The sequence below is a fragment of the Pararhizobium capsulatum DSM 1112 genome (genome assembly GCF_030814475.1).
GTDB lineage: Bacteria > Pseudomonadota > Alphaproteobacteria > Rhizobiales > Rhizobiaceae > Pararhizobium > Pararhizobium capsulatum.
On sequence record NZ_JAUSVF010000001.1, the window covers coordinates 1474279 to 1589621 of the forward strand.

Sequence of the window (115343 nt, forward strand, 5' to 3'; positions counted from 1 at the left end):
GAAGTGCGATGCCTCTTCCGTAAAGGTGACCTTTTCCAGATCTCTGTCGAGCGTTGGCTTTTCGAGACTGGGCGGTGATTTTGCCACAGACGCTTCTCCGTTCGGGCTGCAGGCGTAAAGACTGCTTTGTATCAGGCAGGGCACGTAACCAGCCCTCTGCCCCCAAACGCATTCTAGTCGCTTTCGAATGATTCTTTATGAAACGCACGCGCGTTATGCAAGCGTGTGCATCCGATTTTCGCCTTTGCCGCTAAGGTGTTAGGCGCATTCGATGAGGAGGCGAAATTAATTAGCCGGCAGCTGATTTCCGTTCAGGGCGCATGGTGCCCAGCAGTTCCTGTTCGAAGCGCCGGATAAGCTCCTTCAGCTCCGGTTCGGCGACACGGTCTGCTGCTTCGGGAAAGCTCACCCATTCAAGTTTGCGGGTGCCCTTTTCCTTGAAGCTCTTTGCCATGTCGAACACGACCACAGGGTAAACCTGCACACGGCAAGGCACTTTCATGCCGTGGTCCAGTCCCTTCTGATAGCCGTAATAGCCGATGCTCTGTTCGCTTGCCTCACCCTTCACGCCCGCTTCTTCCCAGGCCTCGCGGGCAGCGACCTCATGGGAGCGCTTGCCATCCATCGGCCAGCCCTTGGGAATGACCCAACGGCCGGTGTCACGGCTGGTGATGACAAGCATTTCCGGCTGGGCACTCTTCTTCTTGAACCGATAACACAACGCAGCACACTGCACGCGCACGGGGCGACGAAACATCAGGCGTACTTCATTGGCGATGCGGTCGAAAAAGTTCAATGTCAGGGCGTCCTTTCCGGATTTTCCCGGGAATCAGTTTCTCTGGTTCTTTTCACGAGTATGCCCTGTTTGCAGGGCCTGTAAACGCGCAGATCTGGTGATCTCTCATATAGTGTTTTAGGGGAGCGCAATGAAGGATAGAAATGGCAAAAACATGCCCATAACCTGCCCTTGCATTCGTTTCTCGTCAGAAAGCGATGCCGCGCGGCATCTGCGCGACATCTCTGCCGACGACTGCACGTTGAGGCAATAGAAGGGGCGGTTCAGGTGGTGGTCGCGGGACTGTTCGCCTTGCCGCGTTGCTGCATCCGCATCTGCGAAATCCGTGCCCATTCGCCGCTGCGCTCGGCATCCTGCGTGGCGGCGGCGATAAAATCGATATGGGTGTGGGCCGCGTCGCGCGCAGCGTCCGGGTCGCCAGCCATGATCGCCGCGTAGATCGCTTCATGCTGGGCAAGCAGCCGATCGCCGGCGCCGGGCGCGTCAAAGAGGACGGCGCGGTTGAAGAAGATGCCTTCGCTCAGAAGCCGATAGCAGGCGCGCAGCGTGTGCAGCAGGATGATATTGTGGGCGCTCTCGCCAATGGCGTTGTGCAGATCGACGTCAGCTTTCAGTCCGCCTTCGGCCGATCCGTCGCGATGGGCCGCCCGCATGTCTTCCATGATGCGAGTCAACATTTCCCGGTCGAAGCGGGTGGCGCGGTGGGCGGCGAGCGCAGCGGTCATTCCCTCGAGCTCCCGGCGATATTCGAGATAATCCAGCGTCGCCTTCTGGTGACGGGCGATGAGGTCGATCACAGGCCTGGAAAAGATCTGGCCGATGACATCGCCCACGAACGTACCGCCGCCATGATGGCTGACGAGCAGGCCGCGCGCCTCAAGCTCCTTCAACGCCTCGCGCAGGATCGGCCGGGATACATCGAAACGGCCCGAAAGGTCGCGTTCGCTCGGCAGCCTTTCGCCGTCCCGTAGCACACCCTCAAGGATCAGGCGCTCGATCTGTTGGACGATTTCGTCGGCTGTGCGACTGGGCTGGATGCGGGCATAAGTGTCGATGGGGACGTCTGTCACGGGATGCTCCTTGCACGCAAATCTAGCTGCAGCGCTAAAAGTGGTCAATTTCTTTGGCCACTTTGTAACTGCTAAATCCGTGTGATGCGTCAAACTGCCCTTTCCCTTTTCATGGCTCCATTGTTAAAGACGTTACTGATGAAGGCGTCAGAGGGGAAAACGCTTCGTGGGAAATTTTGCATTTCCGGCTGCACCTGCAAGGGCGCAAGCCCTTGGCGAGATCCATGCGCGCCCTTATGCGCTGGTCAGTGCTCCGCGCGTTATCTTTCAGCTTGCCTTCATGACGGATGGCGGGGCGTCGGTTGATCATGCCGTGCTCTGCGAACTGTCGCGGGGACGGGGTGTCGCGCCACCCGGGCGCGAAGCCAACCATCACGCAATGCCCTGGGGGCAGGGGACGCTGCGCTGGGAGCGCCACACCGAATTCTCGACCTATTTCTGGGATTGTCCGGCGCCCGAGAATTTCGACGATCCGGTGACGTTGCATCCGTTCGGCGATGGTTTCCTGCCGCCGGGTACGCTGATCTCGGGCATTCGGCTGGAAATCCGACCCGATACGCCTGACGCGCGCAAAGCCATGGCCGCCTTCGATCCAACAAGCCTGTGTTACGGCGACGTGAAGGGCGGGCAGGGCGCGGTGATCACCGATTTTCGCCAGAATGGCGATGGGCTTACACGCATCCTCGTGCTGGATAGCGGTATGACCGAGGCCGGCACAGGCGCGCTTGTCCAGCGTCTGCTCGATATCGAGACCTATAGAACGCTTGCCATGATCGGGCTTCCCATGGCGCAATCCCTATCTCCCGATTTGCGTCGCATCGAGGATGGGCTTACCGGCATCACCCAGCAGATGCGCAACGATGCTCGTGAGCATGCCGATGCCATGCTGGGCGAGATCACCCGGCTTGCTGCCGAACTGGAGGCGAGCGCGGCACTGAGCCTTTATCGTTTCGGCGCGAGCCGCGCCTATTACGGCATCGTCCAGGAGCGCATTCGCGCATTGGGCGAGACCGGCGTTTCCGGATACGAGACAATCGGCAGTTTCCTCGAGCGGCGTCTGGCGCCGGCGATGCGTACCTGCCAATCGGTAGAGGAAAGGCAGGCAAACCTTTCGCGCAAGCTCGCGCGTGCCACAGCCCTTCTCAGAAGCTGGGTGGATCTTGAGCTCGAACGCCAGAATAGTGCCATCCTGAATTCCATGGACAAGCGCGCCAAGGTGCAGTTGCGTCTCCAGCAGACCGTCGAAGGCCTGTCGGTCGCAGCCATTTCCTATTATGTGGTCGGGCTGTTCGGCTATCTGGCCAAGGCGCTGGAGAGCGAAGGTCTGCCGATAAAGTCAGGCGTGCTGACCGGCCTGTTCGTACCGATCGCCATTGTTGCCATGTGGCTCGTGGTCCGCCGCATCCGCCGCCACCACGCGGAGGAAGATCGCCACTGAGCTGCGATTGTCACCGCTCCCAATAGGGCGTCGGCCCATAAAGCCCGGCCAGGAAATCGACAAACAGGCGCACCTTGGCCGGCAGGAACTGGCGACTGGGATAAAGCGCGGAAACCGCGAGGTGTTTCGAGCCTTCCCACTGCGGCAGCACCTGCACCAGCTTTCCGCTCCGCAGCTCCGGCCCGATATCCCAGGTCGAGCGCAAGGCGATGCCGGCACCGGAAATCACCGCCTCGCGGATCACTTCGGAGGAATTGGTGATCAGCGGCCCCTCCGCGCGATAGATGATCTGGCCTTCCGGTCCATCCAGCCGCCAGCTTTCATGGTTGTGAGCCGGCAGGCAGATATGGTGCGCAAGGTCGGCAATGCCTTCCGGTGCGCCGTGGCGCGTAATGTAGCCGGGGGCCGCGCAAAGAACGCGACGCACGGGAGCGAGTCGGCGGGCAACGAGACTTGTATCGACCAGTTCGCCGATACGGATCGCGAGGTCGAAACCATCCGCCACGATATCCGTGAACTCGTCGGTCAAGACGATATCAAGCACGAGAGCCGGATGCGTCTCCATGAAGCGTGGCAGATAGGGCGCAATATGCATGCGCCCGAACGAGGTCGGGGCGGTGATGCGCAACCGGCCCTGCGCCAGCTGTGAGCGCCCGGCGGCGAAGGCTTCGGCTTCCTCTATGCCTGCCAGCACACCGAGGATGCGATCGTGAAAACCCTGGCCAGCTTCGGTCAGCGAGATCTGTCGTGTCGTGCGTTGAAAGAGCCGCGTGCCCAGCCGGTCCTCAAGCCGCTTGATGCGCTTCGAGATCACGGCCGGTGATAAGCCGAGCACTCGCCCTGCCGCCGACATGCTTCCGGTCGCCACGACGCGGGTGAAAATTTCGAGATCGCCCAGATTTGTCATGAATGGAGTTCATTGTTTCGAAAATGGAAAAGATGCAATACCATTTGTCGGGTTGCTTCGATAGTGGTAAAGAAAATAGACCAATTGCAAAAGTGGTAGAAAGGCCCAAGCGTGTCCGATCAGATCGCATTCATGGCACCCAAACGATCCGTCCTGGATCGCCGCGAGGCGATTGTCGCCGATCTGGCCGATCTTCTGCCGCCAGGCTGTCTGGTCAGCGATGCAAGAGGTCTCGTGCCGTTCGAGACGGATGCCTTCATCGCCTATCGTCGCATCCCTCTTGCTGTCGCGCTTCCTGAAACGACGGCGCAGGTGGCGGCGGTTCTCAAATATTGCAGCCGCTACGGCATCCCCGTCGTGCCTCGGGGCGCCGGCACCTCGCTCTCCGGTGGCGCGATACCGCAGGAAGACGCGGTCGTCATCGGTCTCTCGAAGATGAGCCGCATTCTCGATATCGATTTTGCCAACCGCACCGCGACCGTCGAGGCGGGCGTCACCAATATCAACATTTCCGAAGCCGTCCTGCCGGACGGTTTCTTCTACGCGCCGGACCCGAGCTCGCAGCTTGCCTGCACCATCGGCGGCAATATCGGCATGAATTCCGGCGGCGCGCACTGTCTGAAATACGGCGTGACGACCAACAACCTGCTCGGCGTAAAGATGGTGCTTTTCGACGGCACCGTCATCGAGCTGGGCGGCAAGGCGCTGGATGCACCGGGTTATGATTTGCTCGGCCTCGTCTGCGGCTCGGAAGGTCAGCTCGGCATTGTCACCGAGGCAACCGTGCGGCTGCTGGCGCGTCCGGAAGGTGCACGTCCAGTGCTGTTCGGCTTCGCCTCGTCGGAGGCGGCGGGAGCCTGCGTTGCCGAAGTCATCGGCGCCGGCATCATCCCTGTCGCCATCGAGTTCATGGACAGGCCGGCAATCGGCATTTGCGAGGCCTTTGCCAAGGCCGGTTATCCCATGGATGTCGAGGCGTTGCTGATCGTCGAGGTCGAGGGTTCGGATGCCGAGATGGATGCAACGCTCGCCCGCATCATCGAGATTGCCCGCCGTCACGGCGTGACGACCATCCGCGAAAGCCAGTCGGCAACGGAGGCGGCACTGATCTGGAAGGGCCGCAAATCCGCCTTTGGCGCGACCGGCCGCATCGCCGACTATATCTGCATGGATGGCACCGTGCCGCTCTCGCAGCTTTCAGAGGTCCTGCGCAAGACCGGAGAGATCGCTGCAAGCTACGGCCTGCGCGTCGCCAATGTCTTCCATGCCGGCGATGGCAACATGCACCCGCTCATCCTCTACAACATCAACGATCCGGAAGATGCTGCCCGCGCCGAAGCGGCCGGCAACGATATCCTGAAGCTCTGCGTCGATGCCGGCGGCTGCCTGACCGGCGAGCATGGCGTCGGCATCGAGAAGCGTGACCTGATGCTGCATCAGTTCAGCCAGATCGATCTCGACCAGCAGATGGCCGCCCGCGCCGCCTTCGATCCGCAATGGATCATGAACCCCTCCAAGGTGTTTCCGCTCGAAGGGCGCCCGGCCGCATGACCATCGATTTCGAACCTGAAAACGAGGACGAGGTCGCCTCAATCATCCGCGCTGCTGCGGAAAGGTCCGCCCGGCTCGCCATTCTCGGCGGCGGCACGCGGGGTTTCGGCATTGCTGGGGCGGATGCGGTGCTTTCCACCCGGCGCCTGTCCGGCATCGTCACCTACAATCCGGCCGAGATGACCATGAGTGCCCTGGCTGGCACATCCGTCGCCGAGATCGAGGCGACGCTTGCCGAACGCCCCCAGATGCTTGCCTTCGAGCCGATGGACCCGCGAGCGCTGCTTGGCTCCACTGGCGAACCCACCATTGGCGGCGTCTTCGCCGCCAATGTCTCCGGCCCGCGCCGTCTTTCCGCTGGGGCTGCCCGCGATCACCTGCTCGGCATCCGCTTCGTCAATGGCGAGGGCGTGGCGATCAAATCGGGCGGCCGGGTGATGAAAAATGTCACCGGCCTCGATCTCGTCAAGTTCCTGGCCGGATCGCACGGCACGCTCGGGCTGTTGACGGAAGTCACGTTCAAGGTGCTGCCACTGCCACCTTCCGCGGCGACGATCGTGCTTTCGGGCTTGAACGATGCCGAGGCAGCCGGCGCGATGGCGCGGGTCATGGCAATGCCCTACGAGGTCTCGTCGGCTGCCCATCTGCCTGAAAGCGTGCGCGGCCGGTTTCTCGGCGGCAATCTGCCGGAGGGGCCGGCGACGGTGCTCCGGCTCGAAGGCCTTTCGGCGACGGTTTCTGCCCGTGCGGAAAAGCTGGCGCAGGCCTGTTCGGTCGCCGGTCCTGTCACAGTGCTGGGGGATGAGGATACGCGGATGCTCTGGCGCGAGATCCGCGATGTGAAGCCTTATGCGGATGGCACGGATCGACCGATCTGGAACGTCTCCGTGGCGCCGACTACGGGCCACCAGCTCGTTGCCGCGCTTCGCCTGGAAACCGGTGTCGACGCGTTCTATGACTGGCAGGGCGGTCGCGTCTGGCTGCGCATGGAAGCCGATCCCGAGGCGGGGCTTCTCCGCCGCTTCATCAAGGCGCTGGGCGGGGGGCATGCAAGGCTTGTGCGGGCTTCCGCTTCCGTGCGCGCGGCAACGCCGGTGTTCGAACCGGAAGCACCGGCCGTTGCTGCTCTTTCTCAGCGGTTGCGCGAAAAATTCGATCCCCAGGGTATCTTCAATCCGGGGCTGATGGGGTGATGGAGATGATTTCAGAGTTTGCTGCTGGCACCCTCCTCTGTCCCTTCGAGACATCTCCCCCTCAAGGGGGGAGATCGGAAAGAGGCGAGCCGCTTGCTCCCTCTTCTCCCCAGCGGGGAGAAGGTGGCGCGCAGCGCCGGATGAGGGGGCGGATTGCTCCGAGTTTGCAGCGAAGACCCCCTCATCTGCCCTTCGGGCATCTTCTCCCCACCGGGGAGAAGGGGGAGACTGCCGCAGCAATCCCGCCACATCCGATCATGGGGGCCATTGCCTGATGCAGACCTCCTTCACATCAGCCCAGCTTGCCGACCCCCATGTCGCAACCTCCGAGCAGATCCTGCGCAAATGCGTGCATTGCGGCTTCTGCACGGCCACCTGCCCGACCTACGTGACCCTCGGCAATGAGCTCGACAGCCCGCGCGGCCGCATCTACCTCATCAAGGACATGCTGGAAAACGACCGGCCGGCGGATGAGGAGGTCGTCACCCATATCGATCGCTGTCTTTCCTGTCTCGCCTGCATGACGACCTGTCCTTCCGGCGTGAACTACATGCACCTCGTGGATCATGCCCGCGTCCATATCGAGAAGACCTATAAACGGCCGCTTGGCGATCGCCTTGTGCGCGCCGTGCTCGCAGCAGTGCTGCCCTATCCGGGCCGGTTTCGGCTGGCGCTGAAGGCTGTCGCCCTGGGACACCCCTTTGCGGGTCTGCTGAAGCGTATTCCGCAACTTAAGGCCTTCGGTACCATGCTCGATCTCGCGCCATCAAAGGTCGCCGCGGCGTCGCCTGCCGATAGGCCGGGTGTGCGCACCGTCGAGGGCACAAGGCGCGGCCGCGTGGCGATCCTGTCCGGCTGCGCCCAGCCGGTATTGCGGCCGGAGATCAACGAGGCGACGCTGAGGCTGCTCGCGCGCCTTGGCATCGAGGTCGTTGTGCCGGAGGATGCCGGTTGCTGCGGCGCGCTCGTTCATCACATGGGCCGCGAGGAACAGGCGCTCGATGCCGCCCGTCGCATGGTTGATGCCTGGCTGAAGGTGAAAGCGCAAGGCGGGCTCGATGCCGTGATCATCACCGCCTCCGGCTGCGGCACGACGATCAAGGACTACGGCCACATGCTGCGGCTCGATCCGGCCTATGCGGAAAAGGCGGCTGAAGTTTCGGCGCTTGCCAGGGACATCACCGAATATCTGGCAGGCCTCGATCTGCCGGTGCTGGAAAAAAAGGGGCTGACCGTTGCCTATCATTCCGCCTGCTCGATGCAGCATGGCCAGAAGATCACGATGGCGCCGAAGGTGCTGTTGCGCAATGCCGGCTTTGCCGTGCGCGATCCGGGCGAAGGGCACCTCTGCTGCGGTTCGGCCGGGACCTACAACATCCTGCAGCCGGAAATCTCGGCCAAGCTCAAGGCCCGCAAGGTCCGCAACATCGAGGCAACGAAAGCCGATATCATCGCCACCGGCAATATCGGCTGCATTACCCAGATATCAACCGGAACGGCAATGCCGATCCTGCATACGGTTGAACTGCTCGACTGGGCCTATGGCGGTCCGAAGCCGGCGATACTGGCGGACCGAGCGGGGTAAAACACTGCGCGCCGCCCGGCGCACAGTGTCAAGATGATCGCGGCTCTTAGCCGCCGAAGATCGTGCGCAGGATATCCACGCCGCGGTCGTCGTAGGAGACTTCGCCCTGCTTGTTGCCGGGGCCGACGACGATTACCTTGGTGCCGATAGAGGCGCGGTCATAGAGATGCTCGACATCCTGGTTCATCATGCGGATGCAGCCGGACGACATGTTCTGGCCGATCGTCCAGGGCTGGTTGGTGCCGTGGATGCGGAAGCCGCTGTCGGACTTGCCCTTATAGAGATAGAGCGCGCGGGCGCCGAGCGGGTTATCGATACCGCCTTCCTGGAAGGCCGGAAGGATGTGCCCCTTCTTGCGTTCGCGAACGATCATTTCCGGCGGCGGCGTCCATCCTGGCCATTCTGCCTTGCGCTGCACCTTGACGACGCCCGACCAGCCAAAGCCTTCGCGTCCGACACCGATGCCGTAGCGGGTCGCCTTGTTGCGGCCTTCGACGTAATAGAGATACTTGTTGTTGGTATCGACGATGATCGTGCCGGGGGCCTCGTCTGTCTGCAATTTCACCTTGGTGCGCCAGAATTGCTTCGGCGGCTTCTTCTGCTGCATCGCGACCACCGTCACGTCGTTCTGCGCCGCGGCGGCCTTCGTGGCCTGGCCCGGCGAAAAGGCGGCGGCGTTCGAAGCGGTCAGAAGCAGCGCAGCGGTGAAGGCGGCTGCGAGCGATGCACGTCCAGCATGTTTCATGAAATCTCCCCTCTCAATCCATCAATCGGTCAGGCAGCGTACTCAGACAAACGGCCGGTCCTTGGTCGAACGACGCTAACCAATATCCCTCGCCACGCAAGGCTGCCGCTCCGGGGATAGAACGAATGTGATCATGCTGGATGTATCGCCGGGAACATCTGTTGCAAAAACGACACGGGCGGCCGGTGCAAAAGCCTGAAGCTCAGCAACCGCCGCCCGTCTGTTGGACAGTCTTGGCGTCAGATCACGACAACCTTGGTGCCGACCGGAACGCGCTCGTAGAGATCGACGACGTCCTCATTGCGCATGCGGATGCAGCCGGAGGAGACGGCATAGCCTATCGTCCAGGGCGCATTGGTGCCGTGGATGCGATAGAGCGTCGAGCCGAGATACATGGCGCGGGCGCCGAGCGGGTTTTCCGGGCCGCCCTGCATCGAGGCCGGCAGGTAATGGCCCCTGGCGGCCTCACGGGAGATCATTTCGGATGGCGGTGTCCAGGTCGGCCATTCCGACTTGCGGGTAATCTTGTGGGAGCCCGCCCATTCGAAGCCCGGCTTGCCGACGCCGACGCCGTAGCGACGAGCTTCGCCGTTTCCGGTCACGAGATAGAGGAAGCGGTTGTTGGTATCGATCACGATCGTGCCGGCCCTTTCCGGCGTATCGTATGCCACCATCTGCGGCAGGTATTGCGGGTCCATCTGGCGGCTGACGGGCTTTTGCGGCCGGGTCATCGCGACGGGCTGGACGCGTGGATCGGTGGAAACGCCGGGAAGCTGCTGGGCTGGGTCGCGCACGCGCAGGTTTCGGGTGGCGCCTCTCGCGTCAGGCGCTATGGCTTGCTGCTGGCGATAGACGCCCGGATCGACCTGCACGCCAAGCTGCATCACCCAGGGGGCGGTGAGATCGGGGCTGACGATCACCGGCGGGCGGTTGCCGTAGCGATCCTGCGCCTCTGCAAGACTTGCAAAGACGACGAACAGGGCAGTGGAAAGAACAAGGCTTTTCTTCATCATGGCGGACACTCTACCTTTCGCCGGACGGGCTCGACTGTGCCGGCGGCCACGCCAAAGGAAGCGGTCGTCGACGTTTGGATGCGCCAGGGCATGGCGTTATGGGCCGGATCGTGGCATCGCAAGGAAAGCGAATGGTAAACGCGGGACGCTTAAAAGGCCTCCGGTTCTGGAAAGCTTTCGGTAGGGTTATCGCCGGCTTTAGGACTATGGTTGGCGATTGGTAAAACAGTGAATCAGAGGTTAATTCGTGACGAACCAGGCAATACCGCGCGGCATCATGACCGGCAGCGATGGTGGGGATCGTTGCGCCTGGCACGGCGGGCTGGAAGATTACCAGCTCTACCACGACGAGGAATGGGGTCTTCCGATGGCGAACGACATCCGCCTGTTTGAGAAGATCTGCCTTGAGGGTTTCCAGTCCGGCCTTTCCTGGCTCACCATTTTGAGGAAAAGGGAAGCCTTCTGCGCCGCCTTCGCCGGCTTCGATTTTGATGTCGTCGCAGGCTTTGGCGACGCCGATATCGAGCGCTGCCTTGCCGACAAGGGCATCGTGCGTCATCGCGGCAAGATCGTCTCGACCATCAACAATGCCCGCCGTGCTCAGGAGCTGAAGGCGGAATTCGGCTCGCTCGCCCGTTATTTCTGGAGCCACGAACCGTCGGCATCGGAACGTCCCGCCATCGTCACCTCGGAAGCTATCGCGGCCAATCCGACAACGCCGGTTTCCGTGCGTATTTCAAAGGACCTGAAGAAGCGCGGCTGGACCTTTGTCGGTCCGACCACGGTCTATGCCTTCATGCAGGCCATGGGGCTGGTCAACGACCATATCGAAGGCTGCATGTGTCGCGGGCGCATCGAGGACATGCGGCGGAATTTCGTGAGACCTTGAGGGGTATGCCGCACCCCCCCCTCTGCCCTGTCGGGCATCTCCCCTCAAGGGGGGAGATTGGCTGGGGTTAGCCTCTCGCTCCCGATCTCCCCCCTTGAGGGGGAGATCGGGAGCGTAGCTGACAGAGGGGGTGATGCGGGAAGGCCATAAGCCAATGGCTTCAGTTTTTGAAAAAATCACCCGCCGTTCTTGGCGAGCCATTCCTTCATCATTTTGATCTCGCCTTCCTGCGCGGCGATGATCTCTTGCGCCAGTTTGCGCAGCGTCTCGTCCTTGCCGTATTGCAACTCGATCTTGGCCATGTCGATCGCGCCCTGGTGGTGGGCGATCATGCCGCGGACGAAATCGGCATCGGCATTGCCGCTATAGGCGATGTCCATGCCTTCATGCATGCGCGCATTGGCTTTCGCGAAGGCGGTACTGGAAGGGCCGGAATCGCCCTTGGGCGTTGCCATGTCCTCCATAGCACCGTGACCCATGCTGCCATGATCCATTGTGCTGTGATCCTGCGCGAAGGCAGCGCTGGAGAAGGCCAGGGCGAGAGCCGAGGCGACGATCTTTTGTTTCAGGGACATTGTTGTTCCTCTTGTCCTGATGAGAAAATGCGGGCGACGAGCCCGCGGGCACTACAGGAAAAGAGGGGACTTGGGCGGCGGGAACCGCGGCTTCACCGGGGTTTCGCGCAGGCTTGCCTGAAGCGCAGGGGCGATGCGCCGGTTTTCTACCGTTGGGCGTTGCAGAAGCGGATCTTCGACCGAGATCGCATAGCAGGCGGCGCAGAGAAGCGGATGGGTGGCGTGGTCGGTTTTCTTGTCGCATGACCGGCTGCTGTCGTCACACTGCGCCATGTTTTGCGAGAGGCCGTGGCCGTCATGCCCGCCTTGCGCATGCATCGCCTGTGCGTGCCCGGCGCTTCGCAAGCCCAGATCCTGCGTCTGGCCAAGCGCCGATGTCCACCCGCTCAGGATGGCGCAGAGGACGGAAAGGACAAGAACGGCAGAGCGCATGGGGCGAACATAGGCATGTTGCAGGGCGAATAAAAGATGTCCTCGCCGTTGCCTTGCTCAGAGATCGGCGCGCTTGTAGGCAAAGACACCCTGCATGCGGTCGCCAGTGGTCTCGTTGCCCAGCGTCGATGTTCCAACGCACCAGACCGGATGTGTCGAGCCGCCGTCCAGTTCCACAAGTGTGCAGAAGCAGAAGCAGGAAGCCGAGGCCGTCGCCTCTTCGAGGATCGCCAGGGCGATTTTTCTGCTTTCCGGATCGTAGACGCGCAGGATGTCGAGCAGACCGCAATTGCTGTCATCCAGCGCATGGCGGCTGCGGGTGATTTCACCGACGGAGAACATCCCGGTCTTGAGATCGCAATGCCACCCCTCGATCACGTGGTCGGCCGTCATCAGGTCGCTCAACCATTGCTCATGTGCCCAGCTTTCCTCCGGCTGGATGGTGCCGAAGCCGGGTTGGGGGATCCTAAACATGCGGACAGGCGCTCCTGTGGGCGAGAATTTTAAATGTGAGACAGTTTGACATCCCTTCGCGCCCGCACTGAAGAGAATGCGCTTTACCCGAAGAGCAAAGAGACCTGAAATTGCGTGCCGGCCGCCCCACCGGCCTCGCGAAAGGCCTTCCCCTTGATTTTAGAGAATAATCGACGTCGAGCAGCTTCGGAATGGCATGGATTGATCATTTGCTTTTCCTATGGTCGAGTGATGTGCAATGATTCGTCTTTTGGTTGCGGTGATGTTGCATGCTGATCGGAGACATAAGCGAGCTGGTTCGCCAGCTGCAGGACTACCGGCAGAAGGCTGGCCTCAGCCAGGGCGACATCGCCTGGAAGCTCGGCTTTGCGCTTCCGACCGTTTCGCGCTGGGAGCGGGGCATCTGCACGCCGGATCTGCGTGCCGTCGGCGCGATCGTCGATTTCCTGCGCCGCGCCGATAGTCATGATGAAAAGGCCCTGATCCGGGGCGGTGCTGATGGCGCGTGACAGCCGCAATCTCTGGGAGGGCGAGCAGGTGCGCTATCTCGCCGGCTCGCGGCAGGAATATATCGATACGCCGCAGATGCGCGCCGTCGTCGGCACCAGTATCCGCCATCATCTGACAGGCCTCTATCAGGATTTCATCGAGGATAACGCGATGATTGCCAGCCTTCGGGCGAGGGAATTGTCCAGCGTCGAGGTTTATGGCGGCGCGGCACTGGCGACGACCAGTATTCCCGAGGGCTTCGTGCAGCTGAAGCGAATGACCTTTCAGTCGCAGCTGAAGGGCGTGATCCGCGCCGAATCCCAGTCGGTGCTGATCCCGCTCGCGCAGGCGCCGATGATGGAAGGCTCGCGTCTCTATAGCTGGGACGTGCTTTCGCGGCCGCTGTAAGCGCCTCAAAGACTTGCCGCTTCGGGTGCGATCGTTTAGGGAAAGCCCAACAGCGCAAAAGCCCGGACGTGACCCCCATGAACGACAAGAAGAAAAAGCCTCAGAAGCTCAGAGCCCGCCTGCCGCGCGGCTTCGTCGACCGGTCCGCCGCCGATATCCGCGCCGTCGATGAAATGACCGCCAAGATCCGCGAAGTCTACGAGCGCTACGGCTTCGATCCCGTCGAGACGCCGCTGTTCGAATATACCGATGCGCTCGGTAAATTCCTCCCCGACAGCGACCGCCCGAACGAGGGTGTGTTCTCGCTGCAGGATGATGACGAGCAGTGGATGAGCGCGCGCTACGACCTGACCGCGCCGCTCGCCCGCCATGTTGCGGAAAATTTCAACGACATCCAGCTGCCCTACCGCACCTACCGCGCCGGCTACGTCTTCCGCAACGAAAAGCCAGGCCCGGGCCGCTTCCGCCAGTTCATGCAGTTCGATGCCGATACGGTCGGTGCCGCCGGCGTCCAGGCGGATGCCGAAATGTGCATGATGATGGCCGATACGATGGAAGCGCTGGGTATTGCGCGCGGAGATTATGTGATCCGCGTCAACAACCGCAAGGTTTTGGATGGCGTCCTCGAAGCCATCGGTCTTGGTGGGGATGATAATGCCGGTGCGCGGCTGACCGTGCTGCGCGCCATCGACAAGCTCGACAAGTTCGGCCCGGAAGGTGTGAAACTGCTGCTCGGCCCCGGCCGCAAGGATGAAAGCGGCGACTTCACCAAGGGTGCCGGTTTGAACGAAGCGCAGATCGCGAGACTGCTGGATTTCGTCAGCCTGCTGCAAACGGCAGAAGCCGCACTAGATTCTCACCCGCTGACCCAAAGTCCGATGCCGGGTATTTCCATTGATGGCCCTAAGGCTATTCGTGGAGCTATCTTCGATACTCTGCACAATAATTTTAAGGACTCTCCGACTGGGGTCGAAGGCGTGTTCGAACTGAAACAAATTTGGCAGCTAGTTGAAGCTGCAGGCTATGGCCCCGACCGCATCAAGATCGACCCCTCCGTTGTGCGTGGCCTCGAATACTACACCGGCCCGGTCTTCGAAGCCGAGTTGCAGTTCGCTGTCACCAACGAGAAGGGCGAAAAGGTCGTCTTCGGTTCGGTCGGCGGTGGTGGCCGTTATGATGGTCTCGTCTCGCGCTTCATGGGCCAGCCGGTTCCGGCCACGGGCTTCTCCATCGGCGTGTCGCGCCTGATGACGGCGCTGAAGAACCTCGGCAAGCTCGGCACGGAAGAAGTCGTCGCGCCGGTCGTCGTCTGTGTCATGGACCGCGATATCGAAAGCCTCGGCAAGTACCAGCACTTCACCCAGACGCTCCGCCATCACGGCATCCGCGCCGAGATGTACCAGGGCAACAAGAAGAACTTTGGCGACCAGCTGAAATATGCCGACCGCCGCAACGCCCCGCTCGCCATCATCCAGGGCGGCGATGAGCGTGCTCACGGGCTGGTGCAGATCAAGGACCTGATCGAGGGCAAGCGCCTCTCCGGCGAGATCGAGGACAATGCGGCGTGGCGCGAAGCCCGCGTAGCGCAGGTCTCGGTGCCGGAAGCCGAACTGGTCGAGAAGGTGCGCGAGATGCTGGCGGCGCAGGCTGAAGATCGGGCGCAAACAAGGGGTCTCTGAGCGTGATGGGAGCCTACCCCCCTCTGTCGGCCTTGCCGACATCATCCCCTCAAGGCGGGAGATCGGCCCGGAGCATGCGGCTTGCTCCCTCTTCTCCCCGGCGGGGAGAAGGTGGCGCGCAGCGCTGGATGAGGAGGATGAATGGCTCTGAGTTTGCCGCGAAGACCCCCTCATCGCCTCGCATGCGCTCGGCACTTCCCCTCGCTGGGGAGAAGAGGGAGCAAGCGGCAGACATCTCTATCTTTCAAGAATTTTCTGCGCGCAAGACGCGCATAATTGCATTATTCCAGAGCGGCATTCTCCCGATCTCCCCGCTTGAGGAGGAGATGCCCCGAAGGGACAGAGATGCCCGCCCGACATTCGGACACCGCCCATGACCCTCATCAACCTGCCGGATTTCGCCGGCGATCTCATCGCTGATTTTGAGCGGCTCGGCACCGAGCGGGTCGATACGCCGGTGATCCAGCCGGCCGAACCGTTCCTCGACATGGCCGGCGAGGACCTGCGCCGCCGTATCTTCCTCACCCAGAGCGAGACCGGTGAAAACCTGTGCCTCAGGCCCGAATTCACCATCCCCGTCTGCATGCGCCATATCGAGACCGCGACCGGAACGCCGAAGCGCTATTCCTATCTCGGTGAAGTCTTCCGCCAGCGCCGCGAAGGCGGCAGCGAATTCTATCAGGCCGGGATCGAAGACCTCGGCACCCGTGATTTTGCGCTCGCCGATGCCCGCACGGTGGCCGATGCAGTCGCAATACTCGGCAGGCTGGTGCCGGAACGTCCGCTTGCCGTCACCATGGGCGATCAGGCGATGTTCGAGGCCGTCGTCGCGGCTCTCGGCCTGCCCGTCGGCTGGCAAAAGCGCCTGATCCGCGCTTTCGGTGAACATGCCCAGCTCGAAGCGCTGATGCAGCGTCTGGCAAAGCCGGAGCAGGTTGCAGGTCTTGGCGCCGATGTAGAGGCGTTGTTGGCAAGGGACGATGAAGAAGGCCTGATCGCCCATATCGACGGCGTGATGGAAGCGACCGGCTACCTCACCAATGCCAGCCGTGCACCAAAGGAGATTGCCCGCCGGCTGAAGGAAAAGCTGGCGCTGGCCGGTACCTCGCTCGATCCCGGCAAGCTCGACGTCTTGCGCGAATTCCTGTCGCTGAACGTCAGCCTGCGCTATGCGCCGGGCGTGCTTGCCGATTTCGCTCACAGTACCGGCCTGCCGCTGCAGGCTGCTGTCGATCGTTTTGACGCGCGCGTTGCCGCTTTCGCCAATGCCGGCGTCAAGCTTGCCGATATCACCTGGCGCGCCGCCTTCGGCCGTCCGCTCGATTATTACACCGGCCTCGTCTTCGAGGTCACCTTGCGCAACGATCATCGGGTTCTGGCCGGCGGCGGACGCTACGATGGCATGCTGACGCTGCTCGGGGCGGCTGAAACCATCCCGGCCGTCGGCTTCTCGCTGTGGCTGGACCGGATCGAAGCGGTGAGGGGAGAGCGCTGATGATTACCATAGCCTTGCCCTCCAAAGGCCGCATGAAGGAAGATGCCTCCGCGATCTTCGAAAAGGCCGGCCTCAAGGTCGCCGCCGTCGGCAACGAGCGTTCCTATCGCGGCCGTATCGAAGGCATCGACGATGTCGAGATCGCCTTCCTCTCGGCATCCGAAATCTCGCGCGAGATCGGCAATGGCTCGATCGATTTCGGCGTCACCGGCGAAGACCTGATCCGCGAAGGGCTGGCGGAAGCAGATAGCCGCGTCGAGTTCTGCGCCCGCCTCGGCTTCGGCCATGCCGATGTCGTCGTCGCCGTGCCGGACATCTGGCTCGATGTCAACACCATGGCCGATCTGGGCGATGTCGCCGCCGATTTCCGCGCCCGCCACGGCCGCCGGCTGGCGATCGCCACCAAATACTGGCGCCTGACCCAGCAGTTCTTTTCCAGACAGCACGGCATCCAGCTTTACCGTATCGTCGAAAGCCTCGGCGCAACGGAAGGGGCGCCGGCATCCGGCTCCGCCGATATCATCGTCGACATCACCTCCACAGGCTCGACGCTGAAGGCCAATCATCTGAAAATTTTGTCGGATGGCGTGATGCTGAAATCTGAAGCCTGCCTCGTGCGTGCCCGCAAACCGGAGCATGATGCCGACCCGAAGGTAGCCGAAATCATCGCCCGCATTCAGGCGGTCGTCTGAGATTGCCATGGGAGAGGGGAGCGCCGACGACATTCCCTCTCTTTATACTCGCCATGCCGATGCTTTCGATCGCCTGCCCTTGCAGCCCCCGGCGCGGCGCTGATGTTTACCTCCGGCCCGTCCCATGGCGTGGCGGCCGGAAGCTTCAAAGGTGAGCCGCTGCATCACGCCAGTCTCGCACCGGAGGAATATCGCGCGCTTCTGGCCGACAACGGTTTTTCGGTCGTGCGTCACCAGATCGAAGATCCGGATTGTGGCGGCGCGACGATCTGGCTGGCGCGAAAAGACAGCTGACCGATCACCGGGAAAAAGACTGCGGGCAAGGTCCTGACAATAGCGCAACGGCTGCCTATGTAGAAGCTCCCACCTCAAGGAGATCTTCATGGCCGATCTGTCCGCTTTCCCGATCACCACCCGCTGGCCCGCCGCCAACCCGGATATCATCCAGCTCTATTCCCTGCCGACGCCGAACGGCGTGAAGGTATCCATTGCGCTGGAAGAGCTTGGCCTGCCCTATGAGCCACACCTGATCTCCTTTGGCACCAACGACCAGAAGTCCCCCGAATTCGTCTCCCTGAACCCCAATGGCCGCATCCCCGCGATCATCGACCCCAACGGCCCGGATGGAAAGCCGATTGGCCTGTTCGAATCGGGCGCTATCCTGCTCTATCTCGCGGAAAAGACCGGCAAGCTGCTGCCGAAGGATGCGGCCGGGCGTTACGAGACGATCGCCTGGGTCATGTTCCAGATGGGCGGCGTCGGGCCGATGGTTGGCCAGTTCGGTCATTTCTTCAAATTCGCAGCCGACAAGGTCGCCAACAATTCCTATCCGATGGAGCGCTACCGCGACGAGACCAAGCGGCTGTTGGGTGTGCTGGAAGCCCGGCTCGAAGGACGCGAATGGCTGATGGGCGATGAATATACGATCGCCGATATCACCACCTTTCCGTGGATCGAGGGTGCCCGCAAATTCTATGGCGGCGCGGATGTGCTCGAATATTCCAGTTTCCCCAATGTCATGGCCTGGGTAGATCGCGGCCTTGCACGGCCTGCCGTGCAGAAGGGCATGGATATCCCGAAGCGCGATTAGGCCATTCACAGTCGCCGGTCCGAGTTGACGACGCTCGGGCCGGCAGGCTACGTCTGGACAAAAGCATATCCATAAGGGTGGAGCAGACGTGGCAGGAAGACTTGTTGTAGCGGGGGGCGGCCAGGCCGCCTTTGCCCTGGTTGCCAAATTGAGAGCGCTGAAGGACGAGCGTCCGATCACGATCGTCGCGGGCGAGGCAAGTTTCCCCTACCAGCGACCGCCGCTTTCGAAGAAATACCTGCTGCGCGAGATGGATCTGGAGCGGCTGCTCTATCGGCCGGCCGCCTGGTATGGCGAGCACGATATCGATATCCGTCTCTCGACCACCGTTACCGCTATCGACCGCGCCGCTCGTACGGTCAGCTTGAGCGATGGCTCGATTCTCGACTATGAGACGCTGGCGATCGCCACCGGATCGACGCCGCGCCGCCTGCCGGATGCCGTCGGCGGTAATCTGGAAGGCGTCTATGTCGTCCGTGATTTCATCGATGCCGACAAGTTGGCCGACGAAATGAAGCCCGGTCGCCGCGCGCTGATCATTGGTGGTGGTTACATCGGCCTTGAGGCGGCGGCTGTTGCCCGCAACCTCGGTCTGGACGTTACCGTCATCGAGATGGCTGACCGCATCCTGCAACGTGTTGCGTCTGCAGCGACGTCCTCGATCGTGCGTGAGATACACACTACGCGGGGAGTCGATATCCGCGAAGGCGCCGGCCTCGTCAGACTTGTCGGTATTGATGGCCGCGTCACGGCCGCTGAACTGACCGATGGCACGACGCTCCCCGTCGATCTCGTCATCGTCGGCATCGGTGTCGTCGCGAACGACACAATTGCCCACGATGCCGGTCTGGCCGTTGCCAACGGCATTCTCGTGGATGAATTCGGGCGCACGGAAGATCCCGCCATCCATGCCATGGGCGACTGTGCGGTCCTGCCTTTCAAGGGGCTGAACATCCGCCTGGAATCGGTACAGAATGCGGTTGATCAGGCCGAGGCCGTCGCCGCTCTTCTCGCTGGCGGTTCTGCACCGTATGAGCCCAAGCCCTGGTTCTGGTCTGATCAGTATGACGTGAAGCTGCAGATCGCCGGATTCGGACTCGGCCATGACGAAACGATCGTTCGCGCCGGCCAACGGGAAGGCAGCGTCTCCGTCTGGTATTTCCGCCAGGGCAAATTTATCGCCGTCGATGCGATCAACGACGCCAAGGCCTATGTCACGGGAAAGAAGCTTCTGGATCTCGGCGTGACGCCGGAGCGCGCCGCTCTGGAAGATCCGGCTACGGATCTGAAAACCCTGCTGCAATAAGGCGCTCGGCTCTTACTGATGGCTCGCGAAGTAGCTGCGGGTTTCGAGCTGGAAGCGCGGGAAGAAGAACATGCCGAGCAGCGCGCCGGAATAGCGCTGCTCAAGGCCGGATGATTCTCCAACGCAGAACACCGGCTGCTTGCGGCCCGAAAGTGTCACGATCGTCGTTGAGTAGCAGAAGGACGAAGAGGTGGTGGCCGCCTGCTCGAAAAGCTCGAGCACATGGTTACGGTCGCCCTGGTCGTAGCACCGCACCAGATTGAGCAAGCCACATTCCGTCTGGTCGAGGCCGTGCAGGGATGCGGCGTTTTCACCGATGCGAAACAGGCCGTTCGACAGGTCGCCAGACCACGCTTCCGAAATACAGAACTGCCCAAGCATCTCCTGGCTGCTTTCCGCAAGAGAAAGCGCGCCGGGAATCGGGAACTGCGAAAGACCCGCTCGGGCAATTTTAAACACGATCTGCTCTCGAATAGGCGGAAAGTCTGGACGTCATGCGTCGGTCTCATCGGTATGTTCGGCAAGAAGTTCCAGATGTTGTAAAATATCCAGAAAGCTTACAGGTATTCTATACATCGTATTTCTTGCGTAACTGTCTAAATGCAATGCCCGTAAAATTTCCGATGAATGGCCAAAGGAAAGAGGCGTGCTCTATGCGAGAAGGACTATACGATATGTGCTGTCGAATCAAAGTGATGTTCGCTGCACAGTTAATACGAAAAAATTGACTGATATTGTTTTCGAATCTTTCGTATTTTTACTCCCCGTGAAACTTTCGTTCACTTGGGGCGTCTTTATAATTGCTTTTTCTTTCGCATCAATGGGGTTTCTGCAAATATTTCACAGCCTTGGTTATATTAGCTAACACTCCATGTTTGCACTCTTGAGAATACGCCATGAGCTGTTGGTCGCAATGGGGCATTTGCCGTATGTGGCAACCAATCTTGGGGCAATGACAAGGGTATTTATACGGTTGAATAGCAAAAAGGGCGGCCCGAAGACCCGCCCTTTCGAATTCGCCAACAAGGCATTTATTACATCATGCCGCCCATGCCGCCATTTCAGCGCGCTTGACGCGCTGAAACACTTTTGAACATGGGCGAAGCTTGATGATCGTCATTCAGTAATAAGGCGGACGCCTTATTACATCATGCCGCCCATACCGCCCATGCCGCCCATGTCAGGCATGCCGCCGCCGGCCGAATCCTTCTTCGGCAGTTCGGCAATCATGGCTTCCGTGGTGATCAGCAGCGAAGCAACCGAAGCTGCGTTCTGCAGAGCCGTACGGACAACCTTGACCGGATCGACGATACCCATGGCGATCATGTCGCCGAATTCGCCGGTCTGGGCGTTGTAGCCGAAGTTGTCGGTGTTGCTTTCGAGGATCTTGCCAACGATGATCGAGCCTTCGTCGCCTGCGTTTTCAGCGATCTGGCGAACCAGCGACTGAAGTGCCTTGCGGATGATCGAGATACCGGCGGTCTGATCGTCGTTTGCGCCCTTGAGGTCGAGAACGATCGAGGCGCGGAGCAGAGCCGTACCACCACCAGGAACGATACCTTCCTGAACGGCAGCGCGCGTTGCGTTCAGCGCGTCGTCGATACGGTCCTTCTTTTCCTTCACTTCGATTTCGGTCGCACCGCCAACGCGGATGACGGCAACGCCGCCAGCGAGCTTGGCAAGGCGTTCCTGCAGCTTTTCGCGGTCGTAATCGGAAGTGGTTTCTTCGATCTGGCCCTTGATCTGGGCAACGCGGCCTTCGATTTCGGCCTTCTTGCCAGCGCCATCGACGATGGTGGTGTTTTCCTTGGAGATCGAAACCTTCTTCGCACGGCCGAGCATTTCGAGCGTGACGTTTTCCAGCTTGATGCCGATGTCTTCGGAGATGACCTGGCCACCGGTCAGGATAGCGATGTCTTCGAGCATGGCCTTGCGGCGATCGCCGAAGCCCGGAGCCTTGACGGCAGCGATCTTCAGGCCGCCACGCAGCTTGTTGACGACGAGGGTCGCAAGAGCTTCGCCTTCGACGTCTTCCGAGATGATGAGGAGCGGCTTGCCGGTCTGAACGACGGCTTCGAGAACCGGAAGCATTGCCTGCAGGTTGGAAAGCTTCTTCTCATGGAGAAGGATGTAAGCGTCTTCCAGTTCGGCAACCATCTTTTCAGGGTTGGTCACGAAGTAGGGCGACAGGTAGCCGCGGTCGAACTGCATGCCTTCGACGACTTCGAGTTCGGTTTCGGCGGTCTTGGCTTCTTCAACCGTGATGACGCCTTCATTGCCGACCTTCTGCATCGCTTCAGCGATGTACTGGCCGATTTCCTTTTCGCCGTTGGCGGAGATCGTGCCGACCTGGGCCACTTCTTCCGAAGTGTTGATCTTCTTTGCCTTGGCAACGAGGTCCTTGACGATGGCTGCGACTGCAAGGTCGATGCCGCGCTTCAGGTCCATCGGGTTCATCCCGGCTGCAACGGCCTTGCCGCCTTCGCGAACGATAGCCTGGGCGAGAACGGTCGCGGTCGTGGTGCCGTCACCGGCGATGTCGTTGGTCTTCGAAGCAACTTCGCGAACCATCTGGGCGCCCATGTTCTCGAACTTGTCTTCCAGTTCGATTTCCTTGGCGACCGATACGCCGTCCTTGGTGATGCGCGGAGCGCCGAAGGACTTGTCGATGATGACGTTGCGACCCTTCGGGCCGAGCGTTACCTTCACTGCGTCAGCGAGGATATCGACGCCGCGCAGCATCTTTTCGCGCGCGGTACGGCCGAACTTAATTTCTTTGGCTGCCATGATAAAAACTCCCGGGCTGATGCCCAATTGGTTTTTGGAATGTGGAAAGTGATAACCGGCTCAGATCAGCCGATAACGCCCATGATGTCGGCTTCCTTCATGATCAGAAGGTCTTCGCCGTTGAGCTTGACTTCGGTGCCCGACCACTTGCCGAACAGAACGCGGTCGCCAGCCTTGACGTCGAGCGCGATGAGCGTGCCCTTGTCGTCACGGGTGCCGGTGCCGACCGCGACGATTTCGCCTTCCTGCGGCTTTTCCTTGGCGGTATCAGGAATGATGATGCCGCCCTTGGTCTTTGCTTCAGACTCGACGCGACGTACAACGACGCGGTCATGCAGCGGGCGGAAATTGGTGCTTGTCATTGTCTAATCCCTCGATCAAATGACTTCACGGATCGCATCGTGGATCCGATGGATGATATTAGCACTCTCCAGAAGTGAGTGCTAGCGGCTCCGAGATAGGGATGGCCGACGATTGAGTCAAGAATGGGTCGGTAAAATTCTTTTCCGGCGAAAATAGTTGACTTGTTTTGGGCTTTTTTGTCTAGTTTGCGCATGGGGTCTGCGAATGCCCCACGAGGCGTCACGCCATCATTTCGCGTCCAATCCCACGAAGGACGTAAATCATGGCTTCCTACAACGCTATCTCCACAGAAAAACTCGTCCGCCTGATCGGCACCCCCAAGGGGCCGGTTGTTATCGATGTGCGCGACGATGAGGATTTCGCCGCCCGGCCGCTTCTCCTGCCCGCTTCCTTCCGGCGTCGATATGAAGACGTGCGGCAATGGGGTGCGGATTATCGCAGCCGCTGGGTCGTCGTGGTCTGCCAGAAGGGCAAGAAACTCAGCGAGGGCGCCGCAGCCTGGCTGCGAAATGCCGGGGCTGTGGCGGAAACGCTGGAAGGCGGGTTCGAAGCCTGGCAGTCCGCCCAGCTGCCGCTTGTTCCGGTCGCTGTCCTGCCGGATGAAAATGCCGGCGGCGGCACGGTCTGGGTCACGCGCTCCCGTCCAAAGATCGACCGCATTGCCTGCCCCTGGCTGATCCGCCGCTTCATCGATCCGGCCGCAACGTTTCTCTTCGTCGCTGCCCCGGAAGTCGAAGCCGTCGCAGATCGGTTCGGCGCCACGCCATTCGACGTGGAAAATGCGTTCTGGAGCCACAGGGGCGAGGACTGTACCTTTGACACGATGGTCAAGGAGTTCGGTCTCTCATTTCCGGCACTTCAGCATCTGTCTTTGATTGTGCGCGCCGCCGATACCGACCGGCTCGATCTGGTTCCAGAAGCGGCCGGTTTGCTCGCGGCATCGCTCGGCCTTTCCCGTATGTTCGCCGACGATCTGGAGCAACTGGAAGCGGGGATGGCGCTCTATGATGCCTTTTATCGCTGGGCGCGTGACGCCACACAGGAAAAGCACGAATGGGTCCAGCACGTCGCGAAAAGGGCCAAAACCAATGAATGAGGCGGTGCAGGTTGAGGCTCCTCCTGCGCATCCGACATTCGCCGAGGCCGCCGGGGTCTGGGCGAAGATCGGGCTCCTCAGCTTTGGCGGGCCTGCGGGACAGATTGCCCTGATGCACAAGGAACTGGTGGAAGAGCGCCGCTGGATTTCCGAAAGCCGGTTTCTGCACGCGCTGAATTTCTGCATGCTTTTGCCAGGCCCGGAGGCCCAGCAGCTTGCCACCTATATCGGCTGGTTGCTGCATGGCGGGCGTGGCGGCATTGTTGCGGGAATGCTGTTCGTGCTGCCGGGCTTTTTCGTCATCCTCGGCCTGTCTTCGGCCTATGCGCTGTTTCAGCAAACCGACTGGTTGACGAGCCTGTTCTTCGGGTTGAAGGCAGCGGTGCTGGCCATCGTCATCGAGGCGGTCATCCGCGTCGGCCGCCGGGCGCTGAAAACCCGGTTTGCGGTGATCACCGCGGCACTCGCCTTCGCGGCGCTGTTCTTCTTCGATTTACCGTTTCCGCTTGTCGTTCTCGCGGCGGGCTTGGCCGGTTACACCGCCACCCGCGTGCAGTCGGTGAAGAAGATAACTGCAGCGGTGGTGAAAGGGGCGCTGTCCGACCAGCGCTCGGTCATCGACAGCGATTTCCCGGACATCGTTTCGTCCTGGAGCAGGGCGGTGAAAGTCCTCGGCATATGGGTTGCGCTTTGGATCGCGCCGTTCATAGCGATCGGCGCGATGATCGGCTTCGACAATGTCTACACCGCCATCGGCCTGTTCTTCTCGAAGATGGCGGTGGTGACCTTCGGTGGCGCCTATGCGGTGCTTGCCTACGTCGCGCAGCAGGCAGTAGCCACCTATCATTGGCTGAAGCCTGGGGAGATGCTGGACGGCCTGGCGCTGGCTGAGACGACGCCGGGGCCACTGGTGCTTGTGCTCTCTTTTGTCGGGTTCATGGCCGCCTTTCGCACGCCGCTCGGGCTCGATCAGCTCTGGGCCGGCGTGCTGGGGGCGACGCTTGCCACCTGGGTCACCTTCATTCCCTGCTTCCTTTGGATTTTCCTCGGCGCTCCATATGTTGAGACGCTGCGCAACAACAGGGCGTTGACGGGCGCGCTGGCAGCGATCTCGGCAGCCGTCACCGGCGTCATTCTCAATCTGGCGGTCTGGTTCGGTCTGCATGTCCTTTTTGCAGAGGTAGACCGCTATGCGATCGGGCCGCTTTCGATGCCGCTGCCCGCCTGGCAGACGTTCCAGCCGGCCGCATTTTTCCTGACGATTCTGGCCGCTCTGCTGATCTTCAGGCTGAAGCGCGGCATCGTCACCACGCTTGCAGTCTGCGCCGCCGCTGGCTGGGTGATCCGCATTTTTTGAAAAAATCCACCGCATGGAAAGCCCAAATCCTTGGGATTCGGACTTCATTTTCCGGATCGTGTCTTGTGTTTTCGGCGCTTGCCTGCGATGTCACCTCCAATAATTTTTTCTGCAGGAAGCCAGCATGGCCGCTCGGATCAACAGTTTTCGCGACATTGCCAGCCGCTATGATGTGGTTCTGTGCGACGTCTGGGGCGTGCTGCACAATGGCATCGCGGCTTTCAAGGAAGCCTGCGAGGCGTTGATCGAGGCGCGTTCGCGCGGGTTGACCGTCGTTCTCATCACCAATTCCCCCCGTCCGCATCCCGGCGTCATCGTTCAGATCCGTGGTCTTGGCGTGCCGGATACGGCCTATGATCGCATCGTGACGTCAGGTGATGTCACCCGAGCGCTGATCTCGGCCGGACAAAAAAAGATCTATTTCATCGGCGCCGAGAAGGATTTCCCCCTGCTCGACGGGCTCGATGTCGACATGGTTTCCTCCGAAAGTGCCGAAATCATCGTTTGCGCCGGTTTCTTCGACGACGAAACGGAAACGCCGGATGATTACCGCGCCACGCTCGCCGGGCTTGCCCGCCGCAAGATCCCCTTCATCTGCGCCAATCCGGACCTGGTGGTCGAGCGCGGCCACCGGCTGATCCCCTGCGCCGGCGCTATTGCCAAGGTCTATGAAGATCTCGGCGGCGAGACACGCATTTCCGGCAAGCCCTATGTGCCGATGTACCGGGCGTCGCTCTCGGAAGCCAAGGCGATCCGGGGCGGCATCGATCTGTCGCGGGTGATCGCCATCGGCGACGGCATGCCGACGGACGTCAAGGGCGCACAGGATTTCGGCCTTGACGTTCTCTATATCAGTGCCGGCATCCACGCGCGCGAATACATGAACGAGGAAAAGACCGACGAGACGAAGCTCAACGCTTTCCTCAAGAGTGAAGGGGCGACGCCGAAATGGTGGATGCCCCGTTTGGCCTGACGAGTTGGCGCTGTGACGATGACCGTATTCCATCGCAATGAGGCCCGACAGCCACTTCCCGAAGCACTGAGAGGCGGTGTGATCGCCATCGGCAATTTCGACGGCGTGCATCGTGGCCATCAATCCGTGCTGAACCGCGCGCTGGAGGAAGCCCGCGAACGGGGCGTGCCGGCGCTGGTGCTGACGTTCGAGCCGCATCCGCGCACCGTGTTCCGGCCTGATATCCCCGTGTTTCGCCTGACGCCGGCGCCGCTGAAAGCCCGTATCCTCGAAGGCATGGGTTTCTCCGCCGTCATGGAGTTTCCCTTCGATCGCACCTTCGCCGAGCTTTCGGCCTCCGCCTTCATCAAGACGATCCTGCTCGACTGGCTGCACGCCAGCCACGTCGTCACCGGCTTCGATTTCCATTTCGGTAACGGTAGGGAAGGTGGCCCGGCCTTCCTGATGGCCGCCGGTGGCGAGCATGGTTTTGGCGTGACGCTGGTCGACGCCTTCCGCGATGAAAACGCGTCGGTCATCTCCTCAAGCCATATCCGTGCACTGCTTGCCGAGGGCGATGTTGCGCAGGCAGCCGGTCTGCTTGGCTATCGTTACACGGTGGAAGCTGAAGTGATCGATGGCAAGAAGCTCGGCCGCACGCTGGGCTACCCCACCGCCAACATGCAGCTTCCGCCCGAAGTCGAGCTGCGCAACGGCATCTACGCCGTCAAGTTCCGCCGCCCCGACGGCAGCGTGCACAACGGCGTCGCCAGTTTTGGCAAGCGCCCGACCGTCGACAGCGACGGCCACGCGTTGCTCGAAACCTTCGTCTTCGATTTCAATGACAGCCTCTACGGCGAGGTCTGTTCCGTCTCCTTCTTCGGCCATCTGCGCGATGAGCTGAAGTTCGACGGACTCGATCCGCTGGTCGTGCAGATGAAGAAGGATGACGAGGAGGCGCGCGCCTTGTTATCCGGCGTCAAGCCGCTCAGTATTATCGACAGCAAGGTCGCCTTTGCGGCTGATTCAATTCCCGAAGGATAATCCCGATGGCCACCACGCCCCGCCGTCCCGTCAGCGCCATGGATGCCGCAGAAGCACTGTTCAAGCCGGTCAAGAAGCCGGCGGCTCCAGCCGTTGAGAAGCGTGCGCTGCCGGAGGTGAAGGAGCTCGTATCCCTGAAGCTCGACAGCGCCATCGTGGAGTTTTTCCAGGAGGGCGGCCCGGGCTGGCAGGATCGCATCAATGATGCCCTGCGCGCGGTGATGCAGAACGAGCGCGGCGCATAACCTTCCGGCGCGAGCCAAAGGCCATCTTGGTCGCCGCAAGCCTCTTCCTTTTCACGCGAAAACCGCTTAAACAACCGCCACCATGACCCGATATCGTCGATTGATACGTGATCAGCGAATTATTGGCCCGGCCTTCCCAGCGCTTTGATAGCCGCCGGAAGGTCCGGGTTTTAGGCGTTCCACCGGACGCCACCGTTATCCCCTTGAAGACATCCCCTTCGCATGCGCGGCGACACGCGCTTACAAGTGATTGCAAAAACCATGACCGATACCGTTGAAACGATCGACTATTCGAAAACCCTCTATCTGCCCGAGACCGATTTCCCGATGCGCGCCGGCCTGCCGCAGAAGGAGCCGGAAACCGTTGCCCGCTGGCAGCAGATGGACCTTTACAAGAAGCTCCGCGCCTCCGCCGCCGGCCGTGAAAAATTCGTGCTGCATGACGGCCCTCCCTATGCCAACGGCAACATCCACATCGGCCACGCGCTGAACAAGATCCTCAAGGATGTCATCACCCGCTCGTTCCAGATGCGCGGTTTTGACTCGAACTACGTTCCGGGCTGGGATTGCCACGGCCTGCCGATCGAGTGGAAGATCGAGGAAGAGAATTACCGCGCCAAGGGCAAGGCCAAGCCTGATCTGAAGCAGCCCGACGCGATGATCGAGTTCCGCAAGGAATGCCGCGCCTACGCCGAAAAGTGGATCAAGATCCAGGGCGACGAATTCAAGCGCCTCGGCATCGTCGGCGATTTCGACAATCCGTACCTGACGATGAACTTCCACGCGGAAAGCCGCATCGCCGGCGAACTCTTGAAGATCGCCATGAGCGGCCAGCTCTATCGCGGCTCCAAGCCGATCATGTGGTCGGTCGTCGAGCGCACGGCGCTGGCGGAAGCGGAAGTCGAGTATCATGACTACGAGAGCGACACGATCTGGGTGAAGTTCCCGATCGAGAGTGTTGTGACAATTGGCGACCCTGTACAGGCTGCGTCCTATATGGATGATCTCCGTGGAGCCCACGTTGTCATCTGGACCACCACGCCTTGGACCATCCCGGGCAACCGCGCCATCGCCTATTCGCCGAAGGTTGCTTATGGTCTCTACGAGGTCACTGCTGCTGAGAACGATTTTGGCCCGCGCCCAGGCGAAAAGCTCATCTTTGCTGATGCGCTTGCTGAAGAATCTGCGGCCAAGTCCAAGTTGACCTTCAAGCGCCTTCGCAACGTATCTGCTGACGATCTCGCGGCGATCACCGCCGCGCACCCCCTCAAGGGCATCGGTGGCGGCTACGAATATACCGTCCCGCTGCTCGCCGGCGATCACGTCACCGACGACGCCGGTACCGGTTTCGTGCACACCGCTCCCTCTCACGGCCGCGAAGACTTCGAGGCCTGGATGTCCAGCATCAAGGAACTCGAAGCGCGCGGCATCGACCCCCGTATCCCGTTCCCGGTCGATGACAGCGGCACTTACACCGCTGATGCCCCCGGCTTCGAGGGCGCGCGCGTCATGGACGACAACGGCAAGAAGGGCGATGCCAACGACCGCGTCATCAAGGCGTTGATCGAGCGCAACGCGCTCTTTGCCCGCGGCCGCCTGAAGCATTCCTATCCGCACTCGTGGCGCTCCAAGAAGCCGATCATCTTTCGCAACACGCCGCAGTGGTTCGTCTATATGGACAAGGACCTCAAGGACGGCACGACGCTGCGCACCCGCGCGCTGACCGCGATCGACGACACCCGCTTCGTGCCGTCAGCCGGCCAGAACCGTTTGCGCGCCATGATCGAGCAGCGTCCGGACTGGGTGCTGTCGCGCCAGAGGGCGTGGGGCGTGCCGATCTGCGTATTCGTCGATGAAGAGGGCAATGTTCTGCAGGACGAGGGCGTCAACGCCCGCATCCTCGAAGCCTTTGACGCCGAAGGTGCCGACGCCTGGTTCGCAGCCGGTGCCAAGGAACGTTTCCTCGGCAACGGTCACGATCCGGAAAAGTGGACCCAGGTCATGGACATCCTCGATGTCTGGTTTGACTCTGGCTCGACCCACACCTTCACGCTGGAGGATCGCCCGGACCTGAAATGGCCGGCCGACGTCTATCTCGAAGGCTCCGACCAGCATCGCGGCTGGTTCCATTCCTCGCTGCTGGAATCTGCCGCCACCCGCGGCCGCGCGCCCTATGACACGGTCATCACCCATGGCTTCACCATGGATGAGAAGGGCCAGAAGATGTCGAAATCGCTCGGCAACGTCGTCTCGCCGCAGGATGTGATGAAGGACTCGGGCGCCGATATTCTGCGCCTCTGGGTCATGACCACCGACTACTGGGAAGATCAGCGCCTCGGCAAGACGATCATCCAGACGAATGTCGATGCCTATCGCAAGCTCAGGAACACCATCCGCTGGATGCTCGGCACGCTGGCCCACGACAAGGGCGAGGAGATCGCCCGTGACGAGATGCCGGAACTCGAGCGCCTGATGCTGCACCGTCTGGCCGAACTCGATGTCGTCGTGCGCGAAGGCTACGACGCCTTCGATTTCAAGAAGATCGCGCGCGCGCTCATCGATTTCTCGAATGTCGAGCTGTCGGCCTTCTATTTCGACGTGCGCAAGGACACGCTCTATTGCGACGCCCCGTCGAGCCCGCGCCGTCTTGCAAGCCTTGCGGTCATCCGCAAGCTGTTCGAATGCCTCGTCACCTGGCTTGCCCCGATGCTGCCCTTCACCACCGAAGAAGCATGGCTGTCGCTGAAGCCTGATGCCGTCTCTGTGCATCTGGAGCAGTTCCCGCATGTGCCGGCCGAGTGGCTGGACCCAGCATTGGCGGAGAAGTGGAAGAAGATCCGCACCGTGCGCAAGGTCGTGACCGGCGCACTGGAAGTCGAGCGCCGCGAAAAGCGCATCGGCTCCTCGCTGGAAGCGGCTCCTGTCGTGCACGTCGCTGACGCCGAACTGCGCACCGCCCTCGAAGGTCAGGATTTCTCGGAAATCTGCATCACCTCCGATATCCGCATTGTCGCGGATGGCGGCCCGGCCGATGCCTTCCGTCTGGATGATGTCGCAGATGTCAGCGTCGAGGCGACGCTTGCCGAAGGTCGCAAATGCGCCCGCTCCTGGCGCATAACTGCGGATGTCGGTTCCGATCCGGCCTTCCCGGACGTGTCGGCGCGCGACGCCGCGGCCTTGCGGGAGCTCGGCTTCGCATCCTGAGCCATAAGCCCAAAAGATCGGAACGCGGAAAACCTTTCACAGTTTTCCGCATTCCGTTTTACGGTTTGTTAACCGTTTGAATTGCTCTTTTAGGGAGGCTCCGGTAAAACCTGCCTGAAATTTGGCGGATTTTCACGCCATGGGGCGCGGGGCGGTCTCCAATTTGGTGTCGAGCCGGCTTTGCTGGAAGGGTTTTGATGGGAATGACACGAGAGTTTCGAGTGTATGCCGCCGTTGCAGGCATTGTTGCCGGCAGTGCGATCCTGACCGGTTGCCTGGGCGATCCCACCTATGGCACCAACAAATCGTCCGGTGAGCACCTGCTTGATGACCTGGGCAGCGCCGTCAGCCTTGAGACGCCCGATGCCAAGGATGCTGCCAAGGTGAAATACCAACCGCGTGGCGCCCTCGTGCTGCCGGCGGAGCAGGAAAAGACCGCGCTCGTCCAGCCGCAGGAATCGGCCACCAAGGACAATCCGCAATGGCTGGAATCGCCGGAGGACACCCGCCAGCGCCTGCGCGAAGAGGCAGACGCCAATGCCGACGATCCGACCTACGTCTCGCCGCTCGCCAAGTCCAACGCAAACGGCCGCGCCCTGACTGCCAAGGAGCAGCAGGACGCCTATCGCGAAGCCCGCAAGGTGCAGATGGGCGCCTATGCCGACAAGCGCCGCTTCCTCAGCGATCCACCGCTCGAATATCGCAAGCTGCCGGAAGAAGCGACCGCCGATCTCGGCGAGCCCGAGAAGGACAAGGAACGCCGCCGCAAGAAGGATGCCCAGATTCAGGGCACCGGCAAGAAGTGGTGGCAGGTCTTCTGATAATACTGGCCCGAAGCTCGCTTCGGGCCTTTTGCTTTCCGTGGTGGTTTCCCTCTTCTCCCCAGCGGGGAAAAGATGCCCAAAGGGCAGATGAGGAGAGCTCCGCCGAGAATTCCGAGCCAGCCGCCTTTACCCCCCTCTGTCGGCTCTGCCGACATCTCCCCCTCAAGGGGGGAGATTGGGTCGAGAGGCCGCCTCCTGCCAATCTCCCGCTTGAGGGGGAGACGCCCGACAGGGCAGAGCGGGGGGGGGAGGGCGGCAAACTCAGCTCGCCGATAAACCCTTGTCCTGCTTCGCATAATCTTCCACTCCTGATCGGGTTCCCTCCATGACGCTTTCCATCCGCCAAGCCATGCGCGCCGACGTGCCGGTAATCCTCAACTTCATCCGCGAACTTGCCGTCTACGAAAAGGCGGGTCATGAAGTCGAGGCTACCGAGGCTACCGAGGCTTCGCTGGAAGAAGCATTGTTCGGCCCGGATTCGGTCACGAAAGCCGCTATCTGCGAGAGGGATGGCGTGGCTGCTGGATTTGCCTGCTGGTTCCTGAGCTTCTCCACCTGGCAGGCAAGGAACGGCCTTTATCTCGAAGACCTCTATGTGACGACCGAACACCGCGGTTCCGGCGCCGGCAAGGCGCTGCTGCGCCATCTGGCCAAGATCGCGATCGACACCGGCTGCGGCCGCTTCGAATGGAGCGTGCTCGACTGGAACGAGCCCGCCATCCGCATCTACGAGGCGATCGGTGCCGAGCCGATGAGCGAATGGACGCGCTACCGCCTGTCCGGACAGGCCCTCGCGACCTTCGCGGCGGGCTGAACAGCTTCAAAAAAATCTCAAGAAAATTTCGTCTGGCTGTCGATCTGCCCGATGCTTGTTCGTCGTATGCTCAGGAGAGCCGCAGTGGCTTCCAAGACCAGAGGAGTAAGACGATGCGTGTGATGGTGATCGTAAAGGCGACCGAGGATAGCGAAGCGGGCATCATGCCCACGACCGAACTCCTGGAAGCCATGGGCAACTACAATGAAGAGCTGGTCAATGCCGGCATCATGCTGGCCGGCGATGGCCTTCATCCCTCGGTCAAGGGCAAGCGGATTGCATTCGATGGCCCAAGCCGCACCGTCAGCGACGGCCCCTTCGCAGAAACGCGCGAACTGATCGCCGGGTTCTGGCTGTGGGAAGTCAAGGACATGGCCGAAGCGGTCGAATGGGCGAAACGCTGCCCCAACCCCATGCTCGGTCCAAGCGAACTCGAAATCCGTCAGGTTTTCGAAGCTTCCGATTTCGGCGCGGAGCTGACGCCCGAAATCGCAGAGCAGGAAGAGCGGCTGCGCGAGAAGCTCACGAAGGCCTGAGCCTGATTGCTGTCGTCTTGTCGGGCGCCATGTTCTTCCCATAAGCTCGCGGCGTGACGACGAGAGAGATACATCAGGCAATTGAAACGGTATTCCGCATCGAGCGGGCAAGGCTGATCGGCGGCCTCGCCCGGATGGTGAGGGACATCGGTCTAGCCGAGGAGCTGGCGCAGGATGCCCTCGTGATCGCGCTTTCCGAATGGCCGAAGACCGGGGTTCCGGCAAATCCGGGGGCTTGGCTGACGGCCGCCGCCAAGAGGCGGGCAATCGATGGTTTCCGCCGTCGCGAAATGCAGGCGCGAAAGCATGCCGAGATCGGCCGTGACATCGAGAGCGAGCAGGCATCGGGTGTCGAGCACATCGAGGCCGCCATGGACGACGATATCGGCGACGAACTCTTAAGCCTGATCTTCACTGCCTGCCATCCGGTGTTGTCGCCAGAGGCGCGTGCAGCCCTGACGTTGCGGTTGATCGGCGGGCTGACGGCGCAAGAGATCGCCCGCGCCTTCCTCTCCAGCGAAGCCACCATCGCTCAGCGCATCGTCCGCGCCAAGAAGACCATTGCCAAGGCGGATCTCGTCTATGAGGTTCCACGCGGCGAAGAGCGGCGGGCGCGGCTGGAATCAGTGCTGTCGGTGATCTATCTGATCTTCAACGAGGGCTATGCCGCGACCAGCGGACCGGACCTGATACGCCCGACGCTCTCTCTTGAGGCGCAACGCCTGGGCCGCATCCTTGCAGGCCTGATGCCAAACGAACCGGAGGTGTTCGGCCTGCTCGCACTCATGGAGTTACAGTCCTCCCGTTTTGCCGCCCGCGTCGGCGCGGACGGCCTGCCGGTGCCGCTCGATAAACAGAACCGGGCCAGATGGGACCGCCTGGCGATCCGCCGCGGTCTGGCTGCCCTTGAACACGCCCATGCACTTGGCGGCGCGTCAGGACCTCACGTGCTCCAGGCCGATCTCGCCGCCTGTCATGCAAGGGCGCTGAAGGCAGAGGATACGGACTGGGAAAGGATTGCCGGCCTTTATGACCGGCTTGTCGAGGTCATGCCGTCACCGGTCGTCGAGCTCAATCGCGCCGTTGCCTACACCATGGCTTTCGGCCCGGATGCTGGCCTGGAGATCGTCGAAGGGATCGAGAAGAGCGGTGCGCTTGCCAACTACGCCCTGCTGCCGGCGGCCAAAGGAGACTTCCTCTTCCGCGCGAACCGCTTGTCGGAAGCGAAAGTGAAATTCCAGGAAGCGGCGGCGCTGAGCAAGAATGAGAAGGAAAAGGTCTTCTTGCTTATACGTGCCGCCGATTGTCGTTAGGATTCAATCCCGCCGTTCCCGAAAGAACTCCCTGAGAATGGCGCTTGCCTCGCTTTCGGCCATGCCGGAATAGACATCCGGCTGGTGGTGGCAGGTGGGCTGACGATAGAAGCGAACGCCGTTGTCGACGCCGCCGCCCTTCGGATCCTCCGCCCCATAGTAAAGACGCCGGATGCGGGCAAAGGAGATCGCCGCGGTGCACATGGTGCAGGGTTCGAGCGTGACGTAGAGATCGGCATCGATCAGCCGCTCGGAGCCCAGTTTCGCGGATGCCTCCCGAATGGCTTCGATCTCTGCATGGGAGGATATATCGTTGAGCTCACGGGTGCGGTTTCCAGCGCGCCCGATGACCTCGCCGGCATGCACGACGACAGCACCGATCGGTACTTCACCGCGTTCGCCGGCGCGGCGGGCCTCGTCGAGCGCCAATTCCATGAAACGATTGCGGTCAGTCATCCGGAAGACCCGTGATATTTTCTCTTAACCCTTGGCCCCCGACCTGATAGGACAGCCTCAAAAGGCAGGCAACACAAATGACACCCAAAGACAAGTCCGAACGCCCCGGAGCCAAGCGCGCCGGCCAGGCGAGCAAATTCTCCGCAGGCAAGCCTCGGAGCGACAAGCCCTATGGCGACAAGGCCGACAGGGCTGACAAACCCTATGGCGCAAAGCCCTTCGGCGATAAGCCGCGCGGCGGCAAGCCCGTGGGCGCAAAATCCGCACCCCGCTCGCCGAAGCCGGAAGCAGACGCAGACAGGCCGCGTCGACCACGGCCGGCGGCTGCCGAAACAGCTTCGGCAGCGCCCGATGAGCCGCAGCGCATTTCCAAGATCCTTGCCCGCGTCGGCGTCGCGTCACGCCGCGATATCGAGCGCATGATCATGGAAGGTCGTGTTTCGCTCAACGGCAAGGTGCTGGATTCGCCTGTTGTAAACGTGACGCTGGCGGATAAGATCGAAGTCGACGGGCAGCCGATCCGCGGTATCGAGCGTACACGCCTCTGGCTCTATCACAAGCCGGCCGGGCTGGTGACCACGAATTCCGATCCGGAAGGCCGTGCCACCGTGTTCGACCGCCTGCCGGAAGACCTGCCGCGCGTTCTCTCCATCGGCCGCCTCGACATCAACACCGAAGGCCTGCTGCTGCTGACCAATGACGGCGGTCTCGCCCGCGTGCTCGAACTGCCCGCCACCGGCTGGCTGCGCCGCTACCGCGTGCGCGCCCACGGCGAGATCGACCAGGCTGGCCTCGACAAGCTGAAGGACGGCATCGCCGTCGACGGCGTGCTCTATGGCAGCATCGAAGCGACGCTCGACAAGGTTCAGGGTTCCAACGTCTGGATCACCATGGGTCTTCGCGAAGGCAAGAACCGCGAGATCAAGAACGTGCTCGGCGCGCTCGGCCTCGAGGTCAATCGCCTGATCCGCATTTCCTACGGTCCGTTCCAGCTCGGTGAACTGGCGGAAGGCCACGCCCAGGAAATCCGCGGCCGCACGCTGCGCGACCAGCTGGGGCCGCGCCTGATCGAAGACGCCAAGGCCAATTTTGAAGCGCCTATCTTCGATGCCGCGCCGGAAGAGGAAGAGAAGCCGAAGAAGACTGAGCGTCCCGCATGGGGAGGCGAGGACCGCGGAGGGTTCCGTGAGAAGCCGTCCGACAAACGCGAACGCGCGCTGTCGCGCCTCGACACGCGCCGTGATGAACGTGGCGGTGGCCGTCCGGATCGCAAGGGCGGTCGTGACGAAGCTCCATCCTTTGCAGATCGGCCGAAGCGCGAACCGGCTCACCGTGCCCGCAAGACCAACGTCTGGATGGCGCCGGGCGCTCGCCCCGTTGCCGAAAAGAAACCGAAGGGCACCGAAGCCGCTGCAGCCGATACGCCGCTGCGCCGCGAACGCCCGGAAGGCGCGCCGAAGTCGAAGCGCTACGGCCGTAACAACGAAGGACAGCTGGTGAAGTCGGGTCGCAAGTTTGATCCGGATCGCAAGCGGCCCTCCAGCATGGATCGGCCCGACAGCGGCCCACGCGTCGTCGTCAAGCGCGCGGAAGACGACAACGACTGGATCCGTGGCGAGGAAGCTCCGCAGCGTGACGATCGTCGCGATGGCGGTGACCGCAAGCGCGGCTTCGGCGGTGACGACCGCAAGCCCCGTGATTTCGGTGATCGCCCGCCGCGCCGCGAAGGTGCAGGCGGCTTTTCGGATCGCGCCCGTGGAGATCGCCCGGACGGAGAGCGTCCGCGCAAGCCGTTTGGTGACAAGCCTGCTGGCGGCAGGCCGTTCCGTGAGGGTGGCGACCGCAAGCCGAGAGACTTCGGCGATCGGCCGGAAGGTGATCGTCCGCGGGGCAAAAGCTTTGGCGGAAAGAGCTTCGGAGGCGACAAGCCTGCGGGTGCCCGACCTGCCGGCAAGCCTTTCGGTGCTAAATCCGGTGGTCCGCGCGGCGGTAAACCCGGCGGCCGTCCGGCTGGTGGAAAGCCTTCGGGTCGACCCTCCGGTAGCGGCAAGCCTGCCGGCGGTGGCAAGCCGCGCGGTCGCGGGAACTGATCGGTCGTGCGCATCGTCGGCGGTGAATTTCGTGGGCGCGCATTGGCCGCGCCCAAATCCAACGACATCCGGCCGACGACCGACCGGACGCGCGAAAGCCTGTTCAATATCCTGAGCCATACCTATCCCGAGGCGCTGGATGACACGCGCGTCATCGACCTGTTTGCCGGCACCGGCGCGGTGGGGCTCGAGGCCCTGTCACGTGGTTGCCGTCAGGCACTGTTCGTGGAGCAGGGCGTCGAAGGCAGGGGGCTGTTGCGCACCAATATAGAAACCTTCGGCCTGCAGGGACGCGCGAAAGTCTTTCGCCGCGATGCCTGCGATCTCGGCTTTGTCGGAACCACCGAACCGTTCCATTTGCTTTTCGCAGATCCGCCCTATGGCAAGGGGCTGGGCGAGAAAGCTTTGGCTTCCGCTGCCGCCGGGAGCTGGCTGGTGCCTGGCGCGCTTGCCATTCTTGAGGAGCGCACCGACGTGCAGCCGGGGCTCCAGGACGGTTTCCGTTTTCTGGAAGATCGCCAGTTCGGTGATACGCGCATGCACTTCTATCGTTACGGCTCTTGAAGCAGCGGCGAGGGGCGGGATGGATCAGCAGTCAAAAAGCGAACACGCCCCTTCATCTCCCAGCATCGCGCTTGCCCTTGGCGGCGGCGGTGCCCGGGGCATCGCCCATATCCACGTCATCGAAGTGCTGGATGAACTCGGGCTGAGGCCAAAAATGATTGCGGGCTCCTCCATCGGCGCCATCATGGGCGCTGCCATGGCGGCCGGCATGCGCGGCACCGACATCCGCAGCCATACCTTGACGGCGATCAGCCGCCGCGGCGAGCTGATGAACAGGCTCTGGCGGCTGCGGCCTGCCAGCTTTGTCGAGGCTGTAAAGGGTGGCTTGGGACTCGGTCGCTTCAACCTCGAACGCGTACTCGATGCCTTTCTTCCGGATGCCATTCCGCGCGATTTCGCCGATCTCGCCATTCCGCTGAAAATCATGGCGACGGACTATTACGGCCAGAGCGAACATGTCTGCGCACGTGGCGACTTGCGGCAGGCGATCGCTGCATCCGCCGCCATTCCGGCTCTCTTTCGCCCGGTGAAGATCGATGGCCGTGTGATGATCGATGGCGGCGTCTATAATCCCGTGCCCTTCGATCACCTGCATGGCAAGGCCGATATAGTCATCGGCGTCGATGTCGTCGGCGGCCCGGAGGGGGATGGCAAGACGCTGCCCAGCCGGATCGACAGTCTGTTCGGCTCCGGTCAGCTGATGATGCAGTCGATCATCGCCATGAAGCTCAGGGCGCATCCGCCTGATATCTTCCTGCGTCCGGAGGTCAATCGTTTCCGGGTCCTGGATTTTCTGCGGGCGGAAGAGGTTCTGACTGCGACGGCCGGCGTGCGGGATGATCTCAAGCGTGCGCTGGAAGCCGCAATCGAGGCTCGTCTTAAGAGCCGGTAGAAATGGCTTGCTCTCTTCCCTCACGGGGAGAAGAGAGATCGTGGCCAAACCGCTACTCCGTCTTGCCCAACGACTGTGCCAGTGCCCTTGCCTGCTCGGGCAAAATCCTGTCGTCATCGTCATTGGCGGGTGTGACGGTTTCCCGTTTCGGCTTGATCAGAGGTTCGGGTTTGACGGGTTCGTGATGCAGCATGTCGCGGCCGGCCGAAAGTCCCTGGGTGGCCTGTACGGCAAGCCGCGCCTCGTCGCGGCGGCGGATGTCGTCGGTGATCGCCTGGGCCATATCGCCGCCGACACCAAGTCCCTCCAGCGTCTCCCGCCCGAAGACAAGACCGGATTCGAAGGTTTCGCGCAGCTCGTAATCGACATTTCGAGCCCGCAGCGACAGCGTGTGAACCCGGTCGTAGGAGCGGACGTAAAGTTTCGCATTGGGATATTCGGCCTGCAGGAGATCGACGATCCTGTCTGTTGTTTCCGTGTTGTGGGTGCAGATCGCAACGATCTTTGCCTTCTCGATGCCGGCCGCCCTCAAGACGTCGAGCCGGGTGCCATCGCCGAAATAGATGCGAAAGCCGAAGCCCGCCGCCTGACGTACGCGGGCGGCGGAATGGTCGATGATCGTCACCTCGCGGCCGCCGGCAAGCAGGATCTGCGAGGCGATCTGACCGAAGCGTGAGAAACCGATCATCAGCACGTCCGCACCTGCGCCGGCAAAATCCTCTTCCAGTTCCTCCGTCGCTTCCTCCTGTTCAACCACGAGGAAACGGGTGAGCGCGGACACGGCTGGCGTCAGCGCCATTGAAACAGTGACGATGACGGTCAGCAGCGACGAGGTGTCGGTGGAAAAGACGCCGGCAAATGCTGCCGCCGAAAACAGGACGAAACCGAACTCGCCCCCTTGCGGCAGAAGCAGGCCGATACGGATTGCATCATTGTGGCTGGAGCCGGTCAGCCGGCAAAGCGCGTAGATCACCGACGCCTTGATCAGCACCAGCAACGGTACCGCAATCAGGATCAGCCAGTAGTGATCGTAGATCACGTCGATCCTCAGCGAGAGACCGACCGCCATGAAAAAGAGCGCGAGCAGGATGCCGCGGAAAGGCTCGATGTCAGCCTCCAGCTCGTGGCGATAGGACGATTCTGCCAGAAGCACGCCGGCAAGGAACGAGCCCATGGCCATGGAAAGCCCGGCGAGCTGCATCATGGACGCGGCGCCGAGCACGATGAGCAGGGCGGCCGCGATCATCACCTCGCGCGCGCCCGTGCGGGCAAGCACCTGGAAAATCGGATTGAGCAGGTAACGACCGGCGATCACCATGGCCAGGATCGCCCCGATGGCGACGCCGAAATCCTCAAGCGGCGGTGTCGTGTCTTCCGGTGCCTGCAGCGCCAAAAGCGGAATGAGCGCCAGCAGTGGCACGATTGCCAGATCCTGCAGCAGCAGCACAGAGAAGGCCCGTTGCCCATAGCGTGTGTTGGTATCGTTCTTCTCGTCGAGGATCTGCAGCGCGAAGGCCGTTGATGACAGCGCAAGGCCGAAGCCGGTGATGACGCTGCCGGACCAGTCCAGAAGCCCGAACCAGAAGATGATAGGCGTCAGGATCGCGCCGGTAAGGATCACCTGGGCGGTGCCGAGCCCGAAAATATCCTTGCGCATCTGCCACAGGCGCGAGGGATTGAGCTCCAGCCCGATGACGAACAGAAGAAAGACGACACCCAGTTCGGCAAAGCCGAGGATCTGCTCGCCATCGCTGATCTGATGCAGCAGCGGGCCGATGATCACGCCGGCTGCGAGATAGCCGAGCACGGTTCCAAGCCCCAGTTTCCTGAAAATCGGTGCGGCAAAAACAGCGCCGCCGAGCAGCAGCAGGGCCTGGGAGGTAAGCGCGGGCGTCGTCGTCATGCCTGTTTTCTCTCTCGATCGGTCCAGCTGGCCGCTTCGTTTCGTCATCGATTGTCGGGTAGCAGCCCTCTACGGCGGGTTCTCCGGGGCGCATCACACAAGAATCATCGAATGCCCTTGATGCTGAGGCCACTGCACAATAAATGGGACAGGAATGAAAGGCTAAATCATGTCCGATGTTATCGATTCCGACGTTCTCCTGAAGCGGGCGTCCGAGCTTGTCGAGCTCGCGAAAAAGGCAGGGGCGGATGAGGCCGATGCCGTTGTCGTCCGGGGGCGTTCCCGCTCCGTGTCCGTCCGGCTCGGCAAGGTCGAGGCAACGGAATCCTCGGAGAGCGATGATTTTTCCCTTCGCGTCTTTGTCGGGCGCCGCGTCGCCAGCGTTTCGGCCAATCCCGGTTTCGACCTTAAGGTGCTGGCCGAGCGTGCCGTCGCCATGGCCAAGGCTTCGCCGGAAGATCCCTTTGCCAGCATGGCGGATGACGAGCGCCTTGCGAAATCCTATCCCGATCTCGAACTTTTCGACCCGACCGACGTCTCGACCGAGGCATTGACCGAGGCTGCCCTTGCTGCGGAAGCCGCAGCTCTCGCCGTTGCGGGCGTCACCAATTCCAGCGGAGCCGGCGCATCCTCCGGCATGGGTGGCATGGTTCTCGTCACCTCGCGCGGCTTTTCCGGTGCCTATATGGGAACGCGCTTCGGCCGCTCCGTCAGCGCCATTGCTGGTGAAGGCACCAGGATGGAACGCGACTATGATTTCGACAGCCGTCTCTATTTCGCCGACCTGAAATCCGCTGATGACATTGGCCGCACTGCGGGCGAGCGGGCCGTGGCCAGAATTTCTCCCCGCCAGATGCCGACCCAGCAGAACCTCACCGTGGTCTTCGATCCGCGCATGGCGCGTGGTTTCGTCGGGCATATCGCCGGCGCAATCAACGGTGCCTCGGTTGCGCGCAAGACAAGCTTCCTGCGCGACAAGATGGGCGAGCCGGTGATGAAGGCAGGTCTCACGATTACCGATGATCCGCTGATCGTTCGTGGTTCCTCGTCGCGCCCCTTCGACGGCGAAGGCATTACGGGCCAAAAGCTTTCGATGATCGAGGATGGGGTGCTGAAGCACTGGTTCCTGTCGACCTCGACGGCGCGGGAACTGGGGTTGGAAACCAACGGACGCGGCGTGCGCGGTGGCCCGGCAGTCAATCCCGGTTCCACCAACTTTGCGCTCGAGCCTGGAGATATCTCGCCCGAGGATTTGATCCGCTCCGTCGGCACCGGCTTCTATGTCACCGAGCTGATCGGCCAGGGCGTCAACATGCTGACCGGGGAATACAGCCGTGGCGCGTCCGGCTTCTGGATCGAGAATGGCGAGATCACATTCCCGGTCTCGGAGGTGACGATCGCCTCCAATCTCAAGCAGATGTTCATGGCGGTAACGCCGGCAAACGATATCGACCGCAAGTTCGGCGTTGCGGCGCCGACCCTTGCCATCGAGGGCATGACGCTCGCTGGAACGTAAGCGGTCAGGCGGCGGGGTTCTCACGTCGCCTCAACTGGAAAGACAAGCGCATGAACGCCGTCCACCCGTCGCCGGAACAATGGCTGAGGGACCTAGATCTGATCGTGACCGCCGCCAAGGCTGCGGGGGAAAAGGCGCTCACCTATTTCCGGCAGAATCCCGACGTTCAGTGGAAGAACGGCGGTCGTTCACCGGTGAGTGAGGCGGATTTCGCCGCCAACGACATCCTCAAGGAAAAGCTGCTTGCCGCACGGCCGAACTACGGCTGGCTTTCGGAGGAAACCGATGACGACGAGGCGCGCCTTGGCTGCGAGACCGTGTTCGTGGTTGACCCAATCGACGGCACGCGGGCCTTCATTGCCGGCAAGAATGTCTGGTGTGTCAGCGTTGCCGTGGTCCACGGCGGACGGCCAGTGGCAGGTGTGCTCTATGCACCGGCGCTCGACGAGCTTTTCGAAGCGTCGCTGACGTCGGTTGCCCGCAAGAACGGCATGGTCATCACCGCTTCGCCCGGCCACGAAGGTGTGATCCGCCGTATCGCGCTTGCGGAGGATGTCATCCCGGTTCTGGAAAGCGGTTACCGCACCGGCATTTCCCGCGTCCCGCATGTGCCCTCGCTTGCCTATCGGATCGCGATGATCGCGGACGGCACGATCGACGGTACCGTCGTCAAGAAAAACTCCCATGACTGGGATATTGCCGCCGCAGACCTGATCCTACGGAGGGCAGGCGGCTCGCTTTGCGACCTGCAAGGCCAGACGATCGTCTATAACAGGCCTGATGTGACGCACGGGGTCATGTGCGCTGCCGAAAATGCCGCCCTTTCGGCGTTGATTGCGGCTGCTCAGGGTCTGGAGAGCCATTGACCTTTCGGCTTGAATGCCGCAAACCACCCCCCAAAAAATACGTGTAAAAGAACGGACGACAAAGATGGCTCAGGATAGCAATAAGAAGCAGTTGCTTCATCTCGTATTCGGCGGTGAGTTGACCTCGTTGACCGGCCTGCACTTTCGCGATCTCGAAAAGCTCGACATCGTCGGTATCTATCCCAACTATGAGACGGCCCTGACCGCCTGGAAATCCAAGGCGCAGCAGACTGTCGATAACGCCCATATGCGTTACTTCATCGTTCACATGCACAAGCTTCTGGATCCGGAACAGGCCTGATGGGCTTGAGGCGCGGGTTGATGGCATTGCCGGCCAATTGTGTTCGCCAGCTGCCGGTTGGCGGATGCTTGTCGCGTAAGACGGTGGCTGTTCAATGAGCGGTTTGCTCGCGAAAGTCGCTCTGTCGGGCTATCGCTGGCTTGGCACCGCGATGTACCCGTTCGTCTGGTCCTATCTTGCTCTGCGTGCTGCAAAGGGCAAGGAAGATCCGAAGCGCCGGCAGGAGCGCTATGGCTATGCCAGCGCCCCGCGTCCGCAGGGGCCGCTCGTCTGGTTTCATGCTGCAAGCGTTGGTGAAACCAATGCCGTGATCCCGTTGATCAAGGAAGTCTCGCGCAGAGGCGTCTCGATCATCCTGACGACCGGCACGACGACATCGGCTCGCGTGGCCGTTGAACGTCTCGATCCAGGCATCATCCATCAATACGTGCCGCTGGATTTCAAGCCCGCCGTCAGCCGTTTCCTCGATTACTGGGAACCGGATCTCGCAATCATCGCGGAGTCGGAGATCTGGCCGATGACGATCATGGAGCTGGGGGAGCGCCACATCCCGCAGGTGCTCGTCAACGGCCGGCTTTCGGACCGCACCTTTGCCCGTTGGAAGAAGCGGCTGTGGCTGGCCGATGCCCTGTTCGAAAACCTTGCCCTGGTCATAGCCCAGTCCGATCTCGACGCGGATCGGTTTCGCACGCTTGGCGCCCTGCCTGTCATGGTTTCCGGCAATCTCAAGGTTGATACCGATGCCCCGCCCCATGATGCCGAAGCGCTGCGGCGCTATCAGGCGCAGATCGGCGGGCGCAAGACCTGGGCAGCGATCTCGACGTTCGAGGGCGAGGAAGCTGCCGCCGGCATCGTCCACCGTGCTCTCAAGGAACGCACCGGCCTCCTGACGATCATCGTTCCGCGCCATCCCGAGCGCAGCGATCAGATCGAGGCGATGCTGGTTTCCAAGGGGCTGACGGTTGCCCGCCGCACCCGCAACGATCCGTTGACGGCCGATACCGACATCTTCCTTGGCGATACGATCGGCGAGATGGGCCTCTATCTTCGCCTGACAGAAGTTGCCTTCGTCGGCCGGTCGCTGTTTGCGGAAGGCGGCCAGAACCCGCTGGAGCCTGCCATGCTCGGCTGCGCCATCCTGTCCGGTGGCAATGTCCAGAATTTCCGTGACACCTACCAGATGCTCGCCAAGAACGGCAGCGCCAAGATCATCCGGGATGTCGAGATGCTGGCCAAGGGGGTCAACTATCTGCTCGTCAACGACGAGATGCGTCGCAAGATGATCGATGCCGGGCTGGAAACCGTGCATGAAATGCGCGGCGCACTTTCGGCAACGGTGCGCGGGCTTGAGCCCTATATCAATCCGCTGACGGTTAAGGCCCGGCTTCAGCCGCGCAGGGATGCCTGAAGCCTATTTTCGGCTGGTACAGATGACGACCGACAAGGTGATTTCGGGCATTCTCTTCGACAAGGACGGGACACTGCTCGACTATGTCCGTAGCTGGGTCCCTGTGAACTACGAGGTTGCGCGCATCGCCGCCAATGGCGATGAAGAGCTTTCCAGGACGCTGCTGCGCGCCTGCGGTATGGACCCCGAAACCGGCCACGTGCTGCCCGATAGCCTGCTTGCTGCCGGCAATACGGTGGAGATCGCAACCGGCATGGTCGCCGCCGGCGCCCCCTATACGGTCGAAGGCCTGACCATCAAGCTTGATGGTCTGTTTGCCAATTCAGCCGATTATGCCGTGCCGGTCACCGATCTCGGAGCCTTTTTCGCCGACCTTCATGCAAAGGGCTACCGATTGGGCGTTGCCTCCAGCGACAACGAGAGGTCTATCCGGGAAACGGCCAAGCGCTTCGGCTTTGAAAACTATCTGCACTATGTCGCCGGTTACGACAGCGGTTTCGGCACCAAGCCGCAGCCGGGAATGGTCTTCGGTTTCTGCGCCGCGACCGGCCTTGCACCGCATCAGGTCGCCGTTGTCGGAGACAACAACCACGACCTGCATATGGGACGCAGCGCCGGTGCCGGCATGACGGTCGCGGTGTTGACCGGAACCGGTTCGCCGGCCTCCCTGGCCGAGGCCTCGGATTACTGCCTCAATGATATCACGGAGCTTGAAAGCGTTTTGCGGTAAGCTCCGTATCACCTACCGAAACAACTGCATCAGCAGCGACGGCGAATTATTGGCGATGTTGAGAGCCTGCACGGCCAGCTGCACCTGCGCCTGCACTGCCTTCAGCTTCATCGATGCGGTGTTCATGTCGGCATCGACGAGGCGGCCTACACCCTTGGTGATCGTGTCGGAAAGGGTGCGGTTGAAGTCCGTCTGGATCTCGATGCGCATGCTGAGCGAGCCGATCGTCGCGGCCCGGTCCGTCAGCTTCTGTTCGATCTCGTCATATCGGCTGATGAGCAGGTCGGTCGCATAGCCGACAAGGTCATCCGGCACTTCGCCCATGTGCGCGGCACTGAACGTGTCGTCCGTGTGGCCGGCATGGTTGAAGGACACGGCGGTGTGACCGTTGAACGCCGGCAGCCATGCTGTCGTCTTTGAAGGATCCGCGTTGGTAACGCCGCCGCTGAGACCATTGACATCCGGTACATCCGCAAGTCCGTCCATCAGCGTCAGGCCACCATTCTCGTTCTTGTAGTTGGCCTGGCCGAAGACGTTGAGGTTCATATAGTCGTAGACGTTAATCAGGCCGATCTTGCCCTTGGTGTAGTTCGACACGATCCCGCCAAAGACAAGATTGGTATCCGGCGGACCCATCTCGATATAGTTCAGCGTCACGCCATTGGCATCGACATAGGACTTCTCGGTGTAGTTCAGCTTTCCTGGTGCAAGCAGGTTACGGCCATTGAAGGAGGCGGATTCGGTCACCGACAGAAACTGCTTCTGCAGTTCGTAGACCTCGGCGCTGACCTTGTAGCGGTCGACACTCTGGTCTTTCATCAACACCAGCTTGTCCTTGATCTCGGAAGTGATGTCGACCACGTTTTCCATGGCCTGATAGCCGACATCGACGAGGGCTGCGCCGAGCTCCAGCGCATCGATGACCGTTGATGTCGCCTTGTTGGTGTTGCGCATGTCGGTGGCGATCGACCAGTAGGCGGCGTTGTCCGCCGCCTCCGAGATACGCAACCCGGTCGTGACCATATCCTGCTGCTTTGCAGCAGTGGTGTCGTTGTGGCGCAGGATCGCCAGTGCGGCCGTTGCCGCGGCGTTGAAACTCATGTCAGTCATTACAAAGTCCGCTACAAAAAAACAAAAACGGAGGTTACCAAGTGTGGTTAATCGAATGTCGCCGACAGTGGTTAAAACTCGGTATAATTGTATTGCTTGACGTGGGTCGAAACTGTTGTTTGACGGGTTGCTAATGGGCCTATCAAGGTCGCCCCAAACCCTTGCATTCTGAGGCGATATGGCCTTTTGTGTCGCTCAGAGGCCCCTGGGCTCAGCTTTACTTAGTTGATTTTTTTTCAGGCCTGACGCAATTTTTTTATGCTAGTCGGGCAAGTCTGTCGAAAAAATAGGTCCGACGGACGGGATGCTTATTCATGAGGGAAGGGACTGATCGCCGATGGTTTCTGAAGCACCACCGTTCTGGTGGACCAAGGCGGATTGGCGTGCGTATGCTCTTTCTCCGGTTGCATGGATCTACGGGCGTATTGCCGGGATGCGCATGGATCGCGCGCGGCGGGCAGCCATGCCGGTGCCGGTCATCTGCGTTGGAAACTTTACTGTTGGCGGTGCGGGCAAGACACCGACTGCGATTGCGCTTGCCCGCGCGGCCAAAGCCAGGGGGCTGAAGCCGGGGTTCCTGTCGCGCGGCTATGGCGGCACGCTCGATGTCACCACCGTTGTTGAACCCGCTCATCACCGCGCGCGGGATGTTGGCGACGAGCCGCTGCTTCTGGCGCGCGAGGCGCTGACGGTGATCTGCCGCAGGCGGGTCGAAGGCGCCCGGCGGCTGGTCGCCGAAGGTGCTGATCTCATTATCATGGACGATGGCTTCCAGAGTGCCCGGCTGCACTTTGACTATTCGCTGCTGGTCATCGATAGCCGCCGTGGTATCGGCAATGGCCATCTCGTCCCCGCAGGTCCGGTGAGAGCACCGCTGGGCCAGCAGTTGCGTCACGCATCAGCGTTGTTGAAGATCGGTGACGGTGACCGTGCCGATGCTCTGATCCGCAGCGCAGCCCGGGCAGGAAAGGCGATCTACGAGGCGAATGTTGTGCCGATTGGCCATCCGGCAGCGGACGGCAGGCCGGTGCTTGCCTGGGCGGGCATTGCCGATCCGGAAAAGTTCTTCCGCACCGTGCGCGAAACCGGCGCGGAAATCGGCGAGACCCGCAGTTTCCCCGATCACCATCATTTCTCGGAGGACGAGATTGCCGATCTTATCGATCACGCCGAAGGCAGGGGCTATCGGCTGGTCACTACGGCAAAGGACAAGGTGCGGCTCGGGCAGGAGCACGGCCGAGCCGGCGAACTTGCCGAAAAGACAGCGGTGATCGAGGTCGAAATTCGTTTCGACGATCCCACGTCTCCGGCCAAGATCATTGATGCTGCGGTCAGGGCGGCACGCACGCGGCTGCTGCGCAAGGGATAGGCCAGGGCGGCAGCCCTGCCTGCTTGCAAAAATCAGTTCAGCTCTTCTGGCCGGGAAGGGCGCCCGCGCGCTTTTCGGCATCGAAGGCGGCTTGGGCATCAATATAGGGTTCCTGGCGGGCAACGCTCCAGTAGCGAAGTTCATCGACGGGGATGGCCTTGCCCGTCATCGCGCAGGTGACGAACGAGCCCGGCAGTACGATCTGGAAATCACCATCGAGATAGCGGATCTTCGCTTCCCTGCTGCCGTTTCCTTCCGACCGGTTCATCATCCGTCGCCCTCGCATCCTGTTGACCTGACGTCAGCGGCCACGCGGCCGGGTGCCGGGGCGTCTGCTTCCTGTGCGTCTGCTGTAGCGCGGCCGAACGAGGATTTCCAGCGCATTTACGTGTTTCAGCTGCGTCCGAACAGACGTTCGATGTCGCTGAGCTTGAGCTCGATATAGGTCGGCCGGCCGTGATTGCACTGGCCGGAGCCGGGCGTTTGCTCCATCTGCCGCAGAAGCGCATTCATCTCTTCGGGCCGCATCCTTCGGCCGGACCGCACCGAGCCGTGGCAGGCCATGGTGGCGGCGAGATAATCGAGGCGGCTTGCAAGCCCCGAGGCCGTATCCCATTCGGCAAGCTCGTCCGCCAGCTGGCGCACAAGGCTAACGGCATCCACCTCTCCCAGCATCGCCGGGGTCTCGCGAACGGCGATGGCGCCGGGGCCGAAGCGTTCGATGCCAAGCCCCAACCGGAAAAACTCCTCCGCATGGCCCATCAGGCGATCGCAATCGTCTTCCGGCAGGTCGATGATCTCCGGAATGAGCAAAGCCTGCGCGGGTATCGGTCTGGCGTTCAGGCCTTTCCGCAGGGCCTCGAACACCAATCGCTCATGGGCCGCATGCTGATCGACGATCACAAGCCCATCGGCGGTCTGCGCAACGATGTAGTTCTCGTGAATCTGTGCCCGCGCCGCGCCCAGAGGGTGGGTCTGCTCGACGGCAGCTTCGCTTTGGGTGGGAGCCGGTTCGAAGACCTGCATACGCGCCGACGGTGCGGCCATTTCCTGAAAGCCGGCCTGCGGTGCCTCGGCGAAGGCGAAGGCGGCAGACCCTTCGAAATTGGCGGGACGATAGGGAGAGGTGTTGGCGTTCCAGTTGGTGGCTGGCCGCGGTTGCTCGGGGCGGAAGGCGCGCATGAGGCCACTCGCACCCGTCGTCGAGGCCCGGTCGCCATTTTCGGCCAGTCCCTGGCGGATGGCGCCGATGATCAGGCCGCGCACCAGCCCGGGATCGCGAAACCGCACGTCGGACTTTGCCGGGTGCACATTGACATCGACCAATTCAGGATCGATCGTCAGGGAGAGGACCGCAACCGGATAACGGCCCTGCGGAATGGTTTCGGCATAGGCGGCGCGCAGGGCCGACCAGATCAGCTTGTCCTGTACGGGCCGGCCATTGACGAAAGCATATTGCTGCAGGGAATTGCCGCGATTGAAGGTCGGCACACCGGCGAAACCTGACAGGTGCACGTCTTCGCGCTCGGCATCGATCTCTATCGAATTGTCGCGAAAATCGCGGCCCAGCACCTGCGCGATGCGTGCCAGCCGGTCGCTCCCCGTGGCTGCGAATTCGAGCGTTGTGCGGTCCGATCCTGACAGGACGAAGCGAACCTGCGGAAAGGCAATCGCCATGCGGCGAACAACGTCCGAAATGGCGGAAACTTCCGCCCGCTCCGACTTCATGAATTTCAGCCGTACGGGTGTTGCAAAGAAAAGATCGCGCACCTCGACGACGGTGCCGGTATTGGCAGCGGCCGGCTTGACGGGCTCGACCTTGCCGCCGGTGATGGCGATTTGCGCGCCCCGGTCGGCGCCGGCCTGCCGGCTGGAGATCGTGAGTTTGGCGACCGACCCGATCGAGGGCAAGGCTTCACCGCGAAAGCCGAGCGTGCGGATATCGCTCAAGCCCGTATCGAGTTTCGAGGTGCAATGGCGCCGGACGGCGAGTTCCAGATCACCGGCACTCATGCCGCTGCCGTTGTCGCTCACGCGCAGCAGCGTCTTGCCGCCGCCTGCAGTGGCGATCTCGATTCGCGTCGCACCGGCGTCGAGCGCGTTCTCTATCAGCTCCTTGGCGGCACTGGCGGGACGCTCGATGACTTCGCCGGCGGCGATCTGGTTGATGAGAGTTTCGGAAAGCTGTTTGATCGGCATGGCCCATTGTCGGGGATTCTGTGCCGTGTGGAAAGGGCCGCGATGCGAACATCCCCACGAGATCTGATGGACCCCGCAAGACGTGCATTCCCGAAACGGCGGAGAGGTCTTTAATCAGGCCTTAATATAAAGCTGCGATTTTTGCCGAAGAACCTGAATGAGCACGGGTTTTGTCCTTTGGAAACCATCGCGTCGCTGGCCGCGCTGGAGTTGAGTTCCCTCGGCGATGCCTGTGAGGCGTCTTCGTCAGCATGTCCCCGAAAAGAAGCCGTCAAGGTGAAATGAGGACTATGCAATGACTGATGTGGCGTCGTCCGGCGCAGACATCCATGGAGTGACGCTCGAGGCGACTTTGGACGCTCTTGGCCTGGCCATTCTGGTCTGTGACAAGAACGACGAGTTCGTCTTCGCGAGCCGTCCGATCTTGCAGCTCTTTGCCATTGCTCCCGAATTCATCGCACCCGGCACGCGACTGCGCGATTTCCTGGGCGCCGTTTTCGATGTCGGCTTGAGGGGCGGAACCTCTCCGGAAAAGAGCCGTCGGCGCGTCAACCGCGACGATTGGATCGCAGAGCGGATTTCCCATCATTGGCGCGAACGATACGAAACGGTGCAGCGGCTGGGCCAGCAGCGCTGGGTCAGCGTGCGCATGCGCCGGCTGCCGACCGGCATGGGCGTCGTGTCCTTCACCGACATTTCCGAGCAGAAGAAGCGCGAAGAGCAGCTCCAGATCGACATGGACCGTGTTGGCGTTACCGAAAACATCCTCGACGATCTGCCCAATCCGATTTTCGTCAAGGACCGCGGCTTGACCTATGTCGGCGTCAACAAGGCGTTCTGCACCATACACGGCATCCTGCCCGAAGCCATTCTTGGTCGTTCCGCCTGGGACCTGGTCGATCCGGAACTTGCAGAGAAATTCGAGATATCCGATCGGCATGTGCTGGAAACCGGCGAGATGTTCTCGCTCGCCGAGCAGATCGTGCGCAATGACGGCGAAGACATCTGGGTCCTGACGCGCAAGTTCCGCATCGGGGAGGCCGGCAAGCATATGCTGGTCACATGCATGAGCGATGTGACCGATCTGGTGGCGGGCCGCGAGATCGACATCAACGAACCCTTGCGCATCAAGGACTTTGACGCCTTCGAACCGGCGCAGAATTGCTACGACCCGTTCCGCTCCATCGATGTCCAGCATCTGAGGGAAGCGGTCTCCATCATTGAGCCGGCTTTGCCGGTGACCCGGCGTGCGCTCGTCATGAGCCATGCCGAGGTATTCGAGCAATCGCTTGTGCCGCAGCTGCGGAAATGGGGCTTCGATGCCTGCGCAGTCACGAGCCTTGATGAGCTGATGGCCTTTGGCGAGATTGCCTCAGCGTCCTCCGTGGCCATCGACATTCTCCTCGTCGATGCCGCCAGCACCGAAATACGCGCGATCCTTTCCGCCTGGAATGCATCGCCCTTCCTGCTTGTCGGACGCGACTGGAGAACTGCCGAACTCCATGCGGACATCACAGCGCTTCTCGCAAACGTAGAGGCGCCGCAGGTCGAAGCCCATGGCTTGCCGGCCGATTGGGATATCATCGTGTCCGAACCGGGCGAGCAGGCAATCCACGTCGCCGAGGTCGATGTCATCGTCGCCGAAGACAACGAGATCAACCAATTCGTCTTCGCCCAGATTCTCGAAGGACTCGGCATCAGCTACCGCATCGCCGCAAACGGCGAGGAGGCCGTGCGGCTGTGGCAGCAGCATCGGCCGAACCTTGTGCTGATGGATGTCGCGATGCCTGTCATGAATGGTTTCGACGCAGCGCTTGCCATTCGCGCGGCTGAGGGTGGAGGCTCCACCAGGACGCCGATCATCGCCGTCACGACACCTGCGATCGATCTCGATGTCGAGCGAAGCCGTGCTGCCGGCATGGATGATCATATCACCAAGCCGATCAGCCCGGACATGATCGAGGCGGTCTACCGGAAATACGTCGCAAGCCAGAGCAAGCAGGAGCAGTTGACCGCCTGAGCCGGACTGTCTGCCCCTGCGGTTGGCGCAAAGGGGGATCGTCTGTCAACCCATTAAGCTTAGGGATGCTCATGCTGGAACTGGGGTATCGTTTGCTTCCTAAATCTTAACCCTCGGTGGCCATGGTCTTGCCAGCGAGGTTGGTGTGAACCAAGGCCAGGAATGTGTTTATGAAGTCTGCTGAAGCGTCGTCTCAGCACGTCAGTCAGAATGATCTGCTTGCGATGGCCTATGTCGATCCACTGACAGGCCTCGGCAATGCCTATGACTTGCGCGACAAGGTCCGCCAGCTTGCGGACGATCGCGCATCCGATCCCGCCCCCTTCACGATCGGTCTTGCCAATCTCGATGGTTTCAAGCCGATCAATGATCTCTTTGGCCCTGCGGCAGGCGATGCCATTCTGCGGCAGGTGGCAAACCGCCTTGTTGCCTGCGTTCCCGATGGGGCAAGCGTCATCCGCGCAAGCGGCGACGAGTTCGCCTTCATTCTTCCGCTGGTGTTTGAGCGCAAGACGGCCGAGAAAATGGGGCAGATGCTGAAGGAAGTGCTGTCGGCTCCCTTCGATCTTGGCGAGCGCAATGTGCGCCTGTCCGCGTCCTTCGGTTTTGCGATATACCCTTTTGCCGGCAACGAATTCGAGGATCTCCTGAAGAGCGCCGACACGGCACTCTATCGCTCGAAACGCCGCGGTCGTGGACAGGTGACCGTCTATTCCCAGGAAATTGCCCAGGAAATGAAGCGCTCGACGCAGCTGGAGCAGGCGCTGCGCAACGCCATCATCGCCGACGAGGTGGATGTGCACTTCCAGCCGATCGTCGATTTGAAGACCGACATGGTGGTTGGCTTCGAAGCTCTCGCACGTTGGTGTGATCCCGATCTGGGGTACGTCTCGCCCGCCGCGTTCGTGCCGCTTGCCGAGGAGCGCGGCTTTATCGATTCTCTGTCGGAAACGTTGCTGCACAAGGCGGCAGAGGCGGCGCTGTCCTGGCCGAAGGAGCTGTTTCTCTCGTTCAACCTGTCTTCCGCCCAGCTGACGGATCCTAATACCAGCGCCAATGTGCTGAGTATTATCGCACGCGCCGGGCTCGACCCGCGCCGGTTGGAGCTTGAGATCACCGAAACTGCCGTCATGATGGACGCGGATATCGCCAAGAAGATCATTGCCGAGCTGCGCCTTGCAGGCGTTCGCGTGTCGCTGGACGATTTCGGCACCGGCCAATCGAGCCTCGGCCGCCTGCGTGAATTCTCCTTCGACAAGGTCAAGGTCGATCGCGCCTTCGTCTCGCAAATTTCAACGGATCGCGCCTGCGAGCATATCGTCAAGGCCATTGTCGCGATGTGCGACGGCCTTCATCTCGAAGTGGTCGCCGAAGGCATCGAGCATTTCCCGGAAGCCCTGAAGCTGAAGGCACTCGGCTGCGGCATGGGGCAAGGCTATTTCTATGGCAAGCCCGCCGACGCCATCACGACAATGCGATATCTCGCGGAAAAATATCAGCCGGGCATACCAGCCGCCATCGCGGTCTGAAGCGCTGCAGCACTTTCCTCCCTTTCCTTTCGTCCTTCCTCCAGCAGCCAGTCTCTCACTCTGCGCGCCTGATGGTTGAGGTCGCGCGAGCGCGGCCACACCACATAGAAGGCAAGGCCGGTTTCCAGGACATGCCCTCCAACCGGGACCAGTGCCCCTGAGCGCATCTGGCGCTCGATCAGGTGCTGCCACCCGAGAGCAACACCCTCTCCGGCCAGAACCGCCTGCACGACGAGCACATAGTCGTTGATCGCCAGCCGCCGTGATTGCGGCGGGTAGGATATGCCGGCACTTTCAAACCATTCCGGCCAGTCGCAGGCCTGGCGTACCGGCTCTTCCAGAGGGATCAGCCGATGTTGCAGGAGATCCGTGGGAGTAGACGGGAAGCCATTGGCCTCGATGAAGGACGGGGAGGTGACGGGTACGATCACCTCCGGAGCGAGCAGCGCCGCATGGTATTGCGGCCAGTTTGCGGGCTCGCCGCCCCGAACGCCGAGCGGTATAGGTTCCTCGTCGAGATCGAGGTCGCGCACGCTTGTCTGGATGCGCAGGTCGATTTCCGGCAGGTCGGCTCTCAGTTGGGCAAGCCGCGGCAGCATCCACATCGACGCAAAGGCGGTGGAGGCGGCGAGCGTGACATTGGTCTCCCGCTTCTTGGCGCGGATATCTTCCGCCGATTTCTGGATGCGCGAGAGGCCCAGCGAAACGTCCGTATGAAATTTCTCGCCGGCTTCCGTGAGGTGCACGGCGCGGTGAACGCGGTGAAACAGCGGAACGCCCAGCTGCTCCTCCAGGCTGCGCACGGCATAGGAAACGGCCGCCTGCGTCATGCCGAGTTCCTGGGCGGCGCGGGTAAAATTCTGATGCCGGCCAGCCGCTTCGAAAACGACAAGGCTGGAGGCGGAGGGTAGTAGGCGGCGAAAGGTTTCCATAAGTTTAGGTTATATGATGCCGCAAATTTTTCCAGCGTTACAGCGCGCTTTTTCCCCGTTAGCATCAGCTCAAACGAGGGGAGAACGGTCATGGATACGCTTGAAGCAACGGAAGCAGCACCGCAACGCCGCACCCGCGGCGCCCGCCCGCCGCGGGGCAATAGCGGTGTCCGCAACCCCGGCGTCCCCTATATCGCGAGAAACATCCCGACCTACGACATCCTCGGCGAAGAAAACCTCGTGAAGATCGAGAAGGTTGCCGAGCGCATCCTCTCCGAAGTCGGCATCGAGTTCCGCGACGACCCGGCGGCCCTCGACCTCTGGAAAAAGGCCGGTGCCAAGGTCGATGGCGTGCTGGTGCGTTTCGAGCCCGGCATGCTCAACGAGGTCGTCTCGTCGGCGCCGGCGCAGTTTACCCAGCATGCACGCAACCCGGCCCATAATGTCGAGATCGGCGGCAGGAACGTGGTGTTCTCGCCGGCCTATGGCTCGCCCTTCGTCATGGACCTCGACAAGGGCCGTCGCTACGGCACGCTGGAGGATTTCCGCAACTTCATCAAGCTGGCGCAATCGAGCCCCTGGCTGCACCATTCCGGCGGTACGATCTGCGAGCCGGTGGATATTCCGGTCAACAAGCGGCATCTCGATATGGTCTACAGCCATATCAAATATTCCGACCGCGCCTTCATGGGCTCGATCACGGCCGAGGATCGGGCGGAAGATTCGATCGCCATGGCGCGCATCGTCTTCGGCAAGGACTTCGTCGATCAGAACTGCGTCATCCTCGGCAACGTCAACGTCAATTCCCCACTGGTGTGGGATGGCACGATGACGAAGTCCCTGCGCGCCTATGCGCGGGCGAACCAGGCAGCCGTCATCGTCCCCTTCATCCTCGGCGGCGCCATGGGGCCGGTCACCAATGCCGGTGCGATCGCGCAATCCTATGCCGAGACGCTGGCCGGCTGTGCCCTGACGCAGCTGGAGCGCAAGGGCGCGCCGGTGATCTTCGGCAATTTCCTTTCCTCGATGTCGCTGCGCTCGGGCTCGCCCACTTTCGGCACGCCGGAGCCGGCAATCGGCTCCATGGTCATCGGCCAGCTTGCCCGCCGGCTGAAGCTGCCGCTGCGCTGTGCCGGCAATTTCTCCAATTCCAAGCTGCCAGACGGGCAGGCGATGCAGGAAGGCGTCATGTCGATGCTGTCTGCCGTGCATTGCGGTGCGAACTTCATCCTGCATTCCGCCGGTTTCCTCGATGGCCTGCTCGCCATGTCCTATGAGAAATTCATGATGGACATCGATTTCTGCGGCGCGCTGCATTCCTATCTCGCCGGGGTCGTCGTCGATGACAACACGCTCGCCATGGATGCCTTCCTCCAGGTCGGCCCCGGCAGCCATTTCCTCGGCTGTGATCACACGATGCGCAACTACCAGACCGCCTTCTGGGATTCGTCCCTGTCTGACAACGAGCCTTTCGAGAAATGGAGTGACGAGGGCGGTTCGACCGATATGGCCACCCGCGCCAACAGGCTCTGGAAAAAGACGCTCGCCGAATACGAAGCGCCGCCCCTGGACATGGCCATCGACGAGGCGTTGCTCGACTATATGAACCGACGCAAGACCGGCATGGCGGATGCCTGGTACTGATTTTCTCCCCCGCCGACATTCCTCCCAGGGACCAGAATGACCATCTCGAAAGACCCGCTGCTCCAGCCCTACCAGCTGAAACACCTGACGCTCAAAAACCGGATCATGTCGACCTCCCATGAGCCGGCCTATTCCGAAGACGGCATGCCGAAGGACCGCTACCGTCTCTACCATGTCGAAAAAGCCAAGGGCGGCATGGCGCTGACGATGACGGCGGGCTCTGCCATCGTCTCGGAGGATTCGCCGCCCGCGTTCGGCAATCTCTGTGCCTATTCCGACGAGATCGTGCCGTGGCTGAAGAAGATCGCCGACGACTGTCATGAGCATGACTGCGCCGTCATGATCCAGCTCACCCATCTCGGCCGCCGCACCGGCTGGAACAAGGGCGACTGGCTGCCGGTGTTGAGCGCATCGCCGGTACGCGAGGCTGCCCATCGCTCCTTCCCGAAGGAGATCGAGGATTGGGACATCGAGCGCATCATCGGTGACTATGCGGCCGCAGCCCAGCGCATGCAGGCGGCAGGCCTCGACGGTATCGAGATCGAAGCCTATGGCCACCTGATGGACGGCTTCTGGTCGCCCGCCACCAATCATCGCGATGATGAATATGGCGGCTCGCTCGACAATCGCATGCGTTTTTCCAACATGGTTCTCGAAGCGATCCGCAAGGCGACGGGACCGGATTTCATCGTCGGCATGCGCATGGTCGCCGATGAGCAGTGGGATATCGGCCTGTCCAGGGAGGAGGGCATTGAAATCGCCCGCAAGCTCGTGGCTGGCGGCAATGTCGATTTCCTCAACATCATTCGTGGCCATATCGATCACGACGCGCATCTGACCAATGTCATTCCGATACAGGGCATGGCAACATCGCCACATCTGGACTTTGCCGGCGAAGTGCGTGCCGCCACGAAATTCCCCGTCTTTCACGCTGCCCGCATCGCCGATGTCGCGACCGCGCGCCACGCGATAGCCGAGGGCAAGCTCGACATGGTCGGCATGACCCGTGCCCATATCGCCGATCCGCATATCGTCAGGAAGATCGCGGAAGGCCGCGAAGCGCAGATCCGCCCATGCGTCGGCGCCACCTACTGTCTTGATCGCATCTACGAAGGCGGCGGCGCGCTCTGTATTCACAATGCGGCAACCGGCCGCGAAGCAACCATTCCGCATGTCATTTCGAAGACGACAGGACCGGTTCGCAAGGCCGTGATTATCGGCGCAGGTCCTGCAGGGCTGGAGGCCGCCCGCGTGCTGGCGGAGCGTGGTCATCAGGTGGAGGTTCTGGAAGCGACTGGAGAGGCCGGGGGGCAGATTTTGCTTGCCGCCCGCAATCCGCGGCGCAAGGAGCTGATCGGCATCGTCGACTGGAGGCTGGCGGAACTGGAACGGCTTGGCGTTTCCATCCATTACAACGTCTTTGCAGAAGCCTCCGACGTGCTGGACTGCAACCCCGATCTGGTGATCGTCGCCACCGGCGGCATCGCCCAGAACCCGGTTCTCGATGCCGGCGACGATCTGGTCATTTCGAGCTGGGATATCATCGCCAGTGCCATCAAGCCGGAAGGGCCGGTGCTGCTTTATGACGACAATGGCGCCCATACCGGCATGACAGCCGCAGAGCTTATCGCCAATACGGGCGTCGAGCTGGAAGTGGTATCGCCGGAACGTATGTTCGCGCCGGAAATCGGCGGCATGAACCATGTCCCCTACGCCAAGGCATTCGCGGAAAAGAATGTGCGCGTCACCATCAACACCCGGCTGAAATCGGTACGGCGCGATGGAAACGGTCTGATCGCCACGCTCGGCTCGGATTATTCCGATACGGCGACGGTGGAGCGGCGCGTGGCACAGGTGGTGGTCGAGCACGGCACAATGCCGATGGCCGATCTCTACCTGGAACTCAAGCCGCTTTCCCGCAATATGGGCGCCGTGGATTACAAGGCGCTGATCCGCCAGCAGAACCCGATCATGACGAAAAATCCGCAAGGCGGTTTCGATCTGATCCGGATCGGAGATGCCGTCGCCAGCCGCAACATCCATGCGGGTATCTACGACCCGATGAGGTACGGATTGTTGTTCTAGAGTTTGTCCGGGAAAAATGGAAACCGGTTTTCCCGAAAAGACAAACGGAAACAAAAGAATCTAGAGGATGTCTGGTTCAATCTGAACCAGACATCCTCTAGCAAACGAAAACGGCGGCGCTTTCGCACCGCCGTTTCTCAATCCAGGGCGTAACACTTTAGTTGTTGGTTGCAGCCGGATCAGCCGGCTTGACTTCGCCTGCCGGCGCCATCGGCGTCGTGGAAGACGTAGTCGAGGTGTCGACCGGAGTATTGGCGTTCTGCTCGGCAACCTGCTGCGAGCGGGTCTTGAATTCCGGGGCAGCCTTCAGCGATTCGGCAGTTTCCTGCGTGGTCAGCTTCAGGTCGTCGGAGTCCGGAACGGTCGCGACATTGATGGTGTCGAGCGGCACGGCGACGTTCTTTTCACCGATACCCAGGAAGCCACCAACGCCGATCACGGCTGCTTCGACAGAACCGTCCTTGGTGAAGATCACATCGTTGATTTCACCGATGCTTTCATCACTGGAATTATAGACAGACTGGCCGATATAGGTGCTGGCAGCAATCTGGTCTTCGCCCTGTTCGGAAATGAAGCTGGTGGCGCCGCCTGCCGGAGCGGCGGCATCTGCAGATTGCTCAGCAGGCTTAACCGGCACGACTGCAGGCTGCTCGCCAGTCATCGGGGTTTCCATTGGCTGAGCCTGGGTCGCAGGCTGCGTCGCACTCTGGGCAAAGCTCGCCGGGGCGAATGCGGTGATGCCTGCAAGAAGTGCACCTGCGGCGACGGAAGCTACGAGTTTCTTGGTCATTGTGAACCTACCTTTCGTTCTCTTTGTCGATCAGGGCGCGTGGATGAGGGACAGTTCCGCCGCACCGGTGATGACTTAAGAACGTCAAATTCCAGAAGTGGTTCCGAAAAAAATCCAACGGTTTTCATGGAACTTTTTGCGATTTCGACAATCGGGAGCTGTATTCCACTGCACCGCTGAAAACAAAAAAAGCCGGGCGAACCCGGCTTTTGCAGATACGTCGATGATATCTCCGGAATCAGAGAACGAAAGCTGGCTCGAAGCGGCCATTGACGATGATGCCGAGATCGAAGGTCTTGCCGGCATGCGGATCGGCCGCGCGGGCCTCATCATCCATGTCCGCCCAGGCCGAGGTTACCATCAGCCGATCGGCCTTTGCGCCGATAAAGGCGGGGCAGCTCGACTGGCTGGCGGGCACGGCATACCGCTTCAGCCAGGTCCCATCAGGACTGTAGACATCGACAGCACCCTGGCCCCAGCGGGCATTCCAGATCAGCCCGTCGGCATCACAGACCGAGCCGTCGACATCCCCGGGATTACCGCTTTGATCAGAGAAGACCGTGGCGTCGCCAGTTGGCAGTCCTGTCGCCGGATCGAGATCGACGCGCATGATGCGGTTGACCATGGAATCGACGAAATAGGCGGTCTTTCCATCCGGCGAGAAGCAGATGCTGTTGGGGATGCTGACGCCATCATAGAGCTTCGTCACGGTACTTCCCGCAACGTGATAGATGGCGCCTGCGCCTTTTTCTGCGGTGCGACCCATGGTGCCGACCCAGAGGCTGCCGGAGACGTGCACGCGGCCGTCATTGGAGCGGTTGCCCGGCTTGTCCTCAAGCGCACCAAACTTGGTCAGCGTGCCACTCTTGATCTCGCGGACGAAAAGCCCGTCGTCGGAAACGATCAGCTGGCGCTCGGGATCGATGACGGCGATGACGCTGGACAGGAACGGCATGGCGTGGACGCGCTTGGCTCCGCTTTCGAGGTGAAGCTCGTGCAGTTCCTTGCCCTTGATGTTGTGCCACCAGGCAATGCCGGTCGCGGGGTCGAAGGCCGGGCCTTCGCCGAGCTGAAGCGCTGCGTCACAGAAAATGCTGCCGGAAAAGGCGATGGTCTCAACCATGGGTCAGGCTCCGTAAACGCTGTCATAGGCGGCGATGGTCGCCTTGGCGCGCTTGCCGACTTCGGCGGCATCCATCCCGGCCTTGTAGAGGCTGGAACCGAGGCCGAAGCTCTTCACGCCGATCTTGGCATAGTCGCCGAAGTTGGCTTCCGACACGCCGCCGACGGCCGCGATTTCCAGTTCCGGCGGAAGGACCGCGCGGATTGCGGAAATGCCGGACGGACCGAGCACGCTCGCCGGGAAGAACTTGAGGCCGGTCGCACCAGCGCGCGCAGCAGCCAGTGCCTCCGTCGGGGTGAACACGCCGGGCATGGTCACCATGCCTTTTTCCGCAGCGAGGCGGATGACGCCGGGCTCGACATTCGGGCTCACCATCAGCCGGCCGCCAACGGTATCGAGCTGTTCGACCTGATCGGTCGTCAGCACGGTGCCCGCGCCGATCAGGCAGTTGGCGGGCGCCATCTTCACGGCGATCTCGATCGAGGTGAACGGATCGGGCGAGTTGAGCGGGATTTCGATAGCGGTGAAGCCCGCTTCGATCAGCGCGCCGACGACGCTCTCCGTTTCGGTCGGCTTGAGGCCGCGCAGGATGGCGATCAACGGATACTTCATTTTGGGGAAGGGAATGCGGCTCATGAAAGATCTCTTTCTCAGGCGGGCCAGAGGGTGCGGGCGGCAGCGGCGAGACCGTGGCGAACGGCCTCGTCGGCGTCGATAATGGTGGGTTCGAGCTGAAGCGCTTGCAGCGCCGAGCGATAGAGGGCGGCAAGTGGGCCGGAAGCGACGAGGCAGACACTGCTGCCCGGGCGTGCCGATGAAAGGGCGCCGGCAATCTCCAGGCCGATCAGCGTGCCGGAAAGGCGGGCCTTGGCATCGATCGGCGAGAGGCCGTGAAGCAATTGCCCCGAGCGAACGGTAAACAGCAGATTGGTCCCCATGGCCGGATTTTGCCCGGCATGGGCAACAGCATCGAGAAACACGGTATTTTCCCCGTCGAATGCGCCGGCATCGACCATCGCTTGGGCAAGGATCGAATGCTTCGAGATAACGTCGAAGAGCTCGCCGGTCATGAACGTCGAGAAGCCTTCGACAACCCCGCCGGTCAGCCGCACCCATTTGCTATGGGTGCCGGGCATGCAGACGATGTGGTTGCCATTGCCGAGCGACGCTGCCGCGCCGAGAAGCTGGGTCTCCTCGCCCCGCATGACATCCGGATGTTCTTGGCTGCGCTGCGCCAGTCCGGGCAGGATGCGGATATCGCGGTTGTCGTCCGGCACGGTCACTGCCGCACCGACGATGCCGGAAAGCGGCGCGGGGGTATCCAGATAGCCTGCTTCCACCCAGGCCTGGCGCGCGCCGGCCATGCCGCAGACCACGACGGGGAGATGCGCAGGCGCACCGACGGCCGCAAGATGCGTTTCCAGAATGGCTGAGAAGCCGGTCTTGGCCGCCGTGGTCATGCCTTCGCCGCTGCGGCGCTCGCCGATCACGTCGCCGTTTTCGCCCACCAGCCACAGACGAAAGCTCGTCGTGCCCCAGTCGACTGCCGCATAGGATGGTGCCGTCATTAAAATACGCCTCCGTCGATAATCATCGTTTGTGCCGTCATCCGCGCCGAGCAGTCCGAGGCGAGGTAGAGGCATGGCCCCACCATGTCGTCTGCAACAAGCGTCTGTTTCAGGCATTGTTCTTTCAACATGGCGGCAATGGCCGAGTCGTCTATCCAGAGATCCTTCTGCCGTTCGGTCACGACCATGCCGGGCAGGATGGCATTGACGCGGATATTATCCGGTCCGAGCCGTCCAGCGAGCGATTTCGTGAGGCCAATGATGCCGGCCTTGGCCGTGGCGTAAGCCGGGATTTCGCCCATGTTCAGCATGAACGCGATAGACGAAAAATTGATGATGGAGCCGCCGCCGGCACGCTTCATGAAAGGGACAACCGCCTGGCAGACAAAGAAGACGTGTTTGAGGTTAACCGCCTGGTTCTCGTCCCAGCTTTCCGGCGTCACGTCTTCCAGCCCCTGGCGATCGTCGCGTGCAGCATTGTTGATGAGCACCTGAATGCCGCCCGTCGCTTCCGCGGCCTTTTCGACGATTGCCGCAAGCGAGGATATGTCGCGCAGATCGGCGTGAAAAAAGACCGGGGGAAAGCGGCATTCGCCGGCCAACTTTTCGACAAGAGAGTTGCTTTCCTGCTTTGCGATGTCGATGAAGGCGACGCGGGCACCCTGCCGGGCAAATCCCTCGACGAGTGCAGCGCCGATACCGGATCCGCCGCCCGTGATCAGAACGCCACGGCCCTTGAGGTCGTGAAACTCGGCGGCTGGAAAGCCCATGCTGTCAAAACTCCCTGGCGATCCATCAAAGGATGGATCATGTTCCATTAAATGGAACTCAATCTTATTATGTGGAATAATCGCGCCGTCGGTGCTAGTTTGTCAAGGTTGAAAGCCGCAGCGCCGGACCGCAGCAAGATCGTGGCGTGCGATACGGAAACGTGAAACTGGATGTCGCGGTGACGAAAGGCAAGACCCAAGAGATGGAGACCGGCACGGGCACGCTCGGCAAGGCGCTTGCCCTTCTGGAGATCGTCGTGAGCAGCGATCGCCCCTTGCGGTTTACCGATATTCTAGCGGTTGCCGGGCAGCCGCGCGGCACCTTGCATCGCCAGCTCTCCCATCTGGTGGAGGAGGGGCTTCTCTCGATTCGCGGAGACCTCACCTATGAGCCGGGACTGCGCCTCTTGAAATTCGCATCGCGGGCATGGTCGGGCAATCAGTTCCGGGTGATTGCCGAACCGCATCTGCGAGAGCTCCACGAAGAAACCGGCGAAACCGTGCATCTCGGCATCTTGCGCGGCAGTGAAGTGATCTATCTCGACAAAGTTGAAAGCCGCCAGACGGTGCGGATGCAGTCGCAGATCGGGAACGCGTCGCCCGTCTATTGCACCGGCCTTGGCAAAGCGGCGCTGTCGGTGCTGCCGCCGCAGGTTGTCGATGAGGTCATCGCGCAGCTGACGTTCAGGGCGTTTACCCCCCACACCCACAGGAATGCCGTTTCGCTGAAGCACGATCTCGATGGGATCAGGCGGCTGGGCTACGCCTTCGACAGGGAGGAGCACGAGGCGGAAATTCGCTGTGTTGCAGCACCGATCCATGGGCCGAGTCTTGGCTTCACCGGAGGCCTCTCCGTCACCGGCCCTGCCTACCGCGTGTCGATGGCGCAGCTGGAAAGCTGGGCGCCTTCGGTCCGGCGAATCGCGGCTGACCTCAGTGAGGAGGCCGCTCTCCGTCTTGGCCCCAGCCGCTGAGCGCCCATCCTGTTGATCGTTTTACAGTAAATTAGGAATTTCAGGTGGACGGGCTGGAACCGGCGCGATAGCAATACCATATCGGCGGTGTGGCAACTGAGCCGTTTTTGATTTCAGTGGCGATCCGGGTTTGAATGTCCGGGTTGCATTCGTACAAACAAAAGTCCTTTCAGATCCTGACCGGCGTGGTTTCACGAAGCCGATGTTATAGGGTCTGGATCGTCGTGCAGATTCGTCCGGCTTATCGTTCGAAGCTGCGAAATTTGCAAGCGAGACGATGAAGATCCGCCGCGATCGATGTGGTGGATGACACGACCGGAAGTGTGGGAAAATGAACGATTTCAGCCGCGACGTGACATCTTTGGCGCTGCCTAAGGGCGTGCGCATCTCAGAAAACCTCAGCCATGAGGATGACCTGCGCCAGGTATTTGGCCAGGTAATGAAGGCCTATGGCTTCGACGGTTATCTGGTGATGTTCGTGCCGGGCAAGGACACACGCCTGTTGTCCGAAACCGTGGTCATGACCAACTGGTCGAAGAAGTTTCTGCGCAGCTACGACGCCGCCTGCATGTTGAGCGGAAGCCCGGTGATCGAGCACCTGCGACGCAGCACGGTGCCCTTCACATATAACGCGCGTCTGGACAATCGCGAACGGGATGACGGCAAAAACGACGTGGCCGTAGAGCTGTTCGAGCGCGAAGGGCTTGTGCGCGGTGTTTATATTCCGGTTCACGATATCCACGGCACTCGCGGTGCTGTCGGTTTCGGCGGGACGCGCGAGCTGGTTAGCTCCAAGGAAATGACCGAACTCACGTTCCTGTCGGGTTATCTTTTCGGTCGGCTTTGCGAGATTGGCGGAAAGCGAGGCCGCAAGGGAGCACCTTTATCCCGGCGTGAAATCGAATGCCTGCATTGGGCGGCGGCCGGCAAGACGACCACCGAAATGGCGCGGATTCTCGAACTCTCCGAGTACACCGTCAATCACTATCTCAGCCGCGCGACACGAAAGCTCGATTCGGTAAACCGGGTTCAAACCATAGCAAAAGCCCTGCGGGCGGGGTTGATCAATTGAACTGTGGGCGAGGCTTCTTGTATGCAGGAACCGATGGTGTTTTGTGTACAAGGAGACTATAGCAGTGATCCAAGCGCCGGATTTGACAGCGTCCCGCAGACGCCGGACATGGGGTGCGGCGGAGCCAGTGAATGCCTGAAACAGTGATGAGTGACACGATCGAAAAAGAGCAGCCGCGCGGGGGCGATTTCGCGGCGGAAATTTCCACGCTGCAGACCCAGTTCGATCTGATACGGTATATGCGCCGCACCAGTCAGGCCTTTGGTTTCAAGAATTTCCTGATCTGCCAGATCCCCGGTTTCGATGCCGAAAAACTGGCTGTTGCCTCCCTTCTGTCCAACATGCCGCCCGATCTCGTCAGCAAATACGACAGCACGGCAATGGTGCAATATAGCGTCGGGCTGCGCCGTCTGCGCGAGACCACGACCCCCTTCCAGATCACCATCGATGACTGGGAACAGCAGAATGCCAATTCGCCGCCGGAACTTTCAGGCTATCTGAGCCTGCTGCGTGAGCATGGCATCTCGCAAGCAAATTATTTTCCGGTGCACGACGCGGATGGCCGCCGGGCAACCGTAATATGGCTGGGTGCATGCACTGATCTGTCGATGGCGACGATGATGGAATTGCAGATGATCGCAATTCACGTCTTCAACCGGCTGATGGAGATCGGCGCTGTCTTCAAGGACAACTCCGTTTCCCTGTCGGAGCGCGAGATTCAGTGTCTCAACTGGACGGCCGCCGGCAAGACCAGTTCGGAAATTGCCGGCATCCTCGGTCTGTCGGAACATACGGTCAATCATTACCTCAATCACGTCACCAAGAAGCTCGACGCGGTGAACCGCACCCAGGCCGTCGTGAAGGCGATGAAAAAGGGCTATATCAGCTGACTTCTGCGCCCCAGGTCCGGGCTGCGAATATCCAGCCGGGCGGTGCATGACCCGTTGCATTTTAGACGATCATTAACATTTCCGGTGCACTGTTTTTACGGTGAAATGATTTCATCGGGCCAGCGTCGTCCGACGCGCTCCTAACCTTTCTCCCATCGACATTCAGCGACAGGCCAAGCGCGTTCCGGAGGGGAGCGCTGCGGGTTCTTGCGCTTTCGAGGACCCGAGATGCTGTTCAAGACTGCCACTTCCCGCAATATCTTCTCCATCGTCGCGACCGGGCTTCTAGCGACGGTCGTCACGGCCGGAACGCTGTTCTCTATTTCCTATTCAGAGGTTGAGCGCCGCAGCGTGGAGGAGATGAACGCCGCCGCCCAGCTGACTGCCGCCAATATCAAGGGCGAGATCGCGCAGGGCTTGCAGCTTGTTCACGTCTTTCAAAGCACATTCTCCGCCCTGGAAACGACCGGCGCGGCAGATCGCCGCTCTGCCGATGCGATGATGATGAAAGCCCTGGAAGACAATCCCTTTGCACTCGGTGTCTGGAGCGGATGGGAGCCGAATGCCTTTGACGGCAAGGACGCCGATTTTGCCGGCAAGCCGAACCATGATGCAACCGGCCGCTATATTCCCTACTGGGTCCGCTCGGGCGGCAAGATCATCGTGACGCCGCTGGTGGATTACGACAAATCCGGCGTCGGCGATTATTATCAACTTCCGTTCAAGGCCCAGAAGCCTGTCGTCATCGAGCCCTACAGCTATGCGGTCGATGGCAAGGACGTGATGATGACCTCGCTTGCAGCACCTGTAACGGTTGATGGTAAGCCGCTCGGCGTCGTCGGGATCGATATCGCGCTCGACAGCCTTTCGGGTGAACTTTCGAAGATGAAGCCGCTGGGCGACGGTAACGTCGCGCTCGTCTCGCAGGGCGGCACGATCATCAGTCATGTCGATCCCGCCAACCTCGGCAAGGCCCTGAAGGACAGCAGCGTCGATGCCGCCGCCTGGCAGCAGATGATCGACCGTCCCGGCACACCGGTCGAAACGGTTGATGGCGCAGGCATCGGCTACATGTCCGTTGCGATGCCGGTTCAGCTGCTTCCCGAAACGTCATGGTATGCGGTCGTCTCCGTGCCCAAGGCGACGGTCTTTGCCTATCTGACTCACATGGCCTGGATTTCCGTTGGGATCATCGCGCTGGCTTCCGTTCTGCTCGTTCTGCTCGGCGTGCTGATTTCCAATCGCTTCCGCCGCCGCCTTGAGGCAATCGTTGACGCAACCGCAGAGATCGCGCGCGGCAACACCGGCATCGTTATCGCTGACGCCAACCGCAAGGACGAGATCGGTGGCATGGCTCGCTCGCTGGCGGTGCTGCGCGACGCGACCATTGCCAAGCAGAGGCTGGAAGCCGAGGCAGACGCCTCCCGCACGTTGGGCGAGGAAGAGCGGCAGCGCCGTGCCTCGGAAATCGCCCGCAACGAGCAGGACATGCGTTTCGCCGTTGAAGAGCTGGGGACCGGTCTTCAGCGACTTTCCGATGGCGACATGACCTTCCGCCTCACGCGCCCCTTCATCGGCACGCTCGAAACACTGCGCGACGATTTCAACCGCTCGATGGGCACGCTGCAAGACGCCTTGCAATCGGTCGGCAGCAACGCCCAGGGCATCCGGGCGGGCTCCGCCGAGATACGCTCGTCGGCGGATGATCTTGCCCACCGCACGGAGCAGCAGGCGGCCTCAGTCGAAGAGACCGCTGCGGCGCTCGACGAGATCACCGCTTCGGTCCGCGACTCGACCCTTCGCGCCGAAGAGGCAGGACAGCTCGTCGCTGCCGCCCGCACCGGTGCGCAGACCTCCAGCAAGATCGTCCGCAACGCCATCGATGCCGTCGGCCAGATCGAAACGTCGTCGCGCGAAATTTCCAGCATCATCGGCGTGATCGACGAGATCGCCTTCCAGACAAACCTTCTGGCGCTTAATGCAGGCGTTGAAGCGGCGCGGGCCGGCGAGGCGGGCAAGGGCTTTGCTGTCGTCGCTCAGGAGGTGCGTGAGCTGGCCCAGCGCTCCGCCAATGCCGCCAAGGAGATCAAGTTGCTGATCTCCAAGTCGGGTGAGCAGGTGCGCATCGGCGTTGATCTGGTCGGCCAGACCGGGACGGCACTCGACGCCATTGCGCACGAGGTCGACGAGATCAATCTGCGAGTGGCGGCGATTGTCGAGGCCGCGCGCGAGCAGTCCATCGGGCTCAACGATATCAACCGTGCTGTCAACGTCATGGACCAGGGTACCCAGCAGAACGCGGCAATGGTCGAGGAATCTACGGCTGCGAGCCATACGCTGGCAGCGGAAGCCGCAGCACTCGGCGAGCTTTTGTCCCGCTTCCATCTCGGGGAGAGCACTGCCGTCAGCCAGGGCATGTCCGCTGTATCCAGCCATCGTGCGGCAGCGCCGCGTCGCGATCCGCAACCCGTTCGGGCGGCCTCCGTCCCGTCCAGGCTCAAGAGCGCATCGGTTCTGACCCCTGCAACGCCATCTCCCGCCCGTGCTCTTGGCCAGAAGCTGGCCGGCGCCTTTGGCTCTTCGTCGCCGGCAGTCAAAAGCGATGATGGCTAGGACGAGTTCTAAGCATGTCATTCTAACCTTGCGAAACACCGGGCTCTGCCCGGTGTTTCTCGTTCGAATTGCCGGTAATCCGTGCAAACCAAAAATTGTCGCATAAAAAATGCGCAGATTGCTGGTATCGATCGGCAAGCTTAAGCGAAACCCCTCGATTTTCCGGGGTTTTCCAAACTGGCATGCTTCCTGCTTTCTTTAAATCAGGTCCAGAGGGGACTGATAATAAGACAACGCCCGCGAAGGTCGCGATCAAAGGCCGTTTTCTGCTAAAGGTGATCCCGGATGTACGGACACCAGCAGCGGAAAACGGCTTTTACTTTGCCTGCCCATTTCATGTTTGAAACATTGGCGAAACGCCGTGCCTGGATTATCTAGGACAATAGGTCCGTGATCGCCCACGGGCCAATCGCCCGTGATCGACAGACGCGTGCGCAAGAATATGGGCATGACAGGGAAAGCATAAGACATGACCGAGGTAACGAAGGAACAGGTGCTGGAGAAGCTCAGGAGCGTGCGTGGACCGGATATGGATGGCAACATCGTCGATATGGGTCTTGTCTCCGATGTGTTCATTTCCGATTCCAAGGTCTATTTTTCGATCACCGTGCCGGCTGAGCGGGCAAAGGAACTGGACCCCCTGCGGGCAGCCGCCGAGCGCGTGGTGAAGGATATACCCGGCGTCAAAGGCGCGATGGTCGCGCTGACGGCCGACAAGAGGGCATCTTCCGGTTCAGCACCGGTTCGCCGGCCGGGGCAACCCGGTGCGGGCGATCACGCCGGTCACGATCATTCGCACAGCCACACGGCTCCTCCGGCCCAGCCGCAACGTCCGCAGGTCAAGCCGGGGATTCCGGGCGTCGGTGCGATTATTGCCGTCGCCTCGGGCAAAGGCGGCGTCGGCAAATCCACCACCTCGGTCAATCTGGCGCTGGCCCTGAAGGCCAACGGCCTGCGGGTCGGTATTCTCGATGCAGATATCTACGGCCCCTCGATGCCGCGCCTGATGAAAATCTCCGGTCGCCCGCAACAGCTTGAAGGCCGGATGATCAAGCCGATGGAGAACTACGGTCTGAAGGTCATGTCCATGGGCTTCCTCGTCGATGAGGAAGTGGCGATGATCTGGCGCGGTCCGATGATCCAGTCGGCCTTGCTGCAAATGCTGCGCGAGGTCGCCTGGGGCGATCTTGACGTTCTCGTCGTCGACATGCCGCCCGGCACGGGTGATGCACAGCTGACCATGGCCCAGCAGGTGCCGCTTGCCGGTGCCGTCATCGTCTCCACCCCGCAGGATCTGGCGTTGATCGATGCCCGCAAGGGGCTCGCCATGTTCCGCAAGGTCGAGGTGCCGGTGCTCGGCATCGTCGAGAACATGAGCTATTTCATCGCCCCCGATACCGGCAAACGCTACGATATCTTCGGCCATGGCGGCGCACGCAAGGAGGCCGAGCGCATTGGCGTGCCGTTCCTCGGCGAAGTGCCGCTCACCATGGGCATCCGCGAGACGTCCGATGCCGGTACTCCGGTCGTTCACTCCGAGCCAGATAGCGAAATCGCCAAGGTCTACAGGGAGATCGCCACGCGCGTCTGGGAGCAGGTTTCAGATCGGCAGGCCGATAGCTCTCGCGGCATGCCGAACATCGTCTTCGAATAGCCACGGTTCCGACACAATTGCGGTTCTCCTGGCCCTGGGTTTTGCTAGGCGATGCCCTGATCTGTTGACATCGGCACCGTGGCGTCATTAATTCTTTGGGCAGAAGTGCGGCGGGTTGCCATATTCCTCATTGATTTTTTGAGGCTCTTGCGCCATATGCCTGCCCGCATTGATCCGACGTGTCGTTCGCGTTGCCCTCATGGCGTGAACGTCTCCCCGACGAGTGAGGATTTGTTGTTTTCGGCGAAAGTTTTTTCATGAACCTGCTGCGTGCAGTCGCTTCGTCGTTCTGTTGGCCTATCCGGGATAATTGCGTTCCAACCTGCTCGTGCGCGACGCGGACCGATGGTGTCGCTCGTCAAAAGGGTGCGCGATGATCACTGCTTATGGCGTCAATGGCGAAGCCGTTGCGATCAGCGCGGCGACGCCGCCCGGTGTTTTGCCTGATGCAACGGTCTGGGTAGACCTGCTCCGTCCGAGCAAAGAGGAGGATGCGCTCATCGAAGGATTTCTCGGCATAGAGATCCCGACGCGCGAGGACCTGAAGGATATCGAGCCTTCGAGCCGGCTCTATACCACTGACAATGCCGTTTTCATGACGGCGTCGCTTGTCTCGAAAGCAGATACCGATCAGCCGGAAATCGCCGATGTCGCTTTTGTTCTCGCCGGCAACATGCTGATCACGGTGCGTTATGCCGAGCCGCGTTCCTTCGAGCTTTTCACGGCTGCGATGCACCGCATTCCCGGCGGCTGTGCTACGGGGGGCATCCTCGTTGCCCGTCTTTTCGAAACGATTGTCGATCGCACGGCGGAAATTCTTGAAACCGCCGTGGCACGGGTCGATAGCCTGTCGCTGCAGGTCTTTGGCAGCCAGAATCTGCAGAAGCGCCGTCCGCCGCATTATCTCGAGGCGCGACTGATGGATGTGGCCGCCCATCATCGTCTCGTGGCCAAGACACGCGACAGCCTTGCGTCGCTCTCGCGAGCGCTTACCTTTCTCAATACCGTGTCGGCTGTGCAGGAACATCGCGAGACCAAGGAGCTTTGCCGGACGATCTCTCTGGACATTCAGTCGCTGTCCGAACACGCGTCTTTCATTTCCGGCAACATAACCTTCCTGCTCGATGCGTCGCTGGGGCTCATCAATGTCGAGCAGAATGCCATCATCAAGATTTTCTCGATCGCGTCCGTGGTGTTCCTGCCGCCGACACTGGTCGCTTCACTTTACGGGATGAATTTCGATTTCATGCCGGAACTGCATTGGACCTTTGGCTACCCGGTCGCGTTGGGTGCCATGGTCATGTCCGCGATAATCCCGTTTTATTTTTTCCGCTGGAAAGGCTGGCTCTGAGGAGCCTGAGAATGCAGATGTCCCATTCCCACGACAAAGCGTCCGACAAGGACATCCGAAAGCTGCTCGCCCTCGCGCTCGGCTCGGTCGGTGTGGTCTATGGCGACATCGGCACCAGCCCGCTTTATGCTTTCCGTGAAGCATTGCGCCCCGTTGCTGCCGACGGCGTGAGCCGTATCGAGGTCATCGGCCTGATCTCGCTGATGATCTGGACGCTGACGATCATCGTGACGCTCAAATATGTTCTGTTCCTCCTGCGCGCCGACAACAATGGCGAAGGCGGAACGCTCTCCCTTCTGGCGCTCCTGATGAAGTTTTCGACTGGCAAGACCAGCTTGCTCTTCTTCCTGGGCATTGCCGGCGCGGCACTGTTCATTGGCGATGCGATCATCGCGCCGGCTTTGTCGGTTCTTTCGGCCGTGGAAGGTCTCAAGCTCGTTACCCCGGCGCTGTCAGACTATGTGGTGCCGATCTCGGTTGTCATCCTGCTGCTGCTTTTCGCGGTTCAGTCTCGCGGTACGGAAGCGGTTTCCAAGTTCTTCGGGCCGATCATGGCGGCCTGGTTCATCGTGCTTGCGCTTGTGGGCGTCAGCCATATTGCCGATGACTATGGAATTCTCGCCGCCTTCAACCCCTGGTACGCCGTCTATTTCCTGCTTCACGCAGGTTTTGTCGGCTTCGTGGTGTTGGGCGCCGTGTTCCTGACGGTCACCGGCGCCGAGGCGCTCTATGCCGACCTCGGGCATTTCGGCCGGCGGCCGATCCAGTGGGCGTGGATCTGTCTGGTCTTCCCGTCGCTGGCGCTGAACTATCTCGGACAAGGCGCGCTGGTGCTAAAGCACCCGGAAGCGATGTCCGATCCGTTCTTCCTTATGTTTCCGGAATGGGCGCTGCTGCCGGTGGTGCTGCTGGCCACCTGCTCGACGATCATCGCCAGCCAGGCGGTCATCACCGGCGCCTTCTCGTTGACCCGGCAGGCGATCCACCTCGGCTTCCTGCCGCGCATGGCGATTTTCCACACGTCCGAGACCCAGACCGGGCAGATTTATCTGCCGAACGTCAACGTGCTCCTGATGTTCGGCGTCATGGTGCTGGTCTTCGTCTTCGGCTCGTCGGAATCGCTCGCAACCGCCTATGGCATCTCGGTGACCGGGGCGATGCTGGTCGATACCGTGCTTGCCTTTGTCTTCGTGCGGATGCGCTGGCGGTGGCCGCTTTATGCAGCCTGCGCAGTGCTTCTGCCGCTTGCCGGGCTTGAGACAATCTTCCTGGGTGCAAACCTCCTGAAGATCCATGACGGCGGCTACGTGCCCGTCATGATCGCCGCCACCTTCGTCGTCATCATGTGGACCTGGCGCCGCGGAACCAAAATCCTGCACGACAAGACGCGTCACACCGATATTCCGCTCGCCTCCTTCGTAAAGTCGATCGAGCGCAAGAGCGAACATGCGCCCGTCTCAGTGCCAGGCACCGCAATTTTCCTGACCAGCGATCCGGAATCGACGCCGGCCGCCCTCCTGCACAACATCAAGCACAATCACGTGCTGCATCAGCAAAATTTCATCCTGACGATCCGAACGGTCAATACGCCGACGGTCCCCAAGGACCATCGCGTCAGCGCCTCCAGCCTGTCCGAGCGTTTTAGCCTGCTGGAAATGCGCTTCGGCTACATGGAGATGCAGAACGTCTCCCAGGCACTGGGCCTCTTCCGCAAGACCGGCCTGAAGTTCGACATCATGTCGACCTCCTTCTATCTCGGCCGGCGCAAGCTGGTGCCGGATGCACAGTCCGGCATGCCGCACTGGCAGGACCGGCTGTTCATCGCGCTCGCCAATGCGGCGATCGACCCTTCGGATTACTTCCGCCTGCCGACCAACCGGGTGGTGGAACTCGGGTCGCACGTCATTATCTGAGCCTGAGAAAAATCCTTCCCCAGCCCTACCCTTGTAGGAGAGGTGGGGAGGGCTTTCTTTCCAGTAGCGATAGTAACCCGCCTATCTCCAAATTCCCTATGCCTGCGTTAACCAAGCATCAAGGTTAATAGCTGATTATCAAGCCTCGATCGAAGCGGCGATCGGGCCTTGGGCATGTTCCGCTTCATGAGTTTACATCATCGCAGATGTCAGCGTTCCGGCAGCGTGTGCCGGACGAACGGTCGCGTCTTGCCTGCGCGTGGAGTGGGGTTGGTGCGTAAGAGTGATCAGTTTCGCCGCATGGGAGGCAATCGGCGCTCCCGCTTCGCCAAGCCGCTGCTTCTCGGCCTCGGGCTGCTTCTCGGTTTTCCCTCCTTTTCCGGCCATGCCGATCTCGCGACGTTTCTCTCGGGCATCAATCGCGGCGGCGAGCGCTGGCGCATGTATATGACGCGCTCTCCGGCAGGGTCGCTGCATGAGGTGGAGATGGTCTTCAACGACCCGATCACCACAGGTGCCATTGCCGATGGCGCGGGTGTCAATATGCCCGATGGCGAGCGTGTGGCGCTCTCCTCCGCGGAAAAGCAGATAGATCCGCGCACGGACGAGGAACGCGTCAACCGCAAGGGCAAGAAGGGCCGCATCGTCGCCGTCTCGCCCGTCACCCCGCCAAAGGATTTCACGGCCGGCTCGATCCTTGAGCGCACCAGTTTCCTGATCGTGCCGGATTTCGACAATGCGGAGCGGATGGCCTTTGCCAAGCCCGAGATCAGGGGCAGGGAAATCCAGATCGCCATGGCCTTCTACAAGAAGAAGCCGCCGCAGGTCGATACCTCGCTTTCGCCGATGATCGCCAGCCTCGTCACCAGCGACAAGGCCGATATCCTAGCCACGGCCTATGCGCCGGCCAAGCCTGATTATGCCCGCCAGTCGCCCTTCGACAGCATTCTCAGGGAAGACAAGTCCGGCGGTCGTTTCATTCCCGAGATTTCCCCGGAAGATCATGCGTGGGCCGCCAATCCTCTGCCGCCCGAAGTTTTCAGCCAGGCGGAGCAGAAGTGCCTGACCTCAGGCATCTATTTCGAATCGCGTGGCGAATCCGCCAAAGGCCAGGCTGCTGTCGCGCAGGTCATTCTCAACCGCGTGCGCAATCCGGCCTATCCAGCCACGATCTGCGGTGTCGTCTACCAGAACAAGGACTGGTACAACCGCTGCCAGTTCTCCTTCACCTGCGATCGCATTCCCGACATCGTCTGGTCGCCGTCCGCCTGGCGCACGGCAAAGGAGGTTGCGCTCGCTGTCACGGCCGGCAAGATCTGGCTGCCGGAAGTTGGCTCGGCGACCCATTACCACGCGACTTACGTCAGGCCGGACTGGGGTCCGACGATGAAACGTGTGTCGAAGATCGGCAAGCACATCTTCTATCGCACCTATGGCGGCGGCTGGAGTTGAGGCGATAATCTTTCACACTGTTGTGTCCGACGATTCCATCGTCCCGGTTGCAAAAGCCCGGGCGAGGATCGCCGCGATTCCGCACGACACTCCAAAAATTCTCGTAAATTATTGATATAAAACAATAATATTGTCGTTAAACAACAGCTCCCCATGCCTTGACTATAAAGGCACCTAAAACTATGTTGCGGCCGACTTCAAAGCGGGCCGAACGGTGGCTTCAAATCCGGCCTTTGTATGGCAATGCGCATGGTTTAAGACCGGGTGCATGCGGATCAAAGGGAGGTGCCACATGACGGATAACCGGAAAGAGGGTCTGGAAGAGCGGCGCAGGCGGCTTCAATCCGAATTGTCGGCAAAGCTGGGCGCTGATCCCCGCGAAGCCGCCGATGAGGCAAGAGCTGCAGAGAACCGCAAGGGCTATCAGGTCGCCGTCAAGCTTTCGAGCGAATTCGTGGCGGCCATCATTGTTGGCGCGCTTCTGGGCTATCTTTTGGACCATTTTGCGGGTACAGGGCCGTGGGGGATGATCGTATTGCTCCTCCTTGGTTTTTGTGCCGGTGTGCTGAACGTCCTGCGTTCGGCGGGTATGGTGGCTTCGCCCCATCCCGCAGATCAGTTGGGCAAGGTCGGCAAGAACAAGGGCGACGACGTCTAGGCGATCGTTGCAGGATGAGAAGCGTCCGCTCCGGCGGTCAAAACGAGAGAGAGCGGCTGTGGCAGGCGATAAGGTAGATCCGACCCACCAGTTTATGATCAACAAGATCGTTCCGATCGAACTTGGCGGCATTGATTTTTCGTTTACCAATGCTTCGCTGTTCATGGTCGCGACTTTGATCGTTGCTGTCGGTTTCCTCTACATGACAACGACGAGCCGCAGCCTGGTTCCGGGCCGCCTCCAGTCCGTCTCTGAAATGTCCTATGAATTCATCGCCTCGATGCTGCGCGAAGGCGCCGGCTCCCATGGCATGAAGTTCTTCCCGATGGTCTTCTCGCTGTTCATGTTCATCCTGACGGCGAACCTGCTCGGCATGGTGCCTTACTTCTTCACCATCACCAGCCAGATCATCGTGACCTTCGCCCTGGCGCTGTTCGTCATCGGTACGGTTCTGTTCTACGGTTTCTATAAGCATGGCTTCGGCTTCCTGAACGTCTTCGTCCCGAACGGCGTTCCCGGCGTTCTCCTGCCGCTCGTCATCGCCATCGAGATCATTTCCTTCCTTTCCCGCCCCATCAGCCTTTCGGTTCGTCTCTTCGCGAACATGCTGGCAGGCCACATCACCCTCAAAGTGTTCGCAGGCTTCGTAGCCTCGCTCGGAACCATGGGTGCACTCGGTATCGGTGGCGCGATCCTGCCTATGATCATGACCGTCGCCCTGACGGGTCTCGAATTCCTCGTCGCCTTCCTCCAGGCTTACGTCTTTGCGGTGCTGACTTGCATGTACCTCAACGACGCTGTCCATCCGGGTGGCCACTAAGGAATAAAGTCACGGGGCCCGGCCGGTTCGACCGGCCAGGGTGCCAAACAAGCCGCAACAACCATTTCGAAGGAGTTCAATCATGGAAGCGGAAGCAGCAAAGTACATCGGTGCAGGTCTCGCTTGCCTCGGTATGGCCGGTACGGCTCTCGGTCTCGGCAACATCTTTGGCAGCTACCTGTCCGGCGCTCTGCGCAACCCGTCGGCCGCTGACAGCCAGTTCGGCCGCCTCGTATTCGGCTTCGCCGTTACGGAAGCTCTGGGCATCTTCTCGCTGCTCGTAGCCCTGCTGCTCCTTTTCGCCGTCTAATACCGGCTTTAAGGCAGGGCCGTGGGATAAAACCCGCGGCCCGCATTTCTTTGAATGCACCTGGAGGTGAGCATGTTTGTGACCGCGGCCTATGCCCAGTCAACCACCACCGAAGGCGCAGAAACCCATGACGCCGCTGCCGGCGAGGTGCACACCGAAACCGGTGTCGCGCATGAAGGCGGTCACGGCTCTGGCGTGTTCCCGCCCTTCGACCAATCGACATTTGCATCGCAGCTCCTGTGGCTGGCGATTACCTTCGGTCTGTTCTACGTCCTGATGGCGAAGGTTATCCTTCCGCGCATCGGTGGCATTCTGGAGACCCGCTCCGGCGCGATCGCCCGCGATCTCGACGATGCTGCGCGCTCCAAGGCTGAAGCTGACGCGGCAATCGCCGCCTACGAACACGATCTTGCCGTGGCCAAGGCCAAGGGCAATGCCATCGCCGGCGAAGCACGCGAGGCTGCAAAGGCCAAGGCGACAGCCGATCGCAACGCCGTAGAAGCCGATCTCAACGACAAGATTTCAAAAGCCGAAGCCCGCATCGCCGATATCAAGGCGAAGGCTCTGGCCGATGTCGGCGCCATCGCCGAAGAGACCGCGACCGCCGTTGTTGAACAGCTGATCGGCGGCAAGGCAACCAAGGCCGAGATCGCTGCTGCGGTCAAGGCAACGGCAAAGTAAGGAACGCATCATGGATATGACGTCACTGGCGACATTCTGGGCCTTCGTTGGCCTGGTGCTTTTCTTCGTCCTCATTGCCTACCTCAAGGTTCCCGGCATGATGGCCAAGGCGCTCGACGAGCGCGCCGGCCGCATCACCCACGAACTTGCCGAAGCAAAGCGGCTGCGCGAAGAAGCCCAGGCTCTCTTGGTCGAATACCAGAAGAAGCGCAAGGAAGCTGAAGCGGAAGCCGGAAACATCGTGGCCGTCGCCGAGCGCGAAGCCGCGAGCCTGACGGCGGATGCCAAGGCCAAGACGGAAGAGTTCGTCACCCGCCGCACTGCCCTCTCGGAACAGAAGATCCGTCAAGCCGAAAGCGACGCGATCAACGCTGTTCGTGCAACCGCTGTGGATATCGCCATTGCTGCTGCCGAAAGCGTTATCGTTTCCAAGTCTGACGCAGCGACGCAGAGCGCATTGTTTGCCAAGGCCGTCAGCGACGTGAAGACCCGCCTCAACTAAGAGGTGTGTTTCGATAGAATGAAAAAAGGCTGGCTTCGTGCCGGCCTTTTTTGTGCCTGACGATGACTGCCGCCCGATGTCGAAAACCGCAGTGCCGCCAGGTTCACTCCGGGCTTGCCGTCCCTTCAGCGGAGGGAGTTTGAGACCGCGTCTTGCCCCGGAGCGGTCAAGGTTGGAAACGCCTCACTCCAGCCGCTCGGCCTTCCTGATCACTCTGGTCCGGAAATTAATATTGAGCTAATGTAGCCGCGGCTTGGGAGGCGGCTATGTCTACTGCAAATTACAGCTTTGAGCTTGATCCGGATTCGTTCGTTTTCCGTTTTGCATTCGACTACCAGATAGACGGATACAGTGATCCCGAGACCGGAGAGTACTTCGCCGACACCAGCCGGTACGCGAGCTACGGAAATCTGAGTGGCTGGTCCTGGACGCAAGCGGGCTACGGCTATGAAAGCGGCTCTGGCACGATCGAACTGGGGTTTGATACCACGCCCGGCTTGCAGAAGCTGAAGTTACAGTTCACTGCGCAGAACGGCTTTTCGGGAGCCGCCATCTCCGCGAGTTGGAATGTGTTCAGTGCACCTTTCGAAACGACAAACCAGCATATTTCCGGCACCGATACGGCCGATATTCTGATCAGCGGCAGCGGCGCCGACCGGCTTCTGGCAGGAGCAGGCGATGACTATCTCTTTGCCGGGGGCGGGAAGGATCGATTGGAAGCCGGCCCCGGGAATGACCTTCTCAACGGTGGTACCGGCCGTGACGTGATGATCGGCGGCAGCGGTGATGATTTCTACTATGTCGACGTTTCAACGGACAAGGTGGTCGAACTCGCCGGAGAGGGGCGGGACATTGTCTGGAGTATCGCCGATTATAAATTGAGCGCCAACGTCGAAGAACTTCGCCTGATGGGGCTTGCCGTTGACGGCGTTGGCAATGGTTTGAACAACCTGATCTCGGGCAATTCCGCAAACAACACGCTTAAAGGCGGCGAGGGGAACGACCAGCTATACGGCGACGCAGGGAATGACAGCCTCTTTGGCGAAGCAGGGACCGACTACCTTGACGGTGGTTCCGGGGCTGACCGCATGTCGGGCGGTGTTGATAACGACAACTATTCGGTCGATGATCTGAACGACCGTGTCATCGAGGCCCGCAATGGCGGCTTCGATCTGGTCAATGTCTCCTATCAGCTTACAAGCTACACCCTGGGTGCCAATGTGGAAGCGCTCGCGGTTACGGGTGAGGCCCTGCATGGCACTGGCAACGGCCTCAATAACGATATGTTTGGCGGATACGGCGCCGACATCTTCGAAGGCCTGGGCGGAGCTGACACTCTCAGAGGCAATGGCGGCAGTGACCGCCTGATCGGCGGTCGCGGTAATGATATCCTGTTGGGTGGCGCTGACGCCGATGTGTTCGTCTTCAACAAGGGAGATGGACACGACGAAGTTACCGACTTCCGCCACTCCGATCACGACACGATCGCACTTCACCTCGGAAGCAGGTTCGATACCTTTGCGGAGGTGCAGGCGGTAGCGCAGGCCGCCGGCTCGCAAGGAGGGGATACGCTGCTCACCTTCGGTCCGAAGGATAGCATCCTGCTTCACGACGTAAGCGTGACCTCGCTCTCCGCGTCCGACTTTTCGTATTTCTGAGCGGTTAAGACGAGAGCCTCAGCTGCTTGACTAAGCCTCACGCTGCCCATCGGCAAGGGGCACGACGCCCGGCTTTCCGACGACGGATGCAACAGCCGTAAGTTTATATGTCAGTTGCTGTTAGCTTGCGCCGGGGCGATGGTGATGCAGGCCTGCTCGAATTCTTCCATCGTTTCAGGCGTGTTGTCACCCGGCAAGACGGCATCTGTCGCGACGTCGCTACCTGCTTCCGGTGTCTCGCCGTCATAGACGAAGGATTGGATGTAATAGGCGAGGCCACCCTTCCAGACCTTCCGTCCGTCGATATCCTGGCAGGCATAGGCTGTCTGCAAATCGCTCTGCAGCGCTTCTGCCGTCGGCTCGGCCGTTGGCATCTCTGCGGTTGTCATCAATGCTGTCAGCATCAGTGCGAAGATCACGAGGCGAGTCCTTCTTGCGAATCGCAACGCGCGATTCCGAGCCAAACCTATAGTCCATCACTCTCCTGCGTTGTTACTGCGGTTACGTCATCCCAGGAAAAATCTCCAGAGCGTATCACCAGGGCAACATAAGCTTCGGTGCATATTGCCTGGGCTCGGCCAAGATCAATGCGCGGCAGGCTGGTTTCGTTCCCAGATGCCACGGACCAGCCTCTCACAAGGTCGTGAATAAAGGCTCGATTGTCGGGGTATGAAGCGCTTCAAAGGCCGCCGAACTCGGTCAGGGCATCATCCTTGAACGGCTCTCCATCGTCTTTCCTGAGCGGGCGAAAGCTCATGCGGTGAAGCGGGCAAGGACCGCCTTCCGCGATTGCCTGCCGGTGGCGGGCGGTTGCGTATCCGGCGTGTCCGGCAAAGCCGTAGACGGGAAAGACGAGGTGGGCGCGCGTCATCATCCGGTCGCGCGTCACCTTGGCGATGATCGAGGCGGCCGCAATCGAGACCGATCGGGCGTCGCCCTTGACGACAGCCTTGCCGCCGCAGGCCATGCCCGGCGGAACATCCCGCCCGTCACTCAGCACATAGGCCGGCTTGACCGCGAGGCCGGCAACGGCGCGACGCATGGCGTCGAGGCTTGCCTTGCGAATGTCTGTACGGTCGATCCGGCCGGCGCTGGATGAGGCAACCGAAACGATCGCGTTGGCCAGGATGATGTCGTAAAGCTCTTCCCTTCTGATAACGGAGAGCTGCTTGCTGTCATTCAGCCCCTCCGGAATATTGTTCGGATCGAGGATTACGGCCGCCGCGACGACCGGACCTGCGAGCGGTCCTCGCCCAGCCTCGTCCGTTCCCGCGATCGGCCAGAAGCCCTCACGCCGGACGCTGAGCTCGATGGAAAAATCCGGCCCGCAGGCATCATCGAAAAGAAAAGGGGAATCGGGCAACGCGCTTCGTGACATGGACGGAAACTCGCACAGAAGCCCGATTCCCTGCAAGTCCCCCCGGCCGGATGCGGCGACGACCGGGGGATTGGCCGCTCCCGTCACAGGGACGAACGGGATCGGCATGCTCGTGAGCCGGGCAAAGGCCGGCGGATTTCAAACGCGGCTTGAGGCCGTTTGCCAGCCCTTAGAGGAGGGAAAGCTGAACGCCCAAGCCGAGCGGCGGCACGAAGAGATCGCCGTTGAGCGGCCTCTTTGTCAGGTTGAGTTCAAGTCGCTTGGCCGCCAGTTCAAAGCGGCGACCGATCTGCCACGCATAGGGACCAGCCCCTTTCATGCGTTTGCCGAACTCCGCATCGTAATCTCTGCCGCCACGCATCGAGCGCACCAGCGACATGACGTGGCGATAGCGATCCGGATAGTTTCGCAGCAGCCAGTCACGAAACAGCGGGCTCACCTCCAGCGGCAGGCGCAGCAGAACGTAGCTCGCAAATTCCGCGCCCGCGGCCTTGCCGCTATCAAGCACCCGTTCGATCTCATGATCGTTGAGGGCAGGAATGACCGGCGCCATCATCACCGTCGTCGGAATGCCGGCTTCCGAGAGTGCCTTGATGGCTTCGAGCCTCTTGCCCGGTGTGGAGGCGCGTGGTTCCATCAGGCGGGCAAGCTTGCGGTCGAGTGTCGTCACCGAAAGTCCGACCTTCGCCAAACCTTTCTCTGCCATATCAGCGAGAATATCGATGTCGCGCATCACCATCGCCGATTTCGTGACGATCATGACCGGATGGTTGCATGCCTGCAGCACTTCGAGGATCTGGCGCATGATCCGCCATTCCTTCTCGATCGGCTGATAGGGATCGGTGTTGGTGCCAAGCGCTATCGGCCGCACCTTGTAGCCGGGCTTCGCCAGCTCCCGCTCCAAGAGACGCGGTGCATCCGGCTTGGCAAACAGCTTGGCTTCGAAATCGAGCCCCGGCGAGAGCCCCATATAGGCGTGGGTCGGCCGCGCAAAACAATAGATGCAGCCATGCTCGCAGCCGCGATAGGGGTTCACCGACCGGTCGAACGGAATATCGGGGCTGTCATTGCGGCTGATGATCGACCGCGGCTTCTCGATCTGAACCTCGGTCTTGAAGGGCGGCAAGTCTTCGAGCGAGCTCCAGCCGTCATCCTCCGTCTCGCGTGCCAGGGGCTCGAAGCGGCCTGTCGTATTCAGCCCGGCGCCCCGTCCGCGACGGCGGTCGATATCGATGCGCAGGCCGGAATTGGCCACCAGCGCATCGGCAATATCAGCCGAGTGGCCGGGCGCAAATGCGCCCTGCCTGAGTTCAGACAGATCGGTCATGGAACAAACTCCCGGAAACAGCGCCGTTCTCCGACGGTTTCGTGAGGGAATCTTTATCGCCAAAATGAGAACAATGCAAGAACAAATTCCCGCATCGCGATTTCACTGGGAACGCCCCATGGTTTAGATTCATGATTAATGAAGGCTGAAGCCTGTGTCAGGCAGGGTCATGTGGCAATTCCGTTTGCGATGCGGTAGGACGGGCCATGCTGTCGATCATCATGGAAACCCGCAACAACGAGGCCGAGCTCGCACAGAGCCTGTCGGCTCTTGTCTCCGGCGCGGTTGAAGGATTGGTCAGCGATGTCATCGTTCTGGATCATGGTTCCGAAGACGGTTCGTCTCGGGTGGCTGATGCCGCCGGTTGCCGCTTTTTCCTCGAATGGGAACTGGGCGATGTGATCCGCTCGGCGCGAGGCGAATGGCTGTTGGTGCTGGAGCCCGGCGCGCGGCTGACGGGTCGCTGGATTGACGATATCGCGGAATATATGGCGCTCAACCGGGCACCCGCGCGGTTTTCGCCCGCACGACTTTATCGCAAACCGCTGCTGAAACGCCTTTTCCGCCGCGGTTCCGCGTTGGAGCATGGTCTTCTGGTTCCGCGCAACGCGGCGGCGGCCACGAGCGGCAAGCGGCTGGATGATCTCGTGAAGGCGCTCTCGGCACGGCGGTTGGCGGTGGAGATCATCCCGGCCTGGGTTGCTACGGAAGCCCGTGACCCCTCGCGGAGATAAGAAGAAAGGCGGGCTCTTTCGAACCCGCCCGTACTTGATGAAATCACTTCTGAAAAGGGATTTTCACGCGTCAGCGCGTCGTATGACCACTTTTGCCGTGCCTGGGATGGCGTGTGCCACCGTCAGCATTCTGAGAGACTGAAATCTCCGGCATGCATGCCTGCAGCATTAACGGTGATGTAAGTCGGCCGTCGATGCATCTGCCTCTGCCCCCGCTGCCTTCCCCTTGTCCCCGCTACTGGAATTCTTATAGACGACACAAGCAGGGTCTCGCTGTCCCCTGGGGAACACGCGTTGCCAAGGATTTGGAGTCCGTGTTTTAAGGGCGAAGGTTTCGGCTCAGCCGCGTTTCAGATGTTCATCCAGGCGGGGCATGATCTCGACGAAGTTGCAGGGCGTGTGGCGATAGTCGAATTGCTGCTTCAGGATGCCATCCCAGGCGTCGCGGCAGGCTCCGGGCGAGCCGGGTAGAACGAAGACGAAGGTCGTGCCGATCAAGCCGGCCGTTGCACGCGACTGGACCGTCGATGTGCCGATCTTCTCGTAGGAAATGCGGTGGAAGACCGCCGAAAAGCCATCCATTCGCTTGTCGAACAGCGGCTCCAGCGCATCGGGGGTGACATCGCGCCCCGTAAAGCCCGTGCCGCCCGTTGTGATAACAACATCGATGGCGGGGTCGTTTGACCAGGCCAGCACCGTCTCGGCGATGGCGGCGCGATCGTCCGGCACTATGGTGCGCTCGGCAAGCATATGGCCGGCGTCAGTGATTCGGGCGGCAAGCGTATCGCCGGAGCGATCATCGGCGAGCGTGCGCGTATCGGAAACGGTCATGACCGCAAAGCTGACGGGAACAAAAGGTTTTGTTTCGTCAAGCTGTGTCATGATGATCTCCTCCAATGCTGAAACAGCGCAGAACGTACCAGTCGGGATGATCTGCGCAAAGCATCTCCGCCGCCCGATCGCGCGCATGTTCATCGGAAAACAGGCCGAAGCAGGTGGCACCCGAGCCCGACATGCGGGCAAGGCGAGCGCCGGTTTCAGAAAGGGCCTGGGAAACATCACCGATGACCGGCGCAAGTGCCTGGGCCGGCGGCTCAAGATCGTTGCGCATGGCTGCCAGTGCACCAATCCAATCAGCGGCCGCAACCGTATGATGGGGCAGCACAAGCGACGGATTGGCCTTGTTCGTCAGTGTGCGAAAGATGACGGGCGTCGAGACCGGCACACGCGGGTTGACGAGCAGCATCGGGAAGGCCGGAAAGGCGGCAAGCGCCTCCGTCCGCTCGCCGACGCCGCGCGCCATCAAAGGCTTGCCGTGAAAGCACATGGGCACATCTGCGCCGAGCTGAAGCGCAACAGCGGCGAGATCGTCCGAAAACCTATCGTCCACAAAGGGAGGAACAGCCCACAACGCGAGCAGCCCCCTCAACGTTGCTGCGGCATCGGCCGAGCCACCACCAATGCCGGAGGCAACTGGCAAATTCTTTTCAAGATGCAGATGCATCGGCCTCGCGGGAAGGCCACGTTGCAGCAGCAGTGCACGCAGGCTGTTGCGCGCCTTGAGCACGAGATTGCCGGACGCGGCAGGCCCGTCGGCTGGAATATCGCACGCGAAGCTGCCCGAGACCGTGAAGCGGTCCTCGTCCGTAGCAGAGAGGCCAACACGATCTCCCCGGTCCGCGAAGGTCACGATGCTTTCGAGGAGGTGATGCCCGTCCGCCCGCTGACCGATCACATGCAGCGCAAGATTGATCTTGGCGGGTGCCGACTGCACAAGGTCGAAGTGCGGCAGGTTTTCGTTCAGGGATGCATTCGCAGCAGTCATGCCAGAGCCTTCAGGAGAAAGGCAGCTGCCGCCAACTCCCTCTTCTCCCCAGCGGGGAGAAGGTGGCGCAAAGCGCCGGATGAGGGGGACGGCTGGCTCTGAACATCAGGCAAAGACCCCCTCATCGCCTCGCCTTCGCTCGCCTCTTCTCCCCGCTGGGGAGAAGAGGCGGCAAGCCACCATCGCCTGCTAGTCATGCTGACATCCTGTTCAGAACGGAAAACCCGATCAGGACTTCTTGCCGGCCGTATCCACGGGGTCTGCCTTCTTCGGCAGAGTTTCCTCCGCATCGGCCGCGCTCGGAACATTTTCCTTCAGTGCCGGCAGGCCGTTCTCGATCTTGGCCTTGATCTTCGGAATTTCCGCCTCTTCCGGCTTCAGTTCCAGCGTCTGGTTCCACTGGAACACGGCTTCGAGCTTGCGCCCGACGCGCCAGTAGGCATCGCCCAGATGGTCATTGATCGTCGGATCGCCGGCCAGGAGTTCGGCGGCCCGCTCCAGCTCTGAAACGGCGTCGTCGAAGCGGTTCATGCGGAAATAGGCCCAGCCGAGCGAATCGACGATATAGCCGTCATCCGGCTTCAGCTCGACAGCCTTGCGGATCATCTCCAGGCCCTTGTCGAGGTTGATGTTCATATCGACCCAGGAATAGCCGAGATAGTTCAGCACCTGCGGCTGGTCCGGGTTGAGTTCCAGCGCCTTGGTGAAGTTCGGCTCGGCCTTGGCCCATTCCTTCAGCCGCTCGTAAGCGATGCCGCGCTGGAAGAAGATCGACCAGTCCTTTTTCTGCGGAAGCGGGCCGATCGATTCGACGGCCTGGTCGTAGACATGGGCCATTTCCTTGTAGTCCTTGGCGTCCGACAGCACGCTGCCATAGGCGACATAGCTGCGGATGTCCTTCGGATCGAGCTCGAGCAAGCCCTTCAGGTGCTTCTTGGATTCCTCCACCTTGCCAATGGAGGCGAGGGCCAGCCCCAGCTGCATTTCCGAGAGGCGGCGCATCGGCGAGCCTTCCGGCACGCTTTTATAGAGTTCGATAGCCTGCTCAGGCTTCTTCAGCGTCTCGGCAACGCCGCCAAGCATGACGAGAATATCGGCGCTATCCGGGTCAAGCGCCCGAGCCGACTGCAGATAGAGCGAAACGATGTCTTCCGCACCTTCGCGGTTCAGTGCAGCGCCGATCGTGAAGAGAACGGCGGCAGCACCCTGGGCAGCGTCGCGGACCTGCTGCTCCTGTGGCTGGCCCTTTTCGATGCTGGTGCGCAGGGCGCTGAGCGGGGCATAGTTGTTGAGGAAGTTCTCGCCGACGGCGATCGCATCCAGCGCTTTCTGCTTGTTGCCGTCACGGGCTTCGAGACGCGCGAGTGCGGTGACTGCCCGCAGGAACGTGTCGGGGGCCGCACCGCCGCCATTGCGGTCGAGCACGGCATCATTGAACTTGGAGCGGGCCGTCGCCTTGTCACCGGCAGCAAGAGCGATGGCACCTTCATGGTAGTTCTTGAAGATCGCAAACCATTCCGGACCTTCCATGGCCTGGATCGAGGCGATCGCATCCTTGGGATTGCCCGAGCCGGCCTTGGCCCAGCCGATCAACAGCCCGTTGAGCAGCCGGTCGAGATCGTTCGGGCCGTTATAGACCAGAAGCTTCTCCGCCTTGCGGTATTCCCGCTTGCGGATGGCCTCGACGGCGCGAGTAACGGTGGTGATGCGCTCGACAGAGCCATCGGATTTCAGCTGTTCAGCAACCTTCACGCCCTCCTGGAACTGACCGTTCATCAGAAGCGTGATCATCAGCCGCTGCTTGACTTCGACATTGTCCGGCTGGAATTCGAGAGCCGTGCGGTAGAGCTTGGTGGCGACATCGAGATCACGATCGACGTCTGCCGTGCGGGCTGCAAGGAAGGCGCCTGAGAAGCTGTTGATCGAATTGACATCGAACGGCTTCGTCTCAGTGGCAGCCGGCGTCTCCTCGGCAAAGCTGTGGGGCGCGCTGGCGAAGGAGGCGAGGGCCATAAGCGCTGCACCACTGAGGAGGCGAAGAATGTGTATCTGCCGCATGACAAGCCTTTCGTTGCGGAGCGTCCCGATGGCCGCTACCGGATTCGCGCGGAATCAATTCCCAGAATATTAGCGCATAACCCGAACAACCGGAATCGGTAGCATTGCGGATCATGCGGCCATCACCAATCTGTCCGAAAAGGACCATCGGAGGCCAAAGGGGGAAGGTCACTTCCCCCATCAGGCATTCTCCCGAAACAGAATGGCTTTTTTGGCGCAACGCAGCAAGAATTTCGTGGCTCAGGGTGAACGGAACTTGACAGGATATCAGCTGACGCGTTCGATACAAAAATCGATGACTTCCAGAAGCGCAGATTTCCACGGTGACTGCGGCAGCGGCGCAAGCGCGTCGCGGGCAATCGTGCCATAATGCTGGGCCCGGGCAATGGTGTCGGTCAGGCCGCCATAGCGGTTGATCAGACCCAGTGCCTTTTCGAGGTTGCGGTCGTCGCTCTGGCCGCCTTCGATGGCATCGCGCCAGAAGGTGCGCTCGTCGGCCGTGCCGCGGCGATAGGAAAGGATGATCGGCAGGGTTATCTTGCCTTCACGGAAGTCGTCGCCGACATTCTTGCCGAGGTCCGCCGCCTTGCCGCCGTAGTCGAGCACGTCGTCAACCAGCTGGAAGGCGAGGCCAAGGTTCATACCGTATGATTTCAGCGCGTTGCGGCTTGCCTTGTCGGTCTTGGCGACGATCGGGCCGACTTCGGCGGCGGCAGCAAAGAGTGCCGCGGTCTTGGCGCGAATGACCGACAGGTAGTCGTCCTCGGTCGTTTCCATGTTCTTGGCGACGGAGAGTTGCAGCACTTCGCCCTCGGCAATGACGGAGGCTGCGGTGGACAGCACATCGAGCGCATCCAGGGAGCCGACATCGACCATCATGCGGAAGGCCTGGCCAAGCAGGAAGTCGCCGACGAGAACGCTCGCCTGGTTGCCCCAGATCATGCGTGCCGTGGACTTGCCGCGGCGCAGGTCGCTTTCGTCCACCACGTCATCATGCAGCAGGGTTGCCGTGTGCATGAATTCGACTGATGTCGCGAGCTTCACATGGGCATCGCCGGTAAAGCCGAACATGGAGGCGGAGGCGAGTGTCAGCATCGGGCGCAAGCGCTTGCCGCCCGAGGAGATCAGGTGGTTTGCGACCTCCGGGATCATCTGCACGTCGGATCCGGCTTTGGAGAGAATGAGTTGGTTCACCCGCTCCATATCGGCCTTGGTCAAATCCACGAGCGGCTTGACCGATGCCTGTTTGTTTTTGCCGTCTTCCAGCGGTATCACTACGCCCAACGCAAGACACTCCTGTTCAATTTCAGTCCCGGACAATAGAAAGGGGGGCTTGCGGCGGCAAGGGGGGAATCAGCCATCCCGAGTAAAATTCGCCGTGATATTCAGGCATTTCATCCAGGAGGCAGTCCGCCAGCATGAAAGAATTGATCAGAACCAACGATGCCGTCCTGCTTTCCTTTGCCGAAAGCCTGATGAAGGACGCCGGTATAGGCTGCCTGATCGCCGACCAGGATATGAGCATCCTGGAGGGTTCGCTCGGCCTTCTGCCACGCCGGTTTCTGGTGGTGGATGATGAGGCGGATGAGGCACGCAAGATTCTCGTCGATGCGGGGCTTGAGGCGGAGTTGCGCGATTAGAATGCCGTTGACTGTTGTTTCCACCACACCGGCATACTCGCTTCTGCAACGGAAGCGGCGGTTCTCTCTCCCTTCTCCCCAGCGGGGAGAAGGCGGCCCGAAGGGCCGGATGAGGGGGAGCCAGGAACTCGGAATGTGCCGCGCGGCCCCCTCATCGCCTCGCCTGGGCTCGGCACTTATCCCCGCCAGGGAGAAGAGGGAAACCCCATGACAACCGAATCCATAGACAGCTTCCACCGCGGCCGGTTCCATGTCGTTCAGCCCTTGGGGCAAGGACATCGCTCCGGCATGGATGCGATGCTGCTCGCTTCCCTCGTGGCCGATGAACGGCCGATCCGCGTGGCCGATCTCGGTGCCGGAGCCGGTGCCGCCGGCATGGCCGTTGCCTCCCGCCTCGACGGTGCGACCGTGACGCTGGTCGAGCGTTCTCCGACGATGGTGGACTTCGCTCGTCGGAGCCTGGCGCTCCCTGAAAACGCTCGCCTCGCACCTCGCGTCAGCGTCATCGAAGCCGATGTCGGCTTGAAGGGACGCGCGCGCGTCGCTGCGGGCCTGCTGGATGACAGCTTCGACCACGTCATCATGAACCCGCCTTTCAATGACGGTTCCGACCGTCGCACGCCTGATCCGCTCAAGGCCGAGGCCCATGCCATGGAAGAGGGTCTGTTCGATATCTGGCTCCGAACAGCTGGCGCGATCATGCGACCAGGAGGTCAGCTTTCGCTCATAGCCCGGCCGGAATCCGTTGCGGAGATCATCGACGCTTGCGGTCGCCGTTTCGGTGGACTGGAAATCACTTCGCTTCACCCCCGGCCGGGCGAAAATGCGGTGCGCATCCTTGTTACCGCAATCAAGCAGAACCGCGCGCGGCTTGCGCTCAGGGCGCCGCTCATCATGCACGAGGACGACGCACATCGCTTCACACCTCGTGTTGATGACCTCAACAACGGCCGCACTGCCTATGCCCGAAAGGTCGTTTCAGCCCGACGATGACGGATTCTTGACATTGGCCATTGCGTTCGGCCCGCCAATACATACATCCACGTCGATATTATCAGAGACTGCCACGGAGGTTTTATGGCCGGATTTTTCAGAAAGTTGATGCCGAAGCGTTTTCGAAAAGGTGGCATCACGATCCCTGTTGTCCGGCTTCACGGAACGATTGTGGCTGGCGGCGGCCAGTTCCGGCCTCCTCTCAATCTCGCCTCCGTTGCCTCGGTTCTGGAAAAGGCTTTCGCCGTCAAGGACGCGCCTGCCGTTGCCATTTCCGTCAATTCGCCCGGCGGCTCGCCGGTGCAATCGCGCCTGATCTTCCAGCGCATCCGCGATCTCGCGGAGGAAAAAAAGAAGCGCGTCATCATCTTCGTCGAGGATGTCGCAGCGTCCGGCGGCTACATGATCGCGCTGGCCGGCGACGAGATCATTGCCGATCCGACGTCGATCGTCGGCTCCATTGGCGTCGTCTCCGGTGGCTTCGGCTTTCCCGAGCTTCTGAAGAAGATCGGCGTCGAGCGCCGCGTCTACACGGCTGGCGAAAACAAGGTGATGCTCGATCCCTTCCAGCCGGAGAAGGAAAAGGACATCGAGTACCTGAAGAGCCTGCAGCTTCAGATCCACAATGTCTTCATCGACATGGTCAAGGCGCGGCGCGGGCATCTGCTGGCCGATCACGACGAAATCTTCTCCGGTCTATTCTGGACCGGTGGACGCGCGCAGGAACTTGGCCTCATCGACAGCCTCGGCGATATGCGCGGCGAGCTGAAGAAGCGTTATGGCGCCAAAACCGAGCTGCAACTCATTTCGCCGGCCCGCGGCCTTTTTGGTCGCCGTCAGCCTGGGGCATCCATCGCCAGTTCTGTTGCGGAACGTTTCGCGGCCTCTGCGGTGTCGGGTCTTGCAGATATTGCCGAGGAAAAGGCATTATGGGGCCGATACGGGCTCTGACACCGAGAAGAAAAGGCTCCGGGGGACACGCATGCCGCAAATTATCCTGTTTCTGATCATCGTCGGCGTTGCATGGTTCGGATACCGAAAATTCATCGCCGACGCCGAAAAGCTCGCCCGCCAACGCGAGCAGGTGCGGCGGGAGAAGGAAACCGGCAGCCAAGGAACGCTGGTCAAGGACCCGGTGACGGGAGAGTATCGGCTGAAGAAGCCGGAGTAGGCGGCTTGCCGTGCCTTGCGTGATTGCAGGCACCACTCGTCTCTTGACCCCTCCGGCCCGTCGTGGCACCAGACAGCCAGAAAATTCCAAGCTGGACATCCGATCATGACTGCTGCCGCCCTGCCGGACCATATGAACCCGAAGCGCTCCTTTCAGGCGTTGATCCTGACGCTGCATGCGTATTGGGCGGACAAGGGCTGTGCGGTGCTGCAGCCCTATGACATGGAAGTCGGCGCGGGCACCTTCCATCCGGCAACAACGCTGCGTGCGCTTGGCCCCAAGCCCTGGCGCGCCGCCTATGTGCAGCCTTCCCGCCGCCCGACCGACGGCCGCTATGGCGAAAACCCGAACCGGCTGCAGCATTATTACCAGTATCAGGTCATCCTGAAGCCGAACCCGTCGAACCTGCAGGAACTCTATCTCGGCTCGATGGAAGCGATCGGGCTCGACCCGTTGCTGCACGATATCCGCTTTGTCGAGGACGACTGGGAAAGCCCGACGCTCGGCGCCTGGGGTCTCGGCTGGGAGTGCTGGTGCGATGGCATGGAAGTGTCGCAGTTCACCTATTTCCAGCAGGTCTGCGGCATTGAATGCTCGCCGGTTTCGGGCGAGCTGACCTATGGTCTGGAGCGTCTCGCCATGTATGTGCAGGGCGTCGACAATGTCTACGACCTGAACTTCAACGGCCGCGAAGGCGACGAGAAGATCAGCTATGGCGACGTCTTCCTGCAGGCCGAGCAGGAATATTCACGCCACAATTTCGAATATGCCAACACGGCGATGCTGCACCAGCATTTCATAGATGCGGAGAAAGAGTGTATCGCGCTGCTCGCAGCCGGTGCACCGGGCGATGCCAATGTCCTGCACAAATGCGTCTTTCCCGCCTATGACCAGTGCATCAAGGCAAGCCATGTCTTCAATCTGCTCGATGCCCGCGGCGTGATCTCGGTGACGGAGCGGCAAAGCTACATCCTGCGCGTCCGCACGCTCGCCAAGGCCTGTGGTGAAGCCTTCCTGCTGACAGATGCCGGTGGCTTCAATCTGACGCGCGACGCCGCGTAAATCTGAAAAGAAGCCATGGAAATAACGGCTCGCCCGGATGAGGCGAGTGCGTTTAGGCGTCCATATCCCGGATGGTGGGCTGGTTGGCGTGAACCGGCGCCAGCTTTACCTGCTGCTGGCGTTCGACGCGCAACGCGACGAAATGCGTTGCAGCCATCAGCGCAAGTGCGCTGGTCGTCATCAAAGTCAGAATGGTCATTTTGCCTCGCTCGTATCGGCCGGGTCAGGGCCATGAACCCGCTTTCATGGCGGGAACAGGCGGTCATCATCGACCGCAAGACGCAAGTTACTAGCAAGGCATATGATAGGGATTTCGCTCACTTTCGCTATCGCTGAAATTCACTAGGTTTCAGGCCTTGTCGCTCATGCCTGCGCCCATTTCCCAAACCGGCTTCATGGTCGGATAGGTGCCGGTCGGAAGCTGACCGGCATAGGTCTGAAGGGCGCGGCGGATGCCGGTAGGGCGGTCAGCTGCGGTGATGCTCGCATAGGCGAGGAAAAGCGCCGAAAAGGCGATGGCGTTGATGAGGGTTGCGGGCGTTTTCATGATCTTTGGCTTCAGTTGTGTTGACCGGACTGTTCCGGTTGATGAAGCCACTATCGATCAGAACGACGATTTTCGCGGTTCCCAATGAAACAGGAAAATCAACATGTTACCTTCGTAACAGGAGCGGGCTGTTGGACTGCTTCGGGGGCGTAGGAGCGTTGCGGTACGCCTGAATACCCTTTTGCTGTGATATGCATTATCGTCGCCGCAAAAGTTGGGCGAGAAGGGACGTTTTCATGATTGGTCTGGCGATCGGCGCAGCAGTAATCCTGTACCTGATTTTTATCTACAACGGCCTGGTCAAGGCCCGGCAGGTGAAGGAGGAGGCGTGGTCGGGCATCGACGTGCAGCTGAAACGGCGCGCTGATCTCATTCCCAATCTGATCGAGACCGTCAAAGGCTATGCTGCCCATGAAAAGGGCACGCTCGAAGAGATCGTCGAGCTCAGAAACAAGGCGCAGGCGTTGCCCACAGGCGACGTCGCCGGCCGCGCACAGGCGGAGGGCATGTTGAGCCAGGCACTCGGCAAGGTCTTCGCGCTCGCCGAAGCCTATCCGGACCTCAAGGCCAACCAGAATTTTTCCGAGCTGCAGCAGTCGCTCGAAACCATCGAGAGCGAGATCCAGATGTCGCGGCGCTATTACAACGGCGCTGCCCGCGATCTGAACGTCAAGGTGGAGAGTTTTCCGTCAAACCTGATCGCCGGTCCGTTTGGATTTTCGAAGGCGCCGTTCTTCGAGATCACCAATGAAGCCGATCGCGCGGTGCCATCTGTGAAGTTTTGATCTATCGCGCCACCCGGTTCCGTCGTAGACGGCTTTCAACGTCATGAAGGCATGCCGAAAAGGCCGGCGCTGCCTGCTTCAAGAGACATCAGCATGAGCAAAGACCAGAAACTTACCGTTCTTCCGCCGTCCCATCCACTCAAGGGTCGCGTCAGCCCTCCCGGCTCCAAGTCGATTACCAACCGGGCCTTGCTTCTCGCCGGTCTTGCCAAGGGCACGAGCCGTCTCACCGGCGCGCTGAAGAGCGACGATACGCGCTATATGGCAGAAGCCCTGCGCGCCATGGGCGTCGATATCACCGAGCCTGACGACACGACCTTCGTCGTCACCGGCACGGGCAAGCTTTTGGCCCCGGAACAGCCGCTTTTCCTCGGCAATGCCGGCACGGCCACCCGCTTCCTGACAGCCGCTGCCGCTTTGGTCGAAGGCGAAGTGATCGTCGATGGCGACGAGCACATGCGCAAGCGCCCCATTGCGCCGCTGGTCAAGGCGCTGACCGCACTTGGAGTCGATATCCGCTCGGAAACCGGCTGCCCGCCCGTCGTCGTCAACGGTACCGGCGATTTCGGCACGGATCGGGTCGAGATCGATGCCGGTCTTTCCAGTCAATATGTTTCGGCGCTGCTGATGGCCGCTGCCGGCGCCACCCGCCCGATCAATATCGCCCTTGCCGGCGATGATATCGGTGCGCGCGGCTATATCGATCTGACGGTCGCCGCCATGCGCGCCTTTGGTGCCGAAGTTACCCAGCCGAGTCCCTCCGTCTGGCAGGTGCAGCCCACCGGCTATGCCGCGACCGATTACCTCATCGAGCCGGACGCCTCGGCGGCGACCTATCTCTGGGCTGCCGAAGTTCTGACCAGGGGCGATATCGACCTTGGCGTGAAGGCAACCACGTTTTCCCAGCCGGACGCCAAGGCCTATGAGGTCATCGCCAGCTTTCCGCATATGCCGGCCGTGATCGACGGCTCGCAGATGCAGGATGCCATCCCGACGCTTGCCGTTCTCGCCGCTTTCAACGCGACGCCGGTTCGTTTCGTCGGTATCGCCAATCTGCGGGTCAAGGAATGCGACCGTATCCGGGCGCTATCCACTGGTCTCTCAAACATCCGCTCAGGCCTTGCCACGGAAGAGGGGGATGATCTGGTCGTCGCTTCCGATCCGGCTCTCGCCGGCCAGACCCTGCCGGCCGATATCGATACCTTCGCCGATCACCGTATCGCCATGAGCTTTGCGCTGGCGGGGCTGAAGATAAACGGGATCACCATCCTTGATCCCGCCTGCGTCGCCAAGACCTATCCGCGCTACTGGGATGAGCTCTCCTCGCTCGGCGTCGCGCTGGAAGGCGATCGTCCCGATATCTGAACAAGGCTGCGGCCGGAGGGAAAGGCCTGATGATCCGACTGATCAAGACAATCGGGATGGTACTTTTCCTTCTGGGCTGCGTCCTGGCGTCCGCCGCCTCCGCGCAGGAGGTCATTACCTCGTATCATTCGGCGATCAATCTGTCGAAATCGGGCGAGATGGCCGTGGTCGAGACGATCAAGGTCAATGTCGAGGGCATCCGCTTAAAGCGCGGTATCTACCGTGATTTTCCCCTGACGTTTCAGGATGATGAAGGTCGCCGCCACAAGGTCGATTTCAATCTCGTTTCGGTGTCCCGTGATGGGCAGAGCGAACCTTATCGGACGGAGAATATTCCCGATGGTATCCGCATCTACACGGGAGAACAGGATGTCCTGCTTCCCGCCGGCGAACATGTCTTGGAAATCACCTACGAGACCGCCCGCCAGATCCGATATTTCGCCGATCATGACGAGCTTTACTGGAACGTCACCGGTACCGAATGGGCTTTCCCGATCGGGGAAGCGGTCGCGACCGTCACGCTGCCTGATGGCGTGCGGGCCAAGGCGCTCGATGTCTTTACCGGCGGTTACGGTTCGAGCGACAAGAATGCCACAGCCGTCGAGGATGGCAGTGAAGTGGTCTTTACCACAACCCGTCCTCTTCGGCCGCAGGAAGGACTGACGATTGCGATAAAGCTGCCGAAGGGCAGCATTGACCCGCCGGCCGCATCGACCGAGCAGCTCTGGTGGCTGAAGGATCACCTGCCGTCGGTTCTGGCCATCGCCGGGCTGGTGGTCGTGGCGCTCTACTACACGCGCATGTGGGCCAGGGTCGGGCGCGATGCCGATCGCGGCGTCATCGTGCCCCGCTGGGATGCGCCGGACGGCATCTCGCCGGCGCTCGCCAACTATATCGACAACAAGGGATTTTCCGGCGAGGGCTGGACCGCGCTGTCTGCCGCGGCACTCAATCTGGCAGTCGGCGGCTTCGTCGTGCTGGAAGATCTGAAAAACGCGCTGGTCATAACCGCCACGAACAAGAGCGCGCCCGCCAACCTGCCGACGGGCGAGAGCATGCTTTTGAAGGCAGTCGTCACTGAGGGTGGCAAGCTCACCATCGACAAGGCAAACGGAAAGACGGTGCAGAAGGTCGGCGCCAGTTTTCGCAGCGCCATGGAGAAGGAACACCGCAACCGCTACTATCTTGCCAACACCTGGTACGTGCTCGGTGGCGTCGCGCTGTCGGTTGTCTTCCTGGGCTCGATCTTCATTTTCGGCAATCTCGATGACACCAGTATCGCGCTGGTGCTCGTCCCGGCGCTGGCTTCCGTCGTCATTTCCATCTTTGCGATCGGCCTCGGAAAGGCGTTGCGCAAGCGGGGCACGCTTTTTTCGCGCATAAAGGCGATCGTCTTCGCCGCCTTTTTCGGTTTCGTGCTGTTTTCGGGGGCCTTCAGTCTCGTCGCTTTCGTCATCACCACAGCGCTTGAAGCGCACGAGCTGCCGCTGCTGATCGCCGTGAGCGGGATCATCCTCGCCAATCTGCTGTTCTATTACCTGATGGGTGCGCCGACCCCGCTCGGGGCGCGGATGATGGATGGCATTGATGGCCTGCGCCAATATCTGACGCTTGCTGAAAAGGAGCGGATGAACATGGCGGGTGCGCCGGAGATGTCGCCGCAGCATTTCGAAAAGCTCTTGCCTTATGCCGTCGCACTCGGGGTTGAAAAGCCCTGGGCGGAAACCTTCGATCGCTGGCTGCTTGCCGCTGCCGCGGGCGCAGCCGCCTATCAGCCGGCCTGGTACTACGGCAATCATTTCTCGGTCGGCTCCTTCGGCGACAGGATGGGCGGCTTTGCCGGTTCGCTTGCCAACACCATGACCGCATCGCTTCCACCACCGCCCAAGAGCAGTTCGTCCGGTTTCGGCGGTGGCGGCTTTTCCGGCGGCGGTGGCGGTGGTGGCGGAGGCGGCGGCTGGTAAAGCAACAGTTGCGGGACGGCCTCCCGGGATTTGCCGACCGACCATCATGCGCTGAGCGACTTACTCCTCGGAGCGTTCAGTGCTTTCGCGCTCGTGACCGTATCGTTTGTTGAGCGGAAACGGTGGCAACCAGGATTCGCGACGGACGGTCCAGAGTTCGTAGGTCGGTATCAGCTGGTCGGGCGCATCCAGCGATCCAAGGTTCACTTCGATTTCGTCGCCGCTGCGTCCGAAAACAGACGATCCGCAGCGCGGGCAGAAAAACCGCCCGGCGTAATCGCGTGTCTCGCCCGCGATCGTGACCGCATCCTGCGGGAAGATCGCGGAGGCATGAAACAGGGCGCCATGGTGCTTGCGGCAATCGAGGCAGTGGCAAATACCGACGCGGTACGGGGCTCCCGACGCCAAAAATCGGACGTCGCCGCACAGGCAGCCACCCGTGAACCGGTCCATGCTGCATCTCCTCCAAAAACCCAACGGTCGGAATGGTTACAACGAGCAACGGTATCGTCGCAAATCCGCGCCGCCGGTCGCGACGGATCGTCTTGCAATCTGGGAAGAGCGACAACCGCAGCAGACGTTCATTTTCGGCCTTTGCGTCGTGACATTTCACGCGCAGCTTGCTAAGTCCGCCGCACCTGTCCGAACAATCGCAAAGTACCCGCCATGCCCGATCTTCTGCTTGAACTCCGCTCCGAGGAAATCCCGGCTCGTCTGCAGCGCAAGGCTGCCGGCGATCTGAAGAAGCTCTTGACCGATGCGCTGGTCAATGCGGGTCTCACCTATGAGGGTGCGCGCGAATACTGGACGCCGCGCCGGCTGACGCTGGATATCCGCGGCCTCAACACCCGCTCCGCCGATGTGCGCGAAGACATCAAAGGCCCGGCAACCTCCGCGCCCGAACAGGCGATCCAGGGTTTTCTGCGCAAGGCGGGCCTTGCCTCGATCTCCGAGGCGCATGTTCACTCCGATCCGAAGAAGGGCGATTTCTACGTCGCGCATGTCGTCAAGCCGGGTCGTCCGACCGAAGAGATCGTCGCCGAGGTCATGCCGGGCATCATCAAGAATTTCCCCTGGCCGAAGCCGATGCGCTCGGGTGCAGCCTCTGCCAAGCCGGGCTCACTGCGCTGGGTGCGCCCGCTGCAGTCGATCGTCTGCCTGTTCGGGCCAGAGCATGAAGAAACCCAGGTCATCCCCTTCGAAGTCGATGGCATCGTGGCGTCCAACATCACCTACGGCCACCGCTTCCATGCACCGGACGCCATCACCGTGCGCCGGTTTGCCGATTACATCGAGAAGCTGGAAAAGGCCAAGGTCGTGCTCGATGCAGAGCGGCGCAAGCAGATCATCGCGTCTGACGCTGCCAATATCGCCTTTGCCAGCGGCCTTGAGCTGGTCGAGGACGAAGGCCTGCTGGAAGAAGTTTCAGGCCTCGTCGAATGGCCGCAGGTGCTGATGGGCGCGTTCGAGGAGGATTATCTGGCGATCCCCTCGGAAATCATCCGCCTGACGATCAAGACCAACCAGAAGTGTTTCGTCACCCGCATCCAGGGTGAGGAAGGCCTGTCGAACAAGTTCATCCTCGTTGCCAATATCGAGGCCAAGGACGGCGGCGCCGAGATCATCCACGGCAATGGCAAGGTCGTGCGCGCCCGCCTGTCGGATGCCAAGCATTTCTGGACCCGCGACCAGGGCGACCTGCCTGACCTCCAGACGCTGGAAGCCTCGGCTGCCAAGTTCAACCTCGACCTGAAAAAACCGCTCGACCAGCGCATGGCCAAGCTCGACGCGCTGAACGTGACGTTCCATGCCAAGCTCGGCACGCAGGGTGAGCGCGTTGCCCGCATTCGGACGCTCGCCGCCGAACTCGCCAAGGTCACCGGCGCCGATCCGGCCTTGGTGGATCGCGCCGTCGTGCTCGCCAAGGCGGACCTTCGCACCGAAGCAGTCGGCGAGTTCCCCGAGCTTCAGGGCTTGATGGGCCGCAAATATGCCGTCCTGCAGGGCGAGAACGCCTCCGTTGCCGCCGCGATCGAAGACCACTGGAAGCCGAACGGCCCCTCCGACCGCGTCCCCGACGACAAGGTCGCGATCACCGTCGCACTTGCTGACAAGCTGGATACACTCGTCGGCTTCTGGGCCATCAACGAGAAGCCGACGGGCTCGAAGGACCCGTATGCACTGCGCCGTGCGGCGCTGGGTGTGATCCGTATGCTGCTTGAGCGGAAGGTGCGTTTGCCGCTCTCCGCGGTTGCATCGGATCCTGACCTCCTGGCCTTCTTCCACGATCGCCTGAAGGGTTACCTTCGCGATCTCGGCGCCCGCTACGACCTGATCGACGCCGTATTGACGCCGGATGCCGACGACCTCCTGATGGTTGCCCGCCGCGTCGAGGCGCTGACGGCGTTCATCTCCTCGGAAGAAGGCCTGAACCTGCTTGCCGGCACCAAACGCGCAACGCAGCTTCTGGCTGCCGAGGAGAAGAAGGGAACGGCTGTCGCTGAAACCGTCGATCCGTCGTTTTTCAAGCTCGATGCCGAAAAGGCGCTCTATGAGGCCGTGACGGAAGCGGCAAGCGAAGCGCGTCAGGCGATTGCCGGCGAAGATTTCCGTGTCGCCATGGAAGCCCTGTCAAAGCTGCGTGGCCCGGTTGACCAGTTCTTCGCGGATGTGCTCGTCAATGACGAGGACCCGGCAGTGCGTGCAAACCGTCTGGCCTTGCTCGCGCAGATCCGCGCGGCAACCGGCACGGTGGCAGATTTCTCCAAGATCGCCGGCTGACGATCATGACGGGGGCGAAAATCCTCGTCAGTGCCTGTCTGATGGGCCATGCCGTGCGCTATGACGGCAAGGCCAAGCCGCTGATCCATCCCGCACTCCAGCGCTGGGGTGAGGAGGGGCGGCTGGTGACTATCTGCCCGGAAATGTCGGCCGGCATGCCGGTGCCACGTCCGCCAGCGGAAATCGCTGACGCAGCAGACGGTGCGGATGTTCTGTCCGGCGATGCGCGCGTGGCCGAGATCACCGGTGGCGATGTTACAGGCGGGTTCCTTCAGGCTGCGGAAAATGCGCTTGATCTCGCCAGGGAAACCGGCTGCCGATATGCGCTGCTGATCGACGGCAGTCCCTCCTGCGGCTCGGGTTTCATCTATGATGGCAGCTTTTCCGGCAGCAGGCGGAAAGGTGAGGGCGTAACCGCCGCCCTCCTGCGGCAAAACGGTATCGAAGTCTTCTCCGATCGCGAAATCGGTCTTCTCGTAGAGCGCATCGAGGTCGATGGCTGACGCGCTCACGTACTTGGGGCAATGCCCTTGTAGCGCAGGGCGATGATGGTCACGCTCAGAAACACACTCCAGGCGACGAAAAAGCTGACGGTCGTCAAGCCTGCCGCCTTCCAACCCGACTGTTGTCCTTGGGTGCGGAAGAAGGAGAAATTCGAGAAAAGCAGCCAGAGCTGGGCTGCGAGGAACAGGGCTGCAAAGACCGGATTTTCGGTATGCGGAAACAGCACGATCGACAGCGACGTGATCATCGCAAACGGTGCGCAGATATAACATTGCTGGTTGAAGGGGATCTGCAGCGTCAGGCGGGTCACCCTGCCGGGCGTGATCAGGTCGTAGATCAGCGCTGATGTAATCGGGAAGATCGAATAGATCACCATCCGAAAGATGATCAGGTTCAGCCACGAAGCTGTGACATATTGACCGGTCAGGGTGTCGCTGGCATCTGCCAGGTCCGCCTTCGTCACTGGAGCAATATAGGCGGCGATCACGATCGACAGGAACAGGAAGATCGACGGCTTCATGCCGCTGTCGAAGGAAACGTTTTCGTCGCGCAGCGTTTCCGTCCGCGCATAGTCCATCATGCGGCCCGGCTGCACGATCACGCGAAGCAGCGTATAGGGATAGAAGATCAGCCACATCAGAAGCTCGAAGATCAGCTTCTCGATCGACTTGGCAATATTGAAGACGTCCATGGATGATCCTGCGCAGCGAGATCTCTTATCGCGGCGGTTATGTTGCATCACACGCGGCATGCAACAAGCTCAGGCACTGAAACCGACGTGGAAGACTTGGATACTGGTCAAAAAAATTGCGCCCCTGCTTCTCTCAGGGGCGCAATTTCCGCCTTTGGAGGCGATGCCCATACTGCAACATGGTCGCAGGCGAGGGCAGGGACTTGTTAATTCTTCATTTATTGTAGACGAAGTTGGTAGTTTTCAAGATCAATTTCCTGTGAACGGGGTTCGGCAGGTGCAGCGGCGGCGAGTTGTTCTGCCGAATCAACGCTCAAGGATGCCGTTTTTGCGGTCGGATCCACCGACAGATCGATCGTGGCGGAAGCGGCCGCTGCTGCGGGCATGGGGTCGATAACGGTTGCGGCGGTCTCGCCGTTCAGAAGTTTTGCAGCCTCGGATGCCTTGATCACATCTTCCGATGCCTTGGTGACGAAGACCACCGGCGAGCCACCGAGCCAGGCTTCCGTGCGTAACACCCGCATCTCGCCGTCAATTTCCTTGATTTCCACCCGCTCCGTACCCGGTGCGACCTCCGGAACGATGTAGCTCGTGGATTTCTTGACGATAGGCGGCGGGCATTTGGCACAGGGCATCTGCGAAACGCTGGGGGCCCTGGTGTTGGCGGTTGCAAATGCTTCGATCGACGAGGCATGCGCTGAAGCGGCGGCAAGGCCGACAAAACTGAGCAAAAGAACGCGCATTGACGGTCTCCCCTGAAATGGACAGGAAACCATAGGCCCGTTACCGTTACGTTCCCGTCAGGAGAACTGGTAAAGATTGAGTGAATTCGGCATTACCTGTTGAGGCGAGCGGTTTACGCCTCTTCGCGGGCAACGGCCTGCCAGCCGATATCGCGGCGGCAGAAGCCGTTATCCCAGCGCACCCGGTCGACAGCTTGATAGGCGGTGTCCTTCGCCGCACCCACGGTTGCGCCCATGGCGGTCACGTTCAGCACCCGGCCGCCGGTCGCGACCAGCTTGCCGTCCTTCAGCGCGGTACCGGCGTGGAACACCTTGGCAGCAGCGTCCTCGCCCGGAAGCGCGTCGATCGGCGTGTTCTTGTCATAGCTGCCCGGATAACCTTTCGAGGCCATGACGACTGTCAGAGCCGCATCGGGACGCCATTCGGCATTGACCTTGTCGAGCCCGCCCGTGGCCGCAGCGTAAAGGATGGGCAGGAGGTCGCTCTTCAGCCTCATCATCAGCACCTGGCATTCGGGATCGCCGAAGCGGACATTGTATTCGATCAGTTCCGGTCCCTTGGCGGTGATCATCAGCCCGGCAAACAGCACGCCGCTGAACGGGTGGCCGCTATCAGCCATGCCGCGGATTGTCGGCTCGATGATCTCCTTCATCGTCCGCTCGACCATTTCGGCGGTCATGACGGGGGCAGGGGAGTAGGCGCCCATACCGCCGGTGTTCGGGCCGGTATCACCATCGCCGACTCGCTTGTGATCCTGGGCCGAGGCCAGCGCTAGCCCGTTGACGCCGTCGCAGAGGCAGAAGAAGCTCGCTTCCTCGCCATCGAGATAGGCTTCGACGACGACTTCCGCTCCAGCAGCCCCGAATGTGCCGGAAAAGCAGGCATCGATGGCGGCGAGCGCTTCGTCGAGCGTCATGGCGACGGTCACACCCTTGCCGGCGGCAAGACCATCGGCCTTGATCACGATCGGCGCACCCTCAGCCCGTACATAGGCCTTGGCAGGCTCGGCTGCGGTGAAACGCTGATAGGCGCCGGTCGGGATGCCGTATTTGGCGCAGATATCCTTGGTGAAGCCCTTGGAACCTTCGAGCTGGGCCGCCGCTGCGGAAGGTCCGAAGACGGCGATGCCGGCGTCGCGCAGCGCATCCGCAAGACCGGCGACAAGCGGCGCTTCGGGGCCGATGACCACGAAATCGATACCTTCGCTGCGGCAGAAAGAGACGACGGCATCATTGTCATCGGTATTGAGCGCAACGATGGTGGCTTCCTCGGCAATGCCGGGATTGCCGGGCGCGGCATAAAGCGCGGTCAGTAGGGGAGATTGAGCAAGCTTCCATGCAAGCGCGTGTTCGCGTCCACCCGAACCGATCAACAGAACCTTCATCGCCAAACCCCGCGCAGCATTTCGCCTAAGCTGGTGCGGTTAAGGCGAGGGGTGCGCAACGTCAAGGAAAAAGCGGTTTGGGAGGCTTAAAGAAGCCCATCCGTGCCGCTGCGACGATGGCGGCCGGCAACGAGCTGGCGCTGCCCGGTTCTGCCAGCCAGCTCCGCCGTGCGCTTCAGCGACCAGATGCCGAGGTCCTCAAGCGTCAACGGCTGGGAGATCAGGTAGCCCTGGTAGTTGTCGCAACCGGCAGCCGAAAGCATGGCCATCTTTTCATTGGTATCGACGCCTTCGGCGATGACCTGCATGTTCTGGGCATGACAGAGCGCGATGACCGCCTTCAGCGCCGGCAGCATCTCTTCGCGCGCGAGATTGGCGACGAGCGCCCGATCGAGCTTGATGGTGTCGGCCGTGTACTCGATGATCTGCTGCATCGAGGTATAGCCTGCTCCGAAATCGTCGATCGAAATGCGGAAGCCGCGAGCCCTGAGCTCCTCGATATTCTGGCGCAACTGGTCGCCGAGCGTCACCGCATAGGTTTCGGTCAGCTCGATCTCGATCACGCCCGGCGCGATGCCGTGGCGGTCAAGGCAATCGTTGAAATGATTGGCGATCGACTTCGAGTGCAGCTCTGCCGAGGAAATGTTGATCGCAAGCGTCGTATCGCGCCCGAAGAGCTGTTCGAGCAGGTGGTATTCCGACATCGCCCGGTCGATCACCCAGCAGTCGATCTTGGTGAACTGGCCGGAACTTTCGGCAATCGGCACGAACTCGTCCGGGCGGACATTGCCGAGTGTCGGCGATACCCAGCGCAGCAGCGCCTCGCATCCGACGACCTTGCCGCCATCATCGACGATCGGCATGTAGACGAGGTGGAACTGTTCGTCGGGATCGACGAGCCGCAGCTCCTCCTGGACAAGCCGCACGCGATCGCGTTTTGCCTGGAGCTCACGGGAGAAGCGCGACGCCCGGTTCTTGCCGGTGGTCTTTGCCTGATACATGGCTGCATCGGCATTGGAGATCAGTTCGGCGAGGTTCGCTGCATCGACCGGGCAGATCGCAATGCCGATGCTGGCGGTGACCGGATACTGCTTGCCACGCACCTCGAAGCCGCCGGAAAACAGGCTGAGGATGCCGGCACAGGTTTCCCGGATGGTTCCATCGCCCGGCGAGGATTGGAGAAGAACAGCGAACTCATCGCCCGAAAGACGCGCGAGAACAGCGGGCGGCAGTACGCGCCGCTCGATGACGGCATCGACGGTTTCACGAAGCCGGGAGGCGAGGTTGCGCAGCAACTCGTCGCCGACCTCGTGACCGTACTTGTCATTGACGAACTTGAAGTTGTCGATATCGATGAACAGCAGGCTGCAAGGGCGGTCGGCTTCCACGGTTTCCTGCACGATCGTTGCAGCAAGGCTGTTGAAGTGGCCGCGGTTGCTGATGCCCGTCAGCGTATCTGTCCAGGAGGCATTCTGGACAAGCCGGAGCGCCCGCACCGATTGATCGTGCATCTGCTTGATGTTGCGGGTAAGGCGGCCGATTTCTCCGGCGGCGCCCGTTTCGAGAATGCCGTCTCTCTGGCCGTTCATGACGGTCGTGACCTGCCGGTCGAGTGCGGAGATGGGATTGGTGATGAAGCGGGTGATCAGCACGGCCATCAGGCTCACCGAGACGAAGCTCATCGCCAGAGCGCCAAGGCCAAGCAGCAGCTTCAGCTTGTCGAGACCTGTTGCCACGTGGGTTTCCGAGGCATCGATGGTCAGGAACAGCGATGGGGCGAGCCTGACGCCCGCAGCCAGCTTGTCGTGCCAGGCGGACGGCGGGCTGATCATGAATTCGGCGTTCACGCCGTATTCGAGTTCGGTGCTGCGCTTCATAGCCAGGAACTGCACGGGCTCGATCGCGACCTGGATCAGCAGGGCGGAGGATTTGGCGCTTGGCAAGGGGCGACTGAAGGTCGTGGGATCGATGAATTCTGAATAGATGATCAGCGGCCGCATGCCCGGCCCCTCCAGGAACGTCCAGTCACGCAACTGGTTGCCGGCCGTCAGGCGCTTGACCAGCGCCATCTGGGCGCTGCCGATTTCGGCAAAGGGGTCGTCGCTGTTCTCGAAATAATAGGCCGGTGACATGTCAGGATTGAGGATCGAGAAGGAAAGAAACTTCTTCGGATCGTCCGACAGCGAACGCACGCTCTGTTGCAGGCGCAGGCCAAGCGCGTTGTTGCGGTAGCTCTCGTCAGTCTCTGAAAGAAAGCGGCGGATCGCGTTGCCTTCGAGGATCGTGTAGAGAAAGCTTCGGCTCTGGTTGACTTCGTTGCGATAGAGAGCGGCCAGATGATCGAGCTGCTGGGAAAGCCGAGCCTGCTCCAGGCTCTGCATGGAGCGGCTTTCTGCCAGATAGACGGCGAAGGCCGCCAGCAGGTAGCCTGTCAGAACGACCGGAAAGATCAGCAGAAACGCGCGCTTGCCAAGTGTCACTGGAAGTTCGCCATCGAGCTGATGATGCGTCGTCGCGTCTGGACGGACTGGATACTGAGTTCTTCCTGATACTGGCTCTTGGCCAGAATATCGTCAGGCGTGTAGATTTCGGGGTTGTCGCGGGTCTCGGCCGGAATGAGTTTCAGGGCTGCCGAGCTTGCCGTCGGCATGGTGAGGCTTTCGGCATTGGTGGCAGCGCTTTCCGGCGCGCCGACGAAATTGAGGAATTTCAGCGCCAGATCCTTGCGTGGCGAAGCTGATGTCACCGCCATGCAATCGAGCCAGGAGAGCGTGCCTTCCTTGGGCACGGCATAGCGCCAGACGCCGGGTGTACCCGCCTTGTCGTTCAGCACATGCTGGTCGCCGCTATAGGCGAGCGCCATGTAGATGTTCCTGCCGATCTCGGGGTTCTGGATGGAGGTGATCACATAGTCGTAGGTGAGCACGAACGGCGCCTGCTTCTTCATCACCTCGAAGGCTGCCTTCAGCGTCTCGTTGTCGTTGGCATTGATCGATTTGCCGAGCAGGACGAGCGGCGCGATGAACGCCTCGTTGTGATCGTCATACATGGCGATGTGCTTCTTCAGCTCCGGCTTCGGCGCCATCAGGTCGTTCCAGGAGGTCGGCGTTTGCTTGACCATGTCCGAACGGTAGACGATGCCCATCGTGCCCCAGAGATAGGGAAGTGCATAGCCGGCGCAACGGGAGCGCCATTGTTCGCTGTAGTCCTTTAGCGAGGGGACATTGGTGTCCGTCAGGGGCTCGAGGATGCCGCGCTTGCCAAAAAGTGCCGCGCCGTTCTCGCCGACGACGGCAAGGTCGATGTTGCTTGCCGGATCGGAAAGGATTTCGTCGCGCGCATCACCGCTGTCGTAGTAGGTCTGGCGGATCTCGACCCCGGTTTCCTTGGTGAAGCGATCAATGATCCCCTGATCGATATAGGCTTCCCAGATCAGGAGGTTCAGCGTTTCGGCGCGTGCAACACCGACCGTGAAGGTCGCGGAAAGCAAAGTGGCGGCGGCAATCGTCTTCTTTAGCATGGCCCATCCCCTGGCAGCCTTGCCGATAACTTTAAAGAGCAATGCTTGCTGAATACTTACAAGGAGATGCAGCTCTTCGTATTGCGGTGCAAAATTGCCGAAAAAACGTCCATGCGCATTTGCTGCGCACATATCAGGTCTTTTACGCTGTTACCGGGCCGATCTCTACCTGTCCTGATCTTTCACGAAAACGCTGCCTGAGGGGCTCGCATCCCTGCTGACCCGGTGCCACATATAGGCGTAAAAGAGGGAGGTGCTTCGTGACGTATCTGTTCCTGAAATCCCTGCATATCGTCGCCGTCATCCTCTGGATGGGCGGCATGGTGCTGCTGTCCGTAGCTTCGCTCTGGTTGGCAAAGGCAGGCTGTCCGCGGGGCGAGCGCGAGAGTTCGGTGATATCAGCCGTTCGCCGCTGGGATGCGCGCGTTACCAATCCGGCGCTGGGGCTTGTCTGGCTGTTCGGGATCACCATCGCCTATCTCGGCGACTGGTACATGGATGCCTGGCTGCACGCCAAGTTCGTCGTCGTGCTCGTGCTGTCGGCGCTGCACGGAAATCTGACGGCCTCTTTCCGCCGCATGGAAAACGATCCGGCACGGCCGGTGCCGAACCATCTCCCCTACTCGGCCGCCATTACCTTTGGCGGCCTTCTGGTCATCGTGCTCTTGGTGGTGATGAAGCCGTTCTGATGGCGTCAGCGGTGTCCCGGGATTTTCGGGAGAAGAACCGTGAGGATACCCAGCAGCGGCAGGTAGGACGTCATCGTGTAGACGAATTCGATGCCCTGGCGGTCTGCAAAGACACCGAGCACGGCAGCGCCGATGCCGCCGAAGCCGAAGGCGAAACCGAAGAACATGCCTGCGATGAGCCCGACCCGACCCGGCACCAGTTCCTGCGCAAAGACGACAATTGCCGAGAAGGCGGACGAGAACACCAGGCCGATGAGGACGACCAGAACGCCGGTCCAGAACAGGTTGGCATAGGGCAGCATCAGCGCAAACGGAATGACGCCGAGGATCGAGAACCAGATCACGAAGCGGGCGCCATAGCGATCGCCGAACGGGCCGCCGAGAAGAACGCCGGCTGCACTCGCGCCGAGGAACAGGAACAGCAGCATCTGCGCATCCTGCAACCCAAGACCGAATTTCTCGATCGTATAGAAGGTGAAGTAGCTGGAGAGGCTTGCCATGTAGACGTTCTTCGTCGCTGTCAGCACGATCAGCACGATCAGCGTCATGATCACCTTGTTGCGAGGCAGCGGCAGTGTACGGCTGGCAGCTGGGCGATTGCTGTTGGCGAGGCGGTGGCGGGTGTACCAGCCGCTGACGAAGGAGAGGATGACGAAGCCGACCAGCGCGATGCCCGAGAACCAGCCAAGGCTGCCCTGTCCCCGCGGAACGACGATAAAGGCGGCAAGCAGCGGCCCGATCGCCGTACCGGCATTGCCGCCGACCTGAAAAAGCGATTGCGCCAGGCCATGGCGACCGCCCGAGGCGAGACGCGCGATGCGCGATGATTCCGGATGGAAGATTGCCGAGCCAAGGCCGATCAGGCTTGCGGCGACCAGCAGCAGCGGGAAACTATGGGCGTTGGCAAGCAAAAGCAGGCCGGCGCAGGTGCTGAGCATGCCTGCCGGCAGCGAAAACGGTATCGGCCAGCGATCGGTGACCACGCCGACAGCCGGCTGCAGAAGCGATGCGGTGACCTGGAACGTGAAGGTCAGGAGACCGATCTGTACGAAATCCAGCGCATAGCTTTCCTTGAGCAGCGGATAAAGTGAGGTCAGCAGCGATTGCATGATGTCGTTGAGCATGTGGCAGAAGCTGACTGCCACGATGATCGAGAAAGCCGTGCGCTCTGCGGTGCCGCTGTTGCCGGCCGTTACGCTTGCCATTTTATCCATCCACCCGAATCCGAAAATAAGTTCCGCGTGTCTACAGTGATTGCGGCTGGCCTGCTTTTGTGCTCTGGTCTTGTTTTTATGTGAGTGGGCCAAATGCGTATTATCACCCTGCCGAACAAGGATGCCGAAGAGGAACTCCAGCATCAAGAAAGCCTTTCCTGGATCGAAAGGACGGGCGATGTGGTGCTTGCGCTCGGCCGCAACTATCCGGCCGGCTTCCGTGTGCCGCTGCACAGCCACACGAAGACGCAACTTTGGTGCGCGAGAGAGGGCGTCGTTTTGGTTGGCACGGCGCGCGGTCGGTGGATGCTTCCCCCCGGACACGGCCTGTTGATCCCCGCAGGACTGGAACATGCCACGGAAATGGTGAGTGACGTGCGCATGCAGTCGCTTTACGTGGACGCGGCTATCGTTGCGACCGACGACCCCCGTGTGCTGGAAGTCACGTCCCTGGCAGGCAACCTGATGGAGGAGCTTGTGCAATCGGATGAGCGCCCGCTGCCGGAGCGGCGCAAGCGGCTGATCATGGAATTGCTGCTCGATGAAATCGGCCGCCTGCCGGAACGCCCGCTTGGCCTGCCGTTTCCCGTCGATCAACGGCTTGCGCGTCTGTGCCGACATTTCGTGAAACGCCCGGCCGCCAATGCCGGTATCGACGATTGGGCGCGCGATCTCGGCATGAGCCGTCGGTCGTTCACGCGGTTCTTCCGGGCCGAGACAGGCTTGAGCTTCGTCACCTGGCGTCAGCAGGCCTGCCTCTTCGCATCCCTGCCGCGCCTCGCGGAGGGGCAATCGGTGACCTCGGTTGCGCTCGATGCCGGCTATGAGAACATCGCGGCCTTTACGACGATGTTCCGGCGCATGCTCGGCAGTTCGCCCAGCAACTATTTGCGTTCGCGGGCAGGATAGGGGGCATCGACCGCAAGTCGCTTGACCGTCAGGGCCAACAGCGGCAAACAGTTTGCCATGAACACGACCAGCCTCGATTCCGGCCGCGTCTATGACGCACCGTCTAACAACTGGGTCTACCGCGTCCTGCCGCGGGCGCTGTGGCCCTATGCGCAGCTTGCCCGCTGGGATAGGCCGATCGGCTGGCAATTGTTGATGTGGCCGTGCTTCTGGGCGGCGGGGCTGGCGGCCAATGCGGCAGCAAACCTCGGCAGTTTTTCCTTCAGCCGGTTCGCCTTTCATCTCTTTCTGTTTTTTGTCGGCGCCGTCGCCATGCGCGGTGCCGGGTGCACCTATAATGATCTCGTCGATCACCACATCGACATGGAAGTGCTGCGCACCCGCTCGCGCCCGCTGCCATCAGGCCGGGTCTCGCGGCTCCAGGCCAAGATATTCCTGGTTTTGCAGGCGCTCGTCGGCCTGATCGTTCTGCTGCAGTTCAACGGCTTCTCGATTGCGCTCGGCATCCTGTCGTTGGCAATCGTCGCGATCTATCCCTTTGCCAAGCGCTTTACCGATTGGCCGCAGTTCTTCCTTGGGCTTGCCTTCTCATGGGGCGCGCTGATGGGGTGGGCCGCGGAATTCGGAAGTGTCAGCTTCGGCGCGGTGCTGCTTTATCTCGGCGCGGTTGCCTGGACGATCGGTTATGACACGATCTACGCCTATCAGGATCGCGAGGATGATGAACTGATCGGCGTTCGGTCCACCGCGCGTCGATTCGGGGAGCGCCCGCGGCCGTGGCTGGTCGGGCTCTATGGCATCACGACGCTGCTGATCCTGTTTGCCTTCATGGCTTCCGGTGCCGGTTTCCTCGCCTATGTCGCGCTTTTGGCGGCCGCGATCATGCTGTTCTACCAGATACTGGTGCTCGACATCCACGATGCCGGCCAGTGCCTGGCGCTGTTCAAGTTCAACAACATCGTCGGGCTGATCATTTTCGTCGGATTGGTTGCGGCTCTTCTCGTTCGTCTGCTTTGACGAAAAGAGCCCCTGCCGATTTTTTCATCGGTCAGGGGCTGGAGGTCCACCGCATTAAGCCTGATGAGTTCTGCTAGAGCACGTCGCGCAAAAGTGCGCAGCGATTTTGCGATAACGACATGCGCAAAAACAAAAGCTTAAAGCGCCAAAGCGAATCTGAAAGATCGCGACGCGCTTTAGAGGGAGGCGGATTGCAGAACCGTGTCTGATAATTCAGGCCCAGCTCGGCTCTTGTTGCGCGTCTTTCTTTTTGCCGGTGCGGGCGAAAACGCCTTTGAAGAGGGCAATTAAAAATCGCATGTCCGTCTCCTTCATCCGCATGCAGTGTGGAAACGGCATGTGGCATGAAAAAGGCAGTGCCGCTTTTTTCCGGTGGAAGTCCAATAACACCCTGAAAGAAGAGCGAAAAAACCGACCGCAGGGACGGCCGGTTTTCTACTGGAGGTGTGGAAGGCGGGATCAGCTGCGGGCGATGATCTCGCGGCCGTCGATTTTCATGTTGACGCCGAGGCTACCGGTCGCGCGGCGCATCAGGAAGCGTGGGCGACGGCCGTTGAACAGCGAATGGCGGCGGCGCGGCTTGATATCACGGGTGCGGACCTCGCCAAGATGCTCTTCGAGCGGACGGGCGACGCCATCGGCTTCGACCATCATCATGGGGATCCGGTAAGCTTCCGCCCAGGCACGCCAGTCGGCGGCGATGTCGGAAAGATCGTGTGCCACCAGAAGTGGAATGCACAGATCAGGATCGTCGTGATGAAGTTCGAGTGTCACGGTAACCTCTCCATCGCCATGATCGATCGCACGGGCGGCGACCCCCTTGAACGCGCGGGAGGGCAGAGCAATCGATAGCGGCAGGCCGCTGGTCGGAAGAATCTTGCGCATCACGGCACCGCGTTCGTCGAGGCTTATCGTGACATCGCTTGCCTGTCCAGGCAAGCTATACGTTGCCTGCTGGGGAAAGCGCATCGGATCGAGACGCAGGGTGGTTTCAACCCATGCCGGTTGAGTGAGTGTCTTCAGCATTTCAATCGCCCTTGTTTTCCTTGAGAGCCGGTTCCCGGTCTTCTCTTTCGGGACTTTTTCGTCCTCTATGGGTTTGGACGATAAGCGGGCTATGTTTGAGACCGCTTAAAAATCGCGGTTAAAAAACTTTGCATTTCCCGATGGTTAGCAAAAGCCGACGCTTCACGGTTTCCAAGATGTGAACATCGACGTGCAAATTTTCAGGATTCGACCCCGTCAAAAGCCACGCGCAAGGCACGCGCGCGAAGGTATGCCAAGCTCATCCGCAAGATGCGGTATCGCGCGCGCATGCGCGCTTAAGGCAGGTTCAGGCAGGCGGCTCATGGTTTACACCTATATCGACTATAATCTCATCACGCGCGACATGAAGCTCAGTCTGCAGCGCACCGCCGACCAGGCACAGGTGGCTCGCGAGACCGCGTACTACAAAGAAAATATCGGCAAGGTCACCTCCATCGACGCGTTCATGGATGACTACCAGCTCTATTCCTACGCCATGAAAGCCCATGGTCTGGAGGACATGACCTATGCCAAGGCTTTCATGCGCAAGGTGCTGGAAAGCGATCTGAGCGACGATACCAGCTATGCCAACAAGCTAACCGACGACCGCTACCGTAACTTCGCCATGGCCTTCAGCTTCTCGCAGGGGACGGCGGTGGTTCAAAGTAGTGCACAGGAAGAGGATGTCATCGGTCTTTACAAGCAGACCATGGCCGATCAGGAGGCCGCCGTCGGTACCGACACGGCGTATTTCAATGCGGCGATGGACAAGATCACCACCGTCGACCAGCTCTGGCAGAACGACAAGCTTAAGAACTACGTGCTGACCGCCTACGGATTCGATCCGAAGTATATGTCCTATGAGCACTTCAAAGGGATCGTCACCAGCGACGTGAATGATTCCAGCAGCTACGTAAACACCCAGGCTGCGTCCTACAAGCAGGGTCTCCAGGCCAGAATCGACAGCATCGTTTCCACGGCATCCGCCGAGGATCTGGCGAATTCCGCGAGCAGTGCCCGCAAGCAGATCGCCCAGTATCAATCCGCCATCAACAATGCGCCGGACTACACGACGCTTGCCGCCGCCTTCAATTTCCAGACGGATGGAACGCTGTCTGCCGGCGATCTGCCGATGACCAACGATCAGAAGTCGACAACGAGTACGTCCTATATTTTCGCCCAGCCCCGCACGTCTTCCAGCGCCGCGTTGTCGACCAAGTCCTACTACGAATCGGCGATGGCGAACGTCACTTCGATCAGCGGCATCAAGAGCAACAGTACGTTGTTCTCCTACATCGTCACCGCCTATGGCCTGCCTTCAGGCACGCTGACGACGACCTTCGAAAATATCGTCACCAGTGATCTCAGCGACCCGAACAGCTACGCCAATACGCAGGGTGGGCAATACAGCGCAGTCTACAAGAAGATCGCTGCCGATTTCAATTTCCAGGCAGACGGGACGCTCGTGTCCGGCAAGGCAGCCCAGACGACGACGCAGATGGCATCGACCTCTGCCGGCTGGATGGCGCTTTACAATGACAAGCAGGACGCCGCCGACGAGACACTGATTTCAAGCTTCCAGACACTGATGCAGACTGTGACGGACGTCGACAGCTTCCTGGCCGATACCAAGATCACGTCTCTGGTGCTCAAGGCCTTCGGGCTTGAAAACGAAGGCGACACCGCCCGCAAGCTGAAGAAAGTGCTGACCAGCGATTTGAGCGACCCAAAGAGCTACGCCAACTCGCTGAAGGACAGCCGCTACACCGATCTCGTCAAGGCCTTCAACTTCAATGCCGATGGTTCGCTTGGAACGCCGACGCTTGCCCAGTCCGAATCCGAAATCCTGCTGACGGCGAAGTCCTATGTCGTTGCCAAAAGCCAGTTTGGCACCGCCGACGACAAGACCAAGGCGACGGAAGAATCGAAATATTACAGCTCAACAATGGAAAAGGTCGAATCGCTCGACGATTTTCTCTCGAACAAACGCCTCGTGGATTTCGTTCTTGTCGCCAACGGTCTGGACCCGGATAAGGTGGAGCCCGGCTATCTGCGCAAGATGTTCGAATCCGACCTCGACGATCCCAAGAATTTCGTCAATACCGAGCCGGATACCCGCTACCGCGAACTCGTCGCTTCCTTCAATTTCAACACCGAAGGCCAGATTGTGAAGCCCGAGGAGGGCATCCAGACCCGCCGCGGCCTGCTTGAGACTCAGGATCTCTACTACAACCAGACCCTGGAAGAGCAGGAAGGCGAGGATAATGCCGGTGTTCGCCTGGCTCTCTATTTCCGTCGCATGGCAGGAGGCATAGGAAACGCCTACGATATCCTGGCCGACAGCGCCCTGCTGCAGGTGATCCAGACTGCGTTCAGTATTCCCGAAGAAATGTCGAGCGCCGACGTCGATGTTCAATACGCCTACATCAACCGCGTGCTCGATACCCAGGATCTGCAGGATCCGGCAAAGCTTGAGAAACTGCTCGTCCGGTTCGCGTCGCTCTACGATATCGACAACAACTCGGATGTCTCGCCTGCCGAAATCATCATGTCCGGCAGCGGCGGCACCGGCATAAGCGCCGATACACTTCTCAGCCTCACGCAGCTGCGCACCGGTGGGGCTTAAACCTTCAGCACCTTGTCGGGGTTCATGATCCCGGTGGGGTCGAAAGCGTGTTTGATGCGCTGCATCAGGTCGATTTCGATCGGTGCGCGCACCTGCGCCAGTTCGTCGCGCTTCAGCTGGCCGATCCCGTGCTCGGCCGAGATGGAACCGTTGTATTTCAGGACGATGCCGTGGACGATGGCATTCATCTCGCGCCAGCGGGCGAGGAAGGTTTCCTTGTCGGCACCGATGGGCTGGGAGATGTTGTAGTGGATATTGCCGTCGCCAATATGGCCGAAGGAACATATCCGGGCGCCGGGTATGGCCTTCATCACAGCCGCATCGGCCTCGGCCATGAAGGCGGGGATGCTCGACACCGGCACCGAAACGTCATGCTTGATCGAGCCGCCTTCAGGCTTCTGTGCCGGCGACATGCTTTCACGCATATGCCAGAGCGCTTTTCCTTGCGTTTCATTTGCTGTAATCACAGCATTTTCAACGATCCTGTCGGCGATCGCTGCCTCAAGCAGGTTTTCCATCATTCGCGAAGCGTTCTCGGCGGAGTCCGAAGTCGAGATATCGATCAGCGCATACCACGCGTGCCGTGTTTCAAGCGGATCGCGGACGCCAGGGATGTGCTTTGCTGTGAATTCGACACCAAGCCGCGGCATCAGCTCGAAACCGGTCAGTGCCGGACCGGCAAGACTTGATGCTCTTTCAAAAAGCGCAAGCGCATCGGCAACGCTGGCCACGCCGGCAAAGGCCACCTGATGGCCAAGCGGGCGTGGATAAAGCTTCAGCACCGCGCCGGTGATGATGCCGAGCGTGCCTTCCGCACCGATGAACAGATCGCGCAGGTCGTAGCCGGTATTGTCCTTCTTCAGGCGCCGCAGCCCGTCCCATATTTCGCCCGTCGGCAAAACGACTTCGAGACCCAGGCAAAGCTGGCGCATGTTGCCATAGGCAAGCACCGCCGTTCCACCGGCATTGGTGGAAAGATTGCCGCCAATGCGGCATGAGCCCTCGGAACCAAGCGACAGCGGAAACAGCCGGTTGACGTCTTCGGCGGCCTTCTGGATATCGGCAAGAATACAGCCGGCATCGGCAACGATGACATTGCCGACCGGGTCGATGTCGCGGATGCGGTTCAGCCGTTCCAGCGAAAGCACGACGTCGTTTTGCCCCGTGCGCGGAATTTGCCCCGCCACATGCCCGGTATTGCCACCCTGCGGCACGATCGGTGTACCGGTCGCGGTTGCAAGCTTCATGATGTCGGAGACTTCGGCAACGCTGCCAGGCCTCAGCACCAGCGGCGTGGTTCCTTTGTAGAGCCCGCGTGATTCCACAAGATAGGGCGCGACATCGCTTGCTGCGGTCAACGCATTCGCGGCGCCGACGATGGCGATGAGTTCAGGGGAGGGGATGGTCATGCTGGGAAGCTCCTTGGGTGGGGCGCAAAGGGAGCCGCTTGCTCCCTCTTCTCCCCAGCGGGGAGAAGGTGGCGCGCAGCGCCGGATGAGGGGGATGGCTTGCTCAGAGTTTGCGGTGAAGACCCCCTCATCGCCTCGCATCCGCTCGGCACTTCTCCCTGCTGGGGAGACGAGGCAGCAAGTCGATGCCTCCCGCTCACACCAGTCCCCCATCGCGCGGCGCGGCCGCACGTTCGATGCGGTCGAGAATGGCCTCGCCAAGACCTTCTTTAGGGATGGGACCGAAGGCGATTGTGGCGGCGCCGGAGGCGTCGGCTCGTTTCATGTAGTCGAAGAGATGGGCGGCCGCCTCGCGCAGATTGCCGCTCGGGCTGAGATCAAGGACGACTGCAGCATTCTCTTCGCCATTGATCGTCATTCCGCCAAACCGGATTAGCGCCTCACCACCAACCACGCTGGTCGCATTGAGCCTCACACTCGCGCCGGGGGCGTAATGCGAGGCCAGCATTCCCGGTGCCTCGATCGTCGCACCCGCAGTCGAGGGCCTTTCCACCGTAGTCCCCGTCAACCTCTCGACATCGGCGACATCCAGTCCACCGGGCCGAAGCAGCCGGATCGCGTCGCCCTCGACCTTGAGAATGGTCGATTCCAATCCGATTTGGGAAGGGCCGTCATCGAGGATCAACAGGAGTTTCTCTCCAAGATCAGCTTCCACATGGGCGGCCGTCGTGGGGCTGATCTTTCCGGAGGTGTTGGCGCTCGGCGCCGCCAGCGGGCGTCCGAAGCGGGCGATGACCTTTCGCGAAAAACCGTCCGGCATGCGCACGCCGAGCGTATCGAGGCCGGCGGAGGCGAGCGGATGCACCTTGCTCGTTGTCTTGAGCGGGAGGATCAGCGTCAGCGGCCCGGGCCAGAACGCCTCGGCAAGCCGACGCGAAAGAGGATCGAAGGCCACATGTTCTTCGGCCATGGCCACGTCGCTGACATGGCAGATGAGCGGATTGAAGCGCGGACGCCCCTTCATTTCGTAGATATGGCTGATCGCATCAGGATTGGTCGCATCCGCCGCGAGGCCGTAAACCGTCTCGGTGGGAATTGCGACGGGCCGACCTTCCGACAGAACCTCTTCGGCGCGCGAAAGCGCTGCCTCCGGGTCGGTTCTCGTGTCGATGATCTCAGCCATGCCTCTTGCCTTCAGCGCGTTC

Annotated in this window: 106 protein-coding genes and 1 pseudogene (1 of these 107 running past the window's edge); 65 read left to right on the forward strand and 42 right to left on the reverse strand. The window is 60.8% G+C overall.

What is annotated here, in order from left to right; translation table 11 throughout:
* From QO002_RS07025 to QO002_RS07035, 3 genes are all read right to left on the reverse strand, one after another.
* Positions 1–87, reverse strand: the 5' end (the start) of a protein-coding gene (locus QO002_RS07025) for an inorganic phosphate transporter (RefSeq protein ID WP_307228048.1). Its footprint begins 1419 nt before the window's first position; 87 of the gene's 1506 nt are visible here — the first part of the coding sequence; the start codon lies at positions 85–87; the stop codon falls past the left edge of the window.
* Positions 88–289: 202 nt separating this feature from the next.
* The gene (locus tag QO002_RS07030; RefSeq protein ID WP_307228050.1) at positions 290–796 is read right to left on the reverse strand and encodes an NUDIX hydrolase; all 507 of its coding nucleotides are present in this window, start codon (positions 794–796) and stop codon (positions 290–292) included.
* A gap of 263 nt (positions 797–1059) precedes the next feature.
* Complete coding sequence (locus tag QO002_RS07035; RefSeq protein ID WP_307228052.1) at positions 1060–1866, reverse strand: FCD domain-containing protein; 807 nt, start codon at positions 1864–1866, stop codon at positions 1060–1062.
* 166 nt (positions 1867–2032) lie between these two features.
* Here QO002_RS07035 and QO002_RS07040 point away from each other — a divergent pair, with 166 nt between their 5' ends.
* Positions 2033–3304 (forward strand): DUF3422 family protein, encoded by a 1272-nt coding sequence (locus tag QO002_RS07040; RefSeq protein WP_307228054.1) that lies wholly within the window; start codon positions 2033–2035, stop codon positions 3302–3304.
* Between the two features lie 10 nt (positions 3305–3314).
* Here QO002_RS07040 and QO002_RS07045 read toward each other — a convergent pair whose 3' ends face one another.
* Positions 3315–4211 carry a LysR family transcriptional regulator gene (locus tag QO002_RS07045; RefSeq protein WP_307228056.1) on the reverse strand — a complete coding sequence of 299 codons (897 nt, stop codon included), beginning with the start codon at positions 4209–4211 and terminating at the stop codon, positions 3315–3317.
* A 111-nt stretch (positions 4212–4322) separates the two neighbouring features.
* Here QO002_RS07045 and QO002_RS07050 point away from each other — a divergent pair, with 111 nt between their 5' ends.
* The 3 genes from QO002_RS07050 to glcF all read left to right on the forward strand — a co-directional run bounded on the left by QO002_RS07050 (position 4323) and on the right by glcF (position 8540).
* Positions 4323–5762, forward strand: coding sequence for an FAD-linked oxidase C-terminal domain-containing protein (locus QO002_RS07050; RefSeq protein ID WP_307228058.1), 1440 nt, complete (start codon positions 4323–4325; stop codon positions 5760–5762).
* The gene (locus tag QO002_RS07055; protein ID WP_307228060.1) at positions 5759–6955 is read left to right on the forward strand and encodes an FAD-binding protein; all 1197 of its coding nucleotides are present in this window, start codon (positions 5759–5761) and stop codon (positions 6953–6955) included. The genes QO002_RS07050 and QO002_RS07055 overlap by 4 nt, the downstream gene beginning before the upstream one ends.
* Positions 6956–7229: 274 nt before the next feature.
* Positions 7230–8540 carry a glycolate oxidase subunit GlcF gene (glcF, locus tag QO002_RS07060; protein WP_307228062.1) on the forward strand — a complete coding sequence of 437 codons (1311 nt, stop codon included), beginning with the start codon at positions 7230–7232 and terminating at the stop codon, positions 8538–8540.
* 46 nt (positions 8541–8586) lie between these two features.
* Here the strand turns inward: glcF and QO002_RS07065 are convergent, their stop codons facing one another.
* Positions 8587–9285 (reverse strand): L,D-transpeptidase, encoded by a 699-nt coding sequence (locus QO002_RS07065; RefSeq protein WP_307228064.1) that lies wholly within the window; start codon positions 9283–9285, stop codon positions 8587–8589.
* Between the two features lie 239 nt (positions 9286–9524).
* Positions 9525–10298 carry a L,D-transpeptidase gene (locus tag QO002_RS07070; RefSeq protein ID WP_307228066.1) on the reverse strand — a complete coding sequence of 258 codons (774 nt, stop codon included), beginning with the start codon at positions 10296–10298 and terminating at the stop codon, positions 9525–9527.
* Positions 10299–10575: 277 nt separating this feature from the next.
* On the opposite strand from QO002_RS07070, the gene QO002_RS07075 reads away from it, so the two are divergent.
* A complete protein-coding gene (locus QO002_RS07075; protein ID WP_307233212.1) occupies positions 10576–11187 on the forward strand; it encodes a DNA-3-methyladenine glycosylase I in 612 nt (203 codons plus the stop codon).
* Positions 11188–11363: 176 nt separating this feature from the next.
* On the opposite strand, the gene copM is transcribed toward QO002_RS07075, so the two are convergent.
* From copM to QO002_RS07090, 3 genes are read right to left on the reverse strand one after another with little or no spacing between them, the layout of a single operon-like run.
* Complete coding sequence (gene copM / locus QO002_RS07080; RefSeq protein WP_307228068.1) at positions 11364–11762, reverse strand: CopM family metallochaperone; 399 nt, start codon at positions 11760–11762, stop codon at positions 11364–11366.
* Positions 11763–11813: 51 nt separating this feature from the next.
* Positions 11814–12194 carry a hypothetical protein gene (locus tag QO002_RS07085; protein ID WP_307228070.1) on the reverse strand — a complete coding sequence of 127 codons (381 nt, stop codon included), beginning with the start codon at positions 12192–12194 and terminating at the stop codon, positions 11814–11816.
* Positions 12195–12251: 57 nt separating this feature from the next.
* The gene (locus tag QO002_RS07090) at positions 12252–12668 is read right to left on the reverse strand and encodes a hypothetical protein (RefSeq protein ID WP_307228071.1); all 417 of its coding nucleotides are present in this window, start codon (positions 12666–12668) and stop codon (positions 12252–12254) included.
* 269 nt (positions 12669–12937) lie between these two features.
* On the opposite strand from QO002_RS07090, the gene QO002_RS07095 reads away from it, so the two are divergent.
* From QO002_RS07095 to QO002_RS07130, 8 genes and pseudogenes are all read left to right on the forward strand, one after another.
* Entirely contained in the window at positions 12938–13177 is a 240-nt protein-coding gene (locus tag QO002_RS07095) for a helix-turn-helix domain-containing protein (protein WP_307228073.1), read from the forward strand.
* The gene (locus QO002_RS07100) at positions 13167–13565 is read left to right on the forward strand and encodes a hypothetical protein (protein ID WP_307228075.1); all 399 of its coding nucleotides are present in this window, start codon (positions 13167–13169) and stop codon (positions 13563–13565) included. Before QO002_RS07095 ends, QO002_RS07100 begins: the two co-directional genes overlap by 11 nt.
* Before the next feature lie 77 nt (positions 13566–13642).
* On the forward strand, positions 13643–15244 hold the full coding sequence (gene hisS, locus QO002_RS07105; protein WP_307228077.1) for a histidine--tRNA ligase: 1602 nt from the start codon (positions 13643–13645) through the stop codon (positions 15242–15244).
* A 373-nt stretch (positions 15245–15617) separates the two neighbouring features.
* Positions 15618–16739 (forward strand): ATP phosphoribosyltransferase regulatory subunit, encoded by a 1122-nt coding sequence (locus QO002_RS07110; protein WP_307228079.1) that lies wholly within the window; start codon positions 15618–15620, stop codon positions 16737–16739.
* Positions 16739–17431 (forward strand): ATP phosphoribosyltransferase, encoded by a 693-nt coding sequence (gene hisG / locus QO002_RS07115; protein WP_307228081.1) that lies wholly within the window; start codon positions 16739–16741, stop codon positions 17429–17431. The genes QO002_RS07110 and hisG overlap by 1 nt, the downstream gene beginning before the upstream one ends.
* Positions 17432–17512: 81 nt before the next feature.
* A pseudogene (locus tag QO002_RS07120) lies at positions 17513–17725 on the forward strand (SAM-dependent methyltransferase); the annotation flags it as partial.
* 88 nt (positions 17726–17813) lie between these two features.
* Positions 17814–18521, forward strand: a complete 708-nt coding sequence (locus QO002_RS07125) for a glutathione binding-like protein (RefSeq protein WP_307228083.1) — start codon at positions 17814–17816, stop codon at positions 18519–18521.
* Positions 18522–18609: 88 nt separating this feature from the next.
* Positions 18610–19827: an NAD(P)/FAD-dependent oxidoreductase gene (locus tag QO002_RS07130; RefSeq protein ID WP_307228085.1), complete on the forward strand. Its 1218-nt coding sequence runs from the start codon at positions 18610–18612 to the stop codon at positions 19825–19827.
* A 12-nt stretch (positions 19828–19839) separates the two neighbouring features.
* On the opposite strand, the gene QO002_RS07135 is transcribed toward QO002_RS07130, so the two are convergent.
* From QO002_RS07135 to groES, 3 genes are all read right to left on the reverse strand, one after another.
* The gene (locus tag QO002_RS07135; protein WP_307228088.1) at positions 19840–20286 is read right to left on the reverse strand and encodes a hypothetical protein; all 447 of its coding nucleotides are present in this window, start codon (positions 20284–20286) and stop codon (positions 19840–19842) included.
* Positions 20287–20970: 684 nt separating this feature from the next.
* Positions 20971–22614 (reverse strand): chaperonin GroEL, encoded by a 1644-nt coding sequence (gene groL / locus QO002_RS07140; protein WP_113316572.1) that lies wholly within the window; start codon positions 22612–22614, stop codon positions 20971–20973.
* A 65-nt stretch (positions 22615–22679) separates the two neighbouring features.
* Positions 22680–22976, reverse strand: coding sequence for a co-chaperone GroES (gene groES, locus QO002_RS07145; RefSeq protein WP_307228091.1), 297 nt, complete (start codon positions 22974–22976; stop codon positions 22680–22682).
* A 263-nt stretch (positions 22977–23239) separates the two neighbouring features.
* Between groES and QO002_RS07150 the strand changes: the two genes are divergently transcribed.
* The 10 genes from QO002_RS07150 (at position 23240) to QO002_RS07195 (ending at position 34362) form a co-directional block, all read left to right on the forward strand.
* Positions 23240–24073 (forward strand): chromate resistance protein ChrB domain-containing protein, encoded by an 834-nt coding sequence (locus QO002_RS07150; protein WP_307228093.1) that lies wholly within the window; start codon positions 23240–23242, stop codon positions 24071–24073.
* Complete coding sequence (chrA, locus tag QO002_RS07155; protein WP_307228095.1) at positions 24066–25430, forward strand: chromate efflux transporter; 1365 nt, start codon at positions 24066–24068, stop codon at positions 25428–25430. Before QO002_RS07150 ends, chrA begins: the two co-directional genes overlap by 8 nt.
* Before the next feature lie 124 nt (positions 25431–25554).
* Positions 25555–26403, forward strand: coding sequence for a TIGR01459 family HAD-type hydrolase (locus tag QO002_RS07160; RefSeq protein WP_307228096.1), 849 nt, complete (start codon positions 25555–25557; stop codon positions 26401–26403).
* A gap of 18 nt (positions 26404–26421) precedes the next feature.
* Positions 26422–27426, forward strand: coding sequence for a bifunctional riboflavin kinase/FAD synthetase (locus QO002_RS07165; RefSeq protein ID WP_307228098.1), 1005 nt, complete (start codon positions 26422–26424; stop codon positions 27424–27426).
* 5 nt (positions 27427–27431) lie between these two features.
* The gene (locus tag QO002_RS07170; RefSeq protein ID WP_307228100.1) at positions 27432–27671 is read left to right on the forward strand and encodes a BrnA antitoxin family protein; all 240 of its coding nucleotides are present in this window, start codon (positions 27432–27434) and stop codon (positions 27669–27671) included.
* 261 nt (positions 27672–27932) lie between these two features.
* Positions 27933–30875, forward strand: coding sequence for an isoleucine--tRNA ligase (gene ileS, locus QO002_RS07175; protein ID WP_307228102.1), 2943 nt, complete (start codon positions 27933–27935; stop codon positions 30873–30875).
* Between the two features lie 197 nt (positions 30876–31072).
* Positions 31073–31696 carry a hypothetical protein gene (locus QO002_RS07180; RefSeq protein WP_307228104.1) on the forward strand — a complete coding sequence of 208 codons (624 nt, stop codon included), beginning with the start codon at positions 31073–31075 and terminating at the stop codon, positions 31694–31696.
* A 328-nt stretch (positions 31697–32024) separates the two neighbouring features.
* Positions 32025–32513, forward strand: coding sequence for a GNAT family N-acetyltransferase (locus QO002_RS07185; RefSeq protein WP_307228106.1), 489 nt, complete (start codon positions 32025–32027; stop codon positions 32511–32513).
* A gap of 113 nt (positions 32514–32626) precedes the next feature.
* The gene (locus tag QO002_RS07190; RefSeq protein ID WP_307228108.1) at positions 32627–33049 is read left to right on the forward strand and encodes a YciI family protein; all 423 of its coding nucleotides are present in this window, start codon (positions 32627–32629) and stop codon (positions 33047–33049) included.
* Between the two features lie 53 nt (positions 33050–33102).
* The gene (locus tag QO002_RS07195; RefSeq protein ID WP_307228110.1) at positions 33103–34362 is read left to right on the forward strand and encodes an RNA polymerase sigma factor; all 1260 of its coding nucleotides are present in this window, start codon (positions 33103–33105) and stop codon (positions 34360–34362) included.
* A gap of 3 nt (positions 34363–34365) precedes the next feature.
* Here QO002_RS07195 and QO002_RS07200 read toward each other — a convergent pair whose 3' ends face one another.
* Entirely contained in the window at positions 34366–34818 is a 453-nt protein-coding gene (locus QO002_RS07200; RefSeq protein ID WP_307228112.1) for a nucleoside deaminase, read from the reverse strand.
* Positions 34819–34895: 77 nt separating this feature from the next.
* Between QO002_RS07200 and QO002_RS07205 the strand changes: the two genes are divergently transcribed.
* Genes QO002_RS07205 through QO002_RS07215 form a run of 3 tightly spaced genes read left to right on the forward strand, consistent with a single transcriptional unit; the run spans position 34896 to position 38364 of the window.
* Positions 34896–36908: a pseudouridine synthase gene (locus QO002_RS07205; RefSeq protein ID WP_307228115.1), complete on the forward strand. Its 2013-nt coding sequence runs from the start codon at positions 34896–34898 to the stop codon at positions 36906–36908.
* Between the two features lie 6 nt (positions 36909–36914).
* On the forward strand, positions 36915–37472 hold the full coding sequence (rsmD, locus tag QO002_RS07210) for a 16S rRNA (guanine(966)-N(2))-methyltransferase RsmD (RefSeq protein WP_307228118.1): 558 nt from the start codon (positions 36915–36917) through the stop codon (positions 37470–37472).
* Between the two features lie 19 nt (positions 37473–37491).
* Complete coding sequence (locus tag QO002_RS07215; RefSeq protein ID WP_307228120.1) at positions 37492–38364, forward strand: patatin-like phospholipase family protein; 873 nt, start codon at positions 37492–37494, stop codon at positions 38362–38364.
* 52 nt (positions 38365–38416) lie between these two features.
* Here QO002_RS07215 and QO002_RS07220 read toward each other — a convergent pair whose 3' ends face one another.
* Positions 38417–40267: a monovalent cation:proton antiporter-2 (CPA2) family protein gene (locus tag QO002_RS07220; RefSeq protein ID WP_307228122.1), complete on the reverse strand. Its 1851-nt coding sequence runs from the start codon at positions 40265–40267 to the stop codon at positions 38417–38419.
* Between the two features lie 169 nt (positions 40268–40436).
* On the opposite strand from QO002_RS07220, the gene QO002_RS07225 reads away from it, so the two are divergent.
* The 5 genes from QO002_RS07225 to QO002_RS07245 all read left to right on the forward strand — a co-directional run bounded on the left by QO002_RS07225 (position 40437) and on the right by QO002_RS07245 (position 45088).
* Positions 40437–41783: a TldD/PmbA family protein gene (locus QO002_RS07225; RefSeq protein ID WP_307228124.1), complete on the forward strand. Its 1347-nt coding sequence runs from the start codon at positions 40437–40439 to the stop codon at positions 41781–41783.
* A gap of 50 nt (positions 41784–41833) precedes the next feature.
* Positions 41834–42649, forward strand: coding sequence for a 3'(2'),5'-bisphosphate nucleotidase CysQ (locus tag QO002_RS07230; protein ID WP_307228126.1), 816 nt, complete (start codon positions 41834–41836; stop codon positions 42647–42649).
* 64 nt (positions 42650–42713) lie between these two features.
* The gene (locus tag QO002_RS07235; RefSeq protein WP_307228128.1) at positions 42714–42950 is read left to right on the forward strand and encodes a DUF4170 domain-containing protein; all 237 of its coding nucleotides are present in this window, start codon (positions 42714–42716) and stop codon (positions 42948–42950) included.
* 94 nt (positions 42951–43044) lie between these two features.
* Complete coding sequence (gene waaA, locus QO002_RS07240) at positions 43045–44358, forward strand: lipid IV(A) 3-deoxy-D-manno-octulosonic acid transferase (protein ID WP_307228130.1); 1314 nt, start codon at positions 43045–43047, stop codon at positions 44356–44358.
* 22 nt (positions 44359–44380) lie between these two features.
* Entirely contained in the window at positions 44381–45088 is a 708-nt protein-coding gene (locus tag QO002_RS07245; protein WP_307228132.1) for an HAD family hydrolase, read from the forward strand.
* Positions 45089–45100: 12 nt separating this feature from the next.
* Here the strand turns inward: QO002_RS07245 and QO002_RS07250 are convergent, their stop codons facing one another.
* Entirely contained in the window at positions 45101–46198 is a 1098-nt protein-coding gene (locus QO002_RS07250) for a flagellin N-terminal helical domain-containing protein (protein ID WP_307228134.1), read from the reverse strand.
* A gap of 337 nt (positions 46199–46535) precedes the next feature.
* On the opposite strand from QO002_RS07250, the gene lpxK reads away from it, so the two are divergent.
* The gene (gene lpxK / locus QO002_RS07255; RefSeq protein WP_307228136.1) at positions 46536–47567 is read left to right on the forward strand and encodes a tetraacyldisaccharide 4'-kinase; all 1032 of its coding nucleotides are present in this window, start codon (positions 46536–46538) and stop codon (positions 47565–47567) included.
* A gap of 37 nt (positions 47568–47604) precedes the next feature.
* Here the strand turns inward: lpxK and QO002_RS07260 are convergent, their stop codons facing one another.
* Both QO002_RS07260 and mutL read right to left on the reverse strand, forming a co-directional pair.
* Entirely contained in the window at positions 47605–47835 is a 231-nt protein-coding gene (locus QO002_RS07260) for a DUF2093 domain-containing protein (protein ID WP_307233214.1), read from the reverse strand.
* Between the two features lie 125 nt (positions 47836–47960).
* Positions 47961–49766: a DNA mismatch repair endonuclease MutL gene (gene mutL, locus QO002_RS07265; RefSeq protein ID WP_307228138.1), complete on the reverse strand. Its 1806-nt coding sequence runs from the start codon at positions 49764–49766 to the stop codon at positions 47961–47963.
* A 295-nt stretch (positions 49767–50061) separates the two neighbouring features.
* Here mutL and QO002_RS07270 point away from each other — a divergent pair, with 295 nt between their 5' ends.
* The gene (locus tag QO002_RS07270; RefSeq protein ID WP_307228140.1) at positions 50062–51786 is read left to right on the forward strand and encodes a response regulator; all 1725 of its coding nucleotides are present in this window, start codon (positions 50062–50064) and stop codon (positions 51784–51786) included.
* 170 nt (positions 51787–51956) lie between these two features.
* Positions 51957–53315 (forward strand): putative bifunctional diguanylate cyclase/phosphodiesterase, encoded by a 1359-nt coding sequence (locus QO002_RS07275; protein WP_307228142.1) that lies wholly within the window; start codon positions 51957–51959, stop codon positions 53313–53315.
* On the opposite strand, the gene QO002_RS07280 is transcribed toward QO002_RS07275, so the two are convergent.
* Positions 53282–54247: a LysR substrate-binding domain-containing protein gene (locus tag QO002_RS07280; protein ID WP_307228145.1), complete on the reverse strand. Its 966-nt coding sequence runs from the start codon at positions 54245–54247 to the stop codon at positions 53282–53284. The genes QO002_RS07275 and QO002_RS07280 overlap by 34 nt on opposite strands.
* Positions 54248–54337: 90 nt before the next feature.
* Between QO002_RS07280 and QO002_RS07285 the strand changes: the two genes are divergently transcribed.
* Together QO002_RS07285 and QO002_RS07290 are read left to right on the forward strand one after the other, a co-directional pair.
* The gene (locus tag QO002_RS07285; RefSeq protein ID WP_307228147.1) at positions 54338–55891 is read left to right on the forward strand and encodes a trimethylamine methyltransferase family protein; all 1554 of its coding nucleotides are present in this window, start codon (positions 54338–54340) and stop codon (positions 55889–55891) included.
* A gap of 36 nt (positions 55892–55927) precedes the next feature.
* Entirely contained in the window at positions 55928–57976 is a 2049-nt protein-coding gene (locus QO002_RS07290; protein ID WP_307228149.1) for an NADH:flavin oxidoreductase, read from the forward strand.
* Between the two features lie 157 nt (positions 57977–58133).
* Here the strand turns inward: QO002_RS07290 and QO002_RS07295 are convergent, their stop codons facing one another.
* The 5 genes from QO002_RS07295 to QO002_RS07315 all read right to left on the reverse strand — a co-directional run bounded on the left by QO002_RS07295 (position 58134) and on the right by QO002_RS07315 (position 62227).
* Complete coding sequence (locus QO002_RS07295; RefSeq protein WP_307228151.1) at positions 58134–58766, reverse strand: PRC-barrel domain-containing protein; 633 nt, start codon at positions 58764–58766, stop codon at positions 58134–58136.
* Positions 58767–59004: 238 nt separating this feature from the next.
* Complete coding sequence (locus tag QO002_RS07300) at positions 59005–59889, reverse strand: SMP-30/gluconolactonase/LRE family protein (protein ID WP_307228153.1); 885 nt, start codon at positions 59887–59889, stop codon at positions 59005–59007.
* Between the two features lie 3 nt (positions 59890–59892).
* Complete coding sequence (locus tag QO002_RS07305) at positions 59893–60525, reverse strand: 2-dehydro-3-deoxy-6-phosphogalactonate aldolase (RefSeq protein ID WP_307228156.1); 633 nt, start codon at positions 60523–60525, stop codon at positions 59893–59895.
* A 14-nt stretch (positions 60526–60539) separates the two neighbouring features.
* On the reverse strand, positions 60540–61457 hold the full coding sequence (locus QO002_RS07310) for a 2-dehydro-3-deoxygalactonokinase (protein WP_307228158.1): 918 nt from the start codon (positions 61455–61457) through the stop codon (positions 60540–60542).
* Entirely contained in the window at positions 61457–62227 is a 771-nt protein-coding gene (locus tag QO002_RS07315; protein WP_307228160.1) for an SDR family NAD(P)-dependent oxidoreductase, read from the reverse strand. Before QO002_RS07315 ends, QO002_RS07310 begins: the two co-directional genes overlap by 1 nt.
* 203 nt (positions 62228–62430) lie before the next feature.
* On the opposite strand from QO002_RS07315, the gene QO002_RS07320 reads away from it, so the two are divergent.
* From QO002_RS07320 to QO002_RS07385, 14 genes are all read left to right on the forward strand, one after another.
* Positions 62431–63201 (forward strand): IclR family transcriptional regulator, encoded by a 771-nt coding sequence (locus QO002_RS07320; protein WP_307233216.1) that lies wholly within the window; start codon positions 62431–62433, stop codon positions 63199–63201.
* Between the two features lie 331 nt (positions 63202–63532).
* Positions 63533–64273: a helix-turn-helix transcriptional regulator gene (locus tag QO002_RS07325; protein WP_307228162.1), complete on the forward strand. Its 741-nt coding sequence runs from the start codon at positions 63533–63535 to the stop codon at positions 64271–64273.
* Between the two features lie 131 nt (positions 64274–64404).
* Positions 64405–65163 (forward strand): helix-turn-helix transcriptional regulator, encoded by a 759-nt coding sequence (locus QO002_RS07330; protein ID WP_307228164.1) that lies wholly within the window; start codon positions 64405–64407, stop codon positions 65161–65163.
* 228 nt (positions 65164–65391) lie between these two features.
* Positions 65392–67776: a methyl-accepting chemotaxis protein gene (locus QO002_RS07335; protein ID WP_307228166.1), complete on the forward strand. Its 2385-nt coding sequence runs from the start codon at positions 65392–65394 to the stop codon at positions 67774–67776.
* Positions 67777–68245: 469 nt separating this feature from the next.
* The gene (apbC, locus tag QO002_RS07340) at positions 68246–69430 is read left to right on the forward strand and encodes an iron-sulfur cluster carrier protein ApbC (RefSeq protein ID WP_307228168.1); all 1185 of its coding nucleotides are present in this window, start codon (positions 68246–68248) and stop codon (positions 69428–69430) included.
* A 373-nt stretch (positions 69431–69803) separates the two neighbouring features.
* Positions 69804–70781, forward strand: a complete 978-nt coding sequence (locus tag QO002_RS07345) for a magnesium transporter CorA family protein (RefSeq protein ID WP_307228170.1) — start codon at positions 69804–69806, stop codon at positions 70779–70781.
* Positions 70782–70792: 11 nt separating this feature from the next.
* Complete coding sequence (locus QO002_RS07350; protein ID WP_370878460.1) at positions 70793–72694, forward strand: potassium transporter Kup; 1902 nt, start codon at positions 70793–70795, stop codon at positions 72692–72694.
* A 273-nt stretch (positions 72695–72967) separates the two neighbouring features.
* Positions 72968–74146 carry a cell wall hydrolase gene (locus tag QO002_RS07355; RefSeq protein WP_370878461.1) on the forward strand — a complete coding sequence of 393 codons (1179 nt, stop codon included), beginning with the start codon at positions 72968–72970 and terminating at the stop codon, positions 74144–74146.
* A 292-nt stretch (positions 74147–74438) separates the two neighbouring features.
* Entirely contained in the window at positions 74439–74804 is a 366-nt protein-coding gene (locus QO002_RS07360) for an AtpZ/AtpI family protein (protein WP_307228172.1), read from the forward strand.
* A gap of 58 nt (positions 74805–74862) precedes the next feature.
* On the forward strand, positions 74863–75624 hold the full coding sequence (locus QO002_RS07365; RefSeq protein WP_307228174.1) for a F0F1 ATP synthase subunit A: 762 nt from the start codon (positions 74863–74865) through the stop codon (positions 75622–75624).
* Between the two features lie 82 nt (positions 75625–75706).
* Positions 75707–75934, forward strand: a complete 228-nt coding sequence (locus QO002_RS07370) for a F0F1 ATP synthase subunit C (RefSeq protein ID WP_056332699.1) — start codon at positions 75707–75709, stop codon at positions 75932–75934.
* Positions 75935–76006: 72 nt separating this feature from the next.
* Complete coding sequence (locus QO002_RS07375; RefSeq protein WP_307228186.1) at positions 76007–76615, forward strand: F0F1 ATP synthase subunit B; 609 nt, start codon at positions 76007–76009, stop codon at positions 76613–76615.
* Between the two features lie 16 nt (positions 76616–76631).
* A complete protein-coding gene (locus QO002_RS07380) occupies positions 76632–77117 on the forward strand; it encodes a F0F1 ATP synthase subunit B (RefSeq protein WP_307233221.1) in 486 nt (161 codons plus the stop codon).
* A 266-nt stretch (positions 77118–77383) separates the two neighbouring features.
* The gene (locus QO002_RS07385; RefSeq protein ID WP_307228188.1) at positions 77384–78775 is read left to right on the forward strand and encodes a calcium-binding protein; all 1392 of its coding nucleotides are present in this window, start codon (positions 77384–77386) and stop codon (positions 78773–78775) included.
* A 110-nt stretch (positions 78776–78885) separates the two neighbouring features.
* On the opposite strand, the gene QO002_RS07390 is transcribed toward QO002_RS07385, so the two are convergent.
* From QO002_RS07390 to QO002_RS07400, 3 genes are all read right to left on the reverse strand, one after another.
* A complete protein-coding gene (locus QO002_RS07390) occupies positions 78886–79194 on the reverse strand; it encodes a hypothetical protein (protein ID WP_307228190.1) in 309 nt (102 codons plus the stop codon).
* Positions 79195–79454: 260 nt separating this feature from the next.
* Positions 79455–80153 carry a ribonuclease HII gene (gene rnhB, locus QO002_RS07395; protein WP_307228192.1) on the reverse strand — a complete coding sequence of 233 codons (699 nt, stop codon included), beginning with the start codon at positions 80151–80153 and terminating at the stop codon, positions 79455–79457.
* Positions 80154–80322: 169 nt separating this feature from the next.
* Positions 80323–81480: a PA0069 family radical SAM protein gene (locus QO002_RS07400; RefSeq protein WP_307228194.1), complete on the reverse strand. Its 1158-nt coding sequence runs from the start codon at positions 81478–81480 to the stop codon at positions 80323–80325.
* 206 nt (positions 81481–81686) lie between these two features.
* On the opposite strand from QO002_RS07400, the gene QO002_RS07405 reads away from it, so the two are divergent.
* Positions 81687–82214 (forward strand): glycosyltransferase family protein, encoded by a 528-nt coding sequence (locus QO002_RS07405; protein WP_307228196.1) that lies wholly within the window; start codon positions 81687–81689, stop codon positions 82212–82214.
* A 339-nt stretch (positions 82215–82553) separates the two neighbouring features.
* Here the strand turns inward: QO002_RS07405 and moaB are convergent, their stop codons facing one another.
* The 4 genes from moaB to QO002_RS07425 all read right to left on the reverse strand — a co-directional run bounded on the left by moaB (position 82554) and on the right by QO002_RS07425 (position 87381).
* Positions 82554–83096 carry a molybdenum cofactor biosynthesis protein B gene (moaB, locus tag QO002_RS07410; RefSeq protein WP_307228198.1) on the reverse strand — a complete coding sequence of 181 codons (543 nt, stop codon included), beginning with the start codon at positions 83094–83096 and terminating at the stop codon, positions 82554–82556.
* Positions 83083–84039, reverse strand: a complete 957-nt coding sequence (locus QO002_RS07415) for a 4-(cytidine 5'-diphospho)-2-C-methyl-D-erythritol kinase (protein WP_307228200.1) — start codon at positions 84037–84039, stop codon at positions 83083–83085. The genes moaB and QO002_RS07415 overlap by 14 nt, the downstream gene beginning before the upstream one ends.
* A 228-nt stretch (positions 84040–84267) precedes the next feature.
* Positions 84268–86097: a tetratricopeptide repeat protein gene (locus QO002_RS07420; RefSeq protein WP_307228202.1), complete on the reverse strand. Its 1830-nt coding sequence runs from the start codon at positions 86095–86097 to the stop codon at positions 84268–84270.
* 267 nt (positions 86098–86364) lie between these two features.
* Complete coding sequence (locus QO002_RS07425) at positions 86365–87381, reverse strand: polyprenyl synthetase family protein (RefSeq protein WP_307228204.1); 1017 nt, start codon at positions 87379–87381, stop codon at positions 86365–86367.
* Between the two features lie 134 nt (positions 87382–87515).
* On the opposite strand from QO002_RS07425, the gene QO002_RS07430 reads away from it, so the two are divergent.
* The 5 genes from QO002_RS07430 to QO002_RS07450 all read left to right on the forward strand — a co-directional run bounded on the left by QO002_RS07430 (position 87516) and on the right by QO002_RS07450 (position 90963).
* Positions 87516–87737, forward strand: coding sequence for a putative signal transducing protein (locus QO002_RS07430; RefSeq protein WP_307228206.1), 222 nt, complete (start codon positions 87516–87518; stop codon positions 87735–87737).
* 207 nt (positions 87738–87944) lie between these two features.
* Positions 87945–88730 carry a tRNA1(Val) (adenine(37)-N6)-methyltransferase gene (locus QO002_RS07435; RefSeq protein WP_307228208.1) on the forward strand — a complete coding sequence of 262 codons (786 nt, stop codon included), beginning with the start codon at positions 87945–87947 and terminating at the stop codon, positions 88728–88730.
* Between the two features lie 84 nt (positions 88731–88814).
* Positions 88815–89681, forward strand: coding sequence for a S49 family peptidase (locus QO002_RS07440; protein ID WP_307228210.1), 867 nt, complete (start codon positions 88815–88817; stop codon positions 89679–89681).
* Between the two features lie 31 nt (positions 89682–89712).
* Entirely contained in the window at positions 89713–89901 is a 189-nt protein-coding gene (locus QO002_RS07445) for a hypothetical protein (RefSeq protein ID WP_307228212.1), read from the forward strand.
* A gap of 105 nt (positions 89902–90006) precedes the next feature.
* A complete protein-coding gene (locus QO002_RS07450) occupies positions 90007–90963 on the forward strand; it encodes a glycine--tRNA ligase subunit alpha (RefSeq protein ID WP_307228214.1) in 957 nt (318 codons plus the stop codon).
* Between the two features lie 52 nt (positions 90964–91015).
* On the opposite strand, the gene QO002_RS07455 is transcribed toward QO002_RS07450, so the two are convergent.
* Together QO002_RS07455 and QO002_RS07460 are read right to left on the reverse strand one after the other, a co-directional pair.
* Positions 91016–91162 carry a hypothetical protein gene (locus QO002_RS07455; protein WP_307228216.1) on the reverse strand — a complete coding sequence of 49 codons (147 nt, stop codon included), beginning with the start codon at positions 91160–91162 and terminating at the stop codon, positions 91016–91018.
* Between the two features lie 150 nt (positions 91163–91312).
* Positions 91313–91510, reverse strand: coding sequence for a hypothetical protein (locus tag QO002_RS07460; RefSeq protein WP_307228219.1), 198 nt, complete (start codon positions 91508–91510; stop codon positions 91313–91315).
* A gap of 236 nt (positions 91511–91746) precedes the next feature.
* Between QO002_RS07460 and QO002_RS07465 the strand changes: the two genes are divergently transcribed.
* From QO002_RS07465 to QO002_RS07475, 3 genes are all read left to right on the forward strand, one after another.
* Complete coding sequence (locus tag QO002_RS07465; protein ID WP_307228221.1) at positions 91747–92295, forward strand: LemA family protein; 549 nt, start codon at positions 91747–91749, stop codon at positions 92293–92295.
* A 93-nt stretch (positions 92296–92388) separates the two neighbouring features.
* Entirely contained in the window at positions 92389–93660 is a 1272-nt protein-coding gene (gene aroA, locus QO002_RS07470; protein ID WP_307228224.1) for a 3-phosphoshikimate 1-carboxyvinyltransferase, read from the forward strand.
* 29 nt (positions 93661–93689) lie between these two features.
* A complete protein-coding gene (locus QO002_RS07475; protein WP_307228226.1) occupies positions 93690–95624 on the forward strand; it encodes a DUF2207 domain-containing protein in 1935 nt (644 codons plus the stop codon).
* Between the two features lie 60 nt (positions 95625–95684).
* On the opposite strand, the gene QO002_RS07480 is transcribed toward QO002_RS07475, so the two are convergent.
* Entirely contained in the window at positions 95685–96077 is a 393-nt protein-coding gene (locus QO002_RS07480; protein WP_307228228.1) for a GFA family protein, read from the reverse strand.
* Between the two features lie 213 nt (positions 96078–96290).
* On the opposite strand from QO002_RS07480, the gene glyS reads away from it, so the two are divergent.
* Both glyS and QO002_RS07490 read left to right on the forward strand, forming a co-directional pair.
* Entirely contained in the window at positions 96291–98405 is a 2115-nt protein-coding gene (gene glyS / locus QO002_RS07485) for a glycine--tRNA ligase subunit beta (RefSeq protein WP_307228230.1), read from the forward strand.
* Between the two features lie 5 nt (positions 98406–98410).
* Entirely contained in the window at positions 98411–98908 is a 498-nt protein-coding gene (locus tag QO002_RS07490; protein ID WP_307228233.1) for a 2-thiouracil desulfurase family protein, read from the forward strand.
* A gap of 5 nt (positions 98909–98913) precedes the next feature.
* Here QO002_RS07490 and QO002_RS07495 read toward each other — a convergent pair whose 3' ends face one another.
* The 5 genes from QO002_RS07495 to QO002_RS07515 form a co-directional block, all read right to left on the reverse strand.
* Positions 98914–99600 (reverse strand): hypothetical protein, encoded by a 687-nt coding sequence (locus QO002_RS07495; protein WP_307228235.1) that lies wholly within the window; start codon positions 99598–99600, stop codon positions 98914–98916.
* A 218-nt stretch (positions 99601–99818) separates the two neighbouring features.
* Complete coding sequence (locus QO002_RS07500) at positions 99819–100343, reverse strand: plant virulence effector HPE1-like domain-containing protein (protein WP_307228237.1); 525 nt, start codon at positions 100341–100343, stop codon at positions 99819–99821.
* A 113-nt stretch (positions 100344–100456) separates the two neighbouring features.
* On the reverse strand, positions 100457–101728 hold the full coding sequence (gene purD, locus QO002_RS07505) for a phosphoribosylamine--glycine ligase (RefSeq protein ID WP_307228238.1): 1272 nt from the start codon (positions 101726–101728) through the stop codon (positions 100457–100459).
* Between the two features lie 86 nt (positions 101729–101814).
* The gene (locus QO002_RS07510; protein ID WP_307228240.1) at positions 101815–104208 is read right to left on the reverse strand and encodes a putative bifunctional diguanylate cyclase/phosphodiesterase; all 2394 of its coding nucleotides are present in this window, start codon (positions 104206–104208) and stop codon (positions 101815–101817) included.
* Complete coding sequence (locus QO002_RS07515; RefSeq protein WP_307228243.1) at positions 104205–105248, reverse strand: polyamine ABC transporter substrate-binding protein; 1044 nt, start codon at positions 105246–105248, stop codon at positions 104205–104207. Before QO002_RS07515 ends, QO002_RS07510 begins: the two co-directional genes overlap by 4 nt.
* Before the next feature lie 260 nt (positions 105249–105508).
* Between QO002_RS07515 and QO002_RS07520 the strand changes: the two genes are divergently transcribed.
* Positions 105509–105937 carry a CopD family protein gene (locus QO002_RS07520; RefSeq protein ID WP_307228245.1) on the forward strand — a complete coding sequence of 143 codons (429 nt, stop codon included), beginning with the start codon at positions 105509–105511 and terminating at the stop codon, positions 105935–105937.
* A gap of 5 nt (positions 105938–105942) precedes the next feature.
* On the opposite strand, the gene QO002_RS07525 is transcribed toward QO002_RS07520, so the two are convergent.
* A complete protein-coding gene (locus QO002_RS07525) occupies positions 105943–107142 on the reverse strand; it encodes an MFS transporter (protein WP_307228247.1) in 1200 nt (399 codons plus the stop codon).
* 102 nt (positions 107143–107244) lie between these two features.
* Here QO002_RS07525 and QO002_RS07530 point away from each other — a divergent pair, with 102 nt between their 5' ends.
* Together QO002_RS07530 and ubiA are read left to right on the forward strand one after the other, a co-directional pair.
* Positions 107245–108060 (forward strand): AraC family transcriptional regulator, encoded by an 816-nt coding sequence (locus tag QO002_RS07530; protein WP_307228249.1) that lies wholly within the window; start codon positions 107245–107247, stop codon positions 108058–108060.
* A 57-nt stretch (positions 108061–108117) separates the two neighbouring features.
* On the forward strand, positions 108118–109077 hold the full coding sequence (ubiA, locus tag QO002_RS07535) for a 4-hydroxybenzoate octaprenyltransferase (protein WP_307228251.1): 960 nt from the start codon (positions 108118–108120) through the stop codon (positions 109075–109077).
* Positions 109078–109536: 459 nt separating this feature from the next.
* On the opposite strand, the gene QO002_RS07540 is transcribed toward ubiA, so the two are convergent.
* Positions 109537–110103, reverse strand: a complete 567-nt coding sequence (locus tag QO002_RS07540) for a DUF6101 family protein (protein ID WP_307228253.1) — start codon at positions 110101–110103, stop codon at positions 109537–109539.
* A 322-nt stretch (positions 110104–110425) separates the two neighbouring features.
* Between QO002_RS07540 and QO002_RS07545 the strand changes: the two genes are divergently transcribed.
* Positions 110426–112729 (forward strand): DUF1217 domain-containing protein, encoded by a 2304-nt coding sequence (locus QO002_RS07545; RefSeq protein ID WP_307228255.1) that lies wholly within the window; start codon positions 110426–110428, stop codon positions 112727–112729.
* Here the strand turns inward: QO002_RS07545 and QO002_RS07550 are convergent.
* Together QO002_RS07550 and QO002_RS07555 are read right to left on the reverse strand one after the other, a co-directional pair.
* A complete protein-coding gene (locus QO002_RS07550; RefSeq protein WP_307228257.1) occupies positions 112726–114138 on the reverse strand; it encodes an FAD-binding oxidoreductase in 1413 nt (470 codons plus the stop codon). The two genes, QO002_RS07545 and QO002_RS07550, sit on opposite strands and share 4 nt — an antisense overlap.
* A 196-nt stretch (positions 114139–114334) precedes the next feature.
* Positions 114335–115321 carry an L-threonylcarbamoyladenylate synthase gene (locus QO002_RS07555; RefSeq protein ID WP_307228258.1) on the reverse strand — a complete coding sequence of 329 codons (987 nt, stop codon included), beginning with the start codon at positions 115319–115321 and terminating at the stop codon, positions 114335–114337.
* Positions 115322–115343 lie beyond the last annotated feature (22 nt).

Bases quoted from the DNA above. Each gene is read 5' to 3' on its own strand.
- QO002_RS07045 (WP_307228056.1), bottom strand. From the start codon at position 4,211: ATGACAAATCTGGGCGATCTCGAAATTTTCACCCGCGTCGTGGCGACC.
- QO002_RS07055 (WP_307228060.1), top strand. From the start codon at position 5,759: ATGACCATCGATTTCGAACCTGAAAACGAGGACGAGGTCGCCTCAATC.
- glcF (WP_307228062.1), top strand. From the start codon at position 7,230: ATGCAGACCTCCTTCACATCAGCCCAGCTTGCCGACCCCCATGTCGCA.
- QO002_RS07065 (WP_307228064.1), bottom strand. From the start codon at position 9,285: ATGAAACATGCTGGACGTGCATCGCTCGCAGCCGCCTTCACCGCTGCG.
- QO002_RS07070 (WP_307228066.1), bottom strand. From the start codon at position 10,298: ATGATGAAGAAAAGCCTTGTTCTTTCCACTGCCCTGTTCGTCGTCTTT.
- QO002_RS07075 (WP_307233212.1), top strand. From the start codon at position 10,576: ATGACCGGCAGCGATGGTGGGGATCGTTGCGCCTGGCACGGCGGGCTG.
- copM (WP_307228068.1), bottom strand. From the start codon at position 11,762: ATGTCCCTGAAACAAAAGATCGTCGCCTCGGCTCTCGCCCTGGCCTTC.
- QO002_RS07085 (WP_307228070.1), bottom strand. From the start codon at position 12,194: ATGCGCTCTGCCGTTCTTGTCCTTTCCGTCCTCTGCGCCATCCTGAGC.
- QO002_RS07090 (WP_307228071.1), bottom strand. From the start codon at position 12,668: ATGTTTAGGATCCCCCAACCCGGCTTCGGCACCATCCAGCCGGAGGAA.
- QO002_RS07095 (WP_307228073.1), top strand. From the start codon at position 12,938: ATGCTGATCGGAGACATAAGCGAGCTGGTTCGCCAGCTGCAGGACTAC.
- QO002_RS07100 (WP_307228075.1), top strand. From the start codon at position 13,167: ATGGCGCGTGACAGCCGCAATCTCTGGGAGGGCGAGCAGGTGCGCTAT.
- hisS (WP_307228077.1), top strand. From the start codon at position 13,643: ATGAACGACAAGAAGAAAAAGCCTCAGAAGCTCAGAGCCCGCCTGCCG.
- QO002_RS07110 (WP_307228079.1), top strand. From the start codon at position 15,618: ATGACCCTCATCAACCTGCCGGATTTCGCCGGCGATCTCATCGCTGAT.
- hisG (WP_307228081.1), top strand. From the start codon at position 16,739: ATGATTACCATAGCCTTGCCCTCCAAAGGCCGCATGAAGGAAGATGCC.
- QO002_RS07125 (WP_307228083.1), top strand. From the start codon at position 17,814: ATGGCCGATCTGTCCGCTTTCCCGATCACCACCCGCTGGCCCGCCGCC.
- groL (WP_113316572.1), bottom strand. From the start codon at position 22,614: ATGGCAGCCAAAGAAATTAAGTTCGGCCGTACCGCGCGCGAAAAGATG.
- groES (WP_307228091.1), bottom strand. From the start codon at position 22,976: ATGACAAGCACCAATTTCCGCCCGCTGCATGACCGCGTCGTTGTACGT.
- QO002_RS07150 (WP_307228093.1), top strand. From the start codon at position 23,240: ATGGCTTCCTACAACGCTATCTCCACAGAAAAACTCGTCCGCCTGATC.
- chrA (WP_307228095.1), top strand. From the start codon at position 24,066: ATGAATGAGGCGGTGCAGGTTGAGGCTCCTCCTGCGCATCCGACATTC.
- QO002_RS07160 (WP_307228096.1), top strand. From the start codon at position 25,555: ATGGCCGCTCGGATCAACAGTTTTCGCGACATTGCCAGCCGCTATGAT.
- QO002_RS07165 (WP_307228098.1), top strand. From the start codon at position 26,422: ATGACCGTATTCCATCGCAATGAGGCCCGACAGCCACTTCCCGAAGCA.
- QO002_RS07170 (WP_307228100.1), top strand. From the start codon at position 27,432: ATGGCCACCACGCCCCGCCGTCCCGTCAGCGCCATGGATGCCGCAGAA.
- ileS (WP_307228102.1), top strand. From the start codon at position 27,933: ATGACCGATACCGTTGAAACGATCGACTATTCGAAAACCCTCTATCTG.
- QO002_RS07180 (WP_307228104.1), top strand. From the start codon at position 31,073: ATGGGAATGACACGAGAGTTTCGAGTGTATGCCGCCGTTGCAGGCATT.
- QO002_RS07185 (WP_307228106.1), top strand. From the start codon at position 32,025: ATGACGCTTTCCATCCGCCAAGCCATGCGCGCCGACGTGCCGGTAATC.
- QO002_RS07190 (WP_307228108.1), top strand. From the start codon at position 32,627: ATGCGTGTGATGGTGATCGTAAAGGCGACCGAGGATAGCGAAGCGGGC.
- QO002_RS07200 (WP_307228112.1), bottom strand. From the start codon at position 34,818: ATGACTGACCGCAATCGTTTCATGGAATTGGCGCTCGACGAGGCCCGC.
- QO002_RS07205 (WP_307228115.1), top strand. From the start codon at position 34,896: ATGACACCCAAAGACAAGTCCGAACGCCCCGGAGCCAAGCGCGCCGGC.
- QO002_RS07215 (WP_307228120.1), top strand. From the start codon at position 37,492: ATGGATCAGCAGTCAAAAAGCGAACACGCCCCTTCATCTCCCAGCATC.
- QO002_RS07220 (WP_307228122.1), bottom strand. From the start codon at position 40,267: ATGACGACGACGCCCGCGCTTACCTCCCAGGCCCTGCTGCTGCTCGGC.
- QO002_RS07225 (WP_307228124.1), top strand. From the start codon at position 40,437: ATGTCCGATGTTATCGATTCCGACGTTCTCCTGAAGCGGGCGTCCGAG.
- QO002_RS07230 (WP_307228126.1), top strand. From the start codon at position 41,834: ATGAACGCCGTCCACCCGTCGCCGGAACAATGGCTGAGGGACCTAGAT.
- QO002_RS07235 (WP_307228128.1), top strand. From the start codon at position 42,714: ATGGCTCAGGATAGCAATAAGAAGCAGTTGCTTCATCTCGTATTCGGC.
- waaA (WP_307228130.1), top strand. From the start codon at position 43,045: ATGAGCGGTTTGCTCGCGAAAGTCGCTCTGTCGGGCTATCGCTGGCTT.
- QO002_RS07245 (WP_307228132.1), top strand. From the start codon at position 44,381: ATGACGACCGACAAGGTGATTTCGGGCATTCTCTTCGACAAGGACGGG.
- QO002_RS07250 (WP_307228134.1), bottom strand. From the start codon at position 46,198: ATGACTGACATGAGTTTCAACGCCGCGGCAACGGCCGCACTGGCGATC.
- lpxK (WP_307228136.1), top strand. From the start codon at position 46,536: ATGGTTTCTGAAGCACCACCGTTCTGGTGGACCAAGGCGGATTGGCGT.
- QO002_RS07260 (WP_307233214.1), bottom strand. From the start codon at position 47,835: ATGAACCGGTCGGAAGGAAACGGCAGCAGGGAAGCGAAGATCCGCTAT.
- mutL (WP_307228138.1), bottom strand. From the start codon at position 49,766: ATGCCGATCAAACAGCTTTCCGAAACTCTCATCAACCAGATCGCCGCC.
- QO002_RS07270 (WP_307228140.1), top strand. From the start codon at position 50,062: ATGACTGATGTGGCGTCGTCCGGCGCAGACATCCATGGAGTGACGCTC.
- QO002_RS07275 (WP_307228142.1), top strand. From the start codon at position 51,957: ATGAAGTCTGCTGAAGCGTCGTCTCAGCACGTCAGTCAGAATGATCTG.
- QO002_RS07280 (WP_307228145.1), bottom strand. From the start codon at position 54,247: ATGGAAACCTTTCGCCGCCTACTACCCTCCGCCTCCAGCCTTGTCGTT.
- QO002_RS07285 (WP_307228147.1), top strand. From the start codon at position 54,338: ATGGATACGCTTGAAGCAACGGAAGCAGCACCGCAACGCCGCACCCGC.
- QO002_RS07290 (WP_307228149.1), top strand. From the start codon at position 55,928: ATGACCATCTCGAAAGACCCGCTGCTCCAGCCCTACCAGCTGAAACAC.
- QO002_RS07295 (WP_307228151.1), bottom strand. From the start codon at position 58,766: ATGACCAAGAAACTCGTAGCTTCCGTCGCCGCAGGTGCACTTCTTGCA.
- QO002_RS07300 (WP_307228153.1), bottom strand. From the start codon at position 59,889: ATGGTTGAGACCATCGCCTTTTCCGGCAGCATTTTCTGTGACGCAGCG.
- QO002_RS07305 (WP_307228156.1), bottom strand. From the start codon at position 60,525: ATGAGCCGCATTCCCTTCCCCAAAATGAAGTATCCGTTGATCGCCATC.
- QO002_RS07310 (WP_307228158.1), bottom strand. From the start codon at position 61,457: ATGACGGCACCATCCTATGCGGCAGTCGACTGGGGCACGACGAGCTTT.
- QO002_RS07315 (WP_307228160.1), bottom strand. From the start codon at position 62,227: ATGGGCTTTCCAGCCGCCGAGTTTCACGACCTCAAGGGCCGTGGCGTT.
- QO002_RS07320 (WP_307233216.1), top strand. From the start codon at position 62,431: ATGGAGACCGGCACGGGCACGCTCGGCAAGGCGCTTGCCCTTCTGGAG.
- QO002_RS07325 (WP_307228162.1), top strand. From the start codon at position 63,533: ATGAACGATTTCAGCCGCGACGTGACATCTTTGGCGCTGCCTAAGGGC.
- QO002_RS07330 (WP_307228164.1), top strand. From the start codon at position 64,405: ATGCCTGAAACAGTGATGAGTGACACGATCGAAAAAGAGCAGCCGCGC.
- QO002_RS07335 (WP_307228166.1), top strand. From the start codon at position 65,392: ATGCTGTTCAAGACTGCCACTTCCCGCAATATCTTCTCCATCGTCGCG.
- apbC (WP_307228168.1), top strand. From the start codon at position 68,246: ATGACCGAGGTAACGAAGGAACAGGTGCTGGAGAAGCTCAGGAGCGTG.
- QO002_RS07345 (WP_307228170.1), top strand. From the start codon at position 69,804: ATGATCACTGCTTATGGCGTCAATGGCGAAGCCGTTGCGATCAGCGCG.
- QO002_RS07350 (WP_370878460.1), top strand. From the start codon at position 70,793: ATGCAGATGTCCCATTCCCACGACAAAGCGTCCGACAAGGACATCCGA.
- QO002_RS07360 (WP_307228172.1), top strand. From the start codon at position 74,439: ATGACGGATAACCGGAAAGAGGGTCTGGAAGAGCGGCGCAGGCGGCTT.
- QO002_RS07370 (WP_056332699.1), top strand. From the start codon at position 75,707: ATGGAAGCGGAAGCAGCAAAGTACATCGGTGCAGGTCTCGCTTGCCTC.
- QO002_RS07375 (WP_307228186.1), top strand. From the start codon at position 76,007: ATGTTTGTGACCGCGGCCTATGCCCAGTCAACCACCACCGAAGGCGCA.
- QO002_RS07380 (WP_307233221.1), top strand. From the start codon at position 76,632: ATGACGTCACTGGCGACATTCTGGGCCTTCGTTGGCCTGGTGCTTTTC.
- QO002_RS07385 (WP_307228188.1), top strand. From the start codon at position 77,384: ATGTCTACTGCAAATTACAGCTTTGAGCTTGATCCGGATTCGTTCGTT.
- rnhB (WP_307228192.1), bottom strand. From the start codon at position 80,153: ATGTCACGAAGCGCGTTGCCCGATTCCCCTTTTCTTTTCGATGATGCC.
- QO002_RS07400 (WP_307228194.1), bottom strand. From the start codon at position 81,480: ATGACCGATCTGTCTGAACTCAGGCAGGGCGCATTTGCGCCCGGCCAC.
- QO002_RS07405 (WP_307228196.1), top strand. From the start codon at position 81,687: ATGCTGTCGATCATCATGGAAACCCGCAACAACGAGGCCGAGCTCGCA.
- moaB (WP_307228198.1), bottom strand. From the start codon at position 83,096: ATGACACAGCTTGACGAAACAAAACCTTTTGTTCCCGTCAGCTTTGCG.
- QO002_RS07415 (WP_307228200.1), bottom strand. From the start codon at position 84,039: ATGACTGCTGCGAATGCATCCCTGAACGAAAACCTGCCGCACTTCGAC.
- QO002_RS07420 (WP_307228202.1), bottom strand. From the start codon at position 86,097: ATGCGGCAGATACACATTCTTCGCCTCCTCAGTGGTGCAGCGCTTATG.
- QO002_RS07430 (WP_307228206.1), top strand. From the start codon at position 87,516: ATGAAAGAATTGATCAGAACCAACGATGCCGTCCTGCTTTCCTTTGCC.
- QO002_RS07435 (WP_307228208.1), top strand. From the start codon at position 87,945: ATGACAACCGAATCCATAGACAGCTTCCACCGCGGCCGGTTCCATGTC.
- QO002_RS07440 (WP_307228210.1), top strand. From the start codon at position 88,815: ATGGCCGGATTTTTCAGAAAGTTGATGCCGAAGCGTTTTCGAAAAGGT.
- QO002_RS07445 (WP_307228212.1), top strand. From the start codon at position 89,713: ATGCCGCAAATTATCCTGTTTCTGATCATCGTCGGCGTTGCATGGTTC.
- QO002_RS07450 (WP_307228214.1), top strand. From the start codon at position 90,007: ATGACTGCTGCCGCCCTGCCGGACCATATGAACCCGAAGCGCTCCTTT.
- QO002_RS07455 (WP_307228216.1), bottom strand. From the start codon at position 91,162: ATGACCATTCTGACTTTGATGACGACCAGCGCACTTGCGCTGATGGCT.
- QO002_RS07460 (WP_307228219.1), bottom strand. From the start codon at position 91,510: ATGAAAACGCCCGCAACCCTCATCAACGCCATCGCCTTTTCGGCGCTT.
- QO002_RS07465 (WP_307228221.1), top strand. From the start codon at position 91,747: ATGATTGGTCTGGCGATCGGCGCAGCAGTAATCCTGTACCTGATTTTT.
- aroA (WP_307228224.1), top strand. From the start codon at position 92,389: ATGAGCAAAGACCAGAAACTTACCGTTCTTCCGCCGTCCCATCCACTC.
- QO002_RS07475 (WP_307228226.1), top strand. From the start codon at position 93,690: ATGATCCGACTGATCAAGACAATCGGGATGGTACTTTTCCTTCTGGGC.
- QO002_RS07480 (WP_307228228.1), bottom strand. From the start codon at position 96,077: ATGGACCGGTTCACGGGTGGCTGCCTGTGCGGCGACGTCCGATTTTTG.
- glyS (WP_307228230.1), top strand. From the start codon at position 96,291: ATGCCCGATCTTCTGCTTGAACTCCGCTCCGAGGAAATCCCGGCTCGT.
- QO002_RS07490 (WP_307228233.1), top strand. From the start codon at position 98,411: ATGACGGGGGCGAAAATCCTCGTCAGTGCCTGTCTGATGGGCCATGCC.
- QO002_RS07495 (WP_307228235.1), bottom strand. From the start codon at position 99,600: ATGGACGTCTTCAATATTGCCAAGTCGATCGAGAAGCTGATCTTCGAG.
- QO002_RS07500 (WP_307228237.1), bottom strand. From the start codon at position 100,343: ATGCGCGTTCTTTTGCTCAGTTTTGTCGGCCTTGCCGCCGCTTCAGCG.
- purD (WP_307228238.1), bottom strand. From the start codon at position 101,728: ATGAAGGTTCTGTTGATCGGTTCGGGTGGACGCGAACACGCGCTTGCA.
- QO002_RS07515 (WP_307228243.1), bottom strand. From the start codon at position 105,248: ATGCTAAAGAAGACGATTGCCGCCGCCACTTTGCTTTCCGCGACCTTC.
- QO002_RS07525 (WP_307228247.1), bottom strand. From the start codon at position 107,142: ATGGCAAGCGTAACGGCCGGCAACAGCGGCACCGCAGAGCGCACGGCT.
- QO002_RS07530 (WP_307228249.1), top strand. From the start codon at position 107,245: ATGCGTATTATCACCCTGCCGAACAAGGATGCCGAAGAGGAACTCCAG.
- ubiA (WP_307228251.1), top strand. From the start codon at position 108,118: ATGAACACGACCAGCCTCGATTCCGGCCGCGTCTATGACGCACCGTCT.
- QO002_RS07540 (WP_307228253.1), bottom strand. From the start codon at position 110,103: ATGCTGAAGACACTCACTCAACCGGCATGGGTTGAAACCACCCTGCGT.
- QO002_RS07545 (WP_307228255.1), top strand. From the start codon at position 110,426: ATGGTTTACACCTATATCGACTATAATCTCATCACGCGCGACATGAAG.
- QO002_RS07550 (WP_307228257.1), bottom strand. From the start codon at position 114,138: ATGACCATCCCCTCCCCTGAACTCATCGCCATCGTCGGCGCCGCGAAT.
- QO002_RS07555 (WP_307228258.1), bottom strand. From the start codon at position 115,321: ATGGCTGAGATCATCGACACGAGAACCGACCCGGAGGCAGCGCTTTCG.